This is a genomic window from Nonomuraea sp. NPDC050783 (genome assembly GCF_040802095.1).
GTDB lineage: Bacteria > Actinomycetota > Actinomycetes > Streptosporangiales > Streptosporangiaceae > Nonomuraea.
Map to the genome: position 1 here is coordinate 1 of NZ_JBFAHK010000027.1, position 101,478 is coordinate 101,478.

Annotated in this window: 94 protein-coding genes and 1 pseudogene; 35 read left to right on the forward strand and 60 right to left on the reverse strand. The window is 70.9% G+C overall.

All coding sequences use genetic code 11. The features are described 5' to 3' along the window. Positions 1 to 260: 260 nt before the first annotated feature. Positions 261 to 1,307, forward strand: a complete 1,047-nt coding sequence (locus tag AB0H75_RS42905; protein WP_367806397.1) for an AI-2E family transporter — start codon at positions 261 to 263, stop codon at positions 1,305 to 1,307. On the opposite strand, the gene AB0H75_RS42910 is transcribed toward AB0H75_RS42905, so the two are convergent. Next, on the reverse strand, positions 1,287 to 2,240 hold the full coding sequence (locus AB0H75_RS42910) for a DUF6597 domain-containing transcriptional factor (protein WP_367806399.1): 954 nt from the start codon (positions 2,238 to 2,240) through the stop codon (positions 1,287 to 1,289). The genes AB0H75_RS42905 and AB0H75_RS42910 overlap by 21 nt on opposite strands. Positions 2,241 to 2,336: 96 nt before the next feature. Next, positions 2,337 to 3,194: a hypothetical protein gene (locus tag AB0H75_RS42915; RefSeq protein WP_367806401.1), complete on the reverse strand. Its 858-nt coding sequence runs from the start codon at positions 3,192 to 3,194 to the stop codon at positions 2,337 to 2,339. 389 nt (positions 3,195 to 3,583) lie between these two features. On the opposite strand from AB0H75_RS42915, the gene erm reads away from it, so the two are divergent. After that, a complete protein-coding gene (erm, locus tag AB0H75_RS42920; protein ID WP_367806403.1) occupies positions 3,584 to 4,408 on the forward strand; it encodes an ErmE/ErmH/ErmO/ErmR family 23S rRNA (adenine(2058)-N(6))-methyltransferase in 825 nt (274 codons plus the stop codon). On the opposite strand, the gene AB0H75_RS42925 is transcribed toward erm, so the two are convergent. After that, positions 4,397 to 5,779, reverse strand: coding sequence for a hypothetical protein (locus tag AB0H75_RS42925; RefSeq protein WP_367806405.1), 1,383 nt, complete (start codon positions 5,777 to 5,779; stop codon positions 4,397 to 4,399). The two genes, erm and AB0H75_RS42925, sit on opposite strands and share 12 nt — an antisense overlap. Before the next feature lie 117 nt (positions 5,780 to 5,896). Here AB0H75_RS42925 and AB0H75_RS42930 point away from each other — a divergent pair, with 117 nt between their 5' ends. Beyond that, positions 5,897 to 7,507: a molybdopterin-dependent oxidoreductase gene (locus AB0H75_RS42930; RefSeq protein WP_367806407.1), complete on the forward strand. Its 1,611-nt coding sequence runs from the start codon at positions 5,897 to 5,899 to the stop codon at positions 7,505 to 7,507. Here the strand turns inward: AB0H75_RS42930 and AB0H75_RS42935 are convergent. The 9 genes from AB0H75_RS42935 to AB0H75_RS42975 form a co-directional block, all read right to left on the reverse strand. Beyond that, positions 7,486 to 9,282: a chitinase gene (locus tag AB0H75_RS42935; protein ID WP_367806409.1), complete on the reverse strand. Its 1,797-nt coding sequence runs from the start codon at positions 9,280 to 9,282 to the stop codon at positions 7,486 to 7,488. The two genes, AB0H75_RS42930 and AB0H75_RS42935, sit on opposite strands and share 22 nt — an antisense overlap. A gap of 75 nt (positions 9,283 to 9,357) precedes the next feature. Further along, positions 9,358 to 11,067 (reverse strand): carbohydrate-binding protein, encoded by a 1,710-nt coding sequence (locus tag AB0H75_RS42940; protein ID WP_367806411.1) that lies wholly within the window; start codon positions 11,065 to 11,067, stop codon positions 9,358 to 9,360. Next, positions 11,064 to 12,650 (reverse strand): chitinase, encoded by a 1,587-nt coding sequence (locus AB0H75_RS42945; RefSeq protein ID WP_367806413.1) that lies wholly within the window; start codon positions 12,648 to 12,650, stop codon positions 11,064 to 11,066. The genes AB0H75_RS42940 and AB0H75_RS42945 overlap by 4 nt, the downstream gene beginning before the upstream one ends. A gap of 366 nt (positions 12,651 to 13,016) precedes the next feature. Continuing rightward, positions 13,017 to 14,846, reverse strand: coding sequence for a M14 family zinc carboxypeptidase (locus AB0H75_RS42950; RefSeq protein WP_367806415.1), 1,830 nt, complete (start codon positions 14,844 to 14,846; stop codon positions 13,017 to 13,019). Between the two features lie 197 nt (positions 14,847 to 15,043). Then, complete coding sequence (locus tag AB0H75_RS42955; protein ID WP_367806426.1) at positions 15,044 to 15,691, reverse strand: TetR/AcrR family transcriptional regulator; 648 nt, start codon at positions 15,689 to 15,691, stop codon at positions 15,044 to 15,046. Positions 15,692 to 15,734: 43 nt separating this feature from the next. Further along, positions 15,735 to 16,556, reverse strand: coding sequence for an SDR family NAD(P)-dependent oxidoreductase (locus AB0H75_RS42960; protein WP_367806428.1), 822 nt, complete (start codon positions 16,554 to 16,556; stop codon positions 15,735 to 15,737). A 93-nt stretch (positions 16,557 to 16,649) separates the two neighbouring features. After that, complete coding sequence (locus tag AB0H75_RS42965) at positions 16,650 to 17,243, reverse strand: hypothetical protein (protein WP_367806430.1); 594 nt, start codon at positions 17,241 to 17,243, stop codon at positions 16,650 to 16,652. Positions 17,244 to 17,324: 81 nt separating this feature from the next. Further along, complete coding sequence (locus tag AB0H75_RS42970; protein ID WP_367806432.1) at positions 17,325 to 17,933, reverse strand: hypothetical protein; 609 nt, start codon at positions 17,931 to 17,933, stop codon at positions 17,325 to 17,327. A gap of 25 nt (positions 17,934 to 17,958) precedes the next feature. Then, positions 17,959 to 19,353, reverse strand: coding sequence for a selenium-binding protein SBP56-related protein (locus AB0H75_RS42975; RefSeq protein WP_367806434.1), 1,395 nt, complete (start codon positions 19,351 to 19,353; stop codon positions 17,959 to 17,961). Positions 19,354 to 19,567: 214 nt separating this feature from the next. Here AB0H75_RS42975 and leuE point away from each other — a divergent pair, with 214 nt between their 5' ends. Both leuE and AB0H75_RS42985 read left to right on the forward strand, forming a co-directional pair. Further along, positions 19,568 to 20,224: a leucine efflux protein LeuE gene (gene leuE / locus AB0H75_RS42980; protein ID WP_367806437.1), complete on the forward strand. Its 657-nt coding sequence runs from the start codon at positions 19,568 to 19,570 to the stop codon at positions 20,222 to 20,224. Positions 20,225 to 20,456: 232 nt separating this feature from the next. After that, positions 20,457 to 21,083: a VC0807 family protein gene (locus tag AB0H75_RS42985; RefSeq protein WP_367806439.1), complete on the forward strand. Its 627-nt coding sequence runs from the start codon at positions 20,457 to 20,459 to the stop codon at positions 21,081 to 21,083. On the opposite strand, the gene AB0H75_RS42990 is transcribed toward AB0H75_RS42985, so the two are convergent. Next, the gene (locus AB0H75_RS42990) at positions 21,074 to 22,228 is read right to left on the reverse strand and encodes a sensor histidine kinase (RefSeq protein WP_367806441.1); all 1,155 of its coding nucleotides are present in this window, start codon (positions 22,226 to 22,228) and stop codon (positions 21,074 to 21,076) included. The genes AB0H75_RS42985 and AB0H75_RS42990 overlap by 10 nt on opposite strands. Before the next feature lie 388 nt (positions 22,229 to 22,616). Between AB0H75_RS42990 and AB0H75_RS42995 the strand changes: the two genes are divergently transcribed. From AB0H75_RS42995 to AB0H75_RS43030, 8 genes are all read left to right on the forward strand, one after another. Further along, positions 22,617 to 23,234 carry a DedA family protein gene (locus AB0H75_RS42995; protein ID WP_367806443.1) on the forward strand — a complete coding sequence of 206 codons (618 nt, stop codon included), beginning with the start codon at positions 22,617 to 22,619 and terminating at the stop codon, positions 23,232 to 23,234. A gap of 39 nt (positions 23,235 to 23,273) precedes the next feature. Continuing rightward, a complete protein-coding gene (locus tag AB0H75_RS43000; RefSeq protein ID WP_367806445.1) occupies positions 23,274 to 24,086 on the forward strand; it encodes a DMT family transporter in 813 nt (270 codons plus the stop codon). An 87-nt stretch (positions 24,087 to 24,173) separates the two neighbouring features. Next, positions 24,174 to 25,379 carry a glycosyltransferase gene (locus AB0H75_RS43005; protein ID WP_367806586.1) on the forward strand — a complete coding sequence of 402 codons (1,206 nt, stop codon included), beginning with the start codon at positions 24,174 to 24,176 and terminating at the stop codon, positions 25,377 to 25,379. Then, positions 25,376 to 26,053, forward strand: a complete 678-nt coding sequence (locus AB0H75_RS43010) for a DUF998 domain-containing protein (protein ID WP_367806447.1) — start codon at positions 25,376 to 25,378, stop codon at positions 26,051 to 26,053. The genes AB0H75_RS43005 and AB0H75_RS43010 overlap by 4 nt, the downstream gene beginning before the upstream one ends. A 50-nt stretch (positions 26,054 to 26,103) precedes the next feature. Next, a complete protein-coding gene (locus tag AB0H75_RS43015) occupies positions 26,104 to 26,859 on the forward strand; it encodes a cytochrome P450 (protein ID WP_367806449.1) in 756 nt (251 codons plus the stop codon). Next, positions 26,856 to 27,707: an isocitrate lyase/phosphoenolpyruvate mutase family protein gene (locus AB0H75_RS43020; RefSeq protein WP_367806451.1), complete on the forward strand. Its 852-nt coding sequence runs from the start codon at positions 26,856 to 26,858 to the stop codon at positions 27,705 to 27,707. The genes AB0H75_RS43015 and AB0H75_RS43020 overlap by 4 nt, the downstream gene beginning before the upstream one ends. Before the next feature lie 7 nt (positions 27,708 to 27,714). After that, a complete protein-coding gene (locus AB0H75_RS43025) occupies positions 27,715 to 30,525 on the forward strand; it encodes a BTAD domain-containing putative transcriptional regulator (protein WP_367806453.1) in 2,811 nt (936 codons plus the stop codon). A 34-nt stretch (positions 30,526 to 30,559) separates the two neighbouring features. After that, complete coding sequence (locus AB0H75_RS43030) at positions 30,560 to 32,065, forward strand: MFS transporter (RefSeq protein WP_367806455.1); 1,506 nt, start codon at positions 30,560 to 30,562, stop codon at positions 32,063 to 32,065. Between the two features lie 76 nt (positions 32,066 to 32,141). Here the strand turns inward: AB0H75_RS43030 and AB0H75_RS43035 are convergent, their stop codons facing one another. Genes AB0H75_RS43035 through AB0H75_RS43065 form a run of 7 tightly spaced genes read right to left on the reverse strand, consistent with a single transcriptional unit; the run spans position 32,142 to position 39,889 of the window. After that, positions 32,142 to 33,053, reverse strand: a complete 912-nt coding sequence (locus AB0H75_RS43035; RefSeq protein WP_367806457.1) for a serine hydrolase — start codon at positions 33,051 to 33,053, stop codon at positions 32,142 to 32,144. Between the two features lie 51 nt (positions 33,054 to 33,104). Further along, the gene (locus AB0H75_RS43040) at positions 33,105 to 34,499 is read right to left on the reverse strand and encodes an NAD(P)/FAD-dependent oxidoreductase (protein WP_367806459.1); all 1,395 of its coding nucleotides are present in this window, start codon (positions 34,497 to 34,499) and stop codon (positions 33,105 to 33,107) included. Between the two features lie 29 nt (positions 34,500 to 34,528). Further along, positions 34,529 to 35,326, reverse strand: a complete 798-nt coding sequence (locus tag AB0H75_RS43045; RefSeq protein WP_367806461.1) for an ABC transporter permease — start codon at positions 35,324 to 35,326, stop codon at positions 34,529 to 34,531. After that, positions 35,323 to 36,174 carry an ABC transporter permease gene (locus AB0H75_RS43050; RefSeq protein ID WP_367806463.1) on the reverse strand — a complete coding sequence of 284 codons (852 nt, stop codon included), beginning with the start codon at positions 36,172 to 36,174 and terminating at the stop codon, positions 35,323 to 35,325. The genes AB0H75_RS43045 and AB0H75_RS43050 overlap by 4 nt, the downstream gene beginning before the upstream one ends. 2 nt (positions 36,175 to 36,176) lie before the next feature. Next, positions 36,177 to 37,379, reverse strand: coding sequence for a spermidine/putrescine ABC transporter substrate-binding protein (locus AB0H75_RS43055; RefSeq protein WP_367806465.1), 1,203 nt, complete (start codon positions 37,377 to 37,379; stop codon positions 36,177 to 36,179). 9 nt (positions 37,380 to 37,388) lie between these two features. Beyond that, positions 37,389 to 38,450, reverse strand: coding sequence for an ABC transporter ATP-binding protein (locus AB0H75_RS43060; protein WP_367806467.1), 1,062 nt, complete (start codon positions 38,448 to 38,450; stop codon positions 37,389 to 37,391). Positions 38,451 to 38,455: 5 nt separating this feature from the next. After that, positions 38,456 to 39,889 carry a gamma-aminobutyraldehyde dehydrogenase gene (locus tag AB0H75_RS43065; protein WP_367806469.1) on the reverse strand — a complete coding sequence of 478 codons (1,434 nt, stop codon included), beginning with the start codon at positions 39,887 to 39,889 and terminating at the stop codon, positions 38,456 to 38,458. A 202-nt stretch (positions 39,890 to 40,091) separates the two neighbouring features. On the opposite strand from AB0H75_RS43065, the gene AB0H75_RS43070 reads away from it, so the two are divergent. Next, positions 40,092 to 40,583, forward strand: a complete 492-nt coding sequence (locus AB0H75_RS43070) for an Lrp/AsnC family transcriptional regulator (protein ID WP_367806471.1) — start codon at positions 40,092 to 40,094, stop codon at positions 40,581 to 40,583. On the opposite strand, the gene AB0H75_RS43075 is transcribed toward AB0H75_RS43070, so the two are convergent. The 3 genes from AB0H75_RS43075 to speB are packed head-to-tail and all read right to left on the reverse strand — an operon-like array spanning position 40,580 to position 43,682. Continuing rightward, a complete protein-coding gene (locus AB0H75_RS43075) occupies positions 40,580 to 41,224 on the reverse strand; it encodes a cyclase family protein (RefSeq protein WP_367806473.1) in 645 nt (214 codons plus the stop codon). The two genes, AB0H75_RS43070 and AB0H75_RS43075, sit on opposite strands and share 4 nt — an antisense overlap. Continuing rightward, positions 41,221 to 42,744: a cytosine permease gene (locus AB0H75_RS43080; protein WP_367806475.1), complete on the reverse strand. Its 1,524-nt coding sequence runs from the start codon at positions 42,742 to 42,744 to the stop codon at positions 41,221 to 41,223. Before AB0H75_RS43080 ends, AB0H75_RS43075 begins: the two co-directional genes overlap by 4 nt. Continuing rightward, positions 42,741 to 43,682: an agmatinase gene (gene speB, locus AB0H75_RS43085; protein ID WP_367806477.1), complete on the reverse strand. Its 942-nt coding sequence runs from the start codon at positions 43,680 to 43,682 to the stop codon at positions 42,741 to 42,743. The genes AB0H75_RS43080 and speB overlap by 4 nt, the downstream gene beginning before the upstream one ends. A gap of 70 nt (positions 43,683 to 43,752) precedes the next feature. Between speB and AB0H75_RS43090 the strand changes: the two genes are divergently transcribed. Next, positions 43,753 to 45,306 carry a PucR family transcriptional regulator gene (locus tag AB0H75_RS43090; RefSeq protein ID WP_367806479.1) on the forward strand — a complete coding sequence of 518 codons (1,554 nt, stop codon included), beginning with the start codon at positions 43,753 to 43,755 and terminating at the stop codon, positions 45,304 to 45,306. Between the two features lie 16 nt (positions 45,307 to 45,322). Here AB0H75_RS43090 and AB0H75_RS43095 read toward each other — a convergent pair whose 3' ends face one another. From AB0H75_RS43095 to AB0H75_RS43140, 10 genes are read right to left on the reverse strand one after another with little or no spacing between them, the layout of a single operon-like run. Then, a complete protein-coding gene (locus tag AB0H75_RS43095) occupies positions 45,323 to 45,565 on the reverse strand; it encodes a hypothetical protein (RefSeq protein ID WP_367806481.1) in 243 nt (80 codons plus the stop codon). Between the two features lie 45 nt (positions 45,566 to 45,610). Next, positions 45,611 to 46,501 carry a hypothetical protein gene (locus AB0H75_RS43100; protein ID WP_367806483.1) on the reverse strand — a complete coding sequence of 297 codons (891 nt, stop codon included), beginning with the start codon at positions 46,499 to 46,501 and terminating at the stop codon, positions 45,611 to 45,613. A 35-nt stretch (positions 46,502 to 46,536) separates the two neighbouring features. Further along, positions 46,537 to 49,281 carry a glycoside hydrolase family 38 C-terminal domain-containing protein gene (locus AB0H75_RS43105; RefSeq protein WP_367806485.1) on the reverse strand — a complete coding sequence of 915 codons (2,745 nt, stop codon included), beginning with the start codon at positions 49,279 to 49,281 and terminating at the stop codon, positions 46,537 to 46,539. Continuing rightward, positions 49,278 to 50,351 (reverse strand): Gfo/Idh/MocA family protein, encoded by a 1,074-nt coding sequence (locus AB0H75_RS43110; RefSeq protein WP_367806487.1) that lies wholly within the window; start codon positions 50,349 to 50,351, stop codon positions 49,278 to 49,280. The genes AB0H75_RS43105 and AB0H75_RS43110 overlap by 4 nt, the downstream gene beginning before the upstream one ends. Continuing rightward, positions 50,348 to 51,244, reverse strand: coding sequence for a TIM barrel protein (locus AB0H75_RS43115; RefSeq protein WP_367806489.1), 897 nt, complete (start codon positions 51,242 to 51,244; stop codon positions 50,348 to 50,350). The genes AB0H75_RS43110 and AB0H75_RS43115 overlap by 4 nt, the downstream gene beginning before the upstream one ends. Beyond that, a complete protein-coding gene (locus tag AB0H75_RS43120; protein WP_367806491.1) occupies positions 51,235 to 52,431 on the reverse strand; it encodes a CehA/McbA family metallohydrolase in 1,197 nt (398 codons plus the stop codon). Before AB0H75_RS43120 ends, AB0H75_RS43115 begins: the two co-directional genes overlap by 10 nt. After that, the gene (locus AB0H75_RS43125) at positions 52,428 to 53,495 is read right to left on the reverse strand and encodes an ABC transporter ATP-binding protein (protein ID WP_367806493.1); all 1,068 of its coding nucleotides are present in this window, start codon (positions 53,493 to 53,495) and stop codon (positions 52,428 to 52,430) included. The genes AB0H75_RS43120 and AB0H75_RS43125 overlap by 4 nt, the downstream gene beginning before the upstream one ends. Next, positions 53,495 to 54,316, reverse strand: a complete 822-nt coding sequence (locus AB0H75_RS43130) for a carbohydrate ABC transporter permease (RefSeq protein WP_367806495.1) — start codon at positions 54,314 to 54,316, stop codon at positions 53,495 to 53,497. Before AB0H75_RS43130 ends, AB0H75_RS43125 begins: the two co-directional genes overlap by 1 nt. After that, positions 54,313 to 55,248 (reverse strand): carbohydrate ABC transporter permease, encoded by a 936-nt coding sequence (locus AB0H75_RS43135; protein ID WP_367806497.1) that lies wholly within the window; start codon positions 55,246 to 55,248, stop codon positions 54,313 to 54,315. Before AB0H75_RS43135 ends, AB0H75_RS43130 begins: the two co-directional genes overlap by 4 nt. After that, the gene (locus AB0H75_RS43140) at positions 55,223 to 56,605 is read right to left on the reverse strand and encodes an extracellular solute-binding protein (RefSeq protein WP_367806500.1); all 1,383 of its coding nucleotides are present in this window, start codon (positions 56,603 to 56,605) and stop codon (positions 55,223 to 55,225) included. The genes AB0H75_RS43135 and AB0H75_RS43140 overlap by 26 nt, the downstream gene beginning before the upstream one ends. Before the next feature lie 179 nt (positions 56,606 to 56,784). On the opposite strand from AB0H75_RS43140, the gene iolC reads away from it, so the two are divergent. From iolC to AB0H75_RS43165, 5 genes are read left to right on the forward strand one after another with little or no spacing between them, the layout of a single operon-like run. Further along, positions 56,785 to 57,723: a 5-dehydro-2-deoxygluconokinase gene (gene iolC, locus AB0H75_RS43145; protein ID WP_367806502.1), complete on the forward strand. Its 939-nt coding sequence runs from the start codon at positions 56,785 to 56,787 to the stop codon at positions 57,721 to 57,723. Next, positions 57,720 to 58,625: a deoxyribose-phosphate aldolase gene (locus tag AB0H75_RS43150; RefSeq protein WP_367806504.1), complete on the forward strand. Its 906-nt coding sequence runs from the start codon at positions 57,720 to 57,722 to the stop codon at positions 58,623 to 58,625. The genes iolC and AB0H75_RS43150 overlap by 4 nt, the downstream gene beginning before the upstream one ends. Further along, the gene (gene iolB / locus AB0H75_RS43155) at positions 58,622 to 59,461 is read left to right on the forward strand and encodes a 5-deoxy-glucuronate isomerase (RefSeq protein ID WP_367806506.1); all 840 of its coding nucleotides are present in this window, start codon (positions 58,622 to 58,624) and stop codon (positions 59,459 to 59,461) included. Before AB0H75_RS43150 ends, iolB begins: the two co-directional genes overlap by 4 nt. Continuing rightward, positions 59,461 to 61,317: a 3D-(3,5/4)-trihydroxycyclohexane-1,2-dione acylhydrolase (decyclizing) gene (gene iolD, locus AB0H75_RS43160; protein WP_367806588.1), complete on the forward strand. Its 1,857-nt coding sequence runs from the start codon at positions 59,461 to 59,463 to the stop codon at positions 61,315 to 61,317. Before iolB ends, iolD begins: the two co-directional genes overlap by 1 nt. Before the next feature lie 56 nt (positions 61,318 to 61,373). Beyond that, on the forward strand, positions 61,374 to 62,429 hold the full coding sequence (locus AB0H75_RS43165; RefSeq protein ID WP_367806508.1) for an AI-2E family transporter: 1,056 nt from the start codon (positions 61,374 to 61,376) through the stop codon (positions 62,427 to 62,429). A 2-nt stretch (positions 62,430 to 62,431) separates the two neighbouring features. On the opposite strand, the gene AB0H75_RS43170 is transcribed toward AB0H75_RS43165, so the two are convergent. Beyond that, complete coding sequence (locus AB0H75_RS43170; protein WP_367806510.1) at positions 62,432 to 63,364, reverse strand: GNAT family N-acetyltransferase; 933 nt, start codon at positions 63,362 to 63,364, stop codon at positions 62,432 to 62,434. A gap of 19 nt (positions 63,365 to 63,383) precedes the next feature. Between AB0H75_RS43170 and AB0H75_RS43175 the strand changes: the two genes are divergently transcribed. Continuing rightward, on the forward strand, positions 63,384 to 64,031 hold the full coding sequence (locus AB0H75_RS43175) for an HAD family hydrolase (RefSeq protein ID WP_367806512.1): 648 nt from the start codon (positions 63,384 to 63,386) through the stop codon (positions 64,029 to 64,031). A 9-nt stretch (positions 64,032 to 64,040) separates the two neighbouring features. On the opposite strand, the gene AB0H75_RS43180 is transcribed toward AB0H75_RS43175, so the two are convergent. Continuing rightward, positions 64,041 to 64,571, reverse strand: coding sequence for a DivIVA domain-containing protein (locus AB0H75_RS43180; protein WP_367806514.1), 531 nt, complete (start codon positions 64,569 to 64,571; stop codon positions 64,041 to 64,043). 109 nt (positions 64,572 to 64,680) lie between these two features. Here AB0H75_RS43180 and AB0H75_RS43185 point away from each other — a divergent pair, with 109 nt between their 5' ends. Further along, positions 64,681 to 65,550: an ATP-binding cassette domain-containing protein gene (locus AB0H75_RS43185; protein ID WP_367806516.1), complete on the forward strand. Its 870-nt coding sequence runs from the start codon at positions 64,681 to 64,683 to the stop codon at positions 65,548 to 65,550. A gap of 101 nt (positions 65,551 to 65,651) precedes the next feature. Next, positions 65,652 to 66,329, forward strand: coding sequence for a hypothetical protein (locus tag AB0H75_RS43190; protein ID WP_367806518.1), 678 nt, complete (start codon positions 65,652 to 65,654; stop codon positions 66,327 to 66,329). 41 nt (positions 66,330 to 66,370) lie between these two features. Here the strand turns inward: AB0H75_RS43190 and rlmN are convergent, their stop codons facing one another. Then, the gene (gene rlmN, locus AB0H75_RS43195) at positions 66,371 to 67,471 is read right to left on the reverse strand and encodes a 23S rRNA (adenine(2503)-C(2))-methyltransferase RlmN (RefSeq protein ID WP_367806520.1); all 1,101 of its coding nucleotides are present in this window, start codon (positions 67,469 to 67,471) and stop codon (positions 66,371 to 66,373) included. Between the two features lie 118 nt (positions 67,472 to 67,589). On the opposite strand from rlmN, the gene AB0H75_RS43200 reads away from it, so the two are divergent. Beyond that, positions 67,590 to 68,609, forward strand: coding sequence for a suppressor of fused domain protein (locus AB0H75_RS43200; RefSeq protein WP_367806522.1), 1,020 nt, complete (start codon positions 67,590 to 67,592; stop codon positions 68,607 to 68,609). Positions 68,610 to 68,626: 17 nt separating this feature from the next. On the opposite strand, the gene AB0H75_RS43205 is transcribed toward AB0H75_RS43200, so the two are convergent. From AB0H75_RS43205 to AB0H75_RS43230, 6 genes are all read right to left on the reverse strand, one after another. After that, positions 68,627 to 69,466: a phosphatidate cytidylyltransferase gene (locus AB0H75_RS43205; RefSeq protein ID WP_367806524.1), complete on the reverse strand. Its 840-nt coding sequence runs from the start codon at positions 69,464 to 69,466 to the stop codon at positions 68,627 to 68,629. A gap of 113 nt (positions 69,467 to 69,579) precedes the next feature. Further along, the gene (gene frr, locus AB0H75_RS43210) at positions 69,580 to 70,137 is read right to left on the reverse strand and encodes a ribosome recycling factor (RefSeq protein WP_367806526.1); all 558 of its coding nucleotides are present in this window, start codon (positions 70,135 to 70,137) and stop codon (positions 69,580 to 69,582) included. Between the two features lie 46 nt (positions 70,138 to 70,183). Beyond that, positions 70,184 to 70,882 (reverse strand): UMP kinase, encoded by a 699-nt coding sequence (gene pyrH / locus AB0H75_RS43215; protein WP_367806590.1) that lies wholly within the window; start codon positions 70,880 to 70,882, stop codon positions 70,184 to 70,186. 168 nt (positions 70,883 to 71,050) lie between these two features. Further along, positions 71,051 to 71,884 carry a translation elongation factor Ts gene (gene tsf, locus AB0H75_RS43220; RefSeq protein WP_367806528.1) on the reverse strand — a complete coding sequence of 278 codons (834 nt, stop codon included), beginning with the start codon at positions 71,882 to 71,884 and terminating at the stop codon, positions 71,051 to 71,053. Positions 71,885 to 72,819: 935 nt separating this feature from the next. Continuing rightward, the gene (gene rpsB, locus AB0H75_RS43225; protein ID WP_367806530.1) at positions 72,820 to 73,773 is read right to left on the reverse strand and encodes a 30S ribosomal protein S2; all 954 of its coding nucleotides are present in this window, start codon (positions 73,771 to 73,773) and stop codon (positions 72,820 to 72,822) included. Between the two features lie 298 nt (positions 73,774 to 74,071). Next, on the reverse strand, positions 74,072 to 74,722 hold the full coding sequence (locus AB0H75_RS43230; protein WP_367806532.1) for an ArsR/SmtB family transcription factor: 651 nt from the start codon (positions 74,720 to 74,722) through the stop codon (positions 74,072 to 74,074). A 69-nt stretch (positions 74,723 to 74,791) separates the two neighbouring features. Here AB0H75_RS43230 and AB0H75_RS43235 point away from each other — a divergent pair, with 69 nt between their 5' ends. Next, positions 74,792 to 76,132, forward strand: coding sequence for an MFS transporter (locus AB0H75_RS43235; RefSeq protein WP_367806534.1), 1,341 nt, complete (start codon positions 74,792 to 74,794; stop codon positions 76,130 to 76,132). Positions 76,133 to 76,411: 279 nt separating this feature from the next. Continuing rightward, the gene (locus tag AB0H75_RS43240) at positions 76,412 to 77,518 is read left to right on the forward strand and encodes a peptidoglycan DD-metalloendopeptidase family protein (RefSeq protein ID WP_367806536.1); all 1,107 of its coding nucleotides are present in this window, start codon (positions 76,412 to 76,414) and stop codon (positions 77,516 to 77,518) included. Here the strand turns inward: AB0H75_RS43240 and AB0H75_RS43245 are convergent. After that, on the reverse strand, positions 77,503 to 78,384 hold the full coding sequence (locus AB0H75_RS43245; protein WP_367806538.1) for a tyrosine recombinase XerC: 882 nt from the start codon (positions 78,382 to 78,384) through the stop codon (positions 77,503 to 77,505). The two genes, AB0H75_RS43240 and AB0H75_RS43245, sit on opposite strands and share 16 nt — an antisense overlap. 451 nt (positions 78,385 to 78,835) lie before the next feature. Between AB0H75_RS43245 and AB0H75_RS43250 the strand changes: the two genes are divergently transcribed. Continuing rightward, entirely contained in the window at positions 78,836 to 79,195 is a 360-nt protein-coding gene (locus AB0H75_RS43250; protein ID WP_367806540.1) for a hypothetical protein, read from the forward strand. 823 nt (positions 79,196 to 80,018) lie between these two features. Here the strand turns inward: AB0H75_RS43250 and dprA are convergent. Further along, entirely contained in the window at positions 80,019 to 81,350 is a 1,332-nt protein-coding gene (gene dprA / locus AB0H75_RS43255) for a DNA-processing protein DprA (RefSeq protein ID WP_367806542.1), read from the reverse strand. 830 nt (positions 81,351 to 82,180) lie between these two features. Next, positions 82,181 to 82,855, reverse strand: coding sequence for an ATP-binding protein (locus tag AB0H75_RS43260; protein WP_367806544.1), 675 nt, complete (start codon positions 82,853 to 82,855; stop codon positions 82,181 to 82,183). A gap of 63 nt (positions 82,856 to 82,918) precedes the next feature. Between AB0H75_RS43260 and AB0H75_RS43265 the strand changes: the two genes are divergently transcribed. From AB0H75_RS43265 to AB0H75_RS43295, 7 genes are all read left to right on the forward strand, one after another. Further along, entirely contained in the window at positions 82,919 to 83,902 is a 984-nt protein-coding gene (locus tag AB0H75_RS43265) for a hypothetical protein (RefSeq protein WP_367806546.1), read from the forward strand. A gap of 229 nt (positions 83,903 to 84,131) precedes the next feature. After that, positions 84,132 to 84,515, forward strand: coding sequence for a hypothetical protein (locus AB0H75_RS43270; RefSeq protein WP_367806548.1), 384 nt, complete (start codon positions 84,132 to 84,134; stop codon positions 84,513 to 84,515). A 140-nt stretch (positions 84,516 to 84,655) separates the two neighbouring features. After that, on the forward strand, positions 84,656 to 85,669 hold the full coding sequence (locus AB0H75_RS43275; protein ID WP_367806550.1) for an AAA family ATPase: 1,014 nt from the start codon (positions 84,656 to 84,658) through the stop codon (positions 85,667 to 85,669). Between the two features lie 946 nt (positions 85,670 to 86,615). Next, on the forward strand, positions 86,616 to 86,924 hold the full coding sequence (locus AB0H75_RS43280; protein ID WP_367806552.1) for a hypothetical protein: 309 nt from the start codon (positions 86,616 to 86,618) through the stop codon (positions 86,922 to 86,924). A 114-nt stretch (positions 86,925 to 87,038) separates the two neighbouring features. After that, positions 87,039 to 87,248: a hypothetical protein gene (locus AB0H75_RS43285; protein ID WP_367806554.1), complete on the forward strand. Its 210-nt coding sequence runs from the start codon at positions 87,039 to 87,041 to the stop codon at positions 87,246 to 87,248. A 2-nt stretch (positions 87,249 to 87,250) separates the two neighbouring features. Then, a complete protein-coding gene (locus AB0H75_RS43290; RefSeq protein ID WP_367806556.1) occupies positions 87,251 to 87,700 on the forward strand; it encodes a hypothetical protein in 450 nt (149 codons plus the stop codon). 12 nt (positions 87,701 to 87,712) lie between these two features. Then, positions 87,713 to 88,585 (forward strand): phage capsid protein, encoded by an 873-nt coding sequence (locus AB0H75_RS43295; protein WP_367806558.1) that lies wholly within the window; start codon positions 87,713 to 87,715, stop codon positions 88,583 to 88,585. A gap of 998 nt (positions 88,586 to 89,583) precedes the next feature. Here the strand turns inward: AB0H75_RS43295 and AB0H75_RS43300 are convergent. Next, entirely contained in the window at positions 89,584 to 89,976 is a 393-nt protein-coding gene (locus AB0H75_RS43300; protein ID WP_367806560.1) for a hypothetical protein, read from the reverse strand. Positions 89,977 to 90,226: 250 nt separating this feature from the next. Between AB0H75_RS43300 and AB0H75_RS43305 the strand changes: the two genes are divergently transcribed. Further along, positions 90,227 to 90,478, forward strand: coding sequence for a winged helix-turn-helix domain-containing protein (locus AB0H75_RS43305; RefSeq protein ID WP_367806562.1), 252 nt, complete (start codon positions 90,227 to 90,229; stop codon positions 90,476 to 90,478). A 165-nt stretch (positions 90,479 to 90,643) separates the two neighbouring features. Here the strand turns inward: AB0H75_RS43305 and AB0H75_RS43310 are convergent, their stop codons facing one another. From AB0H75_RS43310 to AB0H75_RS43375, 14 genes and pseudogenes are all read right to left on the reverse strand, one after another. Further along, positions 90,644 to 92,206 carry a recombinase family protein gene (locus AB0H75_RS43310; protein WP_367806564.1) on the reverse strand — a complete coding sequence of 521 codons (1,563 nt, stop codon included), beginning with the start codon at positions 92,204 to 92,206 and terminating at the stop codon, positions 90,644 to 90,646. A gap of 47 nt (positions 92,207 to 92,253) precedes the next feature. After that, a pseudogene (locus AB0H75_RS43315) lies at positions 92,254 to 93,189 on the reverse strand (YifB family Mg chelatase-like AAA ATPase); the annotation flags it as partial. Next, positions 93,189 to 93,542 carry a YraN family protein gene (locus AB0H75_RS43320; protein ID WP_367806566.1) on the reverse strand — a complete coding sequence of 118 codons (354 nt, stop codon included), beginning with the start codon at positions 93,540 to 93,542 and terminating at the stop codon, positions 93,189 to 93,191. The gene AB0H75_RS43320 and the pseudogene AB0H75_RS43315, both read right to left, overlap by 1 nt. 557 nt (positions 93,543 to 94,099) lie before the next feature. Next, a complete protein-coding gene (locus tag AB0H75_RS43325; protein ID WP_219511909.1) occupies positions 94,100 to 94,423 on the reverse strand; it encodes a DUF2469 domain-containing protein in 324 nt (107 codons plus the stop codon). Between the two features lie 39 nt (positions 94,424 to 94,462). Next, the gene (locus AB0H75_RS43330) at positions 94,463 to 95,131 is read right to left on the reverse strand and encodes a ribonuclease HII (RefSeq protein WP_367806568.1); all 669 of its coding nucleotides are present in this window, start codon (positions 95,129 to 95,131) and stop codon (positions 94,463 to 94,465) included. 51 nt (positions 95,132 to 95,182) lie between these two features. After that, complete coding sequence (lepB, locus tag AB0H75_RS43335) at positions 95,183 to 95,776, reverse strand: signal peptidase I (RefSeq protein WP_367806570.1); 594 nt, start codon at positions 95,774 to 95,776, stop codon at positions 95,183 to 95,185. After that, the gene (lepB, locus tag AB0H75_RS43340) at positions 95,776 to 96,636 is read right to left on the reverse strand and encodes a signal peptidase I (RefSeq protein WP_367806572.1); all 861 of its coding nucleotides are present in this window, start codon (positions 96,634 to 96,636) and stop codon (positions 95,776 to 95,778) included. Before lepB (AB0H75_RS43340) ends, lepB (AB0H75_RS43335) begins: the two co-directional genes overlap by 1 nt. Before the next feature lie 154 nt (positions 96,637 to 96,790). After that, positions 96,791 to 97,153 carry a 50S ribosomal protein L19 gene (gene rplS / locus AB0H75_RS43345; protein WP_367806574.1) on the reverse strand — a complete coding sequence of 121 codons (363 nt, stop codon included), beginning with the start codon at positions 97,151 to 97,153 and terminating at the stop codon, positions 96,791 to 96,793. 154 nt (positions 97,154 to 97,307) lie between these two features. After that, entirely contained in the window at positions 97,308 to 98,087 is a 780-nt protein-coding gene (trmD, locus tag AB0H75_RS43350) for a tRNA (guanosine(37)-N1)-methyltransferase TrmD (protein WP_367806576.1), read from the reverse strand. Beyond that, positions 98,087 to 98,587, reverse strand: a complete 501-nt coding sequence (rimM, locus tag AB0H75_RS43355; RefSeq protein ID WP_367806578.1) for a ribosome maturation factor RimM — start codon at positions 98,585 to 98,587, stop codon at positions 98,087 to 98,089. The genes trmD and rimM overlap by 1 nt, the downstream gene beginning before the upstream one ends. 68 nt (positions 98,588 to 98,655) lie before the next feature. Further along, positions 98,656 to 98,901: an RNA-binding protein gene (locus AB0H75_RS43360; RefSeq protein WP_043634919.1), complete on the reverse strand. Its 246-nt coding sequence runs from the start codon at positions 98,899 to 98,901 to the stop codon at positions 98,656 to 98,658. A gap of 1 nt (position 98,902) precedes the next feature. Further along, positions 98,903 to 99,346, reverse strand: coding sequence for a 30S ribosomal protein S16 (rpsP, locus tag AB0H75_RS43365; RefSeq protein WP_367806580.1), 444 nt, complete (start codon positions 99,344 to 99,346; stop codon positions 98,903 to 98,905). A gap of 206 nt (positions 99,347 to 99,552) precedes the next feature. After that, positions 99,553 to 101,112, reverse strand: coding sequence for a signal recognition particle protein (gene ffh, locus AB0H75_RS43370; protein ID WP_367806582.1), 1,560 nt, complete (start codon positions 101,110 to 101,112; stop codon positions 99,553 to 99,555). A 57-nt stretch (positions 101,113 to 101,169) separates the two neighbouring features. Further along, positions 101,170 to 101,478, reverse strand: a 309-nt coding sequence (locus AB0H75_RS43375; RefSeq protein WP_367806584.1) for an ATP/GTP-binding protein, incomplete at its 5' end; no start/stop codon positions are given.

Consider the following 101,478-nt stretch of genomic DNA (forward strand, 5'->3'; position numbering starts at 1 on the left):
GCCGTTCCGTTTCCTGTCAAATTGACCGGGCCGGTACGACCTGCTGGAATTAATCCACACCCCGTTTCCGGGGCAACCCCTCTAACTTACCAGCCGTTCCGCATGGACGCGCACGCCCACGGAGCGGAGGTGTCAGGAGGTCGTCCTCGAAGTGAGGCCAGCGATCACCGCTGTCCTCTCGGGACTGGTGAACTCTATGTACGGTCCTGGGAACCGTCAAATCGGCGGCCCCGCGCGCGCACCCGGGGTAGGAAGCGGGCGTGCGAGATCAACCCTTGCCCAGGGCACTCATCATCCTCGTGGGCATAGCCGGCGCGGTGGTCGCCCTGTTCGGCCTGCGCGAGGTCAGCTCGGTCGTGGGGCCTGTCGTGCTGGCCCTGGTCCTCGTCATCGCGGTCGCGCCGGTGCGCGGGTGGCTGGAAGCCAGGGGCGCGCCGGGTTGGGCACAGGTCACCGTGCCCTTCCTCATCGTGGTGCTGGTGCTGCTGGGGATGGTGGGCATCCTGACCATCTCGGTCGCGCAGCTCGCCTCCCTGCTGCCCACCTACACCGACCAGTTCCAGCAGCTGCTCGTGGACGCGCAGAAGCAGGCGGCCTCGTACGGGCTCGGCAACGACGTGCTCGACCGGGCGCTGCAGGCGTTTGATCCGAGCCGGGTGCTGGGGCTGGCGCAGAGCCTGCTCGGCAGCCTGATCGGGGTGCTGTCGGCGTTGTTCCTCATCGTGGTGCTGCTGCTGGCGATGTGCCTGGACGCGCCGGTCACCGCGAGGATCCTCGCCACCGGGGAGGGCAACCGCCCCAGGCTGGTGACGGCGCTGGCGACGTTCGCGCACAAGACGCGGCGCTACCTGATCGTCTCCACCATCTTCGGGCTGCTGAACGCGGTGCTCGACGTGATCGCGCTCTCGCTCCTCGGGGTGCCGCTGCCGCTGCTGTGGGGGGTGCTGGCGCTCATCACGAACTACATCCCGAACGTCGGGTTCGTGATCGGGCTGCTGCCGCCCGCGATGCTGGCGCTGCTGGACGGCGGGGTGAAGTCGATGGTGCTCGTCATCGCCGCGTACATCGTCATCAACGTGGTGACGCAGTCGTTCATCATGCCCAAGTTCCTGGGGGACGCGGTGGGGCTCTCCACGACGATGACGTTCATGTCGTTGTTGTTGTGGACGTTCGTGCTCGGGCCGCTCGGGGCGATCCTGGCCATTCCGCTGAGCCTGCTCGCGCTGGCGCTGCTGGTCGACAGCGATCCGAGTGCCAAGTGGGCGCAGGCGTTGATATCAGGCAGGTCACCGGACGGGAACGGCTGACGGGAGCGGGGGCAGGGGCGGGGCGAGGGTGCGCAAGGGGACGCCGCTCAGGCGTTTGACGTCGTGGGACAGGTGGGCCTGGTCGGTGTAGCCGGCCCGGACGGCGACGGTGGCCAGGGGGACGCCGGCGCGGGCCAGGCACAGGGCGCGCTGGAAGCGGACGATGCGTTGCAGGGTCTTGGGGGCGTAGCCGAAGGCGGCCACGCTGCGGCGGTGGAGCTGGCGCTCGCTGAGGCCGAGGTCCCAGGCCACCTCGGCCACCGAGCGGCCGGTCCGCAGGGCTCGGGCGATGATCGGGGCGGCGGGATCGACTGGAGCGACCAGGACGGCGGGGTCAACTGGAGCGGCCGGGGCGGTCGGAGCGGTTCGGGCGGTCCGAACGGTCCGAGCGGTCGGAACGGTCGGGCCGTTCGGACCGATCGGAACAGCCGGAGCAGTCGGAATAGCCGGAGCAACCGGAGCCACCGGAGAGGGCGAGATCGCGCGGCCGAGGCGGGTGCGGATCGCGGTGTCCAGGGCGGCATGCATCACGGCGAGCATCGCGGTGTCCGTCGCGGGGTCGGGGGTGGTGGTCGTGGGGGTGGTGGTCGTGGGGGTGGTGGTGGAGAGGAGGGAGGTGAAGCCGGGGTAGGTGGCGGCGGGGAGGTCGGCGAGGGGGACGCGCTGGTCGCGGAGCGTGTGGAGCGGGACGCCGAAGACGCCGGACGCCGCGCCCGGCCTGAAGCGGATCCCCGCGTACCTCTCCCCCGCCGCCATCCGCGCCGGCATCGGACCCGTGTCGGGGCCGGCCACGAACAGGCCGCCGGGGCCCCAGATCAGGTCGACGCAGGCGTCGGGCACCACGAGCTGGACGGTGTCCGACTCGGCGACCTGCTGCCAGCGGCAGGCGATGCGCGCGGCGAGGTCGGGGGCCGGAGGGCGTTCCGCGTACATGCCGTCAACGTACGCGACGGCACCGACAAGGTGCTCATCGGCGGGCGCCCGCCGGAGGCCCGGTGGCGGGAACCGCCCGCCGATGAGGTGCGCGGGTCAGGAGGCCGGGAGTCGCCCGTACGCGCGCAGCGTCCTGAGCCGCTGCACCGTGACGTGGCCGCCCCATTCGTGCCGCACCAGCGGCGTCCACATCGTCCAGTTGCCGTTCCAGCCGCCCTCGTCGGACTGGGCGTCGAGGAGCGCGTCCAGGTGGAGGTCCAGGACGTCCTTGGTGAACAGCGGCAGGCGGAGCGGGTACGGGGCGAAGTCCAGGGGGAAGTGGGCCTCCCCGGGCGCGGCGGGGTCGAGGGTGACGGTGGCGAGGATGGCCTCGCGCAGCCGCTCGAACTCGCTGTCCGCCCGCTCGCGGGTCGGCACCAGGTCCAGGAACGTGACGATGGCCCGGGCGTCGTACGGGCTGGGCTCGTCCACGGCGGCGATCGCGGACCAGCAGAACTCGGTGGCGGCGGCCAGCCACGGGTGCGTGATGAGGTGCTTGTGGAGCAGCCCGGCGATGGAGGCCGTCGGGACGAGGCTGCCGGGCGGGTCGTCGTCGCTCTCCCACCAGGGGGCGCGCGGGTCGTCACGGACGGAGGGCAGGACGAACGGCACCCCGCCGTCGCCGGTGGTCACCTGGCTCAGGTAGTCGCAGGCGGCGGCCACCATGGGCGAGGGGAAGGCGTCCAGCTCGTCCAGGATCCAGAACGCCACCTCGACCGGCTCCGGCTGGCTGCCGGGGCCGCGCAGGTCGGGTTCGAGGGCGTGGCCGAAGCCGCCGTCGGGGTTCTGGTAGCAGCGCAGCACCTCCAGCACTCGCTCGCGGTCGCCGTCGCGGAAGAGCGCGGCGAAGCGCAGCCGGTCGATGAGCCTGGCGTTCAGGTACAGGTAACGTTCCGCGCGATCGAGTACATCCATGATGGAAGGTCCCCTTTCGCTGGTTTTGCCGCGGATGGACGCGGCGATGTGGTGGCACCTCCTACCCCGCGACACGGTGGCACGCGAGCCGTAGGGGGTTGTCACCCTGACGCTACCTCCGGCCCTCCCCGCGCTCTTGTACGAATCGGACGCGCCCGGCCGCCACGAGGGTGGCCGTACGGAAATTGCGTTGCCCGCTCGCTCGGCGCCTGCCTAGGGTGGCGCGCATGACCTCGATGTTCTGCTGCCAGGTTTTCATCCGCATCCGCCGCGGCCGGGCTCTGGCCCGCTGACGGACGCGCGTCGATGAACCGGTAACAGCGCGTCCGCACGCGTGCCCAGGGCCCTTCGAGACCCGTTCACTCTCGAAGACCCGGAAGGGCAGTGCTGTGGCGCAGAATTTCGCGCACGGAAACTATTCACACACGCAGAAGAAGGCCAGGAACGGCGGTGGCGGCCGCACGCCTCGGGATCGGGCGCGGCGCTCGCTCTCGCAGAACTTCCTGGTGGACCGGCACGCCGTCGATCTGGTCGTGAAGGCCGCCGCCCCGAAGGGGCTGGTGCTGGAGCCGGGGCCGGGGGAAGGGGCGCTCACCTTCGCGCTGGCGGCGGCGGGGGCCCGCGTGCTGGGCTACGAGCTCGATCCGCTGCTGGCCGGGCGGCTGGCCGCGCGCACCCGCGACGACTCCAGGATCGACGTGATCAGGGGTGACTTCGCGGCGGCGCGGGCGCCGGGCGAGCCGTTCGCGGTCGTGGGCAACATCCCCTACTCCGCGACGTCGCGGATCGTGGACTGGTGCCTGCGGGCGCCGGGCCTGACCTCGGCGACGCTGCTCACGCAGCGCGAGTACGCCCGCAAGCGGACCGGCGACTACGGCCGCTGGAGCCTGGTCACGGTGGAGTCGTGGCCGTGGTTCTGCTGGCGGCTCGGCGACACGATCGGCAGGGAGAGCTTCCGTCCCGTGCCGTCCGTGGACTCGGCGATCCTGCGGATCGAGCGCAGGCCCGAGCCGCTGGTGCGGGGGCGGCGTTCGTACCAGGAGCTGGTGGAGCTGGGGTTCGGCGGGGTCGGCGGCTCGGTGCGGGCCTCGCTGCGCATCCGTTACGAGGGGGTGGACGCCGCGCTGCGGGCCGCCGGGGTGGCCCGTGACGCCGTCGTGGGCCACGTCCACCCCGACCAGTGGGTGACGTTGTGGGAGCGGCTATGCCGCTGAGGTGACCCTGGTCCTGTCCGGGGAGGTGACCAGGGCGGGGGCCGTCGCGTCGCGGCGGCCCCACGGCATGGCCAGCAGCAGGATCGGCAGCAGCACGATCGAGGCGCGCGACCACAACGAGTGCAGGTGCCACCAGGTGTTGGTGTCGAACTGGGTCATGTAGAGGTAGCCGTAGCCGGCCCAGGTCGAGACGGCGATGATCGCCGGCCAGGCGAACCGGGTGGGCCGGGCGACCAGGAACGGCATGAACCACAGCAGGTATTGGGCGCCGAGGCGGGGCGTGACCACCATGAAGATCAGCAGGATGGCGGTGGTCATGTCGATCGGGTCGGCCCGCCGCCAGTAGAGGACGACCGCGACGACGCAGACGTAGATGAGGTTCGTGCCGAACGAGGCCAGGTCGGGGCGCAGCGCCCAGTCGCCGTTGGTGAACCACGGCGTCCAGCCGTACTCGCCGACGATCGGCCGGATGTCGCGGATGGTGTCGATGACCTTGGGGAGTTCGTCGATCGCCGTGCCCGCGAAGATCGGCAGCGTCACGAAGAAGAACACCGGCACCACGCCGGTGGCGAACAGCGCGGCGATCCGCGAGCGCAGATTGGGCAGGAGCAGCAGCATGCCGGGCACCAGCCAGATCGGCCAGCTCTTGGCGCACAGCGCCAGGCCCATGAGCAGGCCGGCCAGCGCCCCCCGCCTGAGGTGGGCCCGGTCGTCGGCGGCGGGCAGCAGGGCCCGGTGCAGCATGCCGCCGCGGCCGAGCACCCGCGCGGCCGAGGCCCGCACGCCGTACGCGGCCACGCCGTGGCGCACCTTGGCCACCACGTCGGTGGTGATGCCGGCCCGGTGCGGGTCGCCGGGGCCGCGGGCCACCACGAACGCGGCCACGCCGAACACCAGCGCGACCGGCTCGACCTGCCCGTGGACGCAGGCGATGAGCACGGCGAGCGGGTTGAGCGCGTACTGGAGGGCGCGCAGGTTGGCCTTGGGGCCGCCGGCCAGCTTGGCGACCAGCGGGATGATCACGATGTCGGCGACCACGGTGACCAGGCGGCCGGCGTACTCCCAGGGGATGCCGAGCCAGAGCAGGATGCCGTAGACGTACGGGATGGTCGGCAGGAAGTGCCAGCCGCCCTCGCTGGCCAGCACCGGGTCCTGGCCGCGGAGCACGGCCTCGCCGGCGGGCTTGAAGCTCTCGACGAAGTCGACGGGCTGCCATGAATCGATCGCCGAGGTGTACATGATGAGCAGGCGCACGACGATGCCGACCGCGAGGGCGGCGGCGAGCGGCGGACGCCAGTCGCGCCATTGCGCGACGAGGGCGAACAGGACACCGGCGACGAGGACGATCCCCGTGAGGAGTGCGTAATCCATGGCGGGAACTAGCCTGCCGCATCAATCTGGGTGCTGCCACCTGGGCTTCCGATTCTTATCCCCGACATGCCGACACGTATCGCGATACGACCTCACGCTTTGTGGTCAACTTTTGGCATGGGGGGATCGCTGGTCAATCAGACACTGGTCAGGCTCTACTTCGAGGTGAGGGATGGGCTGCGCGACCCGGTCGCGGCGTGGGCGAAACTCACAGGCAATTCTCAGCAATACACCGGGACGCGGGGCGAGCGGCGGGTGCCGCTCGACAACGGCACCGCCGCGGAGCTGGCCGCGGCGGCCATCGTGCACACGGCGACCGAGCACGGGCCCGAGCGGGTGGCGGCGCTGGCGACCTCGCCGCTGGCGGAGCTGGTGGGCGGGCTGGGCGGGGCGGTGCTGACCGAGCACCCGTGCGCGCCGGAGCAGGTGCTGGGGCCGCGTTTCTGCGGCCCGCCGCGGGCCGAGGACTGGGGGCGGGCGGCGTACGTGCTGCTGTGGGGGGAGAACGACCGGCTCGGGCGCACCGCGAGCACGCCCTGGGTGATCGCCGGGCGTTACAAGGGGCAGAAGGTCGTCGCCATCGGCACGCATCCGACGCGGCTGTCGGACGAGACGCTGGTGGTGCGGCCCGGCACGGACGGGGCCCTGGCGATGGCGATGGGCCACGTGCTGCTCAAGGAGTTCTTCCTGGACCGCACGCCGTTCGAGGAGCACGCGATGGCCGCCACCGACCTGCCGTTCCTGGTGCGGCTGCGGGAGCGGGAGGGCGCGTACGTGCCCGGCGAGGTGGTGGCGGGGCGGACCTGCGACCGGCTCAGCGTGTACGGCGGCGAGGCGGCCGACGCGGCCGAGGTGCTGCTGCCCCGCTTCGACGACGGCCCCGGCGTGCTGCGGCGCGGCGTGCCGGTGCTGCGCGAGGGCGGCGAGCTGCTGACCACGGTGTTCGACCTGCTGCTGGCCGCCTACGGGGTGGCGCGTCCCGGGCTGCCCGGCCGCTGGCCGGACGGGTACGGCGACCGCGCGGAGCCGTACACGCCGGGCTGGCAGGAGCCCCGCACGGGCGTGCCCGCCTCGCGCGCGCTGAAGATCGCCCGAGAGCTGGGCGTGACGGCGGAGAAGACCGGCGGCCGGTGCGTGATCGTGCCGGGCCGGCTGGAGACCCCGCACGTCGACACCGCCTACCGGGCCATGCTGGCGCTGCTGGTGCTGACCGGGTGCGGCGGCGGCTGGGCGCAGGCGGGCTCGGCGGGCATCCCGCTGGTGCCCTACCTGTGCCTGCACGCCTGCGGCGAGGACCGCTCGGACGTGGGGGCGCTGAGCTGGGCGCTGGCCGAGGGCCTGTTCGCGCGGCGCACGTCGCGGTCGGTGCTGCTGGAGGCGGTGCGCGACGGCTGGCCGATGGCTCCGCCGCCGCGCGTGCTGGCCCTGCCGCGCCCGATCTATCCGCTGCCGCCCGGCGTGGACCTGCTGATCGGGCCCGACGACCACTGCGACCTGGCGCCGCCGGCCACGGAGCTGGTGGCGGCGGCGGTCGCCAGGCTGGCCGGGCGGGCGTCGGCGGCCGAGCCGGGCGGCCCGGCCGCCGAGGGGCGGATGCGGCTGCTGGTGGACCATGCCTGGATGCACGAGTACGGCGAGGCCCTGCCGACGTACCGCCCGCCGGGCCTCGGCGTGCCGATCAAGCCGACGCAGCTCGTCCGGCTGGGTCAGCCGAGGGCGTCCAGGTAGGCGCGGTGGCTCCGGGAGAACTCGGAGCCGTTGTACGCGTCCCAGTTGACGGACCAGGCCATGAGGCCGCGCAGGCCCGGGTAGACGCCGCGCGGCCGGTAGGAGCCGCAGTTCGTCCCCTTCGCCAGGCAGTCGAACGCCTTGTGCACCTCCGCGACCGTGGTGAACCCGTTGCCGGCGTTGACCGAGGCGGGCAGCCCGATGGCCACCTGGTCCTGGCGCAGCGGCGGGAACACGTTGCCGGGGTCGCCCATGATGGGGAAGCCGGCGAGCAGCATGTCGGTCATGGCGACGTGGAAGTCGGCGCCGCCCATCGTGTGGTAGGCGCCGTCCAGGCCCTTGATCGGGCCGGAGTTGTAGTCCTGCACGTGGAGCAGGGTCAGGTCGTCGCGCAGGGCGTGGATGACCGGCAGGTACGCGGCGCTCCTGGGGTCGGCCGCGCCGTTCGGGCCGGGGCCGTAGAACTGGTGGCCGAGCTGGACGAAGAAGGTCTCGGGGGCCATGGTGAGCACGAACGACGCGCCGTAGCGGGCCTTGAGCGCCTTCAGCGCCGCGATGAGGTTGACGACGACCGGGGTGGTGGGGTGCGCCAGGTCGGTGTCGCCGGGGTCGAGCGCGAGGGAGTGGCCCTCGAAGTCGACGTCGAGGCCGTCGAGGCCGTACCGGTCGATGATGGCGGCGACGGAGGCGACGAACGTGTCCCTGGCGGCCGTGGTGGCGAGCCGGACCTGGCCGTTCTGGCCGCCGATGGAGATGAGCACCTTCTTGCCCTGGGCCTGCTTGGCCCTGACGGCGGCGATGAAGTCGGCCTCGGACTCGACGGCGGGGCACTCGGCGGCGGGGCACCGGCGGAAGCGGATGTCGCCGGAGGTGACCGAGGTGGGCTCGCCGAAGGCGAGGTTGATGACGTCCCACTCGGAGGGGACCTCGCTCATCCTGATATATCCGGATCCGTTGGCGAACGAGGCGTGCAGGTAGCCCACCAGCACCCGCTTCGGCAGCGTGCCGCCTCCCCCGCCCCCGCCCCCGGCGGTCGTGGTGCCGGTGACCTCGGGGCTGTAGGCGGAGCAGTTGCCGGCGGCGTCGCAGGCGCGGACCTTGAAGCGGTAGGCGGTGCTCGCGGCCAGGCCGGTGGCGGTGTGGGACGTGGTGGTGACGGTGGCCGGGGCGCCGCCGTCGCGGGAGACCTCGTAGCGGGTCACGCCCACGTCGTCGGTGGCGGGCGACCAGGTGACGGTGAGGCTGGAGGAGGTGGCCGCGCCCGTCCTGACGCCGGAGGGCACGGTCGGCGGCCGCGTGTCGGGGGCGCCGCCGGGGCCGTCGAGCACCACGTCGTCGGCGAGGTAGGGGCCCTGGCCGTACCAGCCCTGCAGGTAGAGGGTGACGGACCTGGTGGACGGGCCGGTGGTGAAGGAGGTCCTGAGCTGGGCCCAGGCCGCGCCCGGGGAGCCCCAGGTCTGCGGGTCCGTACCGCCGGTGCCGGTCGCGCCGAGGAAGACGTAGCCGCCCTGGACCCAGGCGGAGAGCTGGTAGGCGGTGCTCGGCTGGACGGCGACCGTCTGCGAGCAGCGGGCCGTGTCGGTGCCGGCCGGGGTGGCTTTCAGGGCTTTCGTACCGCCGTGCACCGGGGAGGTGACGGTCTGCGCGGCCGCGCAGGACCAGCCGGCCAGGTCGGACTCGAAGCCGGGGTTCACCAGGTTGTCGGCCGCCTGGGCGGGGGTGGCCGTGAGGGTCAGGACGAGCGCGGCGACGGCCGCCGGTCCCTTGAGCTTCATGCGGGGCTCCTCGGCGGGAGGGCCCGCCCCGGACGAGCGGAGCGGCCCCCGGACGACAGGTCGGAAACCGGCGGCTCAGAAGCCGGCGGTGATCCTGGTGAACTCCCAGTCGGGCTGGGCGATGCCGCTGCAGTTGGACGTCACGCCGCCGCCGGGGCAGCCCCGGTCGCGGTTGACGGCCCAGTACGCGAGCCGGGTCAGCCCCTTGGACCTGGCCCAGTCGCGGATCTGGGTCCAGGTGGCGGTGCTGGTCAGCTCCTGCTGGTCGGACAGGCCGTTCATGCCCGAGATGCCCATGTGGGCGTACGCCTGGGCGTCGGTCCAGCCGAAGGCGTTCTTCAGCGCGTTCTTCAGGCCCTCGGAGGCGTTGACCGTGTCCTGGTAGATGTTGGAGCTGCCGAAGTCGAACGGCATGATCGTGTAGTTGTCGATCGGCACGCCGAGCGCCTTCGACTGGTTGATCAGGCGGATGCCGTGGGCGTTCGGGCCGGTCGTGGTGGTGCCGAAGGTGACGACGACCTTGACGTTCGGGTTGTTCGCCTTGACGATCTTCAGGCCGTTGAGGATGCGGTCCTGGACGGTGTAGTTCTCGAACTCGTCGGTGTTCTCGATGTCGAAGTCCACCACCGCCGGGCCGACGGCGTTGATGACCTGCTGCACCGCGCCGGCGAACGCCTGCGGGGTGGAGCAGTTGGGGCCGAGCTTGTTGCCCTGCCAGCCGCCGAAGGAGACCTGGACGCTGCCGCCCTTCGACTTGATCGTGTTGATGGCCTGCTGGTCGGCACCGCCGGTCAGCGGCCGGTTGCCGTCCCAGGCCGGGGTGCAGCCGCCGCTGGACAGGATGAACGCCATCGTGAACGACTTCACGCCGGTCGCGTCCATGACCGCGCCCGGGTCGGGCGGGTTGCCCCAGCCCATGTAGAGGTAGGGGGCGCCGGGCATCTTCGCCGGGTTGCCGGTGCAGCCGCTGGTGGTGGCGGTGACGTCGCGGCCCGCGGACTCGCCCGCCGAGTTGTACGCCTTCACCGTGTAGGTGTGGGTGGTGCAGGCGCCGAGACCGGAGATCGTCGTGCTGGTGCCGGTGACCTGCGCCTTCTGGGTCGTGCCCTCGTAGACGCGGTAGCCGGTCACCGTGCCGGAGGAGGCGCCCCAGCTCAGCGAGACGCTGGAGTCGGTGACGGAGGCGCTGACCGTGCCGGGCTGGCCGGGCGCGCCGGTGCCGCCGGAGGTGGTGGCGGTCACCGCGTTGCTCGCGCCGGAGACGTTGCCGGCGGCGTCGCGGGCCCGCACGGTGTAGGTGTAGCTGGTGCTCGCGGCGCGGCCGGTGTCGGTGTAGGTGGTGCCGGTCACGGTGGTGACCAGGCTGCCGCCCCGGTAGACGTCGTAGCCGGTGACGCCGACGTTGTCGGTGGAGGCGTCCCAGGCCAGCGAGACGCTGCTGGAGGTGACGCCGGTCGAGCGGAGGTTGCCCGGCACGGACGGCGCGCTCGTGTCGGTGCCGCCGCCCGAGGAGACCTTCCACAGGGCGGGGACGTTCGGCGGCTCCCAGCCGGGCTGGGAGGTGTGGGCCTGGAGGCAGACGTAGTCGACGCCGTTGTAGGTGACGACCGCGCCGGCGGCGTAGGCGGTCCAGGGGGCCCAGGCGGCGGCGAGCTGCTGCTGCGCCGCCGTCCGGACGGTGGCGGTGGCGGCCTGGGCGGTGGCGGCGCCGGTGGCCAGGCCGGCGCCGGTGAGGGCGAGGGTCGTGCCGGCGACTAATGCGGTGAGTCTGCTACGAAATTTCATGACATTCCCTGGAGGTGCGGCTTGACCGTCTTGCTGAAGGACCAGTTGTTGCTGGCGTCCCAGTTGATGGACCAGGTCATCGCGCCCCGGATGTCCGGGTAGGCGCGGGGCGGCACGAAGGTGCCGCAGCCGGTCCGCTTGGCCAGGCAGTCGAGCGCCTGGTTGACGAGGGAGGGCGGGACGACGCCCCCGCCCGCCGCGCCCGGCCCGGCCGGCAGGCCCAGCGCCACCTGGTCGGGGCGCAGACCGTTCTCCAGCTGGATGCAGGCCAGCGCGGTCAGGAAGTTGACGGTTCCCTGCGCGTACGCCTGCTGCTGGTCGCAGCCGAGCATGGAGCCGGAGTTGTAGTACTGGGTGTGGACGACGGTGAGGATGTCCTTGATGGACAGGGCGAGCTTGAAGTACTCCATCCCGGTGGACTGCATGTCGATGGTCTGCGGGGCCATGGTGATGATCAGGTCCGCGCCGGCCTTGGCCCGCAGCGCGCGCAGGGCCTGGGCCATGTAGGTGGCGTTGAGGCCGTTCTCCAGGTCGATGTCCACGCCGTCGAAGCCGTAGCTCTGCATGAGCGCGTACACCGAGTCGGCGAACCGGGTCGCGGCGGCCGAGTCGGCGACCTGCACCCGCCCGGCCTCGCCGCCGACGGACAGGATGACCTTCTTGCCCCGCTGGTGCAGGGTCTGCACGTCGGCCTTGAACTGGGCGTCGGTGTAGCCGCCCAGCGCCGTGGCCAGGCCCTGGTCCACGGTGAAGGCGACCTGGCCCGCGGCGGCGGTGGCCTCGCCGAAGGCGACGGCGATCAGGTCGTACTCGGCGGGCACGGCCGAGAGCCGGAGCTCGGTCGCGGGGTTGACGAAGTTGTGCCAGTAGCCGGTGAGGATGTGCTTGGGCAGCGTTCCGCCGCCGCCTCCCGTGCAGCCGGTGGTGGTGGCGGTCACGGGGTCCCCGGCCGCCGACTCGCCCGCGGCGTTGTACGCCTTGACCGTGTAGGTGTGGCTCTCGCAGGCGCCGAGCCCGCCGATCGTGGCGGTGGTGCCGGCGACGGTGGCCTTGACGGCGGCGCCCTCGTAGACGCGGTAGCCGGTGACCGTGCCGGAGGACGCGCCCCAGGTGAGGGTGATGGAGGTGTCCGTGCTGGTGGCGGCGGTGGTGCCGGGCCTGCCGGGCGTCCCCGGGGACGGGCCGCCGCCGTCGCAGGGCGATCCGTTGAGCGTGCAGCCGGTGATGCCGGGGAAGTTGCCGGGGCTGCCGTTGAAGCCGAAGCTCACGCTCGCCCCGGCGGGCAGGGCCGGCGCCCAGGACGGGTTGGTGAAGGTGTAGTGCTGCCCGCTCCTGGTCATGACCGCGTCCCAGGCGGACGGGATCGAGTAGCCGGAGGGGACATCGAACTGGACGTTCCAGCCGTTCATGGGGGTGGTGGTGGCGTTGGTGACGGTGACCTTGCCCTCGAAGCCGGAGCCCCAGTCGGCGACCTTGGCGAAGGTCGCCGACGGCGTCGCGGCCTGGGCCTGGGCGGAGGTGGGGGTTGTGACGAGGGTCAGGGCGAGGGTCGTGAACGCCAGGAGGATCGCGCGGTGTTTCACGGGCTCTGTCCTTACGGGGGTGACGTGCCGCACGGCTCGCGCCGGGGGGTGAGAGCGCGAGCCGTACGGCACGGGCTGCGCGCGGGCAGGTGTCCTTGCGGAGGCAGTAAGGTTTTGTCCGATTGGTCATTTACTGTTAGGAAAGTTTCCTAAGAGTTGCCGCGATCGTAGCTTTGACAACCCGCCCTTACAAGACCCAAAAACAGAAACCCCACCGCACGAAACCCGGGGGCTCGTACGGCAGGGCTGGAGGCGAACAGAAACCCCGCCGCACGAACCCAGAGGCTCGTACGGCAGGGCTGAAGGCGAGCAGAAACCCCGCCGCACGAAACCCAGAAGCTCGTACGGCGGGGTGGAGTGGGTCGGCTACGGCTGTTGGGTGATCTTGACGTCGTCGATGCCGGCTTCGACCAGGGAGGCGGTCGAGGCGTCGGCGGCGTCCACCAGGATGCGCACGGTCTGGCCGGCGAAGGAGCTCAGGTTCGCGGTGGCCGTGGCCCACGCGCCGTTGCGGTTGGCGGCCGCGCCCGGCTGGTTGAGCACGGTGGCGGTCGAGCCGCCCACGACCCGCACGCGCAGGTAGTCGGCGCTGGAGGCGTTCGAGCCGTGCGCCAGGTACCACGACAGCGACAGGGTGAGCGTGCCCGAGGCGGGCAGCGTGATCGGCGGGGACTGGATCGAGGTCACGCCGCCGTCCACGTCGTTGTCACCGGCGGAGGCGCCCGCCAGCCGGCCGGTCACCAGGTCGTTCGTGCCGCTGACCGTGGTGCCGAGCTGCTTGGCGCCCGAGGACGTGGTGGCCTCGGGGTCGCCCCGCTCCCACTGGCCGAGCGTGGCGGTGTCGGTGCCGGACGGGTTGGCGGTCCAGCCCGTGTCCGTCTCGAACGTGTCGGAGTAGACGGTCACCGGCGGCGTGCCGGTGCCGCAGTACTGGCTCTCCTTGCCGATGATCCGGTAGACGCAGTCGCCGTACTCCAGGAAGCGCAGCACCGCCTCCCGGTTGCGGGTGGTCTGCGGGACGATCTGCTCGTCCGGCGGGTAGAAGCCGGGGTTGGAGCCGGTCGGGTACATCTCGAACGTGAAGCTGAAGATCTTGTAGACGCCCCACAGCCAGTCGTCGATGGTGCCGTCGGTGATGTAGAGGTCGCTGGCCTGCTCCGGGGTGTAGCCGTTGGTGGCGGCCATGTTCTGGCCGAGCGTGGCGTGCGCGTCGCGGTCGTCCTGGGTCAGGCCGGGCGCGGTGTCGGCGGTGGTGTAACCGTAGGGCCACAACACCAGCTCGCTGTAGGTGTGCCAGTCGAGGTGCGCCTTGAGCTGCTGGACGCCGCCGACGACGCGGCTGCGCACCCAGTTCGCCGTCGCCAGGACCTCGGGCGCGGACTCGGCGCTCGCGCCCCGGTAGGTCTCGCTGGAGGTGGAGCCGGAGGAGCCGCCGCAGCAGCCCCAGTTGTAGGCCCAGTTGCGGTTGAGGTCGGTGCCGACGGCCGAGGAGCCGGAGTTGGGCTGGCGGTTCTTGCGCCAGGAGCGGTAGCTGCCGGTGGCGATGTCGTACTCGCCGCCGTCGGGGTTGAGGTCCGGCATGATCCAGATCTCGCGGCTGTCGACCAGGTTCGTGATCCGGGAGTCGGTGCCGTAGTTGTCGGTGAGCAGGTGCATGATGTAGAGCGCCATCTCCACCGTCAGGTGCTCGCGGGCGTGCTGGTGGGCGGTGAAGAGGATCTCGGGCTCCGCCTCGTCCGTGCCCACGTTGTCGCTGATCTTGATCAGGCGCAGGTTCCTGCCCTCGTACGAGGTGCCGTAGCTGGCCTGGCTCATGATGCCCGGATGGGCCGCGACCAGGGAGTTGATCTCGGCGTTCATCTCGGCGTAGTTGTGGTAGCCGGAGTCGGCGGGCGGGAAGTCGAAGGTCCGGACGCCGGACGCGGGCGCGGGCGGAGGAGCCTGCGTCACCCGGTAACCGAGCCGCTTGATGGCGGCCACCTCCGCGGGGGTGGCGGTGATCAGCACCGAGCCGGCGGCCACCTCATCGATGGCCGCGCCGGTCGCGGCGACGGCGCTGCGCTGTTGCGCGGTGGCCGGGCCCTGCACGCGGTACTGCTTGTTCGGCGGGGGCTCGGCGGCGGCCCCCGCGCCCGTCATGCCGGTGAGGCTGACGAGACTGAGGGCGGCCAGCAGGATGACGAGTCGGCGTTTCACCTGGTCCTCCTCGGCGCTCGGGATGGGATGGTGCCGGCGCCTGAACCGAGAGTGAGGATCGCCCGATCATCCGCAAAGACCCAAAGTTCCGGACGTCCGGATCCCCCGCAGGTGGCCGCCGCACCCCGCCGCCGGTCGCCCGCGGCCCGCCGGTCCGGCTCAGGACCTGCTCGTCCGGACGTGCGGGAGAGGGCCGCTCATCCCTGGGACACGGCACTCCTGGGGGCGAACGCCCGCAGGAAGGTGTCGACCGCGGCGCGGGAGAAGGCACGCAGGTCGGCGTCGGGGACGGGCCGGGTGCCCAGGCGGGCGTGCCTGTCCATCGGGCCGGTCAACAGGGCGAAGAACTGCTCGGCGGCCAGGAGCGGGTCGGGGGTGTGCAGGTGGCCGGCGAGGGCCAGGCGCGCCAGCCGATCGGCCAGGGCCTCGGCGACGCGGTCGGCCGCCCGGGTGTGGATGATGTCCAGCAGGTCGGGGAACTGGTGGATCTCGGCCGCCAGCAGCCGGCGCAGCGCCCAGGAGCTCTCGTCGCAGTGGCACCGCAGCAGGCGCACGCCGACGCCCTCCAGGGCCGCGCGCAGGTCGGCGTCGCGGTCGGCGAGCTGGTCGACGGCGGTCAGGTTGGCGGCCAGCGCCTGGTCGGCCGCGGCGGCGACGGCCTGGCGGAGCAGGCTCTCCTTGTCGCCGAAGTGGCTGTAGACGGTGGCCTTGGCCACTCCCGCCCTGGCCGCGATGGTGTCCACCCCGGCCTGCGCGTATCCCGCGTGGGCGAAGACGGCGAACGCGGCGGTGAGGATGGCCTGCCGCTTGTCGATCCGGCCCCGGGCCGCGACGGCTCCACTCATGGCCCCCAGCATAGGCGCGGCCGGCACCCGGCCGGCGTGCCGCTCAGCGGAGCCGGGCCAGCAGGTCGTCGGTGAGGCGTGACAGGCGCCGCGCGTCCTCGGCGGAGAACAGCTCTGAGCGCACGTCCAGCTCGGTGGCCAGCTGGAAGGCGGTCAGCGGGGATGCCGGCGGGTCGTCGAGGAGGCGCAGCAGCGGGGGGACCACGGCGGTGGCGGGCTTGGCTCTCGCGCGTTGCTGCCTCAGGTAGGCGGCGGTGGCGGGGTCCACCTTCCCGGCGTAGCTGGTGGCGGTGGTGCCGGGGTGGAAGAGCACGTAGCGGACCGGGCCGTCGCCGTGGCGCTCGGCGAAGGAGCGGCCCAGCAGGTCGTTGAGCCGGCCGGTCATGAACATGGCCCCCACCAGGTCGTAGTGCCGGGTGCTCTGCAGATCGTCCCAGGTGATCGGGGTGTCGTGGCCGGGGCCGGCGACGTTCACGATGACCGGCCGGTCCGCGTTGCGCAGCGGGCCGAGCAGGCCGTAACTGAGCAGCAGGCGGCTGAGGTAGAACAGCGCGAAGTTGTGCTCCAGCCCTTCCTCGGTCTCGGTGCGGCGGGAGTGCATGAAGCGGGCGCACAGCACCACGCCGTCGATGACGGGATGCTGATCGGTGAGCCGGTCGAGGGTGTGGCGGGTGGCGGCGACCAGGCTGAGGTCGGCCTGGAGGAAGGTCAGGTCTCCCGGTGTGGAGGCCGCCTCGTCCTGGAGCCGCCGGCCCTTGCGCGGATCCGTGCCGATGATCACGGCGTGGTCGCCGCGTGAGAACAGCTCGCGGGCCAGGGCGGCACCGATGCCGTCGGTGCCACCGGTGATCACATAGGTCTTCATCGGATCGGCGCCCTCTTCGTGGTCGTGTGCGGGTGCCCGGAGCCGCGCCCCGATGGGACGCGAGGGCTTTGCCACGCCACTATACAGGCTAGTTCATGAAACTAGACTGACGAGTCTGGATTTTGCGGGGACGGCGATATAGGGGATGCCGCACGTCAACGTCGTGCCCCCCTGCGCCACGCTGTTCAGCGTCAGCCCGCCGCCGAGGGCGGTCATCCTGTCGCGTTCCAGGGAGAGCCGGCTCCTCAGCAGCTCGACCGCCATGCCGGGCCCGTCGTCACTGATGGTCATGCGCAGGCCGCTCGACGCCAGGGTGAGCGCGAACGACACGGTTCGCGCCTGCCCGTGCCCCTCGATCGCCGCGAACATCGTGCCCATCACCCTGACGAGCAGGCCCTCCATGTCGCGAGGAAGGGGCACCTTCGGCAGCGCCCAGACCTCCACGGCGATCCCGGTCGACTCCGACCAGTGCGCGATCCTGTCCTGCAAGGTCCGCGCATGGTTTGGTATCGGCTTCTTCATGATGATGCTGGCCCCCATGGCATCTTTCTCGTACGGGCGCGCGGTCCCGAGGCACATCGGCTCGGAACGCCGGAGAGGATTCATCCGGTGCGGCGTGACGATCGCTCGCGGGACGGCGCGGGACGTCACTGGCGTGATCATGCCCTGTTGGGGATGATCGGGCATGCGACCGGTGTCCCGCAAGGAGCTTTTCCGCCAACACGCCGGCGCCCGCGGGCCGTTCTCGCGTCCACGCGCCCCCGGCGGCTAGCCGCTCGCGGCCTGGAACAGCGTGACGACGCCGGCGGCCACCAGGGCGGCCGCCCACATGCGGTCCACGTTGAACCAGGCGCGGCGCAGGACGGCCAGCCCGGCCACCTCGTAGACGATCACCGCGACCGTTCCCGCCACCAGGAACATCGCCAGCGTGTGCAGGACGGCCACGCCCAGCCCGCCGCTCAGGGCGTGGCCCGCGTGGCCCTCCGCGTGCAGGCCCGTGAGGACGGGCAGGAGCATCAGCCCGGCGCCGTGGGCCGACGACATCAGGAACGACCAGCCCGACAGCTGCCACAACGACAGCCGCATGCCCACCCACCGGAAGTGGCGGGCCGACAACAACCGCCACAGGCCGAAGGCCACCAGCGCCAGGCCGCCGCCGATCGACAGGACGGCGCCGGTGACCAGGGAGCCGGTCGCGGCCACCACCAGCGCCACCAGCGCGACCGAGCCGAGGTGGCCCAGCGCGATCGCCGGGATCGACTGCAGCAGCAGGTCGCGGCTGCGTTCCTGGAGGCCGCGGGCGACCGCGAAGAGCCAGCCCATCGCGGGGTTGAGGCCGTGGAAGGCACCGAGCAGGAGCACGGCGGTGATCGTCACGTCGGGTTCTCCCGCCCAGAAGGGGTCATCCGGGGAAGCAGTAGGAGTCGGAGGAGGCGTCGCCGCCCTGGAGGCGGACCTGGTGGGGACGCAGGCCGCGGAAGTCCTCGCCGTGCGGGAGGAAACGCTCGTCGAAGGTGAAGGACCCGGCGTCGATCTTGGCCATCCAGGCGCCCACGCCGTCGGGGTAGAACTGGTCGTCCCAGGAGCCGTACAGGGAGTTGGTGAGGTAGACGCGGCGGCCGTCGCGGCTGACCTCGACCATCTGCGGGCCGCCGCTCAGCGGCAGGTCGGGGCGGGCGGGGTGCGGGCGCCGCTCGACGATGCCGCCGACGCGGAGGGAGCCCAGCTCGACCGGCCGGAACGGGTCCGACACGTCGTACTGCTTGATCTCGCCGGTGCCCCAGCAGGAGACGTAGAGCCGCTGGTCGTCCACGGACAGCGCGATGTCGGTGACCAGCGGCGGCACGGCGCCGAAGGGCTGGAGCAGCGGCGGGAGGCGGTCGGCGGCGGCGGGCTCGGCCGGGATGGTGATGACCTTGCGGGCCTGCCAGCGCCCGTCCTCGTGGAACCAGAGCCACACCGACGCCGACAGGTCCTCGACGTCCACGACGACGCCGGCGAAGCCGTACAGGCGGGTCGGGTCGTGGGCGGGGCGCAGCTCCAGCGCCATCTGGTGCCGGTCGCCGAGGTCCACCTCCTGGAGGTGGGTACGCTTGCGCAGGTCCCAGAAGTGCAGCTTGTGGCCGTACTTGCGGCCGAGGAGCAGCTCGCCCACGAGCCCGTCCTCGATCATGGACGGCGTGCCCCACTCCGAGGAGACCAGCACGTCGTGGTTGATGTGCCACCAGAAGTCGTAGGCGAGGTACTGCGGCCCCCGGTCCATCTCCCACTGGCCGACCACCTCGAACGAGGTGTGGTCGAGCACCGCGATGCCGCCCGGCCCGTCGCGGCCGTCGGCGCCGCCGAGCGCGGAGACGTACAGGCCCTCGGGGCCGCAGTGGACGGTGTGCGGGCGCGAGTAGCCGGCGCCCCGGGCCAGCGCCTCGGGCTCGATGACCTTGACCAGCTCGGGACTCACCCGGTCCTTGGTGTCGTAGATGTGGATGCGCGAGGAGCGCAGCCCGGGCACCACCAGGTAGCGCCGCTCGACGTGCGGGTGGGGCGCGTTGGGGCACAGCGCGCTGCTGCAGGCGTTCCAGCCGAAGTGGTGCAGCTCGTCGCCGGTGCCCGGCAGGTCCGTCCAGCCGGTCACGCCGCCGTATCCCGGCGAGTCGGGGTCGGTGTCGATGACGGCCAGCGCGTCGGGCCGCCGCGCGGTGCGGTCGAAGGCGGCGACGTAGGCGAGCTTCTCGGGCGGGGCGTCGGCCGCGTCCCGGGGCGAGGGGTAGAAGGTGGGGTCGGGGGTCCAGAGCGTCATTGCTCCGATATATATCCGATTTTCCGATATGGTCAATAGGTATTGAGGTCAGCGATCCGGCCCACCAACTCGACGGGGTCAGCGGAGTGGGCCGTACGCACGATCGTCTCCGTCTCGTCGCTCCTTCCGGGGGCGTCTCGATGGATGGACCGGGGCGGGCGGGAGAAGTCATCGGTCTCGATCGCGACATCGAGCAGGCATTACCCTGATGTCCGTGTTCTTCGGCATAACCGATTTCTGGGCTTACGTGATCGGCGCCTTCCTGATCATCCTCCTGCCCGGCCCCAACTCCCTGTACGTCCTCAGCTTCGCCGCCCAGCACGGCGTCCGCCAGGGCTACCGGGCCGCGGCCGGCGTCTTCGTGGGTGACACGGTGCTGATGGTCCTGGCCGCCGCCGGCGCGGCCTCGCTGCTGCGCTCGACCCCGCTCCTGTTCACGATCGTCAAGTACGCCGGGGCCGGCTACCTGGCCTGGATCGGCTTCCAGATGATCAGGGGCGCCTGGCGCTCCTGGCGGTCGAGGGGCACCGGGACGGCGCCCGCGCCGGTGGTGGTCCAGTCGCCCCAGCCGCGCCCGTTCCGCAAGGCCCTGACGATCAGCCTGCTGAACCCGAAGGCGATCCTGTTCTTCGTCTCGTTCTTCGTGCAGTTCGTGGATCCGGCCTACAGCACCCCGGCGTTGTCGTTCCTGATCCTCGGCGCGGTGATCCAGGTTTTCAGCTTCCTCTACCTGACGTCGCTGATCTTCGGCGGGACCTTCCTCGCCGCCCAGTTCCGCCGGCACCGGCGGGTCAGTGCCGGCCTGACCTCGTGCGTCGGCGCCGTCTTCCTGGGCTTCGGCGCCAAGCTGGCCACGGCGTCACTGGGCTGAAAGCGAGGTTCAAGAACCTGCTGGTTTGGTAGAGGACAGATGGAACGTGGCAAAAGAGGCAGTCTCATCACCCGGGCTCGGGTACGGTAAGCCACCGGCGTGCTTCCCGGACGCCAGGGCGGTGTCGCCGCGGTAAGTGCCAGCGGTCCATCAGGTTAGCCCTGGCCCCTCGAAGCCCGGGTAGTCGCTGATCGTCCGGCCTATCTGCGGAGCAGCCTTGAACCATCCCTCAGTGACCCTTCCCCGCCTCGGCGCGCTCGCCAAGGAGGCGGCCCCCAAGCTACTCGAAGCCGTCGTGGCCCCGCTCGCGGTCTTCTACCTGGCCATGGTGGTCCTCGGGTTCAAGTGGGCACTGGTCGCCACCGTCGCCTGGGTCTACCTGGGGGTGGCGTGGCGGCTCGTCCGGCGGGTCAAGGTGCCCGCGACGATGTACCTGGCGGCGTTCGCGATCACGGTGCGCGCCCTCGTGTCGTTCTGGACGGGCACCTGGATGTGGTTCTTCATCCAGCCCGAGCTGGGCACGATCTGCATCAGCATGGCCTTCCTGGCCTCCGTGCGGCTCAACAAGCCGCTGGTGCAGAAGCTCACGCTCGACTACATCCACCTGCCCTCGGCGGTGCTCAGGCACGAGCGCATCCGCCGGTTCTTCGCCAGGATCACGCTGCTGTGGGCGTTCGTGCTGCTGATGAACTCCACGCTGAGCATCGCGCTGGCCGTCTACGAGAGCCTGGGCGGCTCGCTCGGCGCGTTCATGCTGCTGCGCACCTCGGCGGTGGCCGTGATCAGCGGGCTGGCGATCACGTTCTCGATCTGGGCCTTCAAGCGGGTGCTGCGCCGCCTGCACGTCGCTCACGCCTGATCCGGCCCCTCCTCCCCCGCGGCGGGCAGCTCGACGGCCAGCTCGAAGCCGCCGTCGGCCGGCCCGGCGGTCAGCGTCCCGTCCGCCAGCCGCACCCGTTCCCGCAGGCCCGCCAGCCCCAGGCCGCCCGGCCTGGCGGTGGGGCGGGCGCGCGGCGGGCCGTTGCGCACGACCACCCGGCGCGGCCCGATCGTCACCCGCACGGGGGCGCCGGGCGCGTGCTTGGCCGCGTTGGTGAGCCCCTCCTGGACGACGGCCCGCGCCAGGCCGGGCACCGGCCCGTCGCTCAGGTCGAGGGCGATGGACATGCCGGAGTCCCTGGCCCGGCGGACCAGCTCGGTCACGTCCTCGTCCACCGGTGACAGCGGCGCCGCGTCGGCGTCCTCGCGCAGCAGCCCGATGATCTGGCGCAGCCGGTCGGTGGCGTCCGCGGCGGCCTCCCGCAGCTCCCCCGCCGCCCTGGCCTGCGCCGGGTCCAGCCCGGGGGCCAGCTCCAGCCCGGCGGCGCGCACCGCGATCAGGGCCAGGTCGTGGCCGAGCGAGTCGTGCATGTCACGGGCGATCCTGGCCCGCTCGCGCAGCCGGGCCTGCGCCTCGGCCGACAACCGGGCCTGCCGCCGGTGCTGGAGCAGCAGCCGCCGCAGCAGCCCCAGCAGGTAGGGCACGAGATAGGTGCCCGCCAGCCCGGTCACCATCGACACCCACAGGGCCAGGTCGCCGCCCGCGACCAGCACGGCGCCTACCCCGACCGCCACGATCAGGGCGAACGCCGCGGCCGGCCACGGCCCGGCGGTCCGCCGCCCGGTCAGGTAGGCGTACCACATGATGAACGGCGAGGTCGCCACCAGCGGCACGATCTTCACGTTGCGCCGGGGCAGCAGCCAGCTCAGGTCCACCGTGGCGAACCCGTCGCTGAAGCGCCACGGGCCGAGCGGCAGCAGCAGCACCAGGGCGAGGAGCGGCCACCGGCGCCCCACCAGCACCGCCACCGCCGCCAGGGCGATCCTGGGCAGGGTCTCCGTCGCGAAGGCGGCCGGGTCCAGGACCGGATCCGGCCCCATGCCGGCGACGCAGGCGCTGAGGGCCATCCAGAGCAGCAGGTCATAGACCACCTCGCGGCGGCTCTGCCTGCGGAGAAATGTCACGCACCGACCTTAGGGCGCCTGGGCGGAGGACGGACCTCCTCCTTCGGCAGGAGGCGACCCTGACGAAAGTCAGGGTGGGGTGCGCGGCACCGCCCCGGTAGAGCTAGCACCACCTTCAAAGCGCCTATCTCCACTCCTGCGCCGGCCTGCGCCAACCGGTTGGATCGATGGTGTCGGCCGGCGATCGCGGCACCGGCCCTGACGAAAGTCGGGGGTGGCGGCTGCCGATCGGCCGATGTGCCGTGACCAGCGGAATTTCTACCTTCGTGGGGTACCGGCCCTGACCCATATAGGGGATGGGTCCGCGTTCGTCCCGGGACATCCCCGATGCCCCGGGATGCCGCGCACCGAGACGCTGTGTGTGCCCTGAAGATCGGAGTCAACGCCCATGTCGCATGCCATCCTCGACCTGCTCCAGCAGGTCATGTCGTCGCCCTGGCTCTACGTGGCGCTGTTCGCCCTGGCCGTGCTCGACGGGTTCTTCCCGATCGTGCCGGCCGAGACGTCGGTGATCACGGCGGCGGTCTTCGCCGCGTCCGGGGAGACGAACCTCGCCCTGGTGATGGTGGTCGCGGCGATCGGCGCGTTCGCCGGCGACCACATCTCGTACCTGATCGGCCACAAGTCCGGCGGGCGGCTGCGGGGCAAGAAGGCGCTGGTGTGGGCGCGTGGCGCGCTGGCCGAGCGGGGCGGCCTGGTGCTGGTCGTGGCCAGGTACATCCCCGGCGGCCGGACCGCGACCACGCTCACCATGGGCGCGGTACGCCACCCGCTGCGGTCGTTCACGTTCTTCGACGCGATCGCGGCCGTCTCGTGGGCGGTCTACTCCGGGCTGATCGGGTTCTTCGGCGGGATGGCGTTCGAGAACGACCCGATCAAGGGCCTGCTGCTGGGCCTCGGCATCGCGCTGTCCATCACCGCGCTGGTCGAGCTGGTGCGGTGGGCCAGGAAGCGGCGCGCCACCCAGCCTTCCCCGGAACGCCTTCCGGCCGACACGTCCGTTTGACCCTGCCCGGCGACCATCCGTCCTGAGAGGAGTGCGCGCATGACTGTGCTGGCCGCGGCCATCGCCCTGGTCGGTTCGCTGTTCTTCGCGCTCGGAGCCGCGTTGCAGCAGTTCGAGGCCGCGGGCTCGGTGAAGCGGGGGCTGCTGGCCCTGCTGCGCCGGCCGCGCTGGCTCGCGGGCGGCGCGTCCATCCTGGCGGGCGGTGGCCTGCACATCGTCGCGCTCGGCCTCGGCCCGCTGACCGTCGTGCAGCCGATGGGCGTGGCCAGCCTGCTGTTCGCGCTGCCCATCACCGCCGCGCTGCACGGCCGCCGGCCGGCCCGCACGGAGCTGGCCGCGGCCGGAGTGGTCGCGGTGGGGCTGATCGGCCTGGTGCTGATGGTGCCGGAGTCGGCCGGCCCGGCCCGGCTCGACCCGGACGGCGTGCTCGTCCTGCTCGGCGTGGCCGGGATCGCGGCGGTGCTGCTGTGGGCCGGCGCGAAGGTGGCCTCCCCGGCCGGCCGGGCGGCGCTGCTGGCCACCAGCTCCGGCGTCCTGTACGGCGCCACGGCCACCCTCATGCGGGTGCTCGTGGACGGCGGCTGGAACTGGTGGTACCTGCTGGCCCTGCCGGCGCCCGCGCTGCTGGCGCTGGTGATGCTCCAGCGGGCCTACGCCGTCGGGCACTTCGGCGTGTCGTTCGCCTCGCTGCAGATCGCCGACCCGCTGACGGCGGTGGCGTTCGGCGCGCTGCTGCTCGGCGAGCCGCTGCCGACCGGCGCCGCCCCGGTCGCGGCCGCCCTGCTGACCGCCGCCGGCACCGTCGCCCTGGCGCGCACCAGCCCCCTGGAGGCGCGTAACGGCCCTGCCTGAGCCCGTCCCCCACCTGTCGTCCCCCGTTCCCCCTCCGGTCCTCCCCCGGCCGGTTTCCCTTGTGATTACGGAGTCACCGTCATGGCCATGCCCCTGCACAGCGTCACCGACCGCGCCGAGCTCGCCCCCGTCCCCGAGCGCCCGCGCCGGGTGCTGATCTCGTCCGACACCTATCCGCCCGACGTCAACGGCGCCGCCTACTTCACCCACCGCCTGGCCGCCGGCCTGGCCGCGCGCGGCAACGAGGTACACGTGGTCTGCCAGTCGGAGCACGGCCCGGCCACCGCCGACGTCGTGGACGGCGTGATCGTGCACCGGCTGCGCTCGGCGCCGCTGCTGGTCCACCCGACCATGCGCGTCACCGTCCCGGCCCGGCTGGACCGGCTGGTCGCCGACATCCGGCCCGACGTGCTGCACACGCAGGGCCACTTCGTGGTGGGCCGCGCCGCCATCGCCGCCGCCCGCCGCGCGGGCATCCCCGTCGTGGCGACCAACCACTTCATGCCCGACAACCTCTTCCAGTTCGCCCACATCCCGGACCGGCTGCGGATCAAGGCGGGCCGGCTGGCCTGGCGCGACTTCAACCGGATCTTCAAGCGGGCCGACCACGTCACCACGCCCACCCCGCTGGCCGCCAAGCTGCTGACCGACCAGGGGTTCGAGCCGCAGGTGGAGCCGGTGTCGTGCGGCATCGACCTGGCCAGGTTCCACCCGCACGCCGAGCCCAAGGCGTGGGCGCGCAAGCTGTTCGGCCTGCCCGACCGGCCGACCGTGCTGTTCGTCGGCCGGCTCGACGAGGAGAAGCGGCTGGACGAGCTGATCCGGGCGCTGCCCCTCGTGCTCAACGTGACCGACGCCCAGGTGGCGCTGGTCGGCAAGGGCAACCAGCGGGAGGAGCTGGAGCGGCTGGCCCGGCGCATCGGGGTGGCCGACCGGGTGTTCTTCCTCGGCTTCGTGCCCGATGAGAGCATGCCGCAGGCCTACGCCGCCGCCGACGTGTTCGCCATGCCGGGCATCGCCGAGCTGCAGAGCATCGCCACGCTGGAGGCCATGGCCACCGGGCTGCCGGTGGTGGCGGCCGACGCGATGGCGCTGCCGCACCTGGTGGTCTGCAACGGCCACCTGTTCCCGCCGGGCGACGTGGTCACGCTGGCCCGCCACCTGACCCGCGTCCTGACCGACGACGAGCTGCGCGCCCGGTACGGCAGGGCCAGCAGGGAGCTGGCGCTCACCCACGACGACCAGGCGTCGCTCGCCCGGTTCGAGGCGATCTACGATGAGGTGACGCGATGACACCGCGGTGGAACGTGTGGGGGACGGTCGCCGGCACGCTCGCCTCGGCGGCGGCGCTGGCCTACGCCGAGCTGGCCCTGCCCGCCCAGCCGCTGCTCAGCGACTACGCGCTGGTCCCCGGCGGGCTGGTGCCGGTGCTCGCCGGGATGCTGGCGCTCGCGGGGGCGTGCCTGACTCTCGCGTACGGGCTGGCCTCGGCCGAGCCGGCGCGCACCGCGGCCACCCGGGTGCTGCTGCTGGCCGGGGCCGCCGGGCTGATGATGAGCGCGATCTTCCCCACCGACCCGGGCACCGCGCAGCTCGGCACGCTGTCCGGGGAGATCCACCGCTGGTCGGCCGCGGTGGTCTTCACCTCGCTGCCGGTCGCCGGCTGGACCCTGGCCAGGGGCCGGGGGGCGGCGGCCCGCTGGAACGCGGTGCGGGCCCTGAGCGTGGCCGCGGCGCTGACGCTGGCGGCGTACCTGGCCGCGCACCCGGCGAGCGTCACCTCGCCGCTGATCGGCGGCGCCGCCTACTACGGGCTGCTGGAGCGGGCCGTGGTGCTGGCCGAGATGGTGCTCCTCGCGGTGATGGCGCTGGCGACGGCGACGGCCGCCCGCGGGAGCGCCGCCCGCGCGCAGGACCCGGTCGCCGTGGCGGCCCCGCCGCGGGACTCCTCGCGGCTGGCCGCCTGACGGGCATGCTTCGGCCACCGCCGAAGGGTCCCGCTCCTAGCGTGGACACCATGCTCATCACCCGTCACGCCGAAGCCCTGGCGGTGCTCGCCGATCCCCGGTACGTACCGCCTCCCGTACGCCAGGACGCCCGCGAGGGGACCCTCGCCTGGTTGCGCGCCCACGTCTCGCGCTTCAGCACCGGCGAGACGCACGCCGCCCGCCGCCGCCTCGTCGTCGAGCGGCTGGCCGCCCTGGACCCCGCGAAGCTGCGCGCGGCCGCCCGGGCCGAGACCCTGGAGCGGCGCGGCGAGTGGCGGGGCGTGCCCACGCGGGTGCTCGGGGCCGCGCTCGGCGTCACCGACACCGCGCCGGTCGCCGCCGCCGCGGCCGGCTACCTGTCGGGCGAGGAGACCCCGGAGGCCGACGCCGCCGTGGCCGCCCTCCTGGCCCGGGCCGACCTCCCGGCCGTCACCCTGCTCCTGCAGGGCCACAACGCCACCGAGGCACTGATCGAGAACGCGGTGCCGCGGCTCGGCGACCACGGCGACGTCGAGGCGCTGCTGCGCGAGACGCTGCGACACGACCCGCCGCTCAGGGCGACCCGCAGGCTGGACACCCGCACCGGCGACGAGGTGACCCTCGACCTGGTGGCCGCCAACCGGGACCCGGACGTCTTCGCCGGCCCCGGCCGGTTCGACCCGGCGCGCGGCGACGCGCCGCACCTCACCTTCGGCGCCGGCCTGCGTCCCTGCCCGGCGCCCGCGCACGCGCTCGCCCTGGCCGCCGGCGTGCTGGAGGGCCTGCGCGAGGGGAGCGGCCGATGAGCGCCCGCGACCCGCACCCGGGCATCCGCGACCCGCACCTGAGGGCCCGCGACCCGCACCTGAGGGCCCGCGACCCGCACGTGAGCGCCCGCGACCCGCACCCGGGCTTCCGCGACCTGCACCGCCCCGGCGACCCCTTCCTGCTGCCGAACGCCTGGGACTACGGCTCGGCCGCCGCCCTGGCCGCGCTGGGCTTCCCCGCGATCGGCACCACCAGCCTCGGCGTGGCCGCCGTGCACGGCAGGCCGGACGCCGCCGGCGTCACCCGGGCCGAAACCATCGAGCTGGCCGAGTCGATCAAGGACCTCGGCGTGCTGATCACCGTGGACGTCGAGTGCGGCTTCAGCGACGACCCCGCCGAGGTGTCGGACCTGGTGGCGGGCCTGGCCGCGCTGGGCGTGGCGGGCGTGAACATCGAGGACGGCCGCCCGGACGGCACCCTGCGCCCGATCGCGCTCCAGCAGGAGATCATCGAGGCGGCCCTGGGGCACGGCGTGTTCGTCAACGCCCGCACCGACACCTGCTGGCTGGGCACGGGCGACACGCTGGAGCGGGTGCGGGCCTACGCGCACGCCGACGGCGTCTTCGTGCCCGGCCTGACCGGCCTGGAGGCCATCGCCGAGGTCGCGGCGGCCACGCCGCTGCCGCTCAACGTGCTCCACCAGCCGGACGGCCCCACCCTGGCCCGGCTCGCCACGGCCGGCGTGGCCCGGGTGAGCACGGGGTCGCTGCTGTACCGGGCCGCGATCCAGGGGGCGCTGGCGGCGGTGCTCGGCATCCAGGGCAGGCCGGCGCCCCGCGTCCCGACGTACGCGGAGACCGCCGCGCTGCTGCCGCAACCGGGATAATCGGGGCATGCGCTTCCAGATCCTCGGCCCCACCGCGGCGCTGGGCGAGGACGGCGAGCCGGTCGCCCTCGGCGGCCCCCGGGTGCGGGCGCTGCTCGCGCTGCTGGCCCTGCACGCCGGGCGCGTCGTCGGCGCCGACCGGCTCGTCGAGGGCCTCTACGGCCCCGAGCCGCCCGAGGGCGTGGCCAACGCGCTGCAGTCCCAGGTGTCCCGGCTGCGCCGGGCGCTCGGCCGGGATCTGGTCGAGTTCCACCCGGCCGGCTACCGGCTGGCCGCCGACCCGTCCGACGTGGACGCCTGCCGCTTCGAACGGCTCGCCGCGGCCGGCCGCCGCGCCCTGGCCGCCGGGGACCCGGCCCGCGCCGCCGGGCTGCTGCGCGAGGCGCTGGAGCTGTGGCGGGGGGCGCCGCTGGCCGACGCCCCGCACGCGCGGGGCGCCGCGGCCGCGCTGGAGGAGTTGCGCCTGGCCGCCACCGAGGACCGCGTGCAGGCCGACCTGGACCTCGGTCGGCACCGGGAGCTGGCCGCCGAGCTGCGCGGCCTCATCGCCGCCCATCCGCTGCGCGAGCGGCTGCGCGCCCAGCTCATGCGCGCGCTGTACGGCAGCGGCCGCCAGGCCGAGGCGCTGACCGTCTACGACGAGGCCAGGAAGATCCTCGGCGAGGAGCTGGGCGTCGAGCCGGGCGCGGAGCTGACCGCCGCGCACCTGGCCGTGTTGCGGGCCGATCCGGCGCTCGGCGCGCCCGCCGCCCCGGCGTCCCGGCTGGGGCTGCGGGCGCAGCTCTCCAGCTTCGTCGGCCGGGCCGAGGAGCTGGCCCAGGTGGGCGCGCGGCTGCGGGCCGGCCGGCTGGTCACGCTGATCGGGCCGGGCGGCGCGGGCAAGACCCGGCTCGCCGCCGAGGCCGCCGCGCAGGAGCCCGGCGACGTCTGCTTCGTCCCGCTCGCCCCCGTCTCCGAGGACGCGGACGTGCCCGCGGCCGTGCTGGCCGCGCTCGGCGTCCGCGAGGCCCTGCGGGCCGCGGCCGAGCGGCCCGTGGATCCGCTGACCCGGCTGGTGACCGCCCTCACCGGCCGCGAGCTGCTGCTCGTCCTGGACAACTGCGAGCACCTGATCACGGCCACCGCCGAGCTGACGGACCTGCTGCTCGCCTCCTGCCCTGGCCTGCGGGTGCTGGCCACCGGGCGGGAGGCGCTGGGCATCACCGGCGAGTCGATCCTGCCCGTCGCGCCGCTGCGGCTGCCGCCGCCCGAGGCGGACGACCCCCTGGAGTACCCGGCCGTGCGGCTGTTCGCCGACCGGGCCGCGGCCGTGCGGCCCGGCTTCGCCGTGGACGCGGGCACCGCCGCGCACGTCGTACGCATCTGCCGGGCGCTCGACGGGCTGCCGCTGGCCATCGAGCTGGCCGCGGCGCGGCTGCGTACGATGTCCGTCGCGGACGTGGCGGCCCGGCTGGACGACCGGTTCCGGCTGCTGGCCCGCGGCAGCCGTACGGCGCTGCCGCGGCACCAGACGCTGCACGCGGTCGTGGCGTGGAGCTGGGGCCTGCTGGACGCCGACGAGCAGCGCCTGGCCAGGCGGCTCAGCGTGTTCGTGGGCGGGGCGCGGCCCGAGGCGGCCGAGGCGGTGTGCGGGCTGCCGGAGGAGGTGCTGTTCTCGCTGGCGGAGAAGTCGCTGGTGGAGCAGGTCGGCGGGCGTTACCGGATGCTGGAGACGATCCAGGCGTTCTGCGCCGAGCGGCTGGCCGACGCCGGCGAGGTCGAGGCCGTCCGCGACGCCCACGTCCGCTACTACCTGGACCTGGTGCTGGCGGCCGACGCCCGGCTGCGCACCCGCGAGCAGCTCCCGTGGCTGGCCCGGCTGGACGAGGAGAGCGACGACGTCAACGCGGCCGTGCGCTGGGCCGCCGAGTCCGGCCAGGTGGAGACGGCGCTGCGGCTGCTGGCCCACACCGCCTGCTACTGGTGGATGCGCGGCCACCGCGCCACCAGCGCCGCCCTGGCCGGCGAGCTGCTGGCCGTCCTGGACGGCCGCCGCCCGCCCGGCCTGGAGGAGGAGTACGTGATGTGCGTGCTCGTCGCCGCCTGGACCGGGACCACCGACCAGAGGCTGCGCGAGCGGCTGGCCGAGGTGCGCACCCTGCTGCCGGTCACGTACCTGCCCGAGCGGGTGGAGTTCATGATGATGCTGCTGTCCATGCTCACCGGCCCGCCCGCCGACTTCGCGCACGCCTACCGCCTGGTCACGAGCTTCATGGACACCCTGCCGCCCTGGCAGCGGGCGCTGTCCCACAGCGGCGCGGCGTTCGTGTTGCAGGCGATGGGCCACTTCGAGGAGGCGCTGGGCCACTTCGAGCGCAGCCGCGCCGGGTTCGAGGAGATCGGCGAGCGGTGGGGCACGGCGCTGGTGTTGTCCGGGCTCGGCGAGCTGTACCAGGTCCAGGGGGACTACGCGCAGGCGTACGCGCTGGCGGACGAGGCGCTGGCCTCCGCCCGCGAGCTGGGCTCCGTGACGGAGATCGCCGAGTCGCTGTGCCGGCGCGGCGACGCCTGCCAGTGCCTCGGCAAGCCGGTGGAGGCGCGCGCCGACTACCGGCTCGCCGCCGAGCTGGCCCGCCGCAACGGCTCGATGGAGATGCTGGCCTGGGCGCATCTCGGGCTGGCCGAGGTGCTGCTGCGGGACGGCGCGGCCGGGGAGGCGCGCGGCCTGCTGCTGCGGGCCCGCGAGGAGTGCCCGAAGGACTGGTACAGCACGACCGACACCCGCGCCCGCATCGACGCGGCGCTGGCCATGATCAGCGCGACGGTCAGCGAGCGGTAGGCCACCGGTCAGGGCCCCTTCCCAGACTGGCCGCATGACGAACCGATGGTCCTGCCTGGCGATCGCCTGCCTGGCCACGCTCCTCCTCTCGCTCGACCTCACGGTCCTGCACCTGGCCCTGCCCCGCCTGACCGCCGACCTCGGCGCGAGCTCCACCCAGCTGCTCTGGATCGGCGACGTGTACGGCTTCGCCCTGGCCGGCCTGCTCGTCACCATGGGCAACCTCGGCGACCGCGTCGGCCGCAAGCGCCTGCTGCTGATCGGCGCGGCGGCGTTCGGCGCGGCCTCGGCGCTCACCGCGTACGCGCCCACCCCGGAGCTGCTCATCGCGGCGCGGGCGCTGCTCGGCGTGGCCGGCGCGACGATCATGCCCTCGACCCTGTCGATCGTCAGGAACGTCTTCACCGAGCCGGCCGAGCGCACCGCGGCCATCGGGATCTGGAGCGGGATGAGCGCGGCGGGCTTCGCCGTCGGCCCGGTGATCGGCGGGCTGCTGCTGGACCACTTCTGGTGGGGTTCGGTGTTCCTGATCAACGTGCCGATCATGCTGCTGGTGCTGGCCGGGGGCCTGCTCGTGCTGCCCGAGTCGCGCAACCCGGAGGCCGGCCGGCTGGACCTGGCCGGCGCCGCCCTGTCGATGGCCGGGGTGGTCGCGCTCGTCTACGCGATCAAGGAGGCCGCGCACGAGGGGCTGGCGCGGCCGGACGTGCCGGTGGCGGGCGTGGCCGGGGTGGCGCTGCTGGCGGTGTTCGCCCGGCGGCAGGCGCGGCTGCCCGAGCCGCTGATCGACGTGCGGCTCTTCGCCCGGCGGGCGTTCGGCGCGTCCATCCTGACGAACCTGCTGGCGATCTTCGCCATGTCGGCCATGATGCTGATGTTCGCCTGGTACCTCCAGCTCGTGCTGGGCTGGTCGCCGCTGGAGGCGGGGCTGGCGCAGCTTCCCGGCGGGCTGAGCGGCGCGGCCGGCGGGATGCTCGCGGCCCGGCTGATCCGCCGCCTCGGCCGCAACGGCGTGGTCGCGCTGGGGCTGGCCATGAACGCCGCCTCGTTCCTGTACTACACCACGCTCGGCACGGAGCTGGACTACCTCGCGCTGCTGCCCGCCATGGTGGTCGGCGGCGTGGGCGTCGGGTTCGCCTTCACCGTCAACAACGACAACGTGCTGGCCACCGCGCCCAAGGAGCGGGCGGGGGCGGCGGCCGCGGTGTCGGAGACCGCGTTCGAGCTGGGGGCGGCGCTCGGCATCGCGGTCCTCGGCACCGTGCTCACCAGCGTCTACCGGGCCGGCCTGGAGCTGCCCGCCGGGGTGGGCGGGCCGGCCGCCCGGGAGTCGCTGGCCGGCGCCGCGCGGGTGGCGGCCGCCCTGCCCGCCGAGCAGGCCGCGCCACTCATGCGGGCGGCGCGGGCCGCGTTCCTCGACGGGGTGCACGTGACGTCGCTGGTCACCAGCGTGCTGCTGGCGCTGGTCGCGGTGCTGGCCCTGGTGGGGCTGCGCGGCGTGCCGAAGGAGATCCCGGAGGAGGTCCTGGCGCGGGCCTGACACCCGTCGCGCGGCCGGACTCACGGGATCGGGCTCACGGGACCGGACTCACGGGACCGGGCTCACGGGACCGGGCTCACGGGATCGGATGGGTCGGGCAGGGGCGCAGCGTGGTCGGGGTGAGGCCGTCCAGGCGGGTGCCGATCATGCGGGCGACGCCCTCGATGGTCTCGATGCCCGCCCCCTCCCCCGGCTGCTGGTCGGTCTGCACCGACAGCAGCAGGTCCCGGCCGCGCCCGGTCACCCGGCCGTAACTGGTGACCGCCCAGGTGTTGTGGATGAACGGGCGGGGCGTCCAGCCGTTCTTGAGCGCCACCCGGTCGCCGTCGCGCGCCGCGGCGCTGACACCCCACGCCTGCTCCCGCAGCACCCGGCCCATCAGCCCGAGCACCAGCTCCCGGTCCTTGGCGCTCAGCCCGCCACCGCCCTTGACCAGCACCTTGAGCAGCCGGAGGCGGTCGGAGGGGCTGGTGTTGGTGCCGCCCCAGTAGACGCTCGGGCCGGGCGTGGTCCGGCTCAGGCCGATCCGCCGGTAGAACTCGCTGAGGGCGCCGCCGCCGCCGACCCGCGACCACAGGGCGTCGGCGGCGCTGTTGTCGCTCTCCCTGATCATGCGGGAGGCCAGGTCGCGCTCGCCCTCGTCCAGCCCGCCGTCGCGGCGGGCCAGCAGCGCCATGAGGATGTCCACCTTGGCGCCGCTGGCCGTGATCATGTCGTTCTGGTGCTCGCCCTGCGCCACCTCGGCCCCGCCGACGAGGTCGCGGGCCGCGTAGACGACCCGGCCCGGGCGGCGGGCGAGGTAGCGGGCGATGTCGCGCTCGAGCCGGGCGCGGGCGATCCGCCCGGCCGGGACGTCCGGAAATTTCATGACGCAGCGGGCTGCCTTGATCGGAGCCCGCGCCGCCGTGGGCAGGATCTCGGGCCGTTCCTTCCCGCACCCGCCGGCCAGCAGCACCAGCCCGGCGCAGGCGGCTATCTTCGCATACACCTCGCAACCCCCATGAACTACATGGGGGTCGCCAGGCATCATGCCCGCGGGTCAGGAATCGAACCCCAGCCCCATCCGGTCGAGCGTGCGCAGCCACAGGTTGCGTTTGCCCTGGTGCTGGTCGGCCTGGGCGATCGACCAGCGGGTCACCTGGATGACGCCCGACCGCACCGGCTCGGGCGGGAACGGGATCGGCTTCTCCTTGACCATCCGCAGCTCGGTGCGCTCGGTGGGCTCGCCGGACAGCAGGTCGAGCATGACATTGGCGCCGAAGCGGGTGGCGCCGACGCCCATGCCGGTGTAGCCGAGGCCGTAGGCCAGCCGCCCGCCGTGCGCCTGCCCGTAGAAGGCGCTGAAGCGGCTGCAGGTGTCGATCACCCCGCCCCACCGGTGGGTGAAGCGCACCTCCTCCAGCTGGGGGAAGGTGTCGTAGAAGTGCCGGGCGAGGGTGAGGAAGGTCTCGTCGCGCTGGTCGTACTCGGGCTTGACCAGGCCGCCGTTGTAGTAGACGGCGTCGTAGCCGCCCCACAGGACGCGGTTGTCGTCGGTCAGGCGGTAGTAGTGGAAGCGGTTGCCGGAGTCGCCGACACCCTGCCGGTTGCGCCAGCCGATCGCGGCGAGCTGGTCGCCGGTCAGCGGCTCGGTCATGAGCGCGTAGTCGTAGACGGGCACCACGAAGTGCCGCAGCCGGCGCAGCAGCGGCGGGAAGACGCCGGTGCCGAGCGCGACCTTCCGCGCGGTGACCGCGCCGTGCGGGGTGCGCAGCTCGATGCGGACGCCGTCGTCGCACAGCGAGCGCACCGGCGAGCGCTCGTACACCCGCACCCCGAGCCGCAGGCACGCCTCGCGCAGCCCCCACGCCAGCCGCGCCGGGTCGAGCATGGCGCAGCCGCTGCGCTCCCACAGCCCGCCCAGGTAGGTGGGCGAGTCGAGCTCGGCCCGCACCTGCTCCCGGTCCAGCGGCAGGTAGTCGAGGCCCAGCTCGGAGATCAGGTCGAGGTGCTCCTCGAGCGCGTCGAGCTGCCAGGGCTCGGTGGCCACGTGCAGCTCGCCGGTGCGCTCGAAGGAGCACTCGACGCCGTAGCGCTCCAGGGTGGCCTCGATCTCGTCGAGGTTGGCCACGCCCATGCGCTCCAGGCGCTCGACCTCCTCCGGCCACCGCTCCAGCCCGTTGGCCAGGCCGTGGGTGAGGGTCGCCATGCAGAAGCCGCCGTTGCGGCCGGTGGCCGCCCAGCCGATGCGGCGCCCCTCCAGCAGGACGACGTCCAGCGAGGGATCGCGCTCCTTGGCCATGAGGGCGGTCCACAGCCCCGAGAATCCGCCGCCCACGACGGCCAGGTCGGCGGCGGTGTGTTCGGTGAGCCGCGCCCGCGGCTCGGGTCTGGCCGGGCTGTCCAGCCAGTACGGCTTGCGCTCCGCGTCAGCAAGCGCCTTCAGCGGATCCACAAATCCCACTTCCCTACGAAGTTGAGTTGTCAGGTGCGGCGCCGTGCCGCGATCGCGTTCCCGACCGCGATCAGCACCCCGATGCCGAAGATCAGCGTACCCATGACGTTCACCTGGGGCGGGATTCCCGTCTTCACCGCACCCACGATCCACAGCGGGAAGGTCACGGTCGAGCCGTTGACGAAGCTGGTGACCACGTAGTCGTCGATCGACAGCGCGAACGACAACATCGCCCCCGCCATCACGCCCGGCAGGATCGACGGCAGCGTCACCTGGCGGAACGTGCCCCACGCCGTCGCCCCGAGATCCCTGGCCGCCTCCTCCAGGGACGGGTCCAGCCCGACGACCCGGGCCCGCACGGTGACGACCACGAAGGACAGCGAGAACAGCACGTGCGCGACGACGATCGTGACGGTGCCGCGCGGCACGTTGCCCGAGACGAACAACGACAGCAGCGACGCGCCCATGACCAGCTCCGGCGTGGAGATCGCGGCGAAGACCAGGAAGGTCGTCGCGCCCTTGCCGCGGAAGCGGTGCCGGCCGAGCGCCAGCCCCAGCATGGTGCCGATCACGACCGTGACGACCGTGCTGACCACGGCCACGACCAGCGAGTTGGTCAGCGCCGTGGTCAGGTCGGAGATGTCGAACAGCTCGCCGTACCAGCGCAGGGTGAAGCCCTGCCAGGCGGTGTTGGACTTGCTCTTCTTGTCGTTGAAGCCGAACAGGATCATCACGGCGATCGGCGACGACAGCCAGACGATGACCAGCCAGGTCCACGCGTGCAGCAGCCGGTCGCCCAGCCTGGTGCCCCTCGTCGTGCCCGTCATCTGGCCGCCGCCTCCAGGACGTTCTCGGTGCCGAGCAGGCGGGCGTAGAGGAAGATGCCCACCAGCAGCACCGCCATCAGCGTGAACGACAGCGCCGAGGCGGTCGGGTAGTCGAGGTTGGTCAGGTACGCGGTCTGGATGATGTTGCCGATCATGGTGTTCGCGGTGCCGCCGAGGATGGCCGCGTTGATCGGGTCCGCCGTGGCGGGCACGAACGTCATGAGCACCCCGGCGAACACCCCCGGCAGCGACAGCGGCAGCACCACCTGGCGGAAGGCCGCCGCCCGGGTCGCGTACAGGTCCTGCGCCGCCTCCACCACCCGCGGGTCCACCCGCTCCAGCGAGACGTAGATCGGCAGGATCATGAACGGCAGGAAGTTGTAGGCCAGCCCGCCCACCACCGCGACCGTGGTGGCCAGCACGTGGAAGTCGGCCGGCAGCACCCCCCACCCCTTCAGCGTGCCCAGCAGGATGCCGTTGTCGGCCAGCAGGAAGTTCCACGAGATCGTCCGCAGCACGAACGACACGAAGAACGGCAGCAGCAGCAGGAACAGGTAGACCGACTTGCGCCGGCCGCCCTTGAAGGCGATCCAGTACGCCACCGGGTACCCGATGAGCAGCATCGCCACCGTCGCCAGCCCGCCGTACAGCAGCGAGCGCACGAGCTGGGTGCTGTAGCGGCCGAGCGCGTCGGTGTAGTTGGACACGGCGAACGTCATCGCGTAACCGTCGATGGCGTTGCCGGTCTGCAGCGACACCGACGCCATGGCCGCCATGGGCACGACCAGGAAGATCGCCAGCCACATCCAGCCGGGCAGCGCCAGCAGGTAGGGAGTGAGCCGCCGCATCGCTACGCCTGGGTCACGGACTGGAAGATCGGGTTGAAGACCTGCTGCTGCTTGTTGTCCAGCGGCGTGTAGCCGCGCAGCCGGGCGTAGTCGGCCTCGGTCGGGAACATGAGGGGGCTGTCCACCATCTGCTCCAGCGCCTTCTTGTCCTCACCCTTGGCGCTCTTGGCCTTCTCCCGCAGCAGGTCCTGCACGGCCGGGACCGGGGTGACGAACTGGATGAACTCATCCAGCTCGGCGGCCACGGCCGGCTGGTAGAGGTAGTCCATCAGCATGAGCGCGTCCAGCGGGTTGGCCGCGCCCTTGGGGATGAGCATGTTGTCGGTCCAGATCGTGCCGCCCTCCTCGGGCACCACGAACTTGACCGGCTCCCCGGCGAGCTGCCGCTGGAACACGTCACCCGACCAGGCCATGGTCAGCCACACGTCGCCCTTGGCGACCGCGTCGATGTAGCTCTGGTCGTAGTACTTGCGCACCAGGCCGTCCTCGCGCTGCTGCTTGAGCTTCTCGCCCGCCTTGCGCCAGTCGGCCTCGGTCGACTTCTCCGGGTCGATGCCGAGGGCGAACATCCCGAAGTTGCCGATCTCCTGCGCGTCGTTCATCATCCCGATCCGGCCCTTGTACTTCGGGTCGAACAGGGACTGGATGCTGGTGATGTCGTCCTTGACGTACTTGGTGTTGTACGCGATCCCGGTCACGCCCGAGGTGTACGGCACCGTGTACTTGTTGCCCGGATCGTAGACCCGCTCCTTGTACTTCTGGCCGGCGTTGGCCGCGAAGTTCGGCAGCTTGGAGTGGTCGAGCGGCACGCAGTAGCCCAGCTCGATCATGTGCTGGAGCTGGATGCCGTTGGTCATGACGACGATGTCGTAGCCCAGGGGCTGGCCGGCGCGGAGCACGGGGTCGGCCTTGCCGAAGAACTCGGCGTTCTCCTGGATGACCTCCTTGTACTCGTAGGAGATCCCGGTGGCCCGCTTGAACTGCTCCAGCGGCCCCTTGTCCTCGGGCATGTACTCCGGCCAGTTGGCGAAGACGACCTTGCCGTGCTTGGTCTGCTTGGACCAGAAGTCCTGGACCTCGTCGGCCTTGGGCGGCGCGGCCTTCTGGCCCTGCACGCCGCAGGCGGCCAGCGCGAGCCCGGCGGCCGACAGCCCGGCCAGGCGGAAGGCGTCGCGGCGGGGGAGGTGCGGGAGACGGGGGTTCATGGGCTGTTATCAACTTCCAATCACGTACGAGTGCTGCGCCTGCCAGGACAGCCACACGGAGTCGCCCCGCTCCGCCGTGGCCTCCGCGCTGAGCGCGTTCTGCTGGAACACCGTCATCTCGGCCCCGTCAGCGAGACGCACGGCGTAACTGTTGTAGGTGCCCAGGTAGACGACCTCGGCCACGGTGCCGGAGACCGCGCTCACGCCCGCCCCCGGCTCGTCCGTGCAGATGGTGATCTTCTCCGGGCGGACCGTGACCGTCACCTCGCCGTCGTGGCCGGGCACCAGCACCCGGCCGCCGCCGATCTTCAGCTCGCCGCCCCTGGCGGTGCCGGTGAGCAGGTTGGAGGTGCCGATGAAGCCGGCCACGAACGCGCTCGCCGGCCGCTCGTAGATCTCGCGCGGCCCGGCGAGCTGCTCGACCAGGCCGTCGTTCATGACGGCGATGCGGTCGCTCATGGTCAGCGCCTCGTTCTGGTCGTGCGTGACGTACACGAACGTGATGCCGACCTCGCGCTGGATGCGCTTGAGCTCGATCTGCATGGCCTGGCGCAGCTTCAGGTCGAGCGCGCCGAGCGGCTCGTCCAGCAGCAGCGCCCGGGGCCGGTTGACCAGGGCCCTGGCCAGCGCCACCCGCTGCTGCTGGCCGCCGGACATCTCGCGCGGCCGGCGCTTCTCCCGCCCGGTCAGGTCGACGATCTCCAGCATCTCGCCGACCCGCCGCCTGATCTCCTCCTGCGGCGTCCTGCGCTGCTTCAGCCCGAAGGCCACGTTGTCCCAGACGCTCATGTGCGGGAAGAGCGCGTAGGACTGGAAGACCATGTTGACGTCGCGCTTGTTCGGCGGGACGTTCGTGACGTCCTGGCCGTGCAGCTTCACCAGGCCCTTCGACGGGGCCTCGAAGCCGGCGACCATCCGCATGGTGGTGGTCTTGCCGCAGCCGGACGGGCCGAGGAGGGAGAAGAACTCCCCCTCCTCGATGTCCAGCGAGACGCCCTTGACGGCCCGGACCACCTCGCCGTGCGCGAGGTACTCCTTGACGACGTCCTCAAGCTCGATGGCGCTGGTCATCCGCGCTATTCACCGATGTAGTGCATGACGTGCTTGACCCTCGTGTAGTCGTGCAGGCCGAAGACCGACAGGTCCTTGCCGTAGCCCGAGTGCTTGAAACCGCCGTGCGGCATCTCCGACACGAACGGGATGTGCGTGTTCACCCAGACGACGCCGAAGTCCAGCCGGTTGGACATGCGCATCGCGCGGCCGTGGTCGGAGGTCCACACCGAGCCGCTCAGGCCGTACCTGACGTCGTTGGCCTTGGCCAGCGCGTCGGCCTCGTCGGTGAAGGTCTGGACGGTGATGACCGGGCCGAAGACCTCGTTCTGCACCATCTCGTCGTCCTGCCTGAGGCCGTCCACGACGGTCGGGGCGAAGAAGTAGCCCTTGTCGCCGACGCGGTGGCCGCCGGTGAGGATCTTGGCGTGCGCCGGCACCCGGTCGATGAAGCCCTGGACGCGGGCGAGCTGGTTCTCGTTGTTGAGCGGGCCGTAGAGGGCGTCCGCGTCGTCCAGGCCGCCGGTGACGGTGCCCGCGGCGGCCTCGGTCAGCGCGGCCACGAACTCGTCGTGCACGCTCTCCTGCACGAGCACCCGGCAGGCGGCCGTGCAGTCCTGGCCGGCGTTGTAGAGGCCGGCGGTGGCGATGTCGGCGGCGGCCTTGGCGAGGTCCTTGACGTCCTCGAAGACCACGACCGGCGCCTTGCCGCCGAGCTCCAGGTGCACCCGCTTGAGGTCGTCGGCGGCGCTCTTGGCCACCGACATGCCCGCGCCGACCGAGCCGGTGATCGCCACCATCGACGCGGTGGGGTGGCCGACGACCAGCGCGCCGGTCTCGCGGTCGCCGGTGACGACGTTGAAGACGCCGGGCGGCAGCACCTCGCCCAGGATCTCGGCCAGCTTGAGCGTGGAGACCGGGGTGGTGTCGGACGGCTTGAGCACGACCGTGTTGCCGGCCGCCAGCGCGGGGGCGATCTTCCAGACCGCCATCATCATCGGGTAGTTCCACGGCGTGACCTGGCCGACCACGCCGATCGGCTCGTGCCGGATGACGCTGGTGTGCTCGGCGAGGAACTCCCCGGCCGTCGGGCCCTCCAGCGTGCGCGCCGCGCCGGCGAAGAAGCGGAAGTGGTCGGCCGCGACCGGGGTCTCGTCCTCGGCCATGCGGGCGCGGGGCTTGCCGGTGTTGCGGCACTCGGCCTCGTTGATCTCGTCGGCCCGCGCCTCGATGGCGTCGGCGACCTTGAGCAGCAGGTTGGCCCGCTCCCCCGGGGTGGTCCTGCCCCACGAGTCGAACGCGGCGGCCGCGGCGGCGTAGGCGGCATCGACGTCGTCGGCGCCCGAGACCGGAGCCTGGACGTAGACCTCGCCGGTGCACGGATCGATGATGTCGGAGTACCGGCCGCTCTTGGCGTCCACGAACTCCCCGTTGACGAAGTTCTGCAGACGGGTGGTCAAGGTGACCTCCTCCTCGTGAGGTGGCTGAGATGCCGCGACTCTTACAGAGTGGCAGCATTCGGACAAGGGATTTCGTGGCGAAGATACCAAATTGCTACGAATTCGCTTGACAGAGCGCCAGGAACTGACAACATGTCGCACCAGGACGGCAACACGGCGGGAACGTCCCCGTCATGCCGGACCGCTAGGAGGACTCCTCTCGATGACGTCGCCGCCCCGCGTTCGCCGAAGCACGCCCGCCGCCGGACCCGTCGTGCTCGACGACCTGTCCAAGCGGATCATCGAACAGCTCCAGGACGACGGGCGCATGCCGTACGCGGCGATCGGCAAGGCGGTCGGCCTGTCGGAGGCCGCGGTGCGCCAGCGCGTGCAGCGGTTGCAGGAGGCCGGCGTCATGCAGATCGTCGCGGTCACCGACCCCCTCACGCTCGGCTTCCCCCGGCAGGCGATGATCGGCGTCAACTGCGAGGGCGACCTGGAGTCGGTCGCCGACGAGCTGGCCGCGATCGAGGAGATCGACTACGTCGTGCTCACCGCGGGCTCGTTCGACGTCATCGTGGAAGTGGTGTGCGAGGGCGACGGGCACCTGCTGGAGATCCTCAGCAAGATCCGCGCCATCCCCTCCGTACGGGCCACCGAGTCGTTCGTCTACCTGAAGCTGCGCAAGCAGAGCTACTCCTGGGGGACGCGCTAGCCGATCCTGGCGACCGCGCGCACCGGCGCGCCGTCCGCCCCGGCGAGCCTGATCGGGAACAGGGAGACCTCGATCGCCCGGCCCGCGCGCTGCGCGTCGAGGAGGCGGCCGAGGCCGGTCAGGTTCTCGGCGATGACGGCGTGCGCGCCGCAGAGCACCCGGTGGGCGGGGAAGTCGTGGGCCGGGGTGGGGTCCACGCTGAGCGCGTCGATCCCGACCGTCCTGACGCCCCGCTCCACCAGCAGCTCCGCGGCCTCCTGCGACAGGTGGGGATGCCCCTCGTAGGCGCCGGCGCCCCAGTGCGCCGACCAGCCGGTGGCGACCAGCACGATCACGCCCTCCCCGACGCCCGCGAAGGCCGCGGCGGGGATCGGGGACCGGGGCGCGAGGCCCCGGGCGTCCACCACCGCCGCGGGCCCCGTGAAGCGCTCCAGCGGCAGCTCGTCCAGCGTGGGCAGCGCGTCGCCGAAGTGGAAGGGCGCGTCCACGTGGGTGCCCGACTGGGAGCCCATGTGGACGGCGAGCACGTTGACGCCGTCGCGCGCCACGGTGAGCGCCGGGCCGATCGAGACCTCCGGGTCGCCCGGGTAGACGGGCATCCCGGTCTCGACCGGCACCGACAGGTCGACCAGCTCCGTCACGGCGCCACCGGCTCCGCCGCCCGGGGGCCGTCCACGATGGGCGGCACCGGCGTGTCCGCGGCCCGGACCAGGCGCGGCCCCAGCGGCCCGTAGACCTCGCGCGGCTCGGGGAAGGCGGTCAGCAGCGCCAGGTAGATCAGCGCGGCGGCGGCCAGGCCGATCGGCAGCGAGACGTCCACCCCGCCCGCCAGCCCGCCGAGCGGGCCCACGAACTGCCCCGGCAGGTTGACGAACAGCAGCGCCAGCACCGCCGACACCAGCCAGGCGGACAGGCCCCGCCAGTTCCAGCCGTGGGTGAACCAGTAGCGGCCGCCGCGCTGGCGGCGGTTGAAGACCTGCAGGGCCTCGGGGTCGTACCAGCCGCGCCGGGTCACGTAGCCGAGCATCATGATCACCATCCACGGGGCGGTGCACGTGATGATGAGCGTGGCGAACGTCGAGATGCTCTGCGTCAGGTTCGCGGCGAAGCGGCCGGCGAAGATGAACACGATCGACAGCGTACCGATGAAGACCGTGGCCCGCACGCGGCTGAAACGCGGGAAGACGCTGGAGAAGTCCAGGCCGGTGCCGTAGAGGGAGGTCGTGCCCGTGGACATGCCGCCGATGAGGGCGATCAGGCAGACCGGGACGAAGTACCAGCCGGGCGCGACCGCCAGCAGGCCGCCGACGTAGTCAGGCGCGGCCGGGTCCATGTGGTCGGCGGCCTTGGCGGCGATGATCGAGGCGGTGGCCAGGCCGAAGAAGAACGGCAGGATGGTCGCGAGCTGCGACAGGAACGCGGCGGCCATCACCCGGCGGCGCGGCGTGTCCGCCGGGATGTAACGCGACCAGTCGCCGAGGAAGGCGCCGAACGAGACCGGGTTCGACAGCACGATGAGCGCCGCGCCGATGAACGACGGCCAGAACAGCGGGTCGCCGGCCGCCAGCGTGCCCGGGTACGACGGGTCGAAGTCGCCGGCGAAGGCGAGGATCCCCAGGACGAACAGCAGCGACGCCGCCGCCACCGCGATCTTGTTGACGAGCAGCATGAAGCGGAAGCCGTACACGCACACCACCAGCACGAGGAGCGCGAAGACCCCGTACGCGACCGCGTACGACAGGTCCGTGTCCGGCAGCCCCGCCAGCCGGTGCGCGCCGCCCACCAGCGCGTCCCCCGACGACCACACCGAGATCGAGAAGAACGCGACCGCGGTCAACAACGACAGGAACGAGCCCACGATCCGCCCGTGCACCCCCAGGTGCGCCGAGGACGACACCGCGTTGTTGGTGCCGTTCAGCGGCCCGAACAGCGACAGCGGCGCCAGGATCAGCGCCCCCACCACCAGCCCGAGCACGGTCGCGGCCAGGCCCTGCCAGAACGACAGGCCGAACAGGATGGGGAAGGCCCCCAGGACGCAGGTGGCGAAGGTGTTCGCGCCGCCGAAGGCCACCCGGAACAGGTCGAGCGGGCGCGCCGTGCGGTCGGCGTCGGGGATGCGCTCGACGCCGTAGGTCTCGATCTCGATGATGGTGTCGCTCATGTCTGCTTCTCCCGCTTCTGAAGGGCCAGCAGGCTGACGAGATCGTAGGCCACGTGGGAGGCGGCGATCGAGGTGATCTCCGCGTGGTCGTAGGCGGGGGCCACCTCGACGACGTCGGCGCCGACCAGGTCGCAGCCGGCCAGCCCGCGCAGGATCTCCAGCAGCTCCCGGCTGGTGAGCCCGCCGGCCTCGGGGGTGCCGGTGCCCGGGGCGTGGGCGGGGTCGAGCACGTCGATGTCGACCGAGACGTACAGCGGGCGCCCGCCGACGCGCTGCCGCAGCATGTCCACGACCTCGTCCAGGCCGCGCCGCAGCACGTCGGCGGCGGTCAGGATGCCGAAGCCGAGCCGCCGGTCGTCCTCCAGGTCCTTCTTGCCGTACAGGGGGCCGCGGATGCCGACGTGGCCGATCGCCTCGGTGTCCACCAGCCCCTCCTCCACCGCCCGGCGGAACGGCGTGCCGTGCGTGTACTCCGCGCCGAAGTAGGTGTCCCAGGTGTCGAGGTGCGCGTCGAAGTGCAGCAGCGCCACCGGGCCGTGCTTCCTCGCGGCGGCCCGCAGCAGCGGCAGCGCGATGGTGTGGTCGCCGCCGATGGTGACCAGCCTCGCCTCGATCGACGACGCCGCCTCCTCGATGCTCTCGATGGCCGCCCCGATGTCGAACGGGTTGGCCGCGATGTCACCGGCGTCGGCCACCTGCACCCGCTCGAACGGCGAGACGTCCAGCCCCGGATGGTAGGGCCGCAGCAGCCGGGACGCCTCCCGGACCGCGGCCGGCCCGAACCGGGCGCCCGGCCGGTAGGACACGCCGGTGTCGAACGGCACGCCCACGACCGCGACGTCGGCCCGCTCCACCTGGTCGAGGCGGGGCAGGCGGGCGAAGGTGGCGGGCCCGGCGAAACGCGGGACCCTGGAGGAGTCGACGGGGCCGATAGTCATGCCGGTCAGTGTTCGTCACGCCTCTGACCTGCGGCAATTGTAGAGGACACGAAGTACTACGGTGTGTGTTGTGTCAGACCACAAGCCGGGCGACGGCCGTCCCGCCGCCGGCCACAAGCCGGAGGGCAGCGCTCCCGCCGCCGACCACACGCCGGAGGGCGGTGCTCCCGCCGCCGACCACAAGCTCACCGTGGAGGACCTGCTCCGCTCCCCCGCCCTCCAGCTCCGCCTCCTGGCCGGCGAGGCGGGCCTGTCGCGCTCGGTCTCCTGGGCGCACGTGAGCGAGCTCGACGACCCCACGCCCTGGCTGCTCGGCGCCGAGGTCATCATGACGACCGGCCTCGGCGTCCCCCGCTCCGCCGCCCGGCAGCGCGCCTACCTGCGCCGTCTCGACGACGCCGGCGTCTCGGCCCTCGCCCTGTCCGCCCAGCTCCACGTCCCGCCCCTGCACCCGGCGTTCTTCGAGACCGCTCAGGAGCGGGGCATGCCGGTGCTGGAGGTGCCGCTGGCGGTGCCGTTCATCGCGATCTCCCAGGAGGTCGCGGCGGCGCTGCGCGAGGACGCCGGCCACCGCCTGGGCGCCCAGCTCCAGGTCTTCGGCGCCCTGCGCTGGCTCGCCACCGAGGACCTGGACACGGCGACGCTGTTCAAACGCCTGGAACGACTGTCCGGCTACGCCGTCCACCTGTGCACCCCTCAAGGCCGCCCGCTGCTCGCCGGGGTGCCGGTGCCGCCCAGCCTGGACGTGCTGCCCGCCGAGCCCGACGCCCCGCCCACCATCCCGGGCGGCTTCGCCCTGCCCGTCCCGGCCCCGGGCGGCCCGGCCGGCTTCCTGGTCGCCTACGAGCGCGAGGGCGCCCGGCCCGCCGGGCTCGCCGTCGTGCAGCACATCGCCACGGTGGCGGCGCTCCAGGTCGCGATGGCCCGCCACGAACGCGAGACGCTGCGCCGCGAGGGCGCCGAGACACTGGCCGAGCTCCTCCAGGACGTGCTCGACCCGCCGGCCGCCCGGCGCCGCCTGACCCGCCTCGGCCTGGGCTCAGAGCTGGTCCTGCTGGTGGTGCGGCACGCCGGGGACGACGCGCTGCGCCGCGCGCTGGGCGAGCTGCCCCACCTGATGCTGCGCCGCGCCGACGCCCACTACGTGCTGGGCCCGCCCGCGCTGGGCCCCGCGATCGCCACGGTCGCGGACGCCCGCGCCGGCGCGAGCCGCCCCTTCCCGGCCGGCGAGTCGTTGCGCCTGCCGCAGCGCGAGGCGATCTGGGCCGCCTCCCACGCCGCCGAGTCGGGCAAGACGCTGGTCCACTACGGCGAGGACACCACGGGCCGCTGGCTCCCCGACGACCCCGCCACCCTGCGCGCCCTGGTGGACCACGTCCTCGGCGAGGTGCTGGCGTACGACGCGGCCCACGACTCCCACTTGCTCACCAGCGTGCGCGTGTGGATGGAGCACAACCGCCACACGGACGAGGCCGCCGCCGCCCTGTACGTCCACCCCAACACCCTGGCCTACCGCCTGCGCCGCTTCGCGGCCCTGACCGGCCGCGACCTGTCGTCGAGCGGCGCCTTCGCCGAGGTCTGGCTCGCCCTCCGCGCCGCCCGCCAACTTGGCCTGTTCGGCTAGAAGCCCTCCACCCGGCTCAGTCGAACAGAGCCTCCGCCTTCTCGACGGCGATCGCCCTGAGCACCCAGGCATCGAGAGTGTCCTTGTCCTCACAGGACAGCACCCGCTCCCGAACCTCATCGGACACGGCGATCCCCCGCCCTTCAAGAACCAGGAGGAGAGCCTTCGCCTCGCCCTTGGCTTCACCCTTGACCTCGCCCTTGGCTTCACCCTCGGCCAGCAGGCTGTCGGCGTACTCGCCCAGGTACGGATACGTCATCCTCTGGTCCCACTCTCTGCGGGTCACTCTCCAGCGAAGACCGGCTCAGTCGAACAAAGCCTCCGCCTTCTCGACGGTGATCGCCCTGAGCACCCAGGCATCGAGAGTGTCCTTGTCCTCGCAGGACAGCACCCGCTCCCGAACCTCGTCGGACACGGCGATCCCCCGCCCTTCGAGAACCAGGAGGAGGGTCTCCGCCTCGCCTTCGACCTTGCCCTTGGCTTTGCCCTTGGCTTCACCCTTGGCTTCGCCCTCGATCAGGAGGCTGTTGGCGTACTCGCCCAGGTATGGATACGTCGTCATCTGCATCCTCTGGTCCCACTCTTTCTGTGCGTCACCCTCCAGTGACACAGCGATGTATCTAGCGTATCGGGTGGCGGTCTTCGGATCGATGTCGCCCAGTGCCTCCATGACCGCCGCTTGGATGGCCCGGAACCTGGGGTCCTCGCCGTGGATGACGGCCGCGACGACCGCCAGTGCGATGTTCTCCCTGGCCTGGGCGACATCGGTGATGATCGGTGTGTTGCCCTGGTGGATCACCATGGGGGTCAGGGTGAGCCCCGGGTGGCCGGTCTGGATCGTTCCAGAGGCCCACCGGGCGACGCTGCGCTTCGGGCAGATGACCACCAGGCAGGCCGGGCACTTCTCCCGGGAGCGGAAGTTGGCGATGTACTCCAGCCAGCTGTAGAGCTTCTCCTCGTCGCGGCCGCGTTGTGTCTCCACGATGACGCCGAGCTTCTCCTCTCCTTCCCCGTACAGCAGGGCGGCGTCGGCTCGGCACACTGACGGGATCGCCTCCGAGAGATCGGGCGAGACCAGACGGCCCTCGCCCGATTTCGCGATCGGAAGGTCGAAGAGTGCGAGCAGCATATGTCGGGTGTGATCCACATCGAGGGTCGCGATCTGGGTCAGACCCTCGTGTTGCGACGTGACCATGCCGCAGACATTACTACACGCGTTCGACTCATTACTCACAGTTTACGGAACTGGATGGTGGCGATCTCCCAGGGGCGCAGGGGAAGGCGGGCCGAGCCGTCCGTGACCGGCAGCGGGGCGCCGGGGCGGCCGCGGAGGTCGGCGTGGCGGGCTTCGGCGAGGCCGCCGGAGACGACGGCCTCCGCGGCGTCCGGGGTGAGGGCGACGACGCGCAGCTCGTGCCAGTCGTCGCGGACGCGGAGCGAGGTCATCGCCACGCCGTCGCCCGTCACCGACAGGCCGGGGGCGGCGGGCGGGAGCGGGAGGAAGGGCTCGCCGGCGCCGGCGACCGTCACCAGGTCGTGGCGGAAGGTCTCGGCCGCGGGCACGGCCTCCCGCCAGGACGCGCAGGGCATCAGGGCCAGGCTCACCGTACGCAGGCCGCGGGACTGGGCGGCCGGGGTGGGGAGCTGGGGGCCCGCGGGTTCGGGGCGCAGGGCGTTGCGGTTGCGGGAGAGGTAGCCGACCGAGCGGAGCAGGGTCAGGGCGAGGTCGCCCTCGGCGGTCAGCTCGTACTCGGTGACGTGCTCCAGCAGCGCGGCCACACCGCCCGCGGCCACCCAGGAGGAGGCGGGGAAGGTGGGCAGCGGGGTCTCGCCGCAGCCGGGCTCGGCGCTCAGGCCGCGGGTGACGACGGCGAACTGGCCCTCGGCGTACGACTCCGTGGCCGGCCCCGGGAGCGGGACGTGGAGGCGGACCCGGTGGTCGGCGCAGCGGTTGTCGAACTGGAGGGCGAGGCGGACGTAGGGCTCCCCGGCGCGGAGCTCGACGCGGGTGCTGACCCGGATCTCCTCGGTACGCGCGGCGCGGGAGGGCGCGGGCAGCTCGGGGGCGTCGGGCGAGCCGTCGGCGGCGGCAGGCCAGAGGTAGGTGCGGTGGACGTCCACCGCGGCCACCAGCGGGCCCGAGCAGACGAGCTCGGTCTCGACCGTGACCGGGTCGGCGACGAGCAGGTCGTGCGCGGGGGGCGCGTAGTTGTAGGTGTCGCCCACGTCGCCGCCGTCCACGAGGCGGCCCGCGCCGGTCACGCTGGTGCCGTCGGCGCCGAGCAGGCTCAGCGTGCCGTCGCCGGCGATCGTGACGCGGAGCAGGCCGTTGTCGAGGACCTCCGTGTCCCCGCGCACCGGGAGGGCGGCGGTGTCGGAGGCGAGCCAGCAGGCCGGGTCGTGGCGGGCGGCGTCCTGCGAGCCGGGGGCGGTGAACACCTGGTCGTGGGGGCGGGGGCGCAGGCTGGTGTGGCCGAGCGGAGGGGCCTGGACCAGGGCGGCGACGGTGCGGCGCGGCTCGGCGACGATGCGGACGCGGGTCACGCCGTCGAGGGCGCCGCGCAGGTCGGCGACGTCGAAGGCGGTCGAGGGCTCGCGGGCCACGGTGAAGGTCAGCGTGCCGTCCTCGACGGACCAGGCGGCGATGTGCTGGCCGTACAGCTCGGTGCCGTGGATGAAGGTGAGCGCGACGGCCGGGTCCATCTCCTCGTCGAGCAGGAGCGTGGGGGCGTGTTCGAGGGGTTGCAGGGGGACGGGGGCGCCGGTGGGGTCCACCAGGGGATCGTCGCCGGCGACGTCCAGGAGGACGACGGCGGCGCGGGCGGCGGGCGTGGGGTTGACGACGAGGACGCCGTCGGAGGGCACGGCGGCGGCCAGGCGGGCGGTCACCATGTCGCGCACGGCCTGCCCGAGGTGCTCGGCCTCGGCGATGCGGGCGGCCACCTGCTGGGCGGTCTCGTCCACGCCGCAGCCGGTCACCGAGTCGTGGCCGCTGGCGTCCACGAGCCGCCACCAGGCCATGTCGAGGAAGCGGCCGGGCCACTCGCCGCCCCAGAGCGCGGCCAGCGGCTCGGCGTAGCGCTCGACCATGCGCTCGGCGCGGCCCATCGCCTGCTTGAGGTGGGGGCGGACGGAGATGACGCCGGGCAGGATGTTGGCGCGGGCGTGCGAGCGCAGCTCGCCGGTCACGCGCGGCAGGCCGGCCACGTCCCCGGAATAAGCACTGATATATCCGGACAAGGTGTCCATGCGGGCACCGATCGCCGCCACCATCCCGGGCAGGCCGCGCACCGGCGCCGAGTGGTCGGTGCCGTACATCGCCAGCAGCGACCCCTCGGGCCCGTGCCAGCGGCGCATGGTCGCGACGAAGGCCGCCGCCCGCTCGGCCAGCCCGGCCGGGTCGTAGAACAGGTGGGCGCCGTTGCCGTAGCCGCCCGCCGGGAGGTACTGGGTGCGGATCGCGGTGCCGTCGGGGGCCACCCAGGCGAAGGCGTCGGTGGTGACGGCGGACGGGACGCCGCGGTAGACGCAGGCGTGCAGCAACCCGGCCTTGCGCAGGATCTGCGGCATCTGGGCGGTGTGCCCGAACATGTCGGGCAGGTAGCCGACCGGCATCGCGCCGCCCAGCTTCTCCGCCCGGTCCATGCCGAGCTCCAGGTTGCGGACGATGTTCTCGCCCGAGCACAGGAACTCGTCCAGCAGGATCTGCCACGGCCCGATCGCCAGCCGCCCGGACTCGACCAGGGCGGCGATCCGGTCGCGGTTCTCCGGCCGCACCTCCAGGTAGTCGTCCACGCAGGCGAGCTGGCCGTCCAGGGTGAAGTGGTAGGCGGGCTCGCGTTCCATGGTGTCGAGCACCTCGTCCAGCAGCGCCACCAGGCGCAGCCGGAAGCGCTGGAACGGCTCGTACCACTCACGGTCCCAGTGCGTGTGCGGGACCACCACGATCTCGGGGGTCACGGGTCCGGTGCTCACGCGGCCTCTCCTCCGATCGGCAGCTCGTGCTGCTCGGCGTAGCGCGCGGCGATCCGCTGCGCGGTCACGATGTCCTCCAGCGCGCCCCCGGCGTCGGTGAGCGGCGGCTTGCCGTCGTTGACGAAGGCGTGGAAGGCGGCCAGCTGCACCTCGAACGCCTCGGTGACGTCGCGGTACTCGTTGCGGCTCTCGGCGCCGGACACGACGGTGAGCGTCGTGGGGGCGTTCATGAGGTAGGGCGAGGGGAAGACCAGCTCCAGCGTGCCGGTGTCGTGGTGGACGGCCACGGTCTCCCGGTAGGCCGGGTAGTCCTCCAGGTAGTGCCAGCGGATGGAGAAGCGGCCCTGGGCGGGCAGCGGCCCGGAGATCTCGACCGAGCCGGGCGCCGGGCCCCAGGTCTCCACGTGCGAGATCGCGGCGGGCGAGCCGGTGAAGCGGCGCAGCAGCGACAGGTCGTGGCAGATCGAGCCGAGGGCGATGCCGTACAGGCTCCGCACCGGCGCGGACTCCCCCACCGCCCGCGTCATCAGCTCCCGCTCGGCCGCGCGCAGCGACTCCAGCAGCCCGGCGTCCACGTCGCGGGCCTGGGTGAGGTTGGCGAAGGCGAGCTGCGACTCCCCGCTCGGGTGCAGCACCGTCACCTCGACCGACCGGATCACGCCGGGGCCGCCCAGCTCGGCCAGCAGCTCCTCGGCCCGGCGCACGGCGGGGTCGTACTGCTTCATGTAGCCGACCATCAGCCGCCCCTCGGGCAGCGCCGCCACCTCGGCCCGGGTGAGCGCGAGCGGCTTCTCGCACAGCACGGCGTAGCCGGCGGCCAGCGCGCGGCGCACGGTCTCGCCGTGGGAGCCGGAGGCCAGCACGAGCACGGCCTCGAAGCCGCCGGCGGCCAGCAGGTCGTCCACATCGGTGTGGCGGCCGGGGGCGCCCAGCCGGTCGCCGGCGGCGTCGGCCAGCGTGCGCGACAGGTCGCAGACGGCCGTCACCTCGAACAGGTCGCGGCGCCTGGACAGCAGCGGCACGTACACCGCCTGCGTGACGGCGCCGCACCCGATGAGCGCGATTCTCACAGTCCCAGCTCCTCCAGCTTGCGGCGGTTGGCGGCCTGGTCGGCGATGTTCCGCTCGACGGTGCGCCGGCCAGGCAGGGTGTCCTGCTCGATGACGACCCAGCCCGAGTAGCCGATCTCGCCGAGCACGCGCACCACGGCGGGCAGGTCCAGCTCGCCCTCGCCGAGCAGGGCGAACCCGCCGCGGCCCATCAGCTCGCGCAGGTCGGCGCCGTCGGCCAGGGCCTGGGCCTGGATCTTGGTGTCGCCGTCCTTGATGTGCACGTGCCCGACGCGCTCCGCCCAGTCGCGCAGCGCGGTCACCGGGTCGCCGCCGGCCAGCAGGAGGTGGCCGGTGTCCAGGCAGAGCTGCACGTCGGTCAGCTCCAGCAGGCGCTCGACGTCGTCCGGCGTCTCGACATAGGTGCCGAGGTGGTGGTGGAAGGCCGGTTCGAGGCCGCGCTCGCGGCAGCGGTCGGCGGCCTCCTGGACGCGGGCGGCGTAGGCCCGCCACTCGCCGGCGGCCAGCCCTGGAACGCTCCCGCCGGGCCGCGCGAACCGCTCAGGCGAGCCCGAGCAGGCCAGCGTGGGCCGGGGCGCGAACCCCTCCGGCGCCGGGGGCGCAGCCGTGAACACCTCCAGCGCCGCCTCCAGGGCGGGCAGGCCCCGCGCGTACGCCTCGGCGTCGCCGTAACGCAGGTCCACCCAGCCGCCCGCGAGCAGCATCCCGTTGCCGGCCAGCCGGTCGGCCAGCTCGGTGCCGGTGCCCAGGTAGCCGATCGGGCCGGAGTCGATGCCCTCGTAGCCGGCCTCGGCCAGCGCGCGGACCATCGCGTCGGGGCCGAGCGGCGGCGGCGCGTCGCTCAGCTCGAACACGCCGAAGCTCACCGGCGCGTTGGCGACCTTCACTCGCACAGTCCCATCACCTCGTTCTCGTACGTCTCCAACCGATGGGGCCCTTCGGCGGCGGGCAGCAGCACGCGCTCGCCGCGGATCACCTGGCGCTCGCCGGAGGGGCGGACCAGGACCAGGCCGTCGGCGTCCAGCGCCAGCAGCTCGTCCCCCAGCCGCAGCAGCAGCGGCGCGTCCGGCCCCGCCGAGACGGCCACGCGCCCGGCGCGCACGCCGTCCAGGACCGTGGCGGGGTCCTCGGCCAGCACCCAGGTGGTGGGCGCGCCGGGCAGGCCGTCGGAGCCGTGGCGGTGGAAGTCGCTGCCGCCGATCGCGATCACGTCGTCCCGCCATGCCTGCGCCCAGGCGATGGGGGCGCCCCAGCGCCGGTCCCACCAGCCGGAGTGCCAGACCTCGGCGACGCGCGGGCGGCGCTCGATCGGCAGCAGCCAGGCGCAGTCGCCGCCGAGCGGGTGGTTGACCGACATGAGGCCACCCGCCCGCTCGGCGTGCTCGGCCCAGGAGCCGGCGGGCTCGCGGAAGTCCACCCAGCCGACGTCGCCGAAGACGTTGGCGTGGCCGCGGTCGGTGGTGACCTCCTGGCCGGGGATGAGCGTGACGCCGCGGCCGGCCTTGGCCAGCCAGGGGTGGTGGCTGACGGTGTTGTGGTCGGTGACGGCCAGGAAGTCCAGGCCGCGCCCGTGGGCCAGCTCGGCCAGCTCGGCGATGGTCAGCGCGCCGTCGCTGTGCACGGTGTGGGCGTGGAAGTCGCCGGCGTGCCAGCGCAGGCCGTCCACGCCGGGCAGGTCGCGCCGGGGCGGGCGCTCGCCGTGCGGCGGCTCCGCGGCGACCGGCTCGGGCGGGGCCGCGGTGGCGGTCTCGATCTGCAGCGTGAAGTCGAGGCCCTGGGGCGGGATGCGGTGCAGGCGCAGCCACACCTGCCAGGTGCCGGGCTCGGGCTCGCCGGGCAGGTAGCCCGGGGTGGCCCACGAGGGGGCGATCGTGTACGTGTCACGCGCGCCGCCCGACCAGCCGCGGAACCCGCCGGGCGCGCCGCAGCCCAGGTCGAGCACGCCCTGCGAGCGGTCGTAGGACAGGCGGACGGTGACGGCGGCAGTGCCGGGCGGGACCTCGAAGGGCACCTCGCGCAGGATGCGCTCCAGCCGGTCGTCCAGGCTCCAGTGCCCGGTCAGGCTCCGGTGCCCGCTCACCCGACCAGCTCCCCGTCGCGGTAGACCAGCGCCCGGTCGCGGCGGGGCAGCGCGTAGCCGTCGTCGCCGACGGCCGGCTCGTCGCCCTCGGGCACGACGGCCTGCACGATCACCTCGCCCACGTCGAGCGTCACCAGATGGGAGGCGCCCAGGTTCTCCACGATGGCCACCTTCCCGCCCAGCGCGCCCTCCGCGGGGCCGGCCGAGTAGGCCATGTACTCGGGCCGCACGCCGTACACGATCGTCTCTCCGTCCCGCAGCCGCCCCTGCGCCGAGGCCGGGACGGCCACCTTGCACCCTGCCACCTCCAGCGTGTCACCTCGTACGGTCCCGTCGAGCAGATTCATGGGGGTCGATCCGATGAAGGCGGCCACGAACGTGTTGGCCGGCCGCCGGAACACCTCGGCCGGCGTGCCGATCTGCCGGATGTGCCCGGCCTCCATGACGGCCATCCGGTCGGCCATGGCCAGGGCCTCGGCCTGGTCGTGGGTGACGAAGACCGTGGTGACGCCCAGCTCGCGCTGGAGCTTCTTGAGGAACGTGCGCGCCTCCAGCCGCAGCCGGGCGTCCAGGTTGGACAGCGGCTCGTCGAACAGGAACGCCTGCGCCTGCGTGGCCATGACGCGGGCCAGCGCGACCCGCTGCTGCTGCCCGCCGGACAGCTGCCCCGGCCGCCGGTCCATCAGGTGCTCCAGGCCGAGCCGCGCGCCGACCTCGGCGGCCTTGTCGCGGCGCGTCCCCTTGGGGACCTTCTTGATGCGCAGCGGGTAGGCGATGTTGTCGGTGACGTCCATGTGCGGGAACAGGGCGTAGTCCTGGAAGACCATGGCCACGTCGCGCCCGCCCGGCTGGGTGCCGGTGACGTCGCGCTCGCCGATGAGCACGGACCCGCCGGTGGCGGCCTCCAGCCCGGCGATCGTGCGCAGCAGGGTGGTCTTGCCGCAGCCGGAGGGCCCGAGCAGGGCGAAGAACTCGCCGTCGGGGATGACCAGGTCGAGCGCGTCGAGGGCTTTCACTCCGCCGGGGTAGACCTTGGTCAGCCCGCGTAGTTCGATGGCGGCCATTAACGCTTGATCCCTCCGTGGAAGCGGAAGCCGTATTTCTTGCTGACGAACAGGTACATGAGCACCACGGGGACCGAGTAGAGCAGCCCGAACGTGGACAACATGCGCAGGTTGGCCTGCCCGCCCTCGGTGTACAGCGTGTACGTGATCACCGCCGCCGGCTGCTTCTCCACGTCGCTCAGCAGCAGGTACGGCATGAGGAAGTTCCCCCACACGTTGGCCACGGCCCACACCGCGATGGTCGCCAGGCCGGGCCGCACCAGGGGGACGACCACGTGCCGCACGATCTGCAGCGGCGAGGCGCCGAACACCCGCGCGGACTCCTCGTACGACTGGGGCGTCGAGTCCACGAAGTCCTTGAGCATGAAGATCGCGGCCGGCAGCAGCCCGCCGGACAGGATGAGGATCAGCCCGAGCTGCGAGTCGATGAGGTTGAGCTCCACGGCGAGCTGGAACAGCGGCACCATGGCCGCCGTCCCCGTGACGATCGACGACAGCAGCAGCAACGCGTACAGCAGCGCGTCGCGCCCCGGCAGCCGCACCCTGCTCAGCGCGTACGCCGCCAGCGCCGCCAGCACCACGACCAGCAGCGCCGTGCCCACCGACAACACCAGCGAGTTCCACAACGACGGCAGCGCGTACGGGTGCTCCACGACCGCCTGGAAGTTCTCCCAGGTGAAGTCGGGCATCCGCACCTCGTAGGTGGGGTCGGAGGTGAACGGCGCGGTCACCAGCCACAGCAGCGGGACGGTGAAGAAGGCCAGCAGCACCGCGATCAGCGTGTAGAAGCCGATCCGGCCGAGCACGAACCGGGGCGTCATGACTTGCTCCTGAGCAGCCGCAGGTAGAACACCGCCACGACCAGGTTGATCAGCAGGATGATCGTGGAGACCGCGGCCCCGTGGCCCAGCTCGCCGCTCTGCAGCGCGACCTTGTACACGTGCACGGCCAGCACCTCGGACCTGCCGTCGGGGCCGCCCGCGGTGAGCAGGAACGGGCTGAAGTCGTTGAACGTCCACAGGCTGATGAGCAGCAGGTTCGTCAGGATGTGGCCGCGGATGTGCGGGAAGACCACGTCGCGTAGCTGCTGCCAGCCGGAGGCCCCGGCCAGCCGGGCGCTCTCCAGGTGCGAGGGCGGGACGTTGCCGAGGGCGGCGCCGTACAACATCATCGAGAACGCGGTGCCGCGCCAGGTGTTGAAGATGACGATCGACAACATCGGGTGGTCGAGCAGCCACGGGAAGCCGGGGATGCCGAGCAGCGCGTTGAGCGTGCCGCCGTCGCGGTCGAGCAGCGCCACCCACAGGAACGACACCACGGCGCTGGGCAGGATCCAGGCCAGGATGACCAGGCCCTCGACCAGCCGCTTGAGCGGGCCGCGCCGGTCGCGCAGCAGCCAGGCGATGGTGAAGCCGAGCACGACCTGGCCGATGACGGCCGAGCCGAGCACGAACTGCACGGTCAGCCAGGTGGAGTTCCAGAAGCCGGGGTCGGCGACCGCGCCGGTGAAGTTGTCCAGCCCCACGAAGCTCGGCTCGGCCGCCGCGGCCCCGGTCAGGCGGTAGTTGGTCAGCCCCAGGTAGAGCACCCAGAGCGCGGGGAAGACGAGGAAGGCCGCGATGAGCAGGAGGGCGGGGGCCACGAAGGCCCCCGCGCGCAGCCTGCCGAGGCCGGCGGCGTCGGAGCTGTATCCGGCGCCGCGGCCCCGCTTGTCCTCGCCGAGTGCCTCAGGAGGCGATATTGCCTGCGCCACCGACGATTCCTTCGAGCTTCTTCTGGTAGTCGGCCGCCGCCTGGTCGGGCGGGGTGCCGCCGACGACCGCGGCGGTGGCCTCCTGCAGCGCCACCGACACCTGCGGGTAGACCGCGACCGGCGGCCGGTAGGCCGTCAGCGGCAGCACCTTCTCCGAGATGAACGTCAGCAGCGGCTGCCCGGCCAGGATCTCCTTGTTGACGTCGGTGCGCGGAGTGATGCGCACGTTGCCGTCCTTGGTCTCCTCCTTCAGCGCCTCCGGGGAGAGGGTGAAGGCCAGCAGCTCGAAGGCTTCCTTCGGGTGCTTGCTGTTGGGGTTGACCGTGCGCAGCGCGCCGCCGGACATGCTGACGAAGTCCTGGCCGCGGATGCCCTTGCCGGGCTCGATGGCGGGGATCAGGGCGTAGCCGACGTTCTGGTCGCGGTCGTCCATGGGGGCGACACCGTCCTTGGGGTTGACCACGCCGCGCCAGAAGTAGTCGCCCTCCATGAGGATGCCGATCTTGCCCGCGGCGAACTGCTGGAACGACTTGTCGCGGCCCTTGGCCTCCTGCTGCAGCTTGGGGTCGCCCAGGCCGCCGCCGTAGATCTTCTGGTAGAGGCCGAGCGCGTCCTTCAGCGCCTGCGAGGCACCGGTCCACTTGCCGTCCTGCTGCACCTGGCCGCCCGCGCCGGCCAGCAGCGGCAACACGCCCTGCATGGAGGTGGCCTCGCCCATCGCGGTGCCGGCGTTGATCTGGATCGGCACGGGCACGCCGGACGCCTTGAGCTTCGTCCCGGCGTCGATGATCTCCTGCCAGCTCTTCGGCTGCCAGTCGGCCGGCAGCCCGGCCTTGCCGAACAACGTCTTGTTGAAGTAGAGCACCCGGCCGTCCGTGCCGATCGGCAGGGCGTACTTCTTGCCCTCGTAGGTGGCCAGCCCCTGGACGGACTCGGGGATCTGCGACCAGCCCTCCCAGCTCTCGGCCTCGGGGCCCACCACGTCGGCCAGCGGCTTGATGTAGCCGGCCTGGGCGAACTCGCCGGCCCAGATGCCGTCGATGTCGATCACGTCCGCGCCCTTGCCTGACTTGAGGTCCAGGGAGAGCTTGGTCTTGTACTGTTCGTCGTCGACGCCGCTGGGGACGAACTTGACCGTGACGTCCTTCCCCTTGGCCTTCTGGGCGGCCTCGAACTTCGGGATCACCCAGTTGGCCACGAAACCGGCCGCCGCCGCGTTCTTGCCGCCGGCGATGGCGTTCTGGGTGATCGTCAACTCTATGGCGCCACCACCGCCGCCACCGCCGGACGACTGGCCGCAGGCGGCGAGCCCGAGGCCGGCCGCGGCGAGCACCACGGCGATCTTCCGCATTGCCATGCAAACCCTCCGGCACGTCGTTGTTTGAGGAGGTAAGCCATTGGCCAATATGTCATGACATGCATATGACGTAAAGGTCCGGCCGTATTACAGGGAGGTAGCGACGGAACGTGGCGGACATACGCATGTCATGACAATATGCCATAGTGTCGAAGGTAAGCTTCCCCCCAGGAGGTGCGTTGTACGACCTGATCACGATCGGCCGCTGCGGCGTCGACGTCTACCCGCTGCAGACCGGCGTCGGGCTGGCCGACGTCGAGACCTTCGGCAAGTTCCTCGGCGGCAGCCCGACCAACGTGGCCGTCGCGGCGGCCCGCCACGGGCTGCGCTCCGCCGTGATCACCGGCGTGGGCGCCGACCCCTTCGGCGAGTACGTGCGGCAGGCGATCCGCGGGTTCGGCGTCGACGACAGGTACGTGGCGACCTATCCCGGGGCGCCGACCCCGGTCACGTTCTGCGAGATCTTCCCGCCCGACCACTTCCCCATCTACTTCTACCGCGGCGAGCACCCGCCCGACCTGCGCCTGACCGCCGACTCCCTCGACCTGGAGTCGATCGCGGCGGCCCGGATGTTCTGGTTCTCGCTGACCGGGCTGAGCAGGGAGCCGAGCGCGGCCGCCCACGCCGCCGCCCTGGCCGCGCGCCGTACCGGATGGACGGTGTTCGACCTGGACTACCGGGCCGCGCTGTGGGAGTCGCGCGAGGCCGCCCGCGCGGCGGCGGCCCGCATGCTGCCGCACGCGGACGTCGCCGTCGGCAACCTGGAGGAGGTCGAGACCGCGGTCGGCGTGCGCGAGCCGGGGGCCGCGGCCGAGGCGCTGCTGGCGGCCGGGGTGCGGGTGGCGATCGTGAAGATGGGCCCCGAGGGCGTCCACGCGCGTACCGCCGAGGAGAGCTGCCTGGTCGAGCCGGTGGAGGTGGACGTGGTCAACGGGATAGGCGCGGGCGACGCGTTCGGCGGCGCCCTGTGCCTGGGGCTGCTGCGCGGCTGGCCGCTGGAGCGCACGGTCCGCTTCGCCAACGCCGCGGGCGCCTTCGTGGCCGCCCGCCTGGCCTGCGCCGACGCCATGCCCACGACGGCCGAGGTGGAGGAGCTGCTGAGCGGGGTGACCCGGTGAGCGACCTCGTCCTGCCCCCCGTCACCGGCTACGAGCACCTCACCCACATCCGCGCCACCCGCCCCGAGGAGATCGCCGAGGCCGCGGCCCGCCGGCAGCGGCGCGGGCTGCCCGGCCAGGGTGAGCGCCTGCTCATCATCGCCGCCGACCACCCCGCCCGCGGCTCCCTGGCCGTACGCGACCGCCCGCTGGCGATGGCCAGCCGCGCCGACCTGCTCGACCGCCTGTGCACGGCGCTGTCGCGGCCCGGCGTGGACGGCATTCTGGCCGCCCCCGACGTGCTGGAGGACCTGCTCCTGCTGGGCGCGCTGGACGGCCGGCTGGCCTTCGGCTCGATGAACCGGGGCGGCCTGCAGGGCTCGGTGTTCGAGCTGGACGACCGTTTCACCGGCTTCGACGCCGCCACCATCGACGCCATGCGGCTGGACGGCGGCAAGATGCTCTGCCGCATCGACCCGGCCGACCACGGCACCGTCAACACGCTGGAGTCCTGCGCCCGCGCGGTCAGCGAGCTGGCCGGGCGCAAGCTGATGGCGATGGTGGAGCCGTTCTGGTCGCTGCGCACCGAGTCGGGCGCGCTGCGCAACGACCTGTCGCCCGAGGCGGTGATCCGGGCGATCAGCGTCGCCCAGGCCCTCGGCGTGACCTCGGCCTACACCTGGCTCAAGATCCCCGCGATCGCCGAGATGGAGCAGGTGATGGCGGCCACCACGCTGCCCGCCCTGCTGCTCGGCGGCGACCCGCCGGACATCGACGCCGCCTTCGCCGACTGGGACCGCGCGCTGCGCCTGCCCGGGGTGCGGGGGCTCGTGGTCGGCCGGGCCCTGCTCTACCCTCCGGACGATGATGTGGCCGCCGCGGTGGACGGCGCCGCGGCACTGGTGCGAGAGGCGCGCGCATGACCTACCTTCCGTACGGCAAGACCGCCAACGGCCCCTGGTCGGTGGAGGTCACCCCGTCCCTGGCCGGGTGGACCTACTCCGGCCTGCGGATCCTCGACCTGACCGACGCTCCGGTGACGTTCGGCACCGGCGAGGAGGAGATGCTGGTCCTCCCCCTCGCCGGGTCGTGCTCGGTGCGGTTGCCCGGGGACCGGTTCGAGCTGGCGGGGCGGCCGTCGGTCTTCGACGGACCCTCAGATTTCGCCTATATCCCGATATCTACGGAAGTGACCATCGAGGGTGCGGGGCGGATCGCGCTGCCCTCCGCCCGCGCCACCGAGCCCTTCCCTGCCCGGTACGTCGCCGCGGCCGAGGTCCCGGTGGAGCTGCGCGGCGCCGGCCAGGCCAGCCGGCAGGTCAACAACTTCTGCGCCCCCGGCGTCCTCGACTGCCACAAGCTCATGGCCGTCGAGGTGCTCACGCCGTCGGGCAACTGGTCGTCGTACCCGCCGCACAAGCACGACACCCCCAACCCCGGCGAGGCCGTGCTGGAGGAGATCTACTACTTCGAGGTCGCCGACCAGGGCGCCGGCTACCAGCGCGTCTACTCCTCCGAAGGGGGCCAGATCGACACGCTCGCCGAGGTCTCCTCCGGCGACGTCGTCCTGGTCCCCTACGGCTACCACGGCCCCTCGATGGCCGCCCCCGGCTACGACCTCTACTACCTCAACGTCCTGGCCGGGCCCGCCGAGGAACGCTCGATGTCCTTCTGCGACGACCCCCGCCACGCCTGGATCCGCTCCTCCTGGGACGGCCAGGCCATCGACCCCAGGCTGCCGTTCGGGAGGACGTCGTGATCCGGTTGACCGTCGCGCAGGCCGTCGTGCGCTTCCTGGCCCGCCAGTGGAGCGAGCGCGACGGCGTGGAGCGCCGCTTCTTCGGGGGCTGCGTCGGCATCTTCGGCCACGGCAACGTCGCGGGCATCGGCCAGGCCCTCGCCACCGCGAACGAGGCCGCCGGCGAAACCGGGGACGAGCTGCCCTACCTGCTGAGCCGCAACGAGCAGGCGATGGTCCACACCGCCGCCGGCTACGCCCGGGCCAGCAACCGGCTGGCCACGCTGGCCTGCACCACCTCGATCGGCCCCGGCGCGACCAACATGGTCACCGGCGCGGCGGGCGCCACCATCAACCGGCTGCCGGTGCTGCTGCTGCCGGGCGACCTGTTCTCCACCCGCGTGGCCGGCCCGCTGCTGCAGGAGCTGGAGGACCAGCGCTCCTACGACATCTCGGTCAACGACTGCCTCAAGCCGGTCTCCCGCTTCTGGGACCGGATCAACCGGCCGGAGCAGCTCCCGTCCGCGCTGCTGGCGGCCATGCGGGTGCTCACCGACCCGGCCGAGACCGGCGCGGTGACGCTGGCCCTGCCCCAGGACGTGCAGGCCGAGGCGTACGACTGGCCGGAGGAGCTGTTCGCCCGCCGGGTCTGGCACGTCCCGCGGCCCCGCCCCGAGCGGGCCGCCCTGGAGCGGGCCGCCGAGCGGCTGCGGGCGGCCGAGCGGCCGCTGATCGTGGCGGGCGGCGGCGCGCTCTACAGCGAGGCCACCGGCGAGCTGCGGGCCTTCGCCGAGCGGTTCGGCGTCCCGGTGGCCGAGACCCAGGCAGGTAAGGGGGCGCTGCCGCACGGGCACCCGCTCGCCGTCGGCGCGATCGGCGCGACCGGCACCACGGCCGCCAACGCGCTGGCCCGCGAGGCGGACGTGGTCATCGGCGTCGGCACCCGCTACAGCGACTTCACCACCGCCTCGCGCACCCTCTTCGCCCCGGACGCGGCCTTCGTCAACATCAACGTCACCGGCTTCGACGCGGCCAAGCTGTCGGGCCTGCAGCTCGTCGCCGACGCCCGCGAGGGCCTGGCGGAGCTGGCCGGCGCGCTGGCGGGCTGGAGCGCCCCGCCGGCCCTGCGCGAGCGGGCGGGCGAGCTGACGCGGGAGTGGGACGCGGCCGTGGACGCGGCGTTCGCGCTGGAGGGCACGCCGCCGTCGCAGGCCGCGGTGATCGGCGCGGTCAACGCGGCGGCCGGCGCGGACGGCGTGGTCGTGTGCGCGGCCGGCTCGATGCCCGGCGACCTGCACAAGCTGTGGCGGCCGAGCGGCCCCGGCAGCTACCACGTGGAGTACGGCTACTCGTGCATGGGCTACGAGATCGCGGGCGGGCTCGGCGTGAAGCTGGCGGCACCGGAGCGCGAGGTGTTCGTGCTGGTCGGCGACGGGTCCTACCTGATGATGGCCCAGGAGCTGGTCACCGCCGTGGCCGAGGGCGTCAAGCTGACCGTGGTCCTGGTGGACAACTCCGGCTTCGCCTCGATCGGGCGGCTGTCGGAGAGCGTCGGCGCGCGGCGGCTCGGCACCGCCTACACCGCCGGGGACGGCGGCCCGCTGCCGGTGGACCTGGCCGCCAACGCCGCCAGCCTCGGCGCGGCCGTGGTGCGCGCCGAGACGGTCGCCGACCTGCGCAAGGCGCTCGACGCGGCACGCGCGGGCGACGTGACGACGGTGATCCACGTACGCACCGACCGCCTGGCCGACGACGTGCCGTCCTCGCGGGCGTGGTGGGACGTCCCGGTGGCCCAGGTGGGCACGCCGGAGGCGGTCCGGGAGGAGTACGCGGCCGGCAAGCGCGCCCAGCACCTCCACCTGGCCCCTCCCGGCTGAGGATTGCCGCCGGTCGGGCCGGGTAGGCACCCTCACCGGACGCGAGGGGGCGCAGGATGAGACCGTGGCGGCTGCTGGGATGGGCCGGTGTGATCGCCGTGGCCTGCTTCTGCCTCTACCAGATACGCACGGTGGCCATCTCGCTCGTCATCGGCGTGTTCCTGACGGCGTTGCTGGTGCCGCCGGCCCGCCGGCTCTGGCGGCACGGCTTCAACCGCGCCCTGGCGACCACGGTGGTCTTCGTGACGGGGCTGGTGCTGGCGGCGGGGCTCGTCGCGCTGCTGGTGCCGCCCACCGTGGAGAGCTTCGGCCAGTTGCAGGCCAGCGTGGGCACCGTGCTCGACGACCTGCACGAGCTCACCGCCCGGTTCGGGCTCAGCGACCAGCAGCTCCTCGCGCAGGTCAGGGACTGGCTGTCCGGCCAGAGCCGGACGATCACCACCGGGGCGCTGGCCGGGGTCAGGACGGCCGGCGAGATCGTGGTCGGCGCGGTGCTGGCGGTGATCCTGTCGATCTACTTCGTGCACAGCGGCGACCACCTGTTCCGCTGGCTGGTGGGCCTCGCCCCGGCGCGGGCCAGGGCCCGGCTGACCTCGGCCGGGCACCTGATCTTCTCGGTGGTCGGCCGCTACGTCCGCGGCATCGCGATCGTGGGCGCGGTGGACGGGTTCTTCATCGGGATCGCGCTGTGGATCCTGGGCGTGCCGATGGCGCTGCCGCTGGCGGTGCTGACGTTCGTCGGGGCGTTCCTGCCGGTGGTGGGGGCGTTCCTGGCCGGACTGCTGGCGGCCGTGGTGGCGCTGGTGGCCAAGGGCTGGCTGGTGGCGCTCATCGTGGTCGCGGTGACCGTGGCGGTGCAGCAGCTCGAAGGGCATGTGCTCGCGCCGCAGATCTACGGCAAGGCCCTCGACCTGCCCGGCGCGGTCATCCTGGTGGCGATCGCGGTGGGCAGCGTGATCGCCGGGATCGTCGGCGCGTTCCTGGCCGCGCCCGTGGTGTCGGTGATCGTGGCGCTGCTGCACCGTCCCGACGAGCCCGCCACGGAGGAGGCGGTCACGTCCGCGCCGCCGCCTCCTCCTCCGCCGCCTCCTCCGGCGGCTCCGCGGGCGTGAGCTCAGCGCGGGTGGTAGTCGACCCGCGCGAAGGGCCAGCGCTCGGCCAGCCAGGCCGTCACGGCCTCGTACAAGGGCGCGTCCAGCTCGGCCCGGTCGGCCCGGACCCAGGAGGAGACCTCGGCGTCGTGGTCGCCGCCGCGGGAGGGATAGATGTAGACGCACCCGATCACCTCGTCGCCGGCCGGGTCGAGGACGGTGTAGGTGAACCCGCGGCGCCGGGCGAAGTCGTTCTCGTGGCGCCGCAGGTCGGCGAGGTTGGCCTCCAGGGTCATGCCGTCCACGGGCGGCCATCCGTGGTCGGGGAAGCCCGGGGTCGCCCGGATGTGCTCGATGCTGCCGGTCCAGGCGGCGTGGTCGGCGGCGTTGTGCCGGGGCCCCAGGGGCTCCAGGCGGAACCGCGGGGTGACCAGCTCGCGGGGCACGGCGAAGTCGGCGGGGACCAGCTCCGCCTTCAGCACGAGCTCCAGCTCCAGCTCGTGCCTGATCGGGATGCCGTCGGCCTCGGCCGGGATGGACGGCTTCAGCTTCCTGGCCCGCTCCACCCCGTGCCGGTGCAGCGCCACCAGGTCGAAGCCGTAGCGCTGGTAGAAGCGCAGGGCGTGGGTGTTGTCGTTCGTGGTGATCAGCCACAGCCTGGCCGCGCCCCGCTCGGCGGCCGCGGCCCGGACCGCGTCGAGCAGCGCCCGCCCGGCCCCCACGCCGGGGATCACCGCGTCGATCGTGATGATCTCCACCGCGCCGTCCCGCTCCCCGTAGGTGACGACGCCGGCGAGCCGGCCGTCCAGCTCCGCCACGAAACCGGGCAGGACGGAGGCGTCCACCAGCTCGCCCCGGCCCAGGGCGACCACGGTGGTGCCGCCCCAGCTCTCCCGCAGCACCGCCGACACGCTTTCCCGGTCGCCGGGCCCGATGGGTCGTACGGAAAGGGTCATGGCCCTCATTATGTGACTTATGAGATGGGTGACGTTCGACTGCTTCGGAACTCTCGTCGACTGGCGGCACGGCGTGCGTACCAGTGCCGAGCTGATCGCACCCGGGCGGGGGGAGCGGCTGCTGGAGGCGTACCACCGGCACGAGCACGCCGTGCAGGCCGAGTCACCGGCGCTGCGCTACCGCCACGTGCTGGCCGAGACGCTGCGCCGGGCCTGCGCGGAGGAGAAGGTGGAGCTGAACGCCGACGACGCCACGGTGCTGGCCGCCACGATCCCGTACTGGCCGGTCTTCCCCGAGGTCGGCACCGAGCTGTCGGCCCTGCGGGCGGCCGGCTGGAACCTCGCGCTGCTCACCAACTGCGACCGCGACCTGATCGCCGGGACGTTGCGGCGGCTGCCGGTGCCGTTCGACGCGGTGGTGACCGCCGAGGACGCCCGCGACTACAAGCCGTCCCCGGCGCACTTCACGACGTTCCGGCGCGCCCACGAGCCGACGGCGTGGGTGCACGTGGCGCAGAGCTACTTCCACGACATGGTGCCGGCGCACCGGCTCGGCGTGCGCCGGGTGTGGATCAACCGGCTCGGCGAGCGCGCCCCGGACGAGACCATCATCCAGCGCGCGCTGCCCGACCTGCACGGCCTGCTCACGGTCGTGCAGAGCCTGTAGGCGCGGGGCTCAGCCGCCGCGCTGGTCGAGGACGTCGGCGATGCCCGCGAGGAAGGCGTCCACGTCCGCGATGAGGTAGCCGGATCTCAGCAGCACGGTCGAGAACCGCACCTCCCGCACCTCCTTCGCCGTCACCGGGTAGTCGGTGGTGCCGCGCAGCGTGGCCACGATGCGGTCGAGGAAGGCGTCCACCTCGTCCTCGTTGTAGCCGGTGCCCATCCGGCCCGAGCGGAAGGCCACCCGCTCGACCCGGGCCGCCTGCGTCTCGAACCACTCCTCGCGCAACATCTCCCCGGTCGGCTCGGTCATGGCCAGCCGTACCGGCCACTTGGCCTGCGTCTCCAGCGCCACCACGAACGCCTCCAGGGCGAAGTCCACGGCGGTCTCCTGGTAACCGCCGCGTTTGGCGCGGAAGGTGGCCGCGCGCACCTCGTCGGCGCTGATCGGCTCCAAGGTGCGGGGGCCCCGGCCCAGCGTCGCTTCGATGCGCCCGATCAGGGTGTCGACTTCCGCCGGGTCGTAGCCTGAACGCATACCCATGACGCGTGGAAAGCGGTTCAAGCTCACGCTCCTCGTGAATCGTGCTGGGGTGGTTCCATTGTGGCTCTTTATCCCGGCCAGGCACCCCGACATATACCGTTACACCACCATGCGACTGTCTCAGGTCTCTTTCCGCTACCGGCGGCGTGATCCCTTCGTCATCCAGGGGGCCGACGCCGCGCTGGAGCCCGGCGACGTCATCGAGCTGACCGGCGTCAACGGCGCGGGCAAGTCCACCCTGCTGCGGCTCCTGGCCGGGCTGGCCCGGCCCACGAGGGGGACGATCAGCGGGCGGCCCCGGATCGTCGGGTTCGCGCCCGACCGGTTCCCGGCCGGGCAGCCGTTCACGGTGGCGGCGTACCTGCGGCACGTGTCCCGGATGCGGGGCGGGGCGCGGTGGGAGCCGTGGGCCGAGCGGCTGCGCATGGAGCACCTGCTGGGGACGCCGCTGAGCGAGCTGTCCAAGGGCAGCGGGCACAAGGTGGGGCTGGCGCAGGCGCTGATGGCCGAGCCAGGGCTGCTGATCATGGACGAGCCCTTCGCCGGGCTGGACGCCGGCACCCGCGCGGCGCTGCCGGGGATCGCGGCCGAGGTGGCGGGCCGGGGCGGGATCGTCGTGGTCAGCGACCACCAGGGCGGGCTGCGCTCGTTACCGTCCCTCCGGCACTGGACGGTCATCGACGGCCGCCTCCACGAGCCCCTGTCACCACCCGAAGCCGAGCTGCCCGCCCCCGAGCTGCCCGAAGCCGGGCTGCCCGACCCTGAGCCGGCCTATCTCGGGCCGGCCTATCTAGGGCCGGCCGACCTCGGGCCGGTCGACCCCGAGCCGGTCGACCCCGAGCCGGTCGACCCCGAGCCGGTCGATCCCGGGAGCGTCACCGTGGCCGTCACCGTGCCCGCCGGCGAGTTGCCCCGCTTCCTCGCCCGGATGCGCCACGAGGGTTACCTGGCCCGCGAGATCGAGGAGCCCGCCCGATGACCGCCCCCGACGGGCCCTCCGCGCCCTCCGCGCCCTCCACCCCTGCCGCGTCCGCCGTGTCCGCTGTGTCCGCTGTGTCCGCTGTGTCCGCTGTATCGGCCGTGTCCGCCGTGACTCACCTGACCGTCTTCCGCCTGGCCGCCTACGTCCGCTCGCACCGCGTCTACCAGGGGCTCCTGCTGACCCTGGCCATGCTGGCGATCCTGCACGGCAGCCGGGCCCCGCGCGGCGAGGAGGCGGGCGTCCTGGCCGACGCGGCCGTACTGATCATCCCCATCCTGGCCTGGTCGGCCCGGAGCCTGCTCGACACCGAGCCCGACCGGCAGCGCGAGATGTCGGTGGTGACGGTGGGCGGCCGGGGCAGGGAGCTGGCCGCGGGGCTCGTGGCGGCGCTGGTGGCCTGCGTGACGTTCGCCGCCGTCGGCCTGGCCGCGGCGCTGCTGCTCGGCATGAGCGCCCGGCCGTCCGGCGGGGTGCTGGCCGCCGGGGTGGCCATGCACGCCCTGGCGGCCCTGACCGGCACCGCGCTGGGCGCGCTCACCAGCAGGGCCGTGGTGCCCTCCCCCGCCGTGTCGATCATGGGGCTGGTGCTCGGCTTCCTGCTGATGCTGATGCTGAGCGCCTCGCCGCTGTACTGGCTGACGGTGCCGCTGGTGGTCTGGATGCGCGCCGCCAACGACGGCGACCTGGTCACCCGCTTCCCGGAGCTGGCCGCCGTCTCGCTCGCCTGGTGCCTGCTCGCCCTGGCGTGCTACGCCTGGCGACGCCTGCACCGCTGAGCGGCCCCGATCTGCCCGCCGGTCTGCCCGCCCTGCTACGCCTACTCGGCGGCGGCGAGCTGGCCGCAGGCGCCGTCGATCTCCCGCCCGCGCGTGTCGCGCACGGTCACCGGCACGCCGTGGAACTCCAGCCTCCGCACGAACGCCCGCTCGTCCTCGGGCCGGGACGCGGTCCACTTCGAGCCGGGCGTCGGGTTGAGCGGGATGAGGTTGACGTGCACCAGCTTGTTCTTGATGAGCTTGCCGAGCAGGTCGGCCCGCCACTCCTGGTCGTTGACGTCCTTGATCAGGGCGTATTCGATGGAGATGCGCCGCTTGGTGCGCGCCGCGTACGCCCACGCGGCCTCCAGCACCTCGGCCACCTTCCACCGGGTGTTGATCGGCACCAGCGTGTCGCGCAGCTCGTCGTCGGGCGCGTGCAGCGACAGCGCCAGCGTCACCGGCAGCCCCTCGTCGGCGAGCTTGCCGATGGCCGGCACCAGGCCGACGGTGGAGACCGTGACGCCGCGCGCCGAGATGCCGAGCCCGTGCGGCGCCGGCTCGACCAGCCGCCGCACCGCCCCGATCACCTGCTTGTAGTTGGCCAGCGGCTCGCCCATGCCCATGAACACGACGTTGCTGACCCGCCCGGGGCCGCCCGGCACCTCGCCGGCCGCCAGCGCCCGCGCGCCGGCCACGACCTGCTCGACGATCTCGGCGGTGGACATGTTGCGGGTCAGGCCCGCCTGGCCGGTGGCGCAGAACGGGCAGTTCATGCCGCAGCCGGCCTGCGAGGACACGCACATCGTCACCCGGTCGGGGTAGCGCATGAGCACCGACTCCACCAGCGCCCCGTCGAACAGCCGCCACAACGTCTTGCGCGTCGTGCCGCCGTCGGTGGTCAGCTCCCTGACCGGCGTGAGCAGGGTCGGCAGCAGCGCGCCCAGCTTCTCGCGGGCGGCGGCGGGCAGGTCGGTCATCGCGGAGACGTCCGCGGTGAGCCGCTCGAAGTAGTGGCGGGAGAGCTGGTCGGCGCGGAAGGGCTTCTCGCCCAGCTCGGTCACCGCGGCCCGCCGCTCGGGCATCGGCAGGTCGGCCAGGTGCCGGGCGGGCTTGGCCCGTCGCGGCGCGACGAAGGTGAGCTGACCTGGGGGCTGGGACACGTGACTGCCTTTGCTTCGGGGTATGCGACCAGGGTAATGAACGCTGGGAACGGAGGAGGCATTCCTGGTCAGGGTACGGCTCGCGTCATGGTCTCCGCCCGATCTACAGTGCTCACGTATGGCGATTTTTCGGTCGGCGTCCGGCGAGGGTGGCGCCGAGGTGGTTCTCGCCGTCGGCAACCCCTACGGGAGCCGCACGCTCGTCGTCGAGCGGGACGAGGACGCCTCGGTAGCTTACCTGTGCTCGCCGGACGGCACCGTCCACGGCGCCGTCTGGCTGGCCAACCACCGGCCCGCCCCCGCCGTGGTGGACCTGGCGCGCATCAACCGCGGCCTGCCGCCGCTGATGCCCCGCCCCCACACGCTGCGCCCGGAGGGCCGCCGCCCGCTGGGGCAGCTCACCGCCCTGTGGTTCGAGGAGGGCGACGGGGTCGCGCTGTACGAGGACGACGACTTGCTGGCCGTCATCCCCGGCTGGGCGGACATGAGCCGTGGCATGCCCGGCTACGCCCGCGACGCCGCCGGCGAGTCGCCGTTCGCGTGGGCGCTGTCGGAGGCGCTCGAAGGGCTCGAACCCCGTATCGCCAACGCCAGGTCCTACTGGCGCTGGCGGCACAGCGAGGGGTCGTGGCCGTCGTTCCAGCAGTTCGTCATGGGCCACCTGGACCGGGTGCTGGGCCCGGCCGGGCGGTACTGGGACGCCAGCGGCGAGCGGCTGCCCACCGTGGGCATCACCGAGCGCCCGCCGCACGGCAAGCGGAGCTTCACCGTGTTGTCCACGGTGGGGATGAGCTGCCAGCGCATGCCGACGGTCGAGCAGTGGATCGACAAGCCCGGCGCGTACGCCAGGATCGAGCTGGCCGTGGCCACCCGCGAGGACCCGAAGGACGCGGCGCTGCTGCTGGTGTGGCTGGCGCAGTATCCCTGGCACTCGATCACCTGGCTGGGGCACGGGCACACCGCCAAGTGGTATCACGAGCCGGAGACGTTCCCGCTGGGGCCGCAGTACTCAGGGGTGCTGATGCTGGCCGACGCTCCTCACATGCCCGACATGACGGGGTTCGCGTTCGGCGGCGAGGCCGTCCGCTGGTTGTGGCTGACCCCGGTCACGCAGGAGGCCCTGGAGGCCCACCACTGACCCCCCGGAGCCTGCGTTCAGAAGAACAGGGTCATCAGCAGCCAGGCCGGCACCAGCGTCGTGACCAGCGAGTCCAGCCGGTCCATCAGCCCGCCGTGCCCCGGCAGGATCGTGCCGAGGTCCTTGATGCCGAGATCCCGCTTGATCATCGACTCGATCAGGTCGCCCACCGTCGCCAGCAGCGCGCCCAGGGCACCGATCAGCGCGCCCTGCCACAACGCCCCGCCGAGCAGCCACGTCACCAGCCACGCCCCGACCGCCGTACACGCCACGAGCGAGCCGGCGAAGCCCTCCCAGGTCTTCTTCGGGCTGATGGCGGTCATCTGGTGCCGGCCGAACAGCACGCCCGCGACGTACCCGCCGATGTCGCTGGCCACGGTCACCGCGATGAAGATCAGCACCCGGTGGTGGCCGTCCGCCTCCCGCAGCAGCATGGCCGCGAACGCGGCGAGCATGGCGGGGTAGAAGAGCGTGAACACCGACGCCGACGCGTCGCGGACGTACCCGTCGGTGCCGTCGCTGAACATCCGCCAGATGAGCAGCACGAACGCGAACACGGCGAACGCCGCCAGCATCCACACCGGCCCGCCCCAGTAGGCCCCGGCCTGCATCGCCACCAGCCCCGCCAGCACCGGCGCCGCCGGAACCCTGATGTCGCGGATGGCGAAGGCCTTGACCAGCTCCAGCACGCCGACGCCCACGGCGGCGACGATCACCAGGAGGAACAACTCCTTGACCGTGTAGAGCGTGCCGATGACGAGCGCGCCCAGGACCACGCCGACGGCGATCGCGGCAGGCAGGTTCCTACCGGTACGGCTGCCGCCGCTCGGGCTGGTGCCAGCCGTACGTTCTTCCACTGACCTTCTCCACATGGGGGCCACGGCCCCCGCCGCGAGGCGAGGGCCGTAGGGGCGAGACCCGCTACCTCGGCGGGCCGCCTTACGGCGGGCCGCCGCGCGAAGCGTGCCGCTCAGACCTCGAGCAGCTCCGCTTCCTTGTGCTTGAGCAGCTCGTCGATCTTGGCGACGTGCTTCTGCGTCAGGTCGTCCAGCTCCTTCTCGGCACGCCGGACCTCGTCCTCGCCCGCCTCGCCGTCCTTGACCAGCTTGTCGAGGGCGTCCTTGGCGGAGCGGCGGATGTTGCGGATCGAGACCTTGGCGTGCTCGCCCTTGTTCCTGGCGACCTTGATGTACTCCTTGCGGCGCTCCTCCGACAGCTCGGGGAACGTCACGCGGATGACCTGGCCGTCGTCGGTCGGGTTGACGCCGAGGTCGGAGTCGCGGATGGCCTTCTCGATGGCGCCCATCGAGCTCTTGTCATAGGGCTGGATCAGCACCATGCGCGCCTCGGGCACATGGAACGACGCCAGCTGCTGGATCGGCGTCGGCGTGCCGTAGTACTCGGCACTGATCTTGTTGAACATCGCAGGCGTGACCCGGCCCGTCCGGATGCTCGCGAAGTCCTCCTTCGCGACCGAGACGGCCTTGTCCATCTTTTCCTCGGCTTCGAGGAGGGTTTCGTCGATCACAGCGGCTCCCTGTCGTCTTCTAGCTGGCGGTGTCGGGCTCGCTCCGTCATTTCCCTGCGGGACTCACCAGCGTGCCGATTTTCTCACCGCGTACCGCGCGCAGGATGTTGCCCTCACCCATCAGGTCGAAGACCACGATCGGCAGGTCGTTGTCCTTGCACAGGCTGATCGCGGTGGCGTCCATGACCGCGAGGTCGCGCAGCAGCACCTCGCCGTAGTCGAGGTGGTCGAACCGGACCGCGTCGGGGTTCTTCCGCGGATCGGAGTCGTAGATGCCGTCCACCTGCGTGCCCTTCAGCAGCGCCTCGGCGCCGATCTCCAGGGCGCGCTGGGACGCGGCGGTGTCGGTGGAGAAGAACGGCGAGCCGAGCCCGGCGCCGAAAATCACGACACGGCCCTTCTGCAGGTGCCGGATCGCGCGGCGCGGCAGGAACGGCTCGGCCACCTGCTGCATCGTGATGGCGGTCTGCACGCGGGTCTCGACGCCCCGCCGCTCCAGGAAGTCCTGCAGGGCCAGACAGTTGATCACCGTGCCGAGCATGCCCATGTAGTCGGCGCGGGTGCGGTCGATGCCGCCCTGGGACAAGGTGGCGCCGCGGAACATGTTGCCGCCGCCGACCACGACGGCGACCTGCACACCCTCCTTGACCGCCTCGGTGATCGAGTCGGCCAGGTGGTCGACGATCATCGGGTCGATGCCCAGCGGCTCGCTGCCGGCGAACGCCTCGCCCGACAGCTTCAGCATCACCCGCTTCCACCTCAGGTGGTTGGCGGGCGGATGCGGGGATGAGTCGGCCGCCGTCCGTGTGGATTCGTGGGCTGACTCCCGGTGGTCCTGCACGGCGGCGGCCTCCTTCATTCGGTGGATCGATTCTCGGGCTTCGCGGCTTGCCTGACGGTGGCTCGCCTAAGCCTAAGCCTGACCGACCTTGAAGCGGACAAAGGCGAGGACCTCGACGCCGTTCTCCTCGGCGTACTTGCCGACGCTCTTCTTGTTGTCCTTCACGAACGCCTGCTGCAGCAGCGTGAAGTCCTTGTACCAGCCGTTGACGCGACCCTCGACGATCTTGCCGATGGCGGCCTCGGGCTTGCCCTCCTCGCGGGTCATCTCCTCGAAGAGCTTGCGCTCCTTCTCGATGACCTCGGCCGGCACGGCGTCGGCCTTGAGGTACTGCGGGGCCATCGCGGCGGCGTGCTGCGCGATGTCCTTGGCGACCTCGGCGTTGGGCTTGTCGAGCTGCACCAGCACGCCGACGGCCGGCGGCAGCGCCGGGTCGGTCTTGTGCATGTACGCGCCGATGTAGCCGCCCTCCAGCACCGCGAAGCGGCGGATCTCGATCTTCTCGCCCAGCGCGGCGTTGGCCTCGTCCAGGTGCTGCTTGACGGGCTTGCCGTCGAAGGAGGACTCCAGCAGCGCGGCCACGTCGGCCGGCTTGGTCTCCAGGACGTGCGCGACGACCTGGGCCGCCAGCTCCTGGAAACGCTCGCCCTTGGCCACGAAGTCGGTCTCGCAGTTGATCTCCAGCAGCGCGGCGACCGAGTCACCGTCCTGCTTGAGCGCGACCAGGCCGTTGGAGGCGGTGCGGGTCTCGCGCTTGCCCACGTCCTTGGCGCCCTTGAGGCGCAGCAGCTCGACGGCGCGGTCGAAGTCGCCCTCGGCCTCCTCGAGCGCCTTCTTGCAGTCCATCATGCCGGCAGCGGTGATCTCGCGAAGCCGCTTGACGTCGGCCATGTTCACGGAAGCCATTGCTCTTTTTCCTCGTGGGATTTCGTCGTCGTGGGATGTCGTCGTCATCGTGGATCAGGTGGACGTCCGGGACCGGTCGTCCGCCCTTTGTCGTCGGTACGGCGGGCGCGTGCCGTGCTGGAGCCGTCGTGCTGCTCCGGGTCGCGGGCCTCGGGCGCCGGGCCTGGTGGGCGCCGGGCCTTGTGGCACTGGGGCCGGGCTGGTCGCCGCTGCTTCGCTGGCATACTGCCCAGCCGCACCGCGCCGTACCACCCTGGCTCACCACCTCGACCGCCGCCCTGCTCAGCCCGCCCAACCTTGCCCGGCCCTCCGGCCTCACCCGGCTGGCTCTGCCCGGCTCGACCCGTCCGGCCTTGCCTGACCGGCCTCGCCCGGCTCGACCCGTCCGGCCTTGCCCGGCTCTGGCCGTTCGGACCGCCCAGGCGGTTCGGCGACCAGCCTCACCCAATCGTCTCAGCCCGGTGGTCGCCGAGCCCTGACCGATCGCCCTGGCCCAACCATCGCCGAGCCTTGACCAATCACCTCGGTCCGGTCCCGTCCGGTCCGATCACCCCGGCCCGGTCGCCGCCGCCCTCGGACCGGAGCCCCGGCCCGGGCGCTCCGACCGGAGCGACCCGACCCAGGACCCAGGCCCTGCCTGGCCTGACTTTGCCTGGCCTGACTTTGCCTGGCGGTCGTGCGTGCGTCCCGGCCGCGATCGACCCGAACGGGTCCCGCGCCGCGCCGCCACCCTGTACGCCGGCTGAGCCGCGCCACGCCGGACCGGACAGATCGCCGATCGGTGGATCACCGTTATTCAGATGTCAGCGGCCGTGCCCCGGGGCCAGCCGGCTCGCCCGGCTCAGCCCAGGCACCCGGCCCTGGCCCGCTTCGGAGGCGACGGCCGCGACCATCCGGAGCCCGGAGTGGCGGCGGCCGTCACCGTCGTGCGCGGATCAGGCCTGCTGCTCGGTCTCGCCCTCGGCGGTGGCCTCGGCCGGAGCGCTCTCCTCGGCGGCCGGAGCCTCCTGAGCAGGGGCCTCGGCGACCGGAGCCTCAGCGGCCGGCGCCTCGGAGGTCTGAGCCTCGGAGGTCTGAGCCTCGGCGGCCGGCGCCTCGTCCGCGGCGCGCTCGCCGGTGCCCTGCTCGATGAGCTCGCGCTCCCACTCGGCCAGCGGCTCGGCGGAGGCCGGCTTCTCGTCACCGCGGGCGGCGCCGGAACGGGCCATGAGACCGGCGGCGACACCGTCGGCGACGACCCTGGTCAGCAGGCCGACGGCGCGGATGGCGTCGTCGTTGCCCGGGATCGGGTAGTCGACCTCGTCGGGGTCGCAGTTGGTGTCGAGGATCGCGACGACAGGGATGCCGAGCTTCTTGGCCTCGCTGATCGCGATGTGCTCCTTCTTGGTGTCGACGACCCACACCGCGCTGGGCACGCGGCCCATGTCACGGATGCCGCCGAGCGTGCGCTCCAGCTTGTCCTTCTCGCGACGGCGCATGAGGAGCTCCTTCTTGGTGAGCCCCGAGCCCGCGACGTTGTCGAAGTCGAGCTCCTCGAGCTCCTTCAGACGCTGCAGCCTCTTGTGCACGGTGGAGAAGTTGGTGAGCATGCCGCCCAGCCAGCGCTGGTTGACGTAGGGCATGCCGACGCGGGCGGCCTGCTCGGAGATGGCCTCCTGAGCCTGCTTCTTCGTGCCGATGAACAGGATCGTGCCGCCGTGGGCGACCGTCTCCTTGACGAAGTCGTAGGCGCGGTCGATGTAGGAGAGCGACTTCTGCAGGTCGATGATGTAGATGCCGTTGCGCTCGGTGAAGATGAAGCGCTTCATCTTCGGGTTCCAGCGCCGGGTCTGGTGACCGAAGTGAACGCCGCTCTCGAGCAGCTGTCGCATGGTGACGACGGGGGCCATCTGCTGGTCCTCCAGGTCTTGGCGCCCTGCGGATGGGCGCGGTTCTCGGTTGTGCCGCGGCAGCGCGTTGTCTGCCGCCCTGATGCCCCGAACCCGCTCCAGCCGGGCACTGGGCCCGGACCGATGGCGCGGTCCGCAATGGGGCATGCGAAGTCGGCCTGCGACTACAGGCCATCGAAAAGTCTACCTTGCACACCGCCCCTGCCTGACCGCCTGAGGTCAGACACCCCACCATCCCACCCCTCGCGCGGAACGCCCCGCCGTCCCCACCGAACCCCGCCGTCACCCTCGCCCGCCGTCACCCTCGCCCGCCGTCCTCGGCCTCGCCTCGCCCGCCCGAAGCCCCGTGGTCCTCGGTCGGCAGCCCGGGAACCGGCCTCTTCGCCACCGGGAACAGGTTGACCTGCACCTCGGCGACCCTGGCCCCCTCCGGCGCGTCCTCCTCTCCGCGCCGCCGGATGAGGTACGGCTCGACCAGCTTCATGATCTCCTGATTGAGCCGGATCAGCTCCTCGGCGGTGACCCTCACCCGCGTCCGGTTGAACACGGTGGCGTCCCGCCACTCCTCCGTCTCCTTCTCGACGCCGAGCAGCGCCCGCTCGGCCTCCTCGTTCGCCTCCCGCCGGAACGCCACCATCAACGACACCTTGGCGTCCCGCACGTCCGGCTGGTCCTCGGGCCGGACCCCCACGCTCAGCGGCCGGTCGGCGGTGCGCCACAGCCGCTCCCTGCCGTCCCCCCGGGGCGGCGCGTCCTCGACGAACCCGTACTTGGCCAGCATCCGCAGGTGATAGCTCGCGGCGCTGGGCGTGATGCCCGCGATCTGCGCCACCTCCGTGGCGGTGGCGCTGCCCTCGACGCCGAGCCGGTTGAGGATCATCAGCCGCGCGGGGTGCGCCAGCGCCCGCATCGCCTTGGGATCGCTGGGCCAGTCGCCGTCCTGAGTCATGCGCCCAAAGGTACCCGGCCAACTCTGAAACATTGCTTTCACAACTGTGAAGCGATACCTTCATAAATTATGAAGCAAACCCTTCACAACTCCGCCGCTTCATCAGCGCTCCCGCCCCTCCGCAGGCAACGCGACTACCGCCTCCTCTGGACCTCCCGCACGATCTCGATCACCGGCTCGGAGGTCTCCAAGCTGGCCATCCCTCTGACGGCCGTCACGCTCCTCAGCGTCAGCCCGTCCCAGATGGGCGTGCTGACCGCCGCCGCCTTCCTGCCGTCGCTCCTGTTCGGCCTCCAGGCGGGCGCCATCGCCGACCGTCTCACCCGTCGCCGCCCGCTGATGATCGCCTGCGAGCTGGCCGCCTGCGTGGCCGCCGCCACGGTTCCCCTGGCCTGGCTCCTCGGCCTCCTGACCCTCCCCTGGCTGGTCGCCGTGGCTCTGGCCGTCGGGACGTCGGCGGTGCTGTTCAAGTCCGCGAACTTCTCGTACCTCGCCGCGACCGTCCCGCCCGCCCAGCGCGTCGAGGCGATGGCCGGGCTGCAGGCATGCCACTCACTCGCCTCGGTCGGCGGCCCGAGCCTGGCCGGTCTCCTGGTCCAGTTCCTCACGGCTCCGCTGGCCGTGCTGGCGGAGGCGGCGTCGTTCCTGGCCTCGGCCCTGCTCCTCCGCTCAATCCGCGCCGAGGAACGGAACGAGCCGGCCTCCTCCCGGGGCATGTGGCGCGACGTCGTCGAAGGTCTCCGCGTCGCCCTCACCAACCCGGCTCTGCGCGCCCTGCTCGGCGCCGGCGTGACGATCAACTTCTTCGCGATGGCGTACACGGCCGTCTACATGCTCTACATGGTCAACTCCCTGGGCGTCCCCAAGGGTCTGATCGGCGTCCTGACCGCTCTGAGCGGCGCGGGCGGCCTGCTGGGCGCCTGGCTCACCACCCGCCTGACGAAGCGCTACGGCGAGAACCGCGTCCTTCTCGTCACCGTGCTCTTCTTCCCCGCCGAGATCCTGACGGTGGGCCTCCTGACCGGCCCCCTCTGGTGGAAGCTCGCCGCGCTGGCCGCCGTGGGCCTCATGACGGGCGGCGTCGTGGTCGCCTTCGCCACGTGCCTGGGCGCCATCACCCTCCGCGAGACGCCTCCGGAGCTACGCGGCCGCGTGAACGCGACGATGACCTTCGCCATCCAGGGCGTCCTGGCTCTGGGCGGCCTCGCCGGCGGCATCGCCGCCGACCACATCGGACTGCGCCCGGTGATCCTGCTGTGCGCGGCAGGCATAGCCCTGGCCACCTTCTGGATCTGGGCGTCCCCCCTGCACCGGCCCGGCCCTCCTCGCCCGCACCGCCCCACCGCCCCGCCCTCGCAGCTCCACCCCCTGACCCACCTCACCCATGCGAAACGCCACCTCTGGCCCTGACCACCCACCAGACCCGCATGGCGCACGCCCCTCCGCCGCACACCGACAGCTCAGAGATCGGACCGCGCGCCAGCACCCGCCCCCACATACACCCGGTTCAACCGAACCTCACCACCCGAGCCCAGCCGCCTCGTACCCTGCCCGGCCGAACGTCCGCTCGCTCTTCCCGGGCCCAGCCACCCGAGGGCCGCGTCCGCACATCCCAGGCGACCGAACGCTTTATCCACAGAACGCCGTTCGCCCCCACGCGCCCACCTCCTCCTCGGCGAAACTCCCGCCATGCACTCCCGCCCCGCCGAGCCTCGCACCCCGCCACCGAACCTCGCCGAACGCCGCACCCCGCCATCCCACCCCTTTGGGCCTCACCCTCGGCCAGCCCACCCCGTCGGGCCTCACCCTCGGCCAGCCCACCCCGTCGGGCGTCACCCTCGGCCAGCCCATCCCCGGAAAGCGATCGCCCCTCGATCACGCCCAGCAGTCACCGCCCCTCTCGCCCTCCCCCTCCTCCATTCCCTCCTGCTCCTGCTCCTGCTCCTGCTCCTGACGACAGGGTTCCTCGTCCTCGCCAGTTCCCCGGCCAGGGCCTCACCCCCGAACTGGCGCTGGCCTCTGGACGGCCACCCACGCGTCCTCCGCCACTTCACCCCGCCCCCGGAGCCCTGGCTGGCCGGCCACCGAGGCATAGACCTGGCAGCCTCGCCATCCGCCCGAGTCCTGGCAGCAGGCCCAGGCACCATCCGCTTCGCCGGCCCGGTCGGCGGTAAAGGCGTGGTGGCCATCGACCACGCGAACGGCCTGCGCACCACGTACCTGCCGGTGACAGCCTCTGTGAAAAGGGGCCAGCTCATCACCTCCGGCGCCGAGGTGGGCCTCCTCCAGCCCATCGGCCACCACCATTGCCAGGAGTCCTGCCTCCATTGGGGCCTTATACGCGACTCCCGCTACGTCAACCCTCTCCTCCTCCTGGGCCAAGCCCCCATCCGCCTCCTCCCCTTCTGGCCCGCATCCACTTCCGCTCTCGCCCTCCCGCAGACCGCCCTCCCGCAGACCGCCCTCCCGCAGACCGGCCTCCCGCAGACCGGCCTCTCTCCGACGACCCCTCCGCGGCCACCGGCGCCCCCTCGACCCCGTAGCCCTCGAACCACCCCTCCCCTCGGCCATCCACCCCCTGCTTCTCCACATGCCTACGCCAAGAGCAGCTCGGCCTCTCCGCCCGCTCCCGCCACCACAGCGCCCCTCGTCCTCGCCATAGCCGGCGCCCTCCTGCTCACCACCCTGTACCACCGCCACCACCGCCACCACCGCCGCGAAAAGCGACAACGGAGCAGCAACAACGCCGAAACCGACAACAGAGCGAGCGTCCTGTCCCCTCACGCCCTGGGATGAGCCTGCTTGTACGCCGCCCGCAAACGCTCGATGGACACATGCGTGTAAATCTGCGTGCTGTTCAGCGACGCATGCCCGAGAAGCTCCTGGACACTCCGCAGATCCGCCCCGCCCTCCAGCAGATGGGTGGCCGCACTGTGCCGCAGCCCGTGCGGCCCCATGTCCGGTGCGCCATCGACCTGCGCCAACCGCGCATGCACCACCCGTCGCACGGTCCCCGCATCGATGCGCCCACCCCGTGCTCCGAGGAAGAGCGCCGCTCCCGACCCGGCCCGCATCCAGAGCGGCCGCCCGTGAATGCACCACCGGTCCAACGCCCGAAGCGCCGGCAGCCCGAAGGGCACGGACCGCTCCTTACGCCCCTTGCCCAGCACCCGGATCACATGCCGATCCCGGTCCACGTCATCCACGTCGAGCCCGCACAGCTCGCTCACCCGGATGCCGGTGGCGTACAGCAGCTCGACGATCGCCCGATCCCGCAGCTCCTTCGGCTCCGTGCCGGACGCCGCGTCCAGCACCTCCCGCGCCTGCTCCTGATCGAGCACGGACGGCAGTTCCCGGCGCGTCTTGGCGCTTCCCAGCAACAACCCGGGATCCGTAGGCAGCCAGCCCTGCCGGTGGCAGTAGGCGGTGAACGTCCGGGCACACGCCGCCCGCCGCGCCAGGGTCGTCCGCGCCTTCCCCGCCTGGTGCTGTTCGGCCAGCCATTTCCGCAGCACGCCGATATCGAGGTCCTCGATGGGACCGTTCAGGTGATCGAGCAGGCTGTTGACGTCAACCAGGTAGGCCCGGACCGTGTGCGGCGAGAGGTCGCGCTCAAGCCGCAGGTACCGCCCGAACGCCTCTACGACCTCGTCCCTCTCCAAGCCCGCCTCCCTGTCACCAGCGACCACACCCGATCGTGCCACCCCCACCCGCCCCCAAACCCACTCCACAAGCCCGAAACCACCCCACCTCCCCGCACGAGCAGAGCAGACGCCGAACGTCCCGCACAGCCGGTCCCGCCCACCGGCTCCGCTCACACACCACGGTCGCCCGAACGTCCGGAGAAGACCTACCTCGACCAATGAGAGGAGATCCAGGCCGGGTCCATCCGTCCGTCCCGACACAAGAGGCCACTCAGCAAGCACCCGAGCAAACCTCTGCCTCGCCCTCCTCCGGCAGGACAGCCGGCGCATCTAGGCAAAGGCCCGGGACAAGCCGTTGGCTGCTTCACCCGCCCCTTGAAACGGCAGAAGGATTGCACCGCAGGCCGGCGCAATCCTCTCGATCTGCTTCCGCGAGCTATATGCGTCCCCTCCATCGCAGGCTTCGGCCATGAGAGGCGCAGCCGGCAGCCGACAAAGCATCGGACCGCCCGGGCTCACGTCAGTTGTTATTATTATTGTTGTTGTTATTATTCCCCCCGTTATTATTATTGTTGTTATTATTGTTGTTGTTGTTCCCTCCATTATTGTTGTTATTGTTGTTGTTATTATTATTGTTCCCGCCGTTGTTGTTGTTATTGTTATTGTTGTTGTTGTTGCTTATCTGGCTGACCACGCTCTGGTGGTGGTGACGGTGGTGGCGGTGACACTTCACCTTGTGGCCGTGGCGCTTGCAGGGCTTCTCATAGATGAGCGCCTGAGTGGTCGTTGCTCCGCGCGCCGAGGTATCCGCGCTGGCGGACTGAGCTGACACCGCAACGGGAGCGGCGAGAGCCGAGGCCACCATGGCGCCGGCGGCGAGCATGTTGCGGACCTTGGCCATGCCAGATCACCTCTTTCTGGCTTCTCGAAGTGGCATCCAGGCGATACCTGGATCCGGAATGGCCGCGCTGCTGGAACAGAGCACCAGCAGGAGTCTGGCCTCGGTTTCGACGCTAGTTTTCGCCTCTCGCCGCGACAATCCCGCGGGTGCAAAGTCCTGCCACCGTATACTTGCCCCAGAAGGAGGAGCGGAAAGGGACAGAAGTCCTGCTGCTACTGAGCGCTACAATCGCAAATACGTCATCATCGAAAATAAAAGGCCCGTCAACAGTCGCCAGGGCCGCCTCTGTCAGGCGTTGACCGGCTGCCGCGATATATCGCGGTAACGTCGGCAGGGGGTAAAGCCGCCGAGCGGGAGCCTCCGGTCGTCAGGCCCTTGGGTTGCGCGGTAGTCGCAGGCCGGCCGGCATCCTGTCGCTACTCGCCTCTCGCTCTTCCTCTGCCGTGATGTGCGGGTAAACCATGACCCTCTTCCGGTGACGGCTGCTTTGCCCGGCGCATCCGGGTCAGGCTCCTCGTCCAGATTGTCTGTAGTGCTCGCCGTGCTATCAGGGGGCAGCCGCGTGCGGGCGCGCCCTTTCGTGCGGCTGCCGGGCCTGGGGGCGGTGGCGACGGGGGTGGAGCTGTTGAGGGGTGGCGCCAGCCGCGGAGGGTTCAGGAGCAGGGAACGCGGTTGGTGCTGCTCTGGCTGTGACAGGGATGACGGATGAGGCCAGGAGGAGCCAGGTACGCCCCGAGTCGTCGTCCAGGGCTCACTGCTGCTTGTGCCGTTCGTGTCCGCCGGGATCGTCCAGAGTGGGGAGGTCGTCCTCGTCCGGGAACGGTGGGTCCTGCGTGGGATCGGAGTCCTCCGCGACAGGCGGGAGGTCGAGGGCTGCCGCTTCCGGGGCTTTGCGGTAGGAGGCCGTGTGCTTGCGGAGGCGCCAGCCGTCCGGGGCGCGTTCGATGTAGCCGGCGGCGGCCAGGCCGCCCAGGGCGCTCAGGGCGGCGTCCAGACCTACGCCTGCCGCGACCGCTATTGTGGCCGGGCCGGCACCGCCCCGGGCGGGTACGGCGTCCAGCACCCTCTTGGTGACGTCGTTGAGCTTGTCCCTCGCGACGGCCGGGGCGCGGGAGTGCGGAGCCAGATCGTCGCCCAGCACCCCGACGAGATCGATCATCTCCTCGGGAGAGGTCACACAGATGGCCTTGCGTTCCCGGAGGAGGCGGTGGCAGCCGTCCGACATGCGGGAGGTGACCGGCCCCGGTACGGCGGCCAGGTGCCTGTTGAGCGTCAGGGCGTGTGTCGCGGTGTTCAGGGCGCCGCTGCGCAGGGCGGCTTCCACCACTACCGTGCCTCGCGACAGGGCGGCTATCAGACGGTTCCTGATGAGGAAGCGGGCCCGGGTGGGATGGACTCCTGGCGGGCATTCGCTGACGATCACGCCCTGATCCCGGATCGCCGCGAACAGGGCGTCGTGGCTGCTCGGGTAGCAGATGTCCACGCCGCAGGCCAGGACGGCGACGGTCGGGGTGCCGGCGGCCAACGCTCCCCTGTGCGCGGCACCGTCCACGCCGAAGGCGCCACCCGAGACGACTGCCCAGCCCGATTCGCTCAGACCCGCACCGAACTCGGCCGCTGTGTGCACGCCGTACGCGGTCGCCGATCGGGCGCCCACCACGGCCACGGATTTGAGGCAGGCGAAGCGGAGATCGGCGGTGCCGTGCAGCCAGAGGCCGAGAGGGCGGCTCGGGCCGAGCTGGTCGAGCTGGGTGGGCCATTCCGCGTCGCCCGGGATGATCAGGCGAGCTCCGTGGCTCGCGCCGGCTTCGAGGTCGGCGAGCGGGTTGGAGGCCGCCAGGCGGGCGTGCCAGGCGTTCAGGCGAGCGGTCAGGTGGCTTTGCGGGCGGTCGTTGTGGGTTTCCTGGTCGATGAACTCGGGTGGAAGGGCTCGGGCGCGGATCGCCTGCACCGCCTTGACCGCTCCGTACCGCGCCACCAGACGGCCCATGACCGGATCGCCGACGTCCGCGGCCCGCATCAGCGCGGCGCGGGCCTCACGCTCGGCTGGGAGGGATTTGTCCGCCGCTGCGCCCGTTCCCACGGACGGGGGCTCCTCGGGAGGCGAGGCAGGATGCGTGGGCTTGGGGAGGTGGTGGAGCGAGAGCGCGGACGGAGGCTGGAGTATCGGCGTGGCCGGACTGGCCGGTGAGGTCGGCGTTACTGGCGTGGTCGGGGTCGGCACGACTGGTGGATTCGGGGTGACTGGTGGATTCGGGGTGACCGGTGGATTCGGCGTGACCGGTGGATTCGGGGTGACCGGTGGATTCGGCGTGACCGGTGGATTCGGCGTACCCGGCGGGTGCGATTCCCGGCCGCCTGGTGGATTGGGAGGCAGTTCCGCTGGCATCGATGGTCCGGTGGTTGATTCCGCTGGCGTTGGTGGCCTGGGAGATGGCTCTACTTGGGTCGGTGGTCCGGCGGCGGGGATCGGTCGCTTGCGGACTGGTTCCGCGGGGATCAGTGGTCCGGCGGCGGGTGTGGTCGGGCGCCTGAGGGCTGGTTCCGTCGGGGTGAGGGGTCGGGGGGCTGATTCCGCTGAGGTCAGCGATTCGAGGGCTGGTTCCGCCGGGGGCAATGATCCGAGGGCTGGTTCCGATGGCGACGGGAGTTTGGATGTTGTGGTGGTGGAGGGGTTGTGCGGGGTCGGTGGGCAGGGGCCGGGAGTGAGGGAGGTGGAGGGGGTCGGGTGGGCTCGTGGTGAGGTGAGGGTTGGGGTGGGAGGTCGGCAGGGCCGCTCCGTAGCGGCGGCGGTAGCGGGCTTCGGCAGGAGCGGGTGTGGTGCCCCCGGAGGGGACATGGAAGGGAAGGGTGGCATCAGTGGTCGTCCGTCCTTGAGCAGGGGCAGGGGGTTGGGGTGACGAGGCGGAGGCGTCAGGACGTCACTCCGAGCCAGAAGTGCAGGGCGGCGGTCGTCTCCTCCTCTCCGGGGCGGTCCTTGCCGACCAGGTCGGCCAGTGTCCAGGAGACGCGGACGGCGCGGTCCAGGCCGCGGGCGGTCAGGGTGCCCGAGTCGAGGCAGGCGGTCATAGGCTTCATGGCCTTCGGGGACGGGCGGTAGTCGCTGTGGAGGGCGGATGAGGGGATCTCGGCGTTGGTGCGCCAGGGAGTGCCGCTCAGTCGCTCGGCGGCACGCTCGCGCGCGGCGAGGACGCGTCCGGCCACCGTCGCGCTGGATTCGGTGAACTGGCGGTCGGCCATGAGCTCGCGTCTGGAGGCGCGGGCCACAGTGACCTTCATGTCGACGCGGTCGAGCAGGGGGCCGGAGAGCCTGCCGAGGTAGCGGCGCCTGGCCGTGGGCGAGCACTTGCAGGTGCCGCTCTGGTCGTCGGTCTGGGCGCACGGGCACGGGTTGGCCGCCAGGACCAGCATGAACCTGGCCGGGAACGTGACCGAGCCCGCCGATCTCGACACCGTGACGCGGCCGGACTCCAGAGGCTGGCGCAGGGCGTCGAGGATGTGACGCGGGAACTCGGGGGCCTCGTCGAGGGAGGCAGATTCACACCAAGCTGCCTCTAAACAAAGAAGCCCCGGTTGGTGCTGGAACACCTACCGGGGCAAGCACCGGAGGTACCAGCTCCAATGCGGGTTCATCGTACCCAGCACAAGGTCATGTTCACGACCTTCAGCAACGCCATGCTTCAGCGTCACGACCTGTCTTTCGTCGCCCTAGGCATCCTGACGTTCCTCCTGTCGCTGCCCGATGGGGCAGACATGACGGTCGCCAAGCTGGAGAAGCTGCGCAAGGAAGGTAAGACCGTCGTGCGTGCTGCCGTCGCGGAGCTGCGCGCGGCTGGCTACTACATCAAGGAAGACGTACAGAGCCCCAACGGGCGCCTGACGGGCGTCAACGCCGTATACGACATTCCCCAGGTCACGCCGACCGCCGAGATTCCGCCCGTCGATCTTCCGCCGGTCGGCGAAGCGCCGGGCGGTCTGTCGGCCGTGAACCCCTTGAAAGAAACTCTTGAGAAAGAAACCCCTACCCTTCCCCCCGTGGCGGAGACGCCAGCGAGCGAGCCTGTAAGCGCCACAGAGGCGCCGAAGGGTGGGCGGGCGGAACGTCCAACGGACAAGACCGACACCAACCACCCCATTACGGGCGAGAACTCCCGGCACCATGACTCCCCCGGCAGGCGGGGGCAAGGCGACGAGTTGGCAGCCGTGCTGCCTCTGTTCGGCAAGCTGCGGCAGGCCGATGGACGGCTGACTTTCAGCCGCGCCGAGATGGGCAAGCTTGCCCCTCTCGTTGCCGCGTGGCGCGAACGTGGCGCCCTCGACGTATCGATCATCGAGGCGGTTACGGCGGGCCTTCCTCAGTCGATCCACTCGCCTGCGGCACTGGTCGCTGACAGGTTGCGCCGAAAGCTACCTGAGACCCGTTCGACGCCCCTTGTGGGGCCGGTTCTTTCACGGCTGGTCGAGTGCTCAGAGTGTGGGCGTCCGGGGCGCATCGCTGGCGTGTGCGGCGACTGCCGTAGCGAGACGGCCCCGGCTAGGCCAACGCGCGTCGAGCGCGCTACTGCGCGTGGTGCTGCCCTGGCTCGCGAGCTGATGGGGCTGAACGCCATTTCACGGCTACCCAAGTCGGCCTGAAGTCGGGTAGCCGGAAAGAGCATCCGCGCTAAAGCGTGTACACGGCCTGCATGACGGGGCGAAACATTCCGGGGTAACAACCGCGCCCTTCGCCGGATGGAACATCTACGGTTCCGGAGTGACATAGCGGCTCTGCAAGTAGGTAGGCGCGTATGTTTCACTCGCGGGACCGCGCAGTCCCGGCAATGCATATTGACAACTCCATAGAGCGTGTACACGAGGTGAGAGTTTGAGTAGCAATCCTGCGCATGAGCGAGTGACGCGTGCAATCGAGCGGCTAGGGCCGCTCGGAGCTAAGCAGGAACAAGTACTCACGGTGTTACTGAAACAACTCTTCAAACAGGAAGATGAGAGGAAGAACGCCATGATTCACGGCCCGATGGACGCTGCCGCATTCAAAGACATGGTGATCGTCTATGACGACGGCAAGGTACAGATCAACTATGTAACTTACGAGGATGGCAAGTTGTGGGAGGTGAACTTTTCGGTTGACGCTCAGGGTTCTGTCGTGTCGAAAGCCATCGGTGAGATTCCGTCTGCGGCGGTACCTGACGGGCGCGGCTGGGAGATAGAGGACAGGCGCACCTATGCGACGTTCTGGGAAGCCGCCTAGCCGCTGGCGTTACTCTACGCGTCCGCCGGCACTTCCCCACCGCTGGTCAAAGCGACGCTCGGGAACGGGCGTCGATCACAACATGTTACATATGCCCCCGTCGTCGGGCTGGACGGCGGTGGCTTCACTCTGGAGACCCTTTGAGTATCGACACTTACCCGGACTTCGCTTCGCTCTCCGAAGAGGAGTTTCAGCCCATGAGCCTCATTGAAGCCTCACGCATGGCCGACACCGAAGAGGACTTCATGATTGACGGCCTGATCACGACCGGAACAACCCTCCTATACGGCGAACCGAACGCCGGAAAGTCCCTCATGACGGCGGGCATGCTCGCGTCGCTCGTCACCGGGGAACCGTTCCTAGGGCGTCGAGTAAACGCAGCGAGCAAGGTTGCCGTCTGTTGGTCCGATGACCGCGCCTATGCCGAGTATGGCAAGCGCATCATGCGTGTTCTGCACGAGGACTATTGGAGTGATGTGCGGTTCTATCGCATGCCCATCATGCGCACGGCGGACCAATGGGGCCGCCTGTATGAGCGAGTCATTGACGACGGATGCGACTTCGCCGTGTTCGATGTGCTACCTCAGATCATCGACGGCGATATAAACGACGGGCCGCCCGTGGCTCAGTTCTTCGACGGGGTACGCCGGTTCACCCGCGACGGTGTACCGGCATTGGTGCTAACGCATTCGTCGGAGAAGCGGGGACAGAACGGCTATGTGACCGATAAGCCGCTAGGGCACACGTCGATCTCTGGCTATGCCCGATGGAATGTGTTCCTGCGCCGATCGCAGGGCGGCGAATGGACGGCCAGAGCATCGGGTAAGTGGGGTGAGCCGTTCCAGGTGAAATTCCGTGCTTCTCAGTTCGATGTGCCCCGGTTCGAGGTAACGGCGGAAAAGACCGCTGACGAGATGCGGGAGGACAGTCAGCGGCGGCGGCGCAACCACAACCAGGAAGCGCTAGATAGGAACCTGACCTACGCCCGGTTCATCGTCGAGAACTGTCAGGGCCGGTCCCAGAACAAGGCGGCGGAGGACTTGGCCGCAGAGTTCGGCGGAAAGGTGAACCGATTCCGGAACCTCCTGACCCGTGGCCGTCTACCGGTGCGACGGATTGGCGACCGGTGGGAGCTTACGGAGACGGCGGCCTAGCCGGATCACTGGATCACTGGATCCCCCTATAGAGGGGTTCGTGCCTCACCCCTCTTACCCCAACGTAGTTCTTCGGCCAAACCCAACCATCGGCCGAAGAACGGGAGGGGTTTCAGCTAACAATCCCTACGGCTGCCACGGCAGCCAAGTAACAACTACTAGCTAAGGGCGCCCTTCAGGGGCGCCTATAGGTAAAGCCTTAGAGCCCCGTAGGGGCAGCTATAGCTACCGGCCTTTCAGCGGCCGGTGAGTAGAGGCAGCTCGGCTGCCGTCGAGCGTTGGGCCTGTCGGCCCTATCGACGGCCGATGAATGAGACGACGACAGTCGTCGATAGCAGGCGCCAGCCAGGCGCCCTACCTAGACACCGTTGACCTAGGCGGCTGCCGGTTGCTTCCGGCAGCCCTAGGAACGCTTCTAAGACGCTTTGGAGACTCCGGCGATAGATGTTGCCGGAGTAGTTAGCGTGCGCCCTCTAAGGGCGCTCTAAGAACTTCACAGACACCGTTGAATCGAGTGCGCATTCCGGCATCACCGGATGCGCAAGCGAAAGGATCTAATTAAGTGCCTGAAGGGCAATCATTCAAGACACAGAGGTGCACGTGCGCACACGCACAGTGCGGCAAAACGTTCGTAGCTAGGAAGGCTTACGGGGCCGGTGGCCTGTGGCCGAAGTACTGCGGAACCGCCTGTGCACGCGAGGCAAAGCGAGAGAGAGACCGGAATCGTACCCGCCCGTACGGGCAGTGTCGCCGTTGCCAGCGGAATCGTGACTGCCGTTGGGATGACGGTCGGTACTGTTCGGCCCTGTGCTTCGGCACAGCCGCCGTGATGGCGCACGGAATCCCTGAGCGCGACGCAGAGGCGCGCGTACAGGCCATCCTAGACAAGGACCCATCTTTGGCGTCACGGACGGCTGTGCGCGTCCGTAGGCGCGTCGTAGGGGGCATGACGCGCAACGACATAGAGACGCTGACCGAACAGAACGTCTGGGGAGCTTTCACTAACCGGGAGACGACACTCGGCGGGCATCTCGGCCCCGACGAGGGGCGTACATCTCTCCGTATCCCTGCCGTCGTGACCGACAAGCATCCTTGGTTCGAGGCCAACCCGGAATGGTGGGTCATTCCCGAGCCGGAAAGGCGCACCGTGAATCCTATGATTCGCGTTGCCGGGCATGTCTACCCGGCGAACGTTCTTGCGTTCCTGATCACAGTCGAGAGAAGGACGGCGGAGGAATTCCACCTGGCCGCGTAGGTGTGTAGCCGTAACCATTAGTAGAGGGGTATTCTCCGTTCCTCCTTGATTCCGAGTTGGTCACTCACTCCATGCCACCTTTCGGTGGGTCCTCCAGCAGGTTAGCCCCCGTCGTTGCCTAGCCAGGCAGCGGCGGGGCTTTCCTGTGCCATCAACGTTAAGGATTCCATGTTGCTTACCCATGATGACATTGCCCGTCTCACCCCCGGTGAGCTTGCTAACCAGTATTTCAACGAGCGGCTAGACCATCTGATCGACAATCTAGAAGTCATCGACGCCGACGAGAACGGCGTAATCACCGGTGTTATCTACGACGTGAGGTAACAATGACAGGCAGCGTAGAAGCGTCCGGCCCTAAGCCGGATATCACAAGTCAGCCCGAGCATGTAAGTGCCGGCCAAACCAACGACAATCCCGCCAACGATGAAGCGACGCCGGTTGACGCCCTAGGGGAAGCCCGTAAGCAGCTAGCACGCACCCATCTAGACATCGCTGCTACTCGGGCAGGCGTTGACGTCAGCGGTGTAGCCGACTACGTGAATATGGATGCGTTCCTTGCTAACGACGGCAGCGTCAACGCTGACGCCGTAACAGCGTTCGTCGAAAGCCTCACGCCTGCGCGTCCTGCGTTCGATCAGGACGTGACTAAGACTATGGGGGTACGCAATAGCGAACCTCCGCGCGACTTCACCAAGCCGCAGGACTTTAAGGGCATGACTCGGCAGCAGATTGAAGCCCTGGTAGCCAGCCGCAAGCTAGACAAGCTAGTTCGATAGAGGAAGAACCATATGAGCATTACTCCCTCCCAGGCCAACAGCTTCATCGCGGAGTACTGGTCTGCGATTCTGCTTACTAGCCTGCGTAAGAACGCGGTTGTGTCTTCGATGTTGGCAACCAATCGTGACTATGAAGGCAACGTGCGCCAGGGCTCCAAGGTGCATATCAACAGCCTGGTAGACCCCACGGTTTCCCCATACACGGGCGGGCCGATCACCACCACCCGACTTTCCACGGAAGACGCTGAGCTTCTAATCAGCGAGGGCGACTACTTCAGCTTCACTGTGAAGGACGTGGAGCGGGTTCAGGCTGCTGGCGATCTGGCGATGACTGCAACTGCTGCGGCGGGCCGTAAGCTACTTGAGGTTGCAGACCAGTATGTTGCTTCGCAGATGATCGCGGAAGCAGGCGCCAAGAACGTCCCGATTAGCATTCCCTCCGGCACTAATGCTGGTGATGCTCTCTATGATGCCGTGGTCGATAACGTCGTACAGGCTCTAGATAACAATGACGTTCCCGAGGACCGGCGTTTCCTGATCGTCACTCCGCGACTCAAGGCGATGCTTCTAAAGTCTCCCAAGTTCATCGACGCCTCTCAGTACGGCAGCACTGATGCCATCATGAATGGCGAGATCGGCCGTTTCGCTGGTCTCACGGTTCAGATGACCACAAATATCCCGCAGACTACTCTCGGAACTCCGGACGTGGATCTGATCGCCGGTCATCCGATGGCAACAACATACGCCAATCAGATTCAGGAGACCGAAAGCCTGCGTGACCCGTCCGATTTCGCGGACATCGTTCGCGGCCTACATGTGTACGGAGCAAAGGTGATTCGCCCTTCGGCGCTTGTTACCGCGAAGGTTACAGTCGCCACTACCTGATGCACGTCGATTAGCCCCCGTCTCGGCGGGGGCTTTTCCTGTATGGGGAGGGGGTATCCCCATGATCCGGAAAAAAGAGAACAGTGGAGGGGCTGTTCCTCGCGGTGCGTACGGGTCTGGGGTTTTCCGCTATCTGTTGCCGCAGGCCCCGCCATCTGCATATATGGCTTACGTTTGACGGCAGAAACGCCCCAAAGAACAACCAAAAAAGAAGCCCCTCCCAGCCAGGAGGGGCATTTCGTTCTTGGTAGCTATGATGGCATCACTCTCGCCTTCGGAGTTTGCGCCACCATCTTCGCCAGGCGGGTTGCAAGGTGGTTCTCGCCACCGTCCCACTCGGTTCTTGTTCCGACGTTTCCGCGCCATCCTTTGCGCGGTAGGTCAGCGTAAGCTCACCAAGAAGCCGGTTCTTCCAAGTCATCGATGCTAGCTTGTGAGCATCACCCTTCGCTATAAGGCGTAGGATCCCTAAGAATGCCCCAATTACTAGCGCGACGCCAATAAGAAGACCCGAACTTATGAGACTGCTGACCACTGATGTGATCGCAGTCTCCATGGTTCGCTAGATGCGGCCCTGCGTCAGGGAAGCACCCATTTTCGCCTCCTCTCAAATCGTTCTTTGACCGCGCCCTTCAACGGTCGGAACTCTGCCCGAGATAACTCGGTACTTATACGGGCTTGCGACTAGGGCCTGGAAAGCCGTCCTAGGGGTCCGGCTCCTGGCCCCACCGTGCAGATCCCTTGGTGCGACGCGCGAACGCCGCTACCGCTGGTCTCAGCACGGATTTATCGTGTGAGCCATGGCCATGGTAGACGAAGATCGCCCGGTGGGGCGTCAAAGTAGGACAGGCGTGGCTCCCCGGGTCTGTGAGCACATAACGAAAGCCCCCTAAGGCCACCTGACCTTAGGGGGCTCTGCGTTCTGGGAGCGTCTGGTGCCCCCAGCTAGCCGGGGTGTAGTTGGGTAGGCGCACACGGCTAGCCGGGGGCGGCTTGTGTCAGCCCGTCTTAGCGGAGCTGAGGTATTCGCCCGTCTCCCATTGGCCTACGGCCAGACCGAGAGGGACGGGGGGAAGCTTGTCGAACTTGCCTGCCTTTACCCCGGCGACGAACAGGTTCCAATTGGTGTCTGTTGTCTCGACGCTCGGGGACCGCCTGCGAATAGGATCGTCAACGGTGAACACGACGGCGTTGCCGTCGCGCTCAGGCTCATATGCGTCGGCCTTGATCGCCATGAGGAAGCTATCCCATGCGTGCTCTGTCACTTGGATGATGTGGCCGGGATTGTCGGTCTCGCACACCTGAATCTCGCGCGAACGGACGACTCGGCGGGCGCCAACACAGTTGCCTTGACTGCTGCTGGCGATGGTCCAGCCATCGGGGGTCATCATGTGTCCGGGTCTTCCTGCTCGTCTCGGGGATCATTACGGCCAGCTCTAGACGCCCGATCCCGTAGCCACGCAACACGCGCCTCATCTGCCATCTGTCGCAACCGGACCGCGATGGCGCGCAGTTCCGGCGACAGGTCATGCAAGAACTGATCCATGCCCTTCATGGTATGGCAGCTAGCTGCCCATAGCTATGGTAAATGCGGCTCGCCGTAGGTATCTATCATTGCTGCGGCTGCCTACGGTGTCCGACATGGCCGATCTTGACCGCCGCAAGCCGCTCTGGCCGCAGATATTCGAGGACATCAAGGGGCAGATCGAACGCGGAGAGCTGGCGCCTGGTGACCGCGTGCCCGGTATCCACGCGATCATGACCACGTACGGCGTTACCAACTCGACGGCTCAGAAGGCGCTCAAGGCGTTGAAAGAGGGCGGCTGGGCTGAGGGATGGTCCGGATCAGGGACGTTTGTGGTTGAGCATCCGCCGATCGAACCGGCCGAGTAGGCCGGATGTGATCACGCTCCGCGCTCGCCGGCACTTGTGTAACCCCTGATCAAGAGTCGATGGGGCCGTTTAGATGCCCTACGCAGAGTATATGTAGGTTTCTTTCGACATCTCCCGGCTTGGAGCACAGGAGAGCCCCCGCCCAAGCGGGGGCCTGTCAGCTTCCTACAGCCTTGTGCCGAGTCTCGCCAGCTCGTCAAGGTCGGGGATCACTAGATGGATCATCGGTGGCGTGTTCCGCTTGCCAGCCCCATCGGGGCCTAGCGCGTACGTGATACCGCCGACTGTGGCCGTAGGCAGGTCGGGCCACTCGTCAGGGCTCCGCAGGTCCGGCCACTTCAGCATCTCTATGCGGACTTCCGCCGATCGAAGGAACTGCCCCCGACCTTCTGTGTCGAGGCGCCCCCAGTACTCCCCGAAGGTCTCGCCGGTCGGCTGCCATTCGATGGCTGCCGGGCGTGATGGCATTGCTTCGAGCTTTGCGATGCGTTCGTCTAGGGCGCTGATCTGCGCCATGACGGCCTGACGGCCCGCCTTAGAGGTCATGACCCCTAGTTGCTCCGATAGCTCCCCCACTGCCATCTGAGCTTGCTCTAGCTCCTCGCTGTGGTCCTCGCCTGGCACATGGACCTTGACATGCCGTTCTAGGTGCCCGATGCGTTCCAGGATCGATTCCTCTACGCGCGCTTCCAGCACTTCGGCCCTGACACTGCCGTTGCCGCAGGACAGACCAGATACGGCCTTAGCCGAGCACCGGTAGGAGAACCGATCGCCGTGCGACGACGGGTTTCGATACAACGGCCTTGCGCACACAGCGCAGTATGCGACCTGCAACAGAGGTGAACCGCCTCTGCGGTTCCCCGCCCGCTTGTTGCTGTTGCGGTCAAGCGTGGCCTGTAGCCGTTCCCACTCCGACAGGGAGATCAGCGGCTCTGCCCGCTGGACGGGAAGCCCGTCACTGCCTCTGATCACACTGCCGTCGTCAGTCATGTAGTGGCCGAGCAGCGTCTTGGAACGTAGAAGCTTGATCAGGTTCCCGACGCGCCACAGAGCGTGTCTCGGCTCCTTTCCTGCCTGCTGTAGCTGCCAATCCAGGCTTGTCGGGATGCCCTCTCGGTTGAGGTGTGCGACGACGCTGTTTGCAGACTGCCCGCCGATGATGCGCGAGACGATGTCACGCACGATCGGCGCCGTTTGCGGGTCCGGCTGGAGTCGGTGACCGTCCCCACCCTTGACGGCCATGTAGCCGTACGGGAGTCGCCCGCCGCGATGCTTCCCCTGTCTGACGTTGTGGTCATACGCCTGCTTGGCGCGTGCCCGCATGGTCTTTCCCTCGAATTCTGCGAACACGGCAAGGATGGTTGCCACCATGCGCCCTACGTCAGATGACAGGTCGATTCCGTCGTCTATGGCGACGATCTCTATACCGTGGTCGTCGGCCCACCGCAGGAGTTCTAGGAAGTCGAGCGCGTTGCGCGCTAGCCGGTCGAGCTTCCAGCACACAATCACGTCGTACTCGTCGGGCCTGTCAAGCCATGCGGCCAGCTCTGGCCGATCCCACGGGCCTTTGGTGATCGCGGACACGTCGAGGTCTTCGGCGTAACCGACCACGCGGGCGTCTTTCAGGTCCGCCCATCCGTCGATCTTGGCTCGCTGACGAGCTGGTGAGCTTGTGTCATCAGTCAGGTTCGACAGTCGAATGACGCCTAACACGCGCTTGGTTCCCATGTCGGGAAAGCTAGCTGACTTGCGTATAGGCGTCAATCTGACTACTTTGACTCGTCCATGAACAGGACTCCTCTGTGCGCGAGGGACACCGCCCCGGGGCGGACGACCGTGCTGCCGCCGCCGACGATCGCGGCCGCCGTCGCCGTGTGGTGCGGGGCGACGAACGGTGGCCTGCTCGTCATGGGGGCGCTGGGCGGCAGGACGCCCGCGACCGAATGGATGGCCGTCACCTCCAGGGCGTGGTCGAACTCCAGGTCGGGCAGGAGCGTGGGGAGGCGTTCGGCCAGCATGGTCTTGCCGGTGCCGGGCGGGCCGAGCATCCAGAGGTTGTGGCCACCGGCGGCGCATACTTCGAGTGCGCGGCGGGCGACCGGCTGGCCGACGACGTCCGCGAGGTCGAGGGCGGGGCCCGTGGCCGTGGCGGCGGGCTCGGCGGGCTGCTCCGGATCGGGCTCGGGCGCCGCCTCGTCGCCCTTGCGCAGCCACTCCACCAGCTGGCGGAGGCTGGCCATCGGGATCACCTTGACGTCGGGCACCAGGGCCGCTTCCGCGGAGTTGGCGGACGGGACGACGACCGTGGCGTCGCCGTGACCGGCGGCGCCGAGGACGGCGGGCAGGACGCCGCGTACGGGCCTGATGCGGCCGTCGAGGCCCAGCTCGCCCAGGAAGAACGGGTCCGCTACGCGCCCGGCGGGAACCACGCCGGCCGCGCCCAGGATCGCCATCGCGATGGCGAGATCGAACTGGGAGCCGCGCTTGGGGAGGGTGGCCGGGAACAGACTGACGATGATGCGGGCGTCGGGCCACGGGTACATGCTGTTGACGACCGCCGACCGCACGCGGTCGCGGGCCTCGCTGAGCGCGGCGTCGGGGAGGCCGATGAGGTGGATGCCCGCCAGGCCGTTGCCCACGTCGGCTTCGATCTCCACCGTGCGGCCCGTCACGCCGACCAGGGCCACGCTGCGGGTGCGGGCCACGGCCATCAGATCGCTCCCCGGATGTGGCGCAGGGCGAAGTCGCCGGCGAAGCGCTCCAGGGCGATGACGTCCACGCGCACGGCGTCGAACGTGCGGGACTGGGCCGACAACCACTTGGCCGCGAGCAGGTGGAGCCTGGCGAGCTTTCGTCTGCTCACCGACTCCAGCGCCGTGCCGTGGGATCTGCTGGAGCGGGTTTTGACCTCGACGACGATAAGGGTCGTGCCGTCCTCGGCGATGATGTCTATCTCGCCGTGGCGGCAGCGCCAGTTGCGGTCGATGATCGTCATTCCCTTGGCCTGCAGGTAGGTCGCGGCCAGTTGTTCGCCCTGCTTGCCGAGCTCGTCCTTAGTGGCCATGTGGCGCCTCCGTCGGTCGTGGGGATCCTGCGATGGATCGACCTTGGCGGAGACGGGGTGGTGGCCGTGGGGCCGAGCGGGATTCTGGGGATGACGAGGCGCAGGAGCCCTGGGCCTGTGGATAACCGTTGCCGGTTCGCGGCGGAGGTGATGAGCCCGTCCTCGGGCAGTGGCCGCCGGCACCCGCGGCGAGGCTCGGCGAGAGGGCGGCGGGAGGGCGACGGGTCGGACCCGCGCGTACGTAGGTACGGGGTCACCGAGCAGGGGGGCGCGCGGGGTCAGGACGAGTGCCGGCGGTCACGTGATGACGCCGTGCACCGGCAACGCCGGCACCGGCCCGCCCGCGGGCGGGCGCGTCGAGAGTCCGGACGGTCCGCGAAGGGAGAAGCAGGGCCCGCCCGAGGGCCCGGGCACGCGCCGAACCGAGCCAAGCCCAACCGAGCCGAGCTGAACCAAACCGAGCCGAACCGAGCCAAGCTGAGCCGAACCGAGCTGAGCCATGCTGAGCTGAGCTGAGCTGAAAGGGCGCTGTCACCCGGAACCCCTGGTCTACCGGGCTACCCGGAGAACCCCTCCTTGGGCATTTCCAGATCGGCCTTCGCCAGCTCCTCCACGTTCACGTCCTTGAACGTGACCACCCGCACGTTCTTCACGAACCGCGCCGGCCGGTACATGTCCCACACCCAGGCGTCCTGCATCTTCACGTCGAAGAAGACGTCGCCGTTCTCCGCGGTGCGGACCTCCAGATCGACGGAGTTGGTCAGATAGAACCGCCGCTCGGTCTCCACGACATAGGTGAACAAACCCACGACATCGCGGTATTCGCGGTAAAGCTGCAGCTCCATCTCGGTCTCGTACTTTTCGAGATCCTCTGCGCTCATCGCGGTCCTCCTGTCGTACCGGTCCCCCGGCGTACCTGCTCAGGCAACCCCGGCCCCCATTTCATTCTCACCCATCCCCCTGGCCACCGTGACGAAGGAGTAACGGTGGTCGGGGCACGGGCCGTGCGTGCCCAGTGCCCGCCGGTGCCGCTGCGTCACGTAGCCCTTGTGCTCGGCGAAGCCGTACTGCGGGTAGCGCTCGTCGAGCGCCACCATCAGGCGGTCCCTGGTCACCTTGGCCACGATGGACGCGGCCGCCACGCACGCGGCCACCTGGTCCCCCTTCCACACGGCCAGCGACGGCGCCGGCAGCCCCGGCACCGGGAAGCCGTCCGTCAGGATGTACTCCGGGTCACAGGGCAACTGCGCGACGGCCCGCCGCATTCCCGAGACGTTGCACTTGTGCAGACCTTTGGCGTCGATCTCCCCTGGAGGGATGATCACTATGCCTACGTGGGCGGTGCGGACGATGCGGTCGTAGAGCCGTTCGCGTACGGCCGGCGCCAGGAGCTTGGAGTCGCCGAGGCCGTCGATCCGCCGGCGCAGGACCACGGCGGCGACGACGAGCGGGCCGGCGCAGGCGCCGCGGCCGGCCTCGTCGACGCCCGCGATCGGGGTGAGGCCGCGGCGGGCCAGCGCTCGCTCATAGGCGTAGAGCCCGGAATCGCGCCGGACGACGCTCGGTCGAGGGCGGAACGCAACTGTCATGACACAGGCAGCGTACGCCCCATTCGCCGCAGCCCGCGACCGAAAGCCCCTCTACTTGACGTTGTCGAAAATGTCGGGACGCGAGAAGAGATAGCCGCGCGACAGCGGCCAGTAGCGCACCACGGCCTTGCCGATCACGTCGTTCTCCGAGATGAAGCCGCCCCCGGGCTCCTTCTGATGGGCCCGCGAGTCGGCCGAGGCACTGCGGTGGTCGCCCATCAGCCACAGCTTGCCGGCGGGCACGGTGACGTCGAATTTATCGCCAGAGGCGAAATCGCCGGGGTGGAGATAGGACGCCTCGTCCAGCGCCGTGTTGTTGACGGTGATGCGCTTCTTGGCGTCGCAGCACTTGACGTGGTCACCGCCGACGCCGATGACACGCTTGATGGTGTCCTCGCCGTTCCAGCCCTTGAACACCACGATGTCGCCGCGCTCGGGCTTGCCCGCGAGCTTGTTGACGAACACGCGGTCGTTGATCAGCAGGGTGTTCTCCATGGACTGGGACGGGATGTAGAACGAGCCGACCACGAAAGCCTGCAGCAGCAGCGCGATCCCCACCCCGAGGACCAGCAGCAGCAGCGTCTCCCGGAAGCCGCCCTTCTTCTTCTCTTTCCCCACGCCCTCCGCCTTCTTGGTGACGGCCATCAACGCCTCCTCGACCGCCGGCGCCGACGGACCAGCACCAAGGGTACGGCCAGCCCGAACCCGGCGACCAGCGGCACCGACCCGCCGAGGGCCTGGAGCGCGGGCTGGCCGAAGGTGTCGGGGATGTCCAGCGAGCCGGCCCGGTCGAACGGCCAGACGATGACGAAGGCCCGCCCGATGACCTGGCCCTCAGGGATGGAGCCCCCACCGGGGTCGCCCGTGTGGGAGCGGGAGTCGAGCGACACCGACCGGTGGTCGCCCATCACCCACAGCCGCCCGTCGGGCACGGTGATGTCGAAGAACCGGTCGGAGGGCACGTTGCCCGGGTAGAGGTAGCTCTCCTCGTCGATGGGCGTGCCGTTGACCGTGATACGCCCCTTGGCGTCGCAGCACTTGACGTGGTCGCCGCCGACGCCGATGACGCGCTTGATGTAGTCCTTCTCGCCGGGGATGACGCCGAAGGCCGTGCCGACCCACCGGAAGAACCCTTCGACCGGGTTGGACGGCTCTTCGAGCTGGAACTCGCCGTCCCAGGAGTCGACGCCGGAGAAGACCACGACGTCGCCCCGCTCGATGTCGCGCGTGTGGTAGACGAGCTTGTTGACCAGCACCCTGTCGTTCTTGAGGAGGGTGTTCTCCATCGACTCCGAGGGGATGTAGAACGCCTGCACCACGAACGTCTTGATGATCAGGGCGAGCACCAAGGCCACCACGATAAGAACGGGAAGTTCTTTCCAGAACGACCCCTTCTTCTCCTTCTTTCCGCCCTTGGCCGGTTTCTGAGTCTCTTCCGCGACCACGTCCACCTCGTCCTCGACAGGGCGGCGCGCCGCGCCGTGCTCCTGGCTCTCGCTAGTCATCGCTGACGAGCCTAGATGATGCGTCGGCTCGACAAGCCTCGACCGACGTTACACCCATGCACGGGTCGCTCCACATAAAAGAAACGCCGCCGTAAAACCGGAACGACCCGTGCCACACGGGCACGGGTCGTTGCGGAAAGGCCGCGGAGCGGACTTACTTGGCGGCCGGCGTCTCGCGCTTCTCGCGGATGCGGGCGGCCTTGCCCCGCAGGTCGCGCATGTAGTAGAGCTTGGCGCGGCGGACGTCGCCACGGGTGACCAGCACGATCTTCTCGATCACCGGGCTGTGCACCGGGAAGGTGCGCTCGACGCCGACGCCGTAGCTGACCTTGCGGACCGTGAAGGTCTCGCGGGCGCCGCTGCCCTGCCGGCGCAGCACGAAGCCCTTGAAGACCTGGATGCGGGACCGGTTGCCCTCGACGACGCGTACGTGGACCTCGAGCGTGTCACCGGGGCGGAAGGCCGGCACGTCGCCACGCAGGGTCGTCTTCTCGAGCTCCTGGATCTTCGTGTGCATGAGAGTCATTCCTCAAAGTTCGTGGGCATGCGGAGGTCCACTCGGCCGAGCTCTGACGAGAGAGCGCAGCAGCGAAGCGGACACGCTTGCTGTCGGATGACCCGGGATAGCTCTCCGGGCATGCGCTAGCACCCTCATGACGAGAGGCAGCGATTCAGTCTGCCACATCTTCCCGCTCGACGCGAAACGACAGCTCCTCCAGCAGCTTCCTGTCGTGCTTGTCGAGCGTCGCGGGGTCGAGCGCCGCCGCCAGGTCGGGCCGGTTGCGGACGGTGCGCCGCAGCGCCTCGTCCCGCCGCCACCGGGCGACCTTGCCGTGGTGCCCGGACAGCAGCACGTCCGGCACCTCGTGGCCGCGCCAGACCGGCGGCTTGGTGTAGACGGGGCCCTCGACGAGGTTGCGCATGGAGCCGGGCGCGAAGGAGTCGTCCACGGCCGACTGCGCGTTGCCCAGCACGCCGGGCAGCAGCCGTCCGATCGCCTCCACCATGACCAGCACCGCGACCTCGCCGCCGGCCAGCACGTAGTCGCCGATGCTGACCTCGTCCACGCGCAGCCGCCCGCCGTACTCGGCCGTGACGCGGGAGTCGATGCCCTCGTAGCGGCCGCAGGCGAACAGCAGCCACGGCTCCCCGGCCAGCTCCTGCGCCAGCTCCTGGGTGAAGGGCCGCCCGCTCGGCGTCGGCACGACCAGGCGCGGGGAGCCCTCTCCGATCACCGCGTCGATGGCCTCGCCCCACACCTCGGGCTTCATGACCATGCCGGGCCCGCCGCCGTACGGCGTGTCGTCCACGGTCTTGTGGACGTCGTGGGCCCAGTCGCGCAGCTGGTGGACGCGTACGTCCAGGGTGCCGCGCTCGCGGGCCTTGCCGATGAGCGAGACGTCGAGCGGCGCGAAGTACTCGGGGAAGATCGAGATGATGTCGAGCCGCATCAGAGCAGGCCCTCCGGCGGATCGACGACCAGCCGCCCCGCCGTCACGTCCACCTCGGGCACCAGCGCCTTGACGAACGGGATGAGCGCCTCCTCCTGCCCCTCGCGGCGCACCACGAGGAGGTCCTGGCCGTGGTGCAGGACGTCCGTCACCTCGCCCACGGGCTCGCCGGAGACGGTCTCGACGGCCAGGCCGATGAGCTGGTGGTCGTGGAACTCGTCGGGGTCGTCGGAGGGCTCGACCTCGGACGAGTCGATGACGAGCATGGTGCCGCGCAGCTCCTCGGCGGCGTCCCTGCCGACGACGCCCTCGAACGACAGCAGCAGGATGTCCTTGTGCCAGCGGCTGCCGGCGATCACGAGGGGACCGCGGCCGGCGGGGTCGGTGGCGACCGACGCGCCGGCGGCGAAGCGGCGCTCGGGCTCGTCCGTGCGCACCTCGACGGTGACCTCGCCGCGTACCCCGTGGGGACGGCCTATACGGCCGACGACCAGCTGCACGAATGTGCCCTTTCTAACGCGAGCGCCCCCACCGGTCTGCCGACCGATGAGGGCGCGGGAACCTGACGCTAACGGACTGCCTCGTGCAGGTCGAGCAGATCGACCCGCACGTACTTCCCGTCGGCCAGGGCGTTGACGACCGTGCGCAGCGCCTTGGCGGTGCGCCCGCCGCGTCCGATGACCTTGCCCAGGTCCTCGGGGTGCACCCGGACCTCCAGGACGCGCCCGCTGCGGATGCGGCGTGCGCGGACCCGGACATCGTCGGGATGTTCGACGATGCCCTTCACGAGGTGCTCGAGAGCCTCCTCGAGCACGTCAGGCCTCGCCCTCGGTCGGGGTCTCGGCGGCGGCCTCGGACTCGTCCTTCTTCTTGCTGGACTTGCGCGGCGTGGTGGCGGCCGTGCCGGTGTCGCCACCGGACAGCGTCTCCTTGGCCGCGGCCTCGTAGAGGGCGTGCCGGTCGGCCTTGGGCTCGGCGACCTTGAGCGGCGCCGGGGCGGGCTCGCCCTTGAACTTCTGCCAGTCGCCGGTGAGCTTGAGCAGCTTCAGCACCGGCTCGGTCGGCTGGGCGCCGACCCCCAGCCAGTAGGCCGCACGCTCGGCGTTGACCTCGATGCGCGAAGGCTCTTCCTTCGGGTGGTACAGGCCGATCTCCTCGATCGCCCGGCCGTCACGCTTGGTGCGGCTGTCGGCGACGACGATACGGTACTGAGCGTTGCGGATCATGCCGAGCCGCTTGAGCTTGATCTTGACTGCCACGGGTGTGGTCTCTCCTGCATTCGAGCGTGGGTGAGCGGCGCCGCGCCGAGTGGGGCACGACAGGACGACGCTCCAGGGACAAACGTGGCCCGCGGGTCGATGAGAGGGCGCCCGCCTGGTCACGGTGTTCCAACATGCCATTGTGCCAGACCGCCGCCACTGCGTACGACCACCCGCGGCAGGCGAGCGCAAAGGCTCGCCCAACGTCACTTCTGGCCGGGCAGCTTCAGCTTGGACGGGTCGAAACCGGGCGGCAGCTCCAGCCCCGGAGGCAGCTTGCCGTGCAGGTTGCCCAGCATGCCACCCGGCTTGGGCTGCGCCTGGCCGTCACCGGAGCCCGCGCCGGACGACGACTTCTCCAGCGCCGCCTTGCGCGGGTCGCCGCTGACCCGGCGTCCCTTCTTGTTCTTCTTCTGGGCCTTGGCCGCCTTGCCGCGCCCGCCCGGCATGCCGGGGATGCCCATGCCGCCCGCCACCCGCTTCATCATCTTCTGGGCCTCGAAGAAGCGGGTCACGAGGTTGCTGACCGCGCTGACCGTGACGCCGGAGCCGGCCGCGATGCGGGCGCGGCGGGAGCCGTTGATGATCTTCGGGTCCTGGCGCTCGGCCGGGGTCATCGAACGGATGATCGCCGCGATGCGGTCGAGGTCGCGGTCGTCGATGGCGTTGAGCTGGTCGCGCATCTGGCCCATGCCGGGCATCATGCCGAGCAGGTTCTTGATGGGGCCCATCTTCTGGACCATCATCATCTGCTCGAGGAAGTCCTCCAGCGTGAAGTTCTCGCCCGAGGTGAGCTTGCCCGCCATCTTGGCGGCCTGCTCCTCGTCGAACGTCTTCTGGGCCTGCTCGATCAGGGTGAGGATGTCACCCATGTCGAGGATGCGGGAGGCCATCCGGTCGGGGTGGAAGGCGTCGAAGTCTTCCAGCTTCTCGCCGGTGGAGGCGAACATGATCGGCCGGCCGGTGATGTGCCGGACCGACAGGGCCGCGCCGCCGCGGGCGTCGCCGTCGAGCTTGGTGAGCACGACGCCGTCGAAGCCGACACCCTCCATGAACGCCTGGGCCGTGGTGACGGCGTCCTGGCCGATCATGGCGTCCACGACGAACAGGACCTCGTCGGGCCGCACCGCGTCGCGGATGTCGGCGGCCTGCCGCATCATCTCCTGGTCGATGCCCAGGCGGCCGGCGGTGTCGATGATGACGATGTCGTGCTGCAGGCGCTTGGCCTCGTCGATCGAGTGGCGGGCCACCGCGATCGGGTCGCCGACGCCGTTGCCCGGCTCGGGCGCGTAGACGGAGACCCCGGCGCGCTCGCCGACGACCTGGAGCTGCTGGACCGCGTTGGGCCGCTGGAGGTCGGCGGCGACCAGCATGGGCGCGTGGCCCTGCTCGCGCAGCCACTTGGCCAGCTTGCCGGCCAGGGTGGTCTTACCGGCGCCCTGGAGACCCGCCAGCATGATGACGGTCGGCGGCGTCTTGGCCAGGCGGAGCCTGCGGGTCTCGCCGCCGAGGATCTCGATCAGCTCGTCATTGACGATCTTGACGACCTGCTGCGCCGGGTTGAGCGCCTGGGAGACCTCGGCCCCGCGGGCGCGCTCCTTGACCTGGGCGACGAACGCCTTGACCACCGGGAGCGCGACATCGGCCTCCAGCAGGGCGATGCGGATCTCCCGGGTGGTGGCGTCGATGTCGGCGTCGGACAGCCGGCCCTTGGCGCGTAGGGAGGAGAAAACCGATGTGAGGCGGTCGGAAAGCGTCTCGAACACGTGGTTGGCCAGTCCTCGAAGCGAATGAACGTCTAAGACTCCAGCCTATCCGCTTCCCTAGCCGCTCCAGCCTGGCACGGCCATCCGAACCGTCAGGGCGTGCTCGACCAGCTCGATCAGCGCCCCCTTGACGGACTCCTTCTTGCGCGCGTCGAGCCGGACCATGGGGATGTGCGGGGCCAGGGTGAGCGCGTCGCGCACCTCGGAGTCGCTGTGCAGGTATTGCCCGTCCCAGCCGTTGATCCCGACGATGAACGGCAGCTGCGCCTCTTCGAAGTAGTCGATGGCGGGGAAGCTGTCGGCCAGCCGGCGGGTGTCGACCAGGACGACCGCGCCGATGGCGCCGCGTACCAGGTCGTCCCACAT

Bases quoted from the DNA above. Each gene is read 5' to 3' on its own strand.
- AB0H75_RS42910 (WP_367806399.1), bottom strand. From the start codon at position 2,240: ATGTACGCGGAACGCCCTCCGGCCCCCGACCTCGCCGCGCGCATCGCC.
- AB0H75_RS42915 (WP_367806401.1), bottom strand. From the start codon at position 3,194: ATGGATGTACTCGATCGCGCGGAACGTTACCTGTACCTGAACGCCAGG.
- AB0H75_RS42925 (WP_367806405.1), bottom strand. From the start codon at position 5,779: ATGGATTACGCACTCCTCACGGGGATCGTCCTCGTCGCCGGTGTCCTG.
- AB0H75_RS42930 (WP_367806407.1), top strand. From the start codon at position 5,897: ATGGGGGGATCGCTGGTCAATCAGACACTGGTCAGGCTCTACTTCGAG.
- AB0H75_RS42935 (WP_367806409.1), bottom strand. From the start codon at position 9,282: ATGAAGCTCAAGGGACCGGCGGCCGTCGCCGCGCTCGTCCTGACCCTC.
- AB0H75_RS42940 (WP_367806411.1), bottom strand. From the start codon at position 11,067: ATGAAATTTCGTAGCAGACTCACCGCATTAGTCGCCGGCACGACCCTC.
- AB0H75_RS42955 (WP_367806426.1), bottom strand. From the start codon at position 15,691: ATGAGTGGAGCCGTCGCGGCCCGGGGCCGGATCGACAAGCGGCAGGCC.
- AB0H75_RS42960 (WP_367806428.1), bottom strand. From the start codon at position 16,556: ATGAAGACCTATGTGATCACCGGTGGCACCGACGGCATCGGTGCCGCC.
- AB0H75_RS42965 (WP_367806430.1), bottom strand. From the start codon at position 17,243: ATGCCCGATCATCCCCAACAGGGCATGATCACGCCAGTGACGTCCCGC.
- AB0H75_RS42975 (WP_367806434.1), bottom strand. From the start codon at position 19,353: ATGACGCTCTGGACCCCCGACCCCACCTTCTACCCCTCGCCCCGGGAC.
- AB0H75_RS42995 (WP_367806443.1), top strand. From the start codon at position 22,617: ATGTCGCATGCCATCCTCGACCTGCTCCAGCAGGTCATGTCGTCGCCC.
- AB0H75_RS43000 (WP_367806445.1), top strand. From the start codon at position 23,274: ATGACTGTGCTGGCCGCGGCCATCGCCCTGGTCGGTTCGCTGTTCTTC.
- AB0H75_RS43005 (WP_367806586.1), top strand. From the start codon at position 24,174: ATGCCCCTGCACAGCGTCACCGACCGCGCCGAGCTCGCCCCCGTCCCC.
- AB0H75_RS43010 (WP_367806447.1), top strand. From the start codon at position 25,376: ATGACACCGCGGTGGAACGTGTGGGGGACGGTCGCCGGCACGCTCGCC.
- AB0H75_RS43015 (WP_367806449.1), top strand. From the start codon at position 26,104: ATGCTCATCACCCGTCACGCCGAAGCCCTGGCGGTGCTCGCCGATCCC.
- AB0H75_RS43020 (WP_367806451.1), top strand. From the start codon at position 26,856: ATGAGCGCCCGCGACCCGCACCCGGGCATCCGCGACCCGCACCTGAGG.
- AB0H75_RS43025 (WP_367806453.1), top strand. From the start codon at position 27,715: ATGCGCTTCCAGATCCTCGGCCCCACCGCGGCGCTGGGCGAGGACGGC.
- AB0H75_RS43030 (WP_367806455.1), top strand. From the start codon at position 30,560: ATGACGAACCGATGGTCCTGCCTGGCGATCGCCTGCCTGGCCACGCTC.
- AB0H75_RS43045 (WP_367806461.1), bottom strand. From the start codon at position 35,326: ATGACGGGCACGACGAGGGGCACCAGGCTGGGCGACCGGCTGCTGCAC.
- AB0H75_RS43050 (WP_367806463.1), bottom strand. From the start codon at position 36,174: ATGCGGCGGCTCACTCCCTACCTGCTGGCGCTGCCCGGCTGGATGTGG.
- AB0H75_RS43055 (WP_367806465.1), bottom strand. From the start codon at position 37,379: ATGAACCCCCGTCTCCCGCACCTCCCCCGCCGCGACGCCTTCCGCCTG.
- AB0H75_RS43060 (WP_367806467.1), bottom strand. From the start codon at position 38,450: ATGACCAGCGCCATCGAGCTTGAGGACGTCGTCAAGGAGTACCTCGCG.
- AB0H75_RS43070 (WP_367806471.1), top strand. From the start codon at position 40,092: ATGACGTCGCCGCCCCGCGTTCGCCGAAGCACGCCCGCCGCCGGACCC.
- AB0H75_RS43080 (WP_367806475.1), bottom strand. From the start codon at position 42,744: ATGAGCGACACCATCATCGAGATCGAGACCTACGGCGTCGAGCGCATC.
- speB (WP_367806477.1), bottom strand. From the start codon at position 43,682: ATGACTATCGGCCCCGTCGACTCCTCCAGGGTCCCGCGTTTCGCCGGG.
- AB0H75_RS43095 (WP_367806481.1), bottom strand. From the start codon at position 45,565: ATGACGTATCCGTACCTGGGCGAGTACGCCGACAGCCTGCTGGCCGAG.
- AB0H75_RS43100 (WP_367806483.1), bottom strand. From the start codon at position 46,501: ATGGTCACGTCGCAACACGAGGGTCTGACCCAGATCGCGACCCTCGAT.
- AB0H75_RS43125 (WP_367806493.1), bottom strand. From the start codon at position 53,495: ATGGCCGCCATCGAACTACGCGGGCTGACCAAGGTCTACCCCGGCGGA.
- AB0H75_RS43130 (WP_367806495.1), bottom strand. From the start codon at position 54,316: ATGACGCCCCGGTTCGTGCTCGGCCGGATCGGCTTCTACACGCTGATC.
- AB0H75_RS43140 (WP_367806500.1), bottom strand. From the start codon at position 56,605: ATGGCAATGCGGAAGATCGCCGTGGTGCTCGCCGCGGCCGGCCTCGGG.
- iolB (WP_367806506.1), top strand. From the start codon at position 58,622: ATGACCTACCTTCCGTACGGCAAGACCGCCAACGGCCCCTGGTCGGTG.
- AB0H75_RS43165 (WP_367806508.1), top strand. From the start codon at position 61,374: ATGAGACCGTGGCGGCTGCTGGGATGGGCCGGTGTGATCGCCGTGGCC.
- AB0H75_RS43170 (WP_367806510.1), bottom strand. From the start codon at position 63,364: ATGACCCTTTCCGTACGACCCATCGGGCCCGGCGACCGGGAAAGCGTG.
- AB0H75_RS43175 (WP_367806512.1), top strand. From the start codon at position 63,384: ATGAGATGGGTGACGTTCGACTGCTTCGGAACTCTCGTCGACTGGCGG.
- AB0H75_RS43180 (WP_367806514.1), bottom strand. From the start codon at position 64,571: ATGGGTATGCGTTCAGGCTACGACCCGGCGGAAGTCGACACCCTGATC.
- AB0H75_RS43185 (WP_367806516.1), top strand. From the start codon at position 64,681: ATGCGACTGTCTCAGGTCTCTTTCCGCTACCGGCGGCGTGATCCCTTC.
- AB0H75_RS43200 (WP_367806522.1), top strand. From the start codon at position 67,590: ATGGCGATTTTTCGGTCGGCGTCCGGCGAGGGTGGCGCCGAGGTGGTT.
- pyrH (WP_367806590.1), bottom strand. From the start codon at position 70,882: ATGCTGAAGCTGTCGGGCGAGGCGTTCGCCGGCAGCGAGCCGCTGGGC.
- tsf (WP_367806528.1), bottom strand. From the start codon at position 71,884: ATGGCTTCCGTGAACATGGCCGACGTCAAGCGGCTTCGCGAGATCACC.
- rpsB (WP_367806530.1), bottom strand. From the start codon at position 73,773: ATGGCCCCCGTCGTCACCATGCGACAGCTGCTCGAGAGCGGCGTTCAC.
- AB0H75_RS43230 (WP_367806532.1), bottom strand. From the start codon at position 74,722: ATGACTCAGGACGGCGACTGGCCCAGCGATCCCAAGGCGATGCGGGCG.
- AB0H75_RS43235 (WP_367806534.1), top strand. From the start codon at position 74,792: ATGAAGCAAACCCTTCACAACTCCGCCGCTTCATCAGCGCTCCCGCCC.
- AB0H75_RS43240 (WP_367806536.1), top strand. From the start codon at position 76,412: ATGCACTCCCGCCCCGCCGAGCCTCGCACCCCGCCACCGAACCTCGCC.
- AB0H75_RS43250 (WP_367806540.1), top strand. From the start codon at position 78,836: ATGAGAGGCGCAGCCGGCAGCCGACAAAGCATCGGACCGCCCGGGCTC.
- AB0H75_RS43265 (WP_367806546.1), top strand. From the start codon at position 82,919: ATGTTCACGACCTTCAGCAACGCCATGCTTCAGCGTCACGACCTGTCT.
- AB0H75_RS43280 (WP_367806552.1), top strand. From the start codon at position 86,616: ATGACGCGCAACGACATAGAGACGCTGACCGAACAGAACGTCTGGGGA.
- AB0H75_RS43290 (WP_367806556.1), top strand. From the start codon at position 87,251: ATGACAGGCAGCGTAGAAGCGTCCGGCCCTAAGCCGGATATCACAAGT.
- AB0H75_RS43295 (WP_367806558.1), top strand. From the start codon at position 87,713: ATGAGCATTACTCCCTCCCAGGCCAACAGCTTCATCGCGGAGTACTGG.
- AB0H75_RS43300 (WP_367806560.1), bottom strand. From the start codon at position 89,976: ATGATGACCCCCGATGGCTGGACCATCGCCAGCAGCAGTCAAGGCAAC.
- AB0H75_RS43305 (WP_367806562.1), top strand. From the start codon at position 90,227: ATGGCCGATCTTGACCGCCGCAAGCCGCTCTGGCCGCAGATATTCGAG.
- AB0H75_RS43310 (WP_367806564.1), bottom strand. From the start codon at position 92,206: ATGGGAACCAAGCGCGTGTTAGGCGTCATTCGACTGTCGAACCTGACT.
- AB0H75_RS43320 (WP_367806566.1), bottom strand. From the start codon at position 93,542: ATGGCCACTAAGGACGAGCTCGGCAAGCAGGGCGAACAACTGGCCGCG.
- AB0H75_RS43325 (WP_219511909.1), bottom strand. From the start codon at position 94,423: ATGAGCGCAGAGGATCTCGAAAAGTACGAGACCGAGATGGAGCTGCAG.
- AB0H75_RS43330 (WP_367806568.1), bottom strand. From the start codon at position 95,131: ATGACAGTTGCGTTCCGCCCTCGACCGAGCGTCGTCCGGCGCGATTCC.
- lepB (WP_367806570.1), bottom strand. From the start codon at position 95,776: ATGGCCGTCACCAAGAAGGCGGAGGGCGTGGGGAAAGAGAAGAAGAAG.
- lepB (WP_367806572.1), bottom strand. From the start codon at position 96,636: ATGACTAGCGAGAGCCAGGAGCACGGCGCGGCGCGCCGCCCTGTCGAG.
- rplS (WP_367806574.1), bottom strand. From the start codon at position 97,153: ATGCACACGAAGATCCAGGAGCTCGAGAAGACGACCCTGCGTGGCGAC.
- trmD (WP_367806576.1), bottom strand. From the start codon at position 98,087: ATGCGGCTCGACATCATCTCGATCTTCCCCGAGTACTTCGCGCCGCTC.